Raw genomic sequence first — 102,396 nt, forward strand, 5'->3', positions numbered from 1 at the left:
TCGGTGATATCCGTCGCCCCGTCCGGGCCCGCGCCGCGCAACGACCAGGTGTGGATCGCGGACCAGGCCGCCGACGCACCCGCCGACTCGCACGGCGCTATGGAGGAGTTCTGCTGGTCGCAGATACCGCAGGAGCTTCCCGAGGGCGGCGACCCCATGGCGCCCGTGATGTCCCGGCCTGTCGTCGACGCGGGGGACCGGTTGTCGCAGCTCCTGCGGATCGGCCGCCACGAGTGGCGCCTGCTGGCCCGGCTCCGCCGCTCGTGCAAGACGTTCGCCCGTGAGGCCACCGACGCGCCGGACACGGCCGCCGCCCTGAACACACTGCTCACCCCGCTTCCGACCGACCTCCAGGTGTCCGAGGGTAAGCCGGGCGCGGGGCTCAGGATCTCGGTGGTCGTCGCGCCGGGCCCGGTCGCCGACGCATGCCGCGCCTGGCTGCCCAGCGCCGACATCCGGCTGATCGTCTCCGAGGTCGTCGCCGACCCGGACGGTATGACCCGCCTCTGCCAGGGGCAGGGCCATATCAGCGCGGCGCAGGCGCTCGTCCTCTTCCACGTGCCTCGTGACCGGTTCCTGGTGCCAGGGCGTCCGCAAGCCCTCCGGGACCTGCTGTTCCAGGCCTCTGCCGCTGCGCAGCTGCTCTATCTGGGGGCGACCCGACAGCGCGTCGCGGTGACCGCGGTCGGAGGCTTCGACGCCTACGGGCTGCGCGAGGTCGCGGGCCTCGGGAGCGACGAGGAGGTCGTCTACCTCTTGGCGCTGGGTGCGGACGGCGGGGGCAAGGAGAAGACCGACCGCCTGGCCATCGCACACGCGCACGGCGAGTGAACCGGCGCGGACGCACCGCTCAAGTCAGCACCGGCGTACCGCCGGGCACGTTCCGGGAATAGGTTTCATGGGTGTACTGAAAGAAGTCTTTGCGGATTCCGCTGCCCTGCACGGTGACGCGCCTGCATTGGCCGATGCCCGCTGTGCGCTCACCTACCGCGAGCTGGACCAGGTGACCGACGATTTCGCCTCGGCGATTACTGACTGGTGGCGGGACGCGGCACACCCGTCCGCCGAAGGCCGAGCACGGGTCGTGCTCTACGCGTCCAATTCCACACGCTACGTGGCGGCCTACATCGGTCTGCTGAAGGCCGAGATGGTGCCGTTCCTGGTCGACCCTGCTCTCGGCGCTGAGGAGATCACCGGGATTGTTACGCGCTGCGGGATCGACGCCTTCGTCCACGACCGCGATCTGCCGGGGAACGTTCTGTGCGGACCGGTCACCCATTTGGGTGGGCTACGGCTCTCCCGGGTCCAGGACACTGGCCGCGGCCGCCCCGAACTGCTGGCGTCGACGGAGGTCTGCCGGTTCACGTCCGGCTCGACCGGCTTCCCGAATTGCATCGAGTTCTCCGGCACCGCCGTGCACAACGCTGCGCGGGCGTGGCTCTCGGCGACCAGTCTGGAGCAGGGCGAGCGCGTACTGTGCTTCGCTGGCCTGTTCAACGGCCTCGCCTTCAACACATCCCTCCTGCCGTCCCTCCTGGCGGGTGCCACGCTCTGGGTGCCATCCGGGATACCCAGCTCGGGGCACGTCATGAGGTTCCTCCGGCAGGTCGAGCCTACTCGGCTCACCGGGTTCCCAGCCCTGTACGAGTCGCTGCTCCGACGTAACGTCCGGATCCCCGAGCTGGCCACCCTCCGGGCAGCGCTGTCCTCGGCCGCGCCCCTGCGGCCACAGACGGCGCTCGACCTCAAGGAGCGCCATGGCCTCGCCGTCTGCAACTACTACGGCATCGCCGAGGTGGGGCCCCTGACGTACGACCCTGAGCCGGGCACCGAGCGTGGGGTGGGGTATCCGCTGCCTGGGGTCGAGTTCGCCTTCGGAGACGGCAGCGACGCGCAGGGACGGATCCGGGTACGCAGTACCTCCATGGGGTCCCGTTACTTGAACGCGCCGGGCGTGCTGGAGGACCTGCTCGACGGGAACGGGTACTACCTCACCGGCGACGAGGGCCGCATCGAGAGCGGGCGGCTGTACCTGCACGGTCGGCTGTCCAAGGGCATCAACATCGGCGGCCGTAAGATCGATCCGGCCGAGGTCCGTGCGGTGCTCGAGGCAGGGGGCGCGGCCGACTCCGTGGTTTTCTCCGCGAACAAACACAACGGGGACCCGATGCTCGTGGCGGTCGCAGCCGGTCCGCCGGAGCTGACCGAAGACGAGCTGCGCTCCTGGTGCCGGGCCAGGCTCGCTCCGTACAAGGTGCCCGAGCGGTTGCTGGTCGTCAGGGAGCTTCCGACAACCAGTCTGGGCAAGCCCCGCATGAACGCGGTACGGGAGATCTTCACGCAGGCCGCAGGATCCGGCTTCTGACGTTCCGGTCACCGGTCCCACTCACCACTGAGCATTGGAGAACCACCATGTCCAACCGCCAGCAACTGCTTGAGCGAAGCGCGGAACTCGTTGCCGCGGTAAGTGAGCAGGTCGTACCGAAGGAGAAGGCACTCGAACCCGGCCTCACCCTCGCAGATCAGGGGATGACCTCGCTGACCTACCTCCGGTTGATCGACGCGCTGGAGACGGAGTTCGGCGTCTACTTCGACTTCGACGAGGAAGAGGAGCGCCCTCTCAACACCCTGGACCAACTGGTCGACTACATGCTCGAACAGGGAGCCACCGGTGCGGGCTGAGACCCTGCGCATCGGGCATCGTCGGCGCGTCGGGGAGGCTGGGGTCGAGGCTGGTGGCCGCGTGCGCGGACCGCGGCGTTCCCGTGGTCCTCACGGCCACCCGCACCACCTGGGAGGACGTCCCCGGCACGCCGCCGACCGTGGTGATCGACGCCAGCCGGGGGGCGGTCCTGCCCCTCACCGCGGCGTACTGCCAGCGGGCCGGCGCCGCGCTGATCGCGTGCGCCTCGGATCTCGATTCCGAAGGAATCGACGCAGCCCGTGCGCTCTCCGCACAGGTGCCCGTGGTGCAGGCGACTAATCTGTCCATCGGCCACTGGCTGCAGAACCGGCTAACCCGTTCCGCAGCGAGCATCATGCGGAGGCTTCCCGACCCGCCGGTGGCGAGTGTGCTGGAGCGGCATACCGCAGCGAAGCGTGACCGGCCCAGTGCCTCCGCCCGTGCGCTCGCCGCCACCTGGGAGACGGCAAGCGGCGTGGGCGAGGTGACGGAGGTCGTGTCCTACCGTGCGGGCCTGGCCGTGAGCGAACACACCCTCGACCTGACGTTTCCCTGCGAAACGGTCTCCTTGCGGCACGACGTGCGGGACCTCGGAGCCGCCGTCTTCGGTGCGCTGGCGGCAGCGGACTGGGCCCATGACGCACCCGTCGGCTTCTACCTCATCAACGATCTGTTCGACCGACTCCTTGTGGAGGAGAGCCCATGACCGCTGTCCCGGAGACTCTGCCCCCCATCGCCCAACGGCTGCGGATCCAGGTGGCGATCGCGGCGCGCTCGCTCTCGCTGGGCGGGCACGACGACTTCAACCAGGGCCAGGTGTCGGCCCGGATCCCCGGCGCGGACTACTTCCTCATCAAGAGCGCGGTCACCGGCTTCGACGAGTGCACGCCCGAGGACGTGATCGCCGTTCCACTCGACCACAAGGCCCCGGCCTCGCCCATGGCCCCGCCAGAACTCCCGCTGCACCAGGCGGTGTACGAGGCACGGCCCGATGTCCACGCCGTGGTCCACAGCCACTCCCCCTACGCCCTCGTCTTCGGAGCCTCCAACCTCGAACTGCGCCCGGTCTCGCACGACGGCGCGTACTTCGAGGGGTGTCTGGAGCGGTTCACGATGACTAGCAACACCATCCTGGACATGGAGACCGCGCGCGGCGTGGCCCGAGCGCTCGGCGGCAACCCGGCGGCACTGCTGCGGAACCACGGTAGCGTGGTCGTCGGCAAGTCGATCCGGCACGCGACCGTGCACGCGCACACCCTGGAGCGCGCGTGCCGGCTCCAGCTGATCGCCGAGCAGATTCCGGGCGGCTACCACACCTCGACGCCGACCGACGTCATGGCCAAGCGCGAGTTCATCTACGACGACCTGTCCGTGCGGTCGTACTGGGACTACTGCGTCAGCCAGGTGCGCCGCAGGTGGACCGAGGTGTCATCGTGGACTGTCGGGTCATCCTCCCGCGCTGCCTGACCCGAAGCAACCGCCCAAGGAGAAGGGCTCGTTCCGTATGGAAAGCACCCCAGGACAGGGGCCGTCCCTCGCACCGCCCCTCGTCGCCTCAGGGCGCGCGGCAGGACGTGACCGGGCTGACCTTGCAATCTTGACGGCATGCCAGTTCCTGTTCTACATGGGTGTGAGCGTGGATCTCACACTCACGGCCATGGCCGGGCTCTCGCTCGCGCCGACCGTGGCTCTCGCGACGCTGCCGTTGAGCGCCATGACGGTGGTGGCGATGGTCTCCAACTTCGCAGCGGGGATGCTTAGCACCCGCTTCGGGCACCGCAAGGTGCTGGCGGCCGGCGCGGTCCTCGCCACCGTCGGCGGACTGATGTCCATGTGGGCGATGGAAGTCCGCAGCTTTGCCCTGCTCTGCGCGGGTACCGCCGTCGTGGGGACCTACAAGGCGACCGGAGGATACTTCCGGTACTTGGCGGCAGACCGCGCCCGGCCAGGGCGGCGGGAGCGGGCCGTGAGCACGGTGCTGTGCGGAGGGGTCGCGGCCGCCATACTGGGACCGATTGCGGCCACAGCGTGCAGTGATCTGCTGCCTGCTAAGTACGCGGGGGCCTACCTACTGGTTTCAGTCCTCGCGGCGGGGGTCGTCCCGCTGGTCGCGCTGGTCCGGTCGGACCGGCCTGCGCCAGGGAAGGAGACCGCGGCAGCGCCCCCGGCGGCCAAGGCCGTCGTGCCGGTTCCCGTCAGGACGGCCGCACACACCTCTGCCTTCCGTATCGGGCTGGGCGCCCTGACCGTCGCCGGCTTCGTCATGACGCTGCTAATGGCGGCCGGACCGCTGGGCAGCGCGCACGCAGGGCACTCGGCGGCGGACAGTGCGCTGATCATCCAGTGGCACATGGTGGGCATGTTCGCGCCGTCGCTGTTCAGCGGGCGGTTGAACACCCGCCTCGGCCCACGGCCCACGGCGATCCTCGGCGGCCTGATCCTCGGTGTTGGAGCTCTGGCCGGCGCGGCGGGCACCGGTATGTCGTCCTTCGTGATCTCGCTGGCGCTCATCGGGGTGGGCTGGAACATCTTGTACGTGGCAGGAAGTGCCTTCGTGGTCCGCTGCTACCCCCCTGGCGCGGGCGGCCGGATCCAAGCCGTGGTCGAGGGGAGCACCGGCATCTTCGCGACCGTGGCGTCCCTATCCTCCGCCCCCCTCTTCACCAGCCTGGGATGGCAGACCCTCAACGTGCTCGCCGCGCTACCCCCGCTGGCCCTGTCCCTGTTCCTGTGGGTGGCTCCCCGTCCCCTCGACAGTTCTCAGGAGACATGATGGCCGTCTCGTCGGGTCCCTTGACCTTCGGCCAGCTCTCCCTGTGGCGCAGTGTGCAGCACCTGCCGCGGGAGCGCCGCCATGAGGGCAACCTCGCCACCGTCTGGACGCTGCCGGACGGATCATCCGCCGATGCTGTCACCGAGGCGTGGCACGAACTCCAGGCCCGTCACCCATCCCTGCACACCATCTACCGACTGTCGGACCCCCAAGAGCCCCAGCAGGTGTTGCACCCGCACGCCAGCCGTGTCGACATCTCCACCGTGCAGACGGCCGCGGGTGGCCGGGACGCCGAGGAGGAGGCCCGGCGCGTCGTGGCGGCACTTGCCACGGAACCCTTCGACCTCACCAGTCAATACAGCTTCCGAGTTCGAGTGTTGGAACGCCGTGGGCGTGCAACCCACGTGGCGATGGTCCACCACCACCTCGGCGCGGACGGCATGGGAAAGGCCATCCTCTGGGACGATCTGACCGCCATGTTGGCAGGCCGGGAGCCGCGGACCCCTGCGTACTCGCTCATCGGTCTGGCCGAGGAGCAGCGCTCCGCCACTGGGGCGGCCCGGCACCGCGCCGCCGTCCGGCACTGGGAGAAGATCTTCACCGCCTCGGCGGCCCGGAACGCCCCCCTAGCAGGGGCCGAGGCCGGGGCGGAGACGGAGACCCTTCAGGTCTGCCTGCGCTCGCGCCGCTCCCGAGCTGCCGCCGCCGTGCTGGCAAACCGATGGGAGCTGTCGGTGCCCACGCTCGCGCTGACGGCCTATGTCGCCGCCGTGGCCGACGTGCAGAAGGTGCGCTCCCTGCCGATGTGGTTGCTGTCCGCCAACCGGTTCACCCCCCGCTGGGAACGCTGTGTCTCAACCGTGAACCAATGGACCCCCACTCACGTCGAGGCGACCCCGGAGGCCGGATTCGCCGAGTTGGCACGGCTGCTGCACCGGCGCGGACTTCAGGCTTACCGGCACGGGATGTACAACCCGGACGCGATGGCCGAGGTACGCGGCAGATTTCCGGACCGCGCGGCAAAGGTTGAGCACCTCTGGGCGGTCAACCACATCATCGATCCGTTCTCGGCGGACTCGGTGGTCGCGGACGGTCGGGCTGAGGCGGCACTGACCTGGGAGCCCGTCTTCCAGGCTCTTGGCCCCCGCTTCTATCTGCGGATCACCGATAACGGCCGGGACAGCTGGGCGCTGCGCCTGCGGGCCAGAGGGCTCGCCCGGGACGACCTCGCCTGCATGGTCCGCCGTGTTCACGAGGTGCTGATCGCCGAGGCACAGCGCGCGGAGCCCGCTGACGCCGCCTGAAGCTCCCGGCGTGCCCGAGGCACGGCCGGCCGACCGCTGGAGAAACACACCATGACCCCTCGCCGTTTTGACGTCTTCGGGACCGCTCTGTCCCCGCACCCACGTGAGGGCGAGCCTCTGCCACTCGTCACCGAACTGGCCGCGCGGGCTGAGGAGTACGGGCTGGACGGCCTGCTGGCCTTCTACAACCATAAGAACCTCGACCCGTGGGCGGTCGCCTCGGCAATCCTCAACCACACCAAGGCGCTCACTCCGCTCGTCGCGCTCCAGCCCTACGCGCTCCCGCCGTTCACCGCCGCCAAACTGATCCACACCCTCAGCCGACTTCACGGGCGCCAGATCGACGTCAATCTGATCACCGGCGCCGCCAACGAGGAGCTGATCCAGGTGGGTGAGACGCTCGACCACGACCAGCGCTACGAGCGGGCGGTCGAGTACGCAACCGTCCTGCGGCACCTGCTGTCCTCGGACGAGCCCTTGGTCCACGAGGGTCGCCACTACCGGTACCAAGGGCTACGGACTCACTCCCGGTTGGAGCCGGAGCAGCGGCCGCGCATCTTTGTCGCGGGCTCCTCCACAGCCGGCAAGCGCGCCGCGGCCCAGATCGGGGACATCGCTGTCACGCATCCCGAGCCAGTGGATGCCTTCGCCCAGACATTCCTCAGGGAGGACGGCACCGGTCCGCGCACCGGCATCCGGATCGGCTTGGTGGCCCGGCCCACGGACGACGAGGCATGGGAGGCGGCCCACACGCTCTACCCAGGCGACCGGATGTCCGAGCTGAAGACCGCCATGCGCAAACGCTCGGAGTCTGACTGGAGCCGCAGGCTGGCATATTTGGCCTCCGGCAAGGAACAGACGTACGACGAGGTGTACTGGACCGGTGCCTACCGGGCGGACAAGGGCAGCATGCCGCTGCTCGTGGGGAGTTACCGCAAGGTGGCTGCTTACCTGGACCGCTACCTCGCGCTCGGGGTAGACACCGTGCTGCTGGGCGGCCTGCTCACGGAGGAAGACTTCCGACACAGCGCCGTGGTGCTCGACGGACTGAGGTCGGGCGACCTCGTCGCCGGGTAACCCATCGCACGGTCGCGCGTACCTGCCGGGCGGATGTTTCACCCGGCGGGCACGGTCACGGCCGCCGCGACGATACCGTGGGTGGTCCATTTGCCCCGCAGCCCGGTCAACGGGGCACCCACCACCGCCGGGCTCGGCACGGACAGCCACACGCGGAAGCCGTAGCCGTCCCTATCGAACTCCACCCGGGCCTCATTAGAACCCCAGCCGACTGCCGGTGAGCGGGGACCACGCCTTGTACACAGCCTCCTTCGCGCAGAACAGCAGCCGGTCCCAGCGCACCTCCGGGCGGTCAGCCGCGAGACGGGCAAGCGCCGTCCGCTCCCCTGGGCCCGGCCTTTGTCGTAGTAGGTGCGGGAGCCGGGGTCGTGCAGTGCGGCGAGGGCCGGAACATGGGCCGTATGAGCTGCCGGTTTCCGCCTCGGGGTGCGTGTTCGCCCTGGATCGAGTTCCCAAGGACTTCGTTATCGGGGCGAGGCCGGCGTAGGAGACGAGGTGGGCGGCGGTGGGGAAGCTGGTGCCGTCGCCGACGGTGACCAGCAGGATGGCGGCGGTCCTGACCGCGCCTCCGGCATCGAGGTCAGGACCTGGGAAGGAGGGGTGCTCCTCCAGCAGAGCGGCCTTGGGTCTGATCGCTTCGGCGAGTCTGCGGCGGCCGCCCTTTCACAGCGCGGCCGAGGAGCCGTAGCGTTCCAAGCAACCAGGTGACGGCGGGGTGGTCCAGGCGGGGGCCGAGGACTCGCTCCAGCGAGGGGTGGAACTGGGTGAGCAGGCCGCGTATCCGGTTAGAGGTGCGGGTGGCTTCGGCCGCGAGGTCCTCATCGAAGCCGACCAGCACGGTCAGTCGGCGGCGAGAGCGCAGGGTATGCGGCACCGTGCGAGCGGCGTCGATGACCGCGGCGTCCTTCGCGTCGGTCTTCGCCTCGCCCGGGCAGATATCGGCGATCCTGCGCATCGCGGGTCCCGGCAGCTAGGCGACCTTGCAGCCGGCGTCGCGGGTGACGGTGAGCGGGAGGGCGCCGATGGATGCGGGCTGGTCGACGATGACGAGGACGGTGCCGGACGTCGCGGTCTTGTCGAAGACGGCCCGCAGCTTGGGCTCGCTGTTGGGCAGCTGCTCTTCGAAGATCTTCTTGCCGGCCGGGGTGAGATCCGTGACCGTCAGTCCGGGTTCGGGAATTTCCAGCCGTGCGAGGCACCTGTGATCACGTCCCTCCACGGCCAGTGTCGGGCGAGCTGCTGGATGCGGCGGCGCCTGGTGGTGACGAGAGCTGGGCGGCAGCGGAGAACAGCCGCAGTCGCAGGTCGACGGCTGGATCATCTTCAGCCAGATCTGGTTCTGCGCCGCGTCATGCAAGGCGCAGGTTGCGCAGGCCGGTGGCCCGTGCGGCGCGGACCACAGGACACGGTCTTGAGGCATCTGCAGCGATCTGTGCGAGGACTCATGTGGGAGCGGGGTAGCCGGAAGAGCAAGGAGCGGGTCGAGGCTCCAAGAGGGCTGCCCATGAGGTCCGGAACGCTCGCACTGTCACCGCCGGCCGTGCCACCTACGTGCTGGAGTCCTGAGCGCGGCGCTTCATGGATGACTTCAGGGCCAGGGTCTGGAAGTAAGCCCGTCGCGCCGCCTTGGCTCGCCTGGAGCGCTCCTGGGGCGTCAGCCGGCCCTCCGGGTCTACCTGCTTCTCGAAGCGTTCGAGGAAGGCGTCACGGGCCGACTGGGTCGCCTTGGAGGGGTCGTCCTCCTTGGCCCACCTGGCGTACGCGGCGGCCCGCGCCTTCGTGCTGCGCTGCTCCGGGGTCATGATCACTCTATTCTGTTGTCTCGATCAGCATCTGTTCGATTTGGAATAAATCTTGATCTTGTGGTCAATCGCTGTTGCACACCGTAAACCGTGCGCCGTGGATTGAAACGCCCAGAGCCCACGTGATCGGTAAGCAGGGGTGCGTATGGATCACCAGTCGCCCAGGTTGAGCTTCCTCGACTCGCTGATCGCCCGCCGCTGGCTGGTCGCCCCGGTGTATCGGTCGATCATGTCCCGGCGCTCCCACCCGAACATGTGCATCAGCCCAGGCTCGGAACCTCCGGCGTCCAGCCACCTGCCGGCCGCCGTGTGTCGCAACACGTGTGGGGTGAACTGTTCGACGCCGGCGGCCTTGGCTCGAAGCTTGAGGGCGCTGTACAGGGCCTGGTAGGAGAACCGCGCTGCCGGTCGCCCAGCCACAGTTCCGGCAGATGTGCCATGCGGTGGGTGCTGCGGCCCCGACGGACGTAGCGGTCGATGGACAAGCCGGTCTTGGGACCGAACGACACCGTCCTACCCTTGCCTCCCTTGCCCCGCCGTACGACCGCTTCGCCAGCCCGCAGGTTGATGTCCTCGGTGGTCATCGCCACCACCTCGCCGGCCCGCATGCCGGTCTCGGCCATCAGCCGGATGATCGCCTCGTCACGCAACCCACGGAAGTCGTTGCCGCACACCTTGGCCAGGCGGTTCAGCTCGTCCTCGTCCAGCTCGGGTATCACCTTGCGGTCGAGCTTCGGGGGCTTCAGCGTCGCGAGGGCGTCGACCTCGATTTCGCCCTCGTCTGCCAGCCACGCGGAGAAGCGTCGTACGGCAAGCTGCCGTGACCTGGCCGTAGCGGCGGACGCCCCGGAGTCGAGCAGGTGGGCCACGAACTTGTTCACCGGGGGCCTGTCGAGGGACGGCTCGCACCCTTCCTGCTCCGCCCACCGGATGAAGGCCTTCACCCCGTCGCTGTACGTCTTCATCGTCTGGGGGCTCTTCCTCTCGGCGGACAGATGGAGCTGCCAGGAGTCGAGAAGTGACTGTATGTCCCTTATGTTCATGGTCGCCGATCCTACGTCGATATCTTCAGTAGGAGCGCTGTGCTCAACCAAAAAGGCCCCGGCCCGCACCATAAGTGCAGGTCAGGGCCCTTTTTAGCGTCCGGTCCTAGTCGAGGTAGTCGCGCAGCACCTGGGAGCGGGAGGGGTGGCGCAGCTTCGACATCGTCTTGGACTCGATCTGGCGGATGCGCTCACGCGTCACGCCGTACACCTTGCCGATCTCGTCGAGGGTCTTCGGCTGACCGTCGGTGAGACCGAAGCGCATGGAGACGACGCCCGCCTCGCGCTCGGACAGGGTGTCGAGCACCGAGTGCAGCTGCTCCTGCAGCAGGGTGAAGCTCACCGCGTCGGCCGGGACGACCGCCTCGGAGTCCTCGATGAGGTCGCCGAACTCGCTGTCGCCGTCCTCGCCCAGCGGGGTGTGCAGGGAGATCGGCTCGCGGCCGTACTTCTGGACCTCGATGACCTTCTCCGGGGTCATGTCGAGCTCCTTGGCCAGCTCCTCCGGGGTGGGCTCGCGGCCCAGGTCCTGGAGCATCTGGCGCTGGACGCGCGCGAGCTTGTTGATGACCTCGACCATGTGCACCGGGATACGGATGGTGCGCGCCTGGTCGGCCATCGCGCGGGTGATCGCCTGACGGATCCACCAGGTGGCGTACGTGGAGAACTTGTAGCCCTTGGTGTAGTCGAACTTCTCGACCGCGCGGATCAGGCCGAGGTTGCCCTCCTGGATCAGGTCCAGGAAGAGCATGCCGCGGCCGGTGTAGCGCTTGGCCAGGGAGACCACCAGACGGAGGTTGGCCTCCAGCAGGTGGTTCTTGGCGCGGCGGCCGTCCTCGGCGATGATCTCGAGTTCGCGCTTGAGCTTCGGCGCCAGCTTGTCGGAGTTGGCCAGCTTGTCCTCGGCGAACAGACCCGCCTCGATGCGCTTGGCCAGCTCGACCTCCTGCTCGGCGTTGAGCAGGGGGACCTTGCCGATCTGCTTGAGGTAGTCCTTGACCGGGTCGGCGGTGGCACCGGCGGCGGCGACCTGCTGGGCGGGCGCGTCGTCCTCGTCCTCGTCGGAGAGCACGAAGCCGGCGCTCTCGGCGCTCTCGGGCTCCTCGGCGACCTTGGTGTCCTCGAGGACCTCGTCGTCGACCAGCTCGACGTCGTCCTTCTTGGCCGCCGCCTTCTTGGCGGTGGCCTTCTTCGCCGCGGTCTTCTTGGTGGCCGCCTTCTTGGCGGTGGTCTTCTTGGCAGCCGTCTTCTTGGCGGGTGCCTTCTCCTCGGCGGCCGGCTCGGCGGCGGACTCCGCGGCGGGCGTGGCGGTGGCGGTGGCCTTGCGGGTGGACGACGCCTTCGCCGCGACCGTCTTCTTGGTGGCGGTGCGCTTGGCCGGACTCTTCGCTGCGACGCTCTTTCGGGTCCGCTTGGGCTCTGCGGCACTGACCATCAGCGTCACACCCTCTTCCTCGAGGATCTGGTTGAGGCTGCGCAGTACGTTCTTCCACTGAGTGGCCGGAATCTGGTCAGCTTCGAAGGCCCGACGCACGTCATCGCCGGCGATCTGCCCCTCAGCCTTTCCCCGCTCAATGAGCGCCATGACAGAGACGGACTCGGCGATCTCCGGCGGGAGCGTACGGGATGTGCTGGCCGACACGAACAACCTCTCGGAACGTTGGAAAACGGCTTCCGGCTCTGCCCACCGTGGGCAGGAGCCGACCGCCGGCTTGGGGATGGGCCGACGGCGCGGGCGGGCGCCGGGGAGAAGCACAGCGCCATGAACGGCGTCCGTATTCCCTCCGCGGCTGTCACCTCTTAGGTCATCGCGTTCCTTCCAGGAGCGTTACGCCCATTCCGCGTGGCCCGAGTCACATCCCATAAGCGCCCATAAGTTGTCATTAGGGGACAATTACGGCCACTGGTGGTCGAGACCGTCACGCCGAGGCATCGCGATGCGGTCCCGGAGCGGCCCGGCCGTCCCCCGTGGCAGCCGGTGCCGCGTCCTCCGCGGCACCCGGCGCCCCGGCGGGGTCTCCGGTCCGCGGGGATCGTCCCGCACCTGCCCGTCTCATCCCACGATCACTTCACATCCACCCCCTACCCGCTGCCGGACACCCCACCCCTACCCGGTGCGGAACACCCGATTCCTGTCCGGCACGGAGACCGGATGCCTGTCCGGTACGAAAGATCGGATGCCTGTCCCGTGCGGAAGACCGGATGCCTGCTCTCTCGTCCGGTTGCCCCTGATCCTGTCCGTGATCCTGTCCGGGGGTCCCGGCCGGCGGCGGGTTCCCCCTCACCGTCGGACCCCGCCGGATCGGCGAGGATCCCGCGGGGTCCGACAGGAGGGCGGCCCGGCGTCCGGGCGTTGCCACAGGAGGGGGATGGCAACGCCCGGCGGGGCCGCGGGCGGAACGCGGTCAGTGCTCGCGGGGGGCGGGCACCACGCGTTCCACGTCGGGGTGGACCGTCAGGAGCTGGCGCATGGCCGCCTCGGCCGCCGCGCCGTCGCCGCTCGCGAGAGCGTCGACGATCCGGCCGTGGTGCGCCACCGAGGACTCGTTCGGCCGCTCGCAGCCGGTGACCGGGCCGCCCGAGACCTGGAGCGCGGCGGAGACGATGCCGGACAGGTGCTCGAGCATGCGGTTGCCGGCGACCTGGATCAGCAGGGAGTGGAACTCGGAGTCGGCGCGCGCGAAGGTGAGCGCGTCGCTCTGGGCGACGGCGTGGCTCATGATGTCGACCATCGCGGACAGCCGCTGCTGGACGTCCTCGCGCCCGTGTCCGGCGGCCAGGCGGGCGGCCAGCGGCTCGATCGTCCAGCGCAGCTCGCTCAGCTCACGGCGCTGATTGTCGCGCTGCGGCCCGAAGGCCCGCCACTCGATGATGTCCGGGTCCAGCAGGTTCCAGTCGCTGACGGGGCGCACCCGGGTGCCGACGTTGGGGCGGGCGCTGACCAGGCCCTTGGCCTCCAGGACGCGGAGCGACTCGCGGACGACGGTGCGGGAGACCTCGAAGCGCTGGCCGATCTCCTCGGGCACCAGCGGGCGGTCGGCACCCAGGTCGCCGGAGACGATCATCTGTCCCAGCTGCTGGACGAGTTGGCCGTGCAGTCCGCGGCCGCGGCTGCCCGCGGCCCGCCGGCTCACCCGGTTCAGCTCGGGGTCCGCGCCGTCCCAGACGGGTGCCCCGCCGCGGTCGACGGCGGGCGCCTCCTCAAAGGGGTAGCGGTCGAGTTCGCCCGGGCTCGCGAGGCCGGAGTCTGCGGAGCGGGCGGCGGTCATCATGGTGTGCGCAAGGGTACTCACGCATCCTTTGTCGGCGCCGGTTCCAACTCCCTTGAGGGCTTTGGTGAAAAGCACACGAAAGGGTGATCGCTCACGCCGTCGCAATTGACGCCTTATCGGAAAGAAATGGGCTTTCCCCGGGGAGTTGTGCGCACGGGCGAACCGATATCGGCATTGACGGTCGTCATCGGACCCGGCTGCGCAGATTCGTGAGCAGATATGCGCACAGCAGCGCGGCGACCGACAACGCCATTGCCCCGCCCACGGGTTGAGCGACCAGCCGCAGAACGCCCTCGAGGTAGCGCTCCCCGCCGAAGGGCCACCCGAGCGGGAACAGCTCGCGCACCCGTGCCGGGAATCCGGCCGCCGCACGCACCGACGACCCCCGCGACACCCACTGCACGAGCGGCACCACGAGCAGCGGCACGGCGAGCACCGCGGCCAGCCCCGCCGCGGTGGACCGGAAGACCCCCGCGGCCAGCACGCCGGCCCAGGCGCAGCCGGTCACCAGCCCCAGCCAGCTCGCACCGAGCGCGAGCCAGTCGTCCGGCACCTCGACGAGCTCGCCCCCATGGATCAGATAGAGCACCTCGGCGTCGCAGCCGACGGTCAGCACGGCCAGCAGCAGGGCGATCAGGGAGGCCACCAGGAGCTTGGCGGTCAGCAGCCCGAGCCGCCGTGGCACCGTGCCGCGGTCCGCCGCCAGGGCGGGGTGACGGAACTCGTCGCCGAAGGCCAGCGCGCCGAGCAGGCCCGCCCCGAGCGCCGCGGGCGGCAACGGCAGCTCCCGCGGCCAGGCGGCCAGCAGCCGCGGCTGCGGCGTGTGCCCGAGCCGCGCCGACAGCACGGCGGTGAGCACGGAGGCGATCAGGACCGCGGCCCCGATGCCGAACCCGGTGCCGATGCCGGCCGCCCGCCGGATCTCGTAGCGCAGCGGTCGCAGCGGGCCGGGCGCGGGGCGGACGGTGATGGGGGGCGGAAGCTCGGAGAGCGCGGCGGGTGCGGGGGAGGACACATCGGCGGTCCCGGGGGTGTCGGAGGCTCCTGGGGTGTGGCGGAGCGCGGTGCTGTTGGCTCCTGCCGATGCGCGCGGCCGGCTGCCGGCGGGTGCGGTGGCTGGGCTTTCGGCGACGGAGTCGGCGGCCCCCGCCACTCCGGCGTCACCGGCCGGGGAATCGGACGTCTCGGGCGGGGGCGTTGCGCCCGGGCCCATGTCTCCGATCTCGTCCGCGAGTTGGTGCACCACGATGCCGTGCCGGAACGCCGTCTCGCCGACTGCGGCGCAGCTGCTGCCGTAGACGGAGAGACGGTTGCCGTCCTCCTGTACGACCTCGACCGAACGCCGCGCGGCGCGGGCCTCCTTGGCCAGCAGGGCCGAGAGGCGGGCGGCGTGCGGGCTGCGCACGCCGACGCGGGGCCGGAGCCGGGCGCGCGCGAAGTGGGCGGTCTCCTGGTCGGCGACGACCCTCCCCTGCTCCAGGGTGATCACCCGGTCCGAGATCCGGGCCGCCTCCTTGGGGTCGGCCGTGGTGCACAGCACCGTGCCGCCCTGCTCCGCGTACGTCCGCACGACGCCGTACAGCCAGCGGTTCTCACGGACGGAGAGACCGTGCGCGAGGTCGTCGAGGACGAGCGTGTGCGGGTCCGCCAGCAGGGCGCAGGCCAGGCCGAGACGGCGGTCGAGTCCACGGGAGAGGGTGCCGAGCCGTTCGTCGCGCAGGCTCACCAGGCCCATGGTCTCCAGCACTTCGTCGGCCCGGCGGGCGGGCAGTCCCGCGGCGGCGCACAGCATGCGGAGATGTCCCCGCACGGTGCGGGCCGGGTGCCCCGGCACCTCGCCGAGCAGTACGCCGACCTCGCGGGCGGGGTGGTCGATGCGGTGCAGGGGCCGGCCTCTGAAGTAGGTGATGCCACGGCCGGGTTGCAGCTCGAGCATGAGTCGCAGCGTTGTCGTCTTGCCGGCGCCCGGCGCTCCGAGCAGCACGGTCACTCGCCCCGCGGGCGCCTCGAAGGAGACGTCGTCGACCGCGGGCGGCAGCTCTTTGCGGGGGTTGCTGGTCAATCCGATGGCCTGGATCATCCGAAGCAAGATAGCGCGCCAAATCGGATTTTTCGGGAATCACCGGGCCTGCCGGGACGACCTTGGGCTGCCGCTGCCCACTGGAGTGCTCTCACACCTCGGGGCGCAGCATCGGCGGGTTGAGCAGGGTGGCTCCGCCGGCCCGGAAGAGCTGGGCGGGGCGGCCGCCCTGCCGGGTGGTCGTGCCGCCGGTGGGCACGAGGAATCCCGGCGTCCCGGTCACCTTCCGGTGGAAGTTGCGCGGGTCGAGGGCCACTCCCCAGACCGCCTCGTAGACCCGGCGCAGCTCGCCCACGGTGAACTCGGGCGGACAGAAGGCGGTCGCCAGCGACGAGTACTCGATCTTGGAGCGGGCGCGCTCCACACCGTCGGCCAGGATCTGGGCGTGATCGAAGGCCAGCGGCGCGACCGGCTCGCCGTCCCGTCCGTACCCGCCCTGCTGCAGCAGCTCGTCCACCGGCGCCCAGCGCGCGTTGCTGGCGTCGCCCCCGGCGCGGGGCGCGGGCAGGTCCGGGGCGAGCACCAGATGCGCGACGCTGACCACGCGCATTCGCGGGTCACGCTTGGGGTCGCCGTAGGTGGCGAGCTGCTCGAGATGTGCACCGTGGTCCTGCGTGGGGGCGGCCGGGTCGTGGACCCGCAGCCCGGTCTCCTCGGCCAGCTCGCGCGCCGCCGCCTGGGCGAGGTCCTCGTCGGCCCTCACGAAGCCGCCCGGCAGCGCCCAGCGCCCCTGGAACGGCGGCTCACCCCTCCGCACCGCCAGTGCACACAGGGAGTGACGGCGTACGGTCAGCACGACCAGGTCCACGGTGACGGCGAAGGGCGGAAAGGCTGACGGGTCGTAGGGCATGTCCGCGATCATAGTCGTCTGCCTGACGATAAACACTCCCTTCGTCGGTCGCTTACCTGACCGATCCACTTCGGTCCGCCGTGCCCCGGCCGGCGGTGCCCCGCAGCCGCCCGATCATGGCTCTGTCCAGGTCACACTCCCAGTTGCAGTTCTTCCGCGGCCTCCTCGACCATGGCCATCCCCAGCCGGCTGACGCGCACGGAGAAGGGTGCGCCGGCCACCCGCAGTCCGGTGAGGACGATCTCGCCCAACGGCGCGCTGGACATGGGGCGGAGGGTGACCGTCCCGGCCGGGGCGTCCGGGCGGAGGCCCACGAGAGTGGCGAGCAGCAGCACACCCGCGGCCGCGGCCGTCGCGGCGGGGCGGCAGGCGGCCGGGTGCGGGAGCGGAGCGCTCCCCTCCGCACGTCTCCGACCCGCGTACATCTCGGGCAGCCGGTAGTCGAACGCCTGGGCCGCACCGAGCACTCCGTGCAGCAGCGAGGCCGCCTCGCGTTCGTGTCCGGCCGCGGCGAGCCCGGCGACGGCGAGTGCCGTCTCGTGGACGCGTACGGCACCGGCGCGGTGGCCGAAGGGGTTGTGGCCCGGGTCGTCGGCGGTCAGTCCGCGCAGCCCCCACCCCGTGTCCATCGCGGGGCCTCCGAGGAGCCGGGCCAGTTGCTCGGTCTGCTGCTTGTCGCAGAGGCCCGGGGCGAGTTCGCCGCCGCCCAGCAGGCCGGTGTCGAGGAGGTGTACCGCCCAGCCGCCCAGGTGCGGCACGAGGGTGCCGTCCGGTCTGCGGGCCGCCGCCGGCCGTCCGCCGCCCGGGGCGTCGACCCGGAAGTCCTCGCGGAACACCTGCCGGAGTTCGCCCGCCCACTGCCTGAGTGCGTCCGCGCCCGGTCTGCCGCAGGCGTCGAGGAGATCGGCCCCGAGGACCGCGGCCCGATGGGCGTGGGCCTGCGTCTCGCTGCGGAGGGGAGCGTCGGGGCGCGGGTCGGGCAGGTAGACGCCCTCGCGGCCGTCGCCCGCCGTGTTCCGCAGCCAGGCCAGGCAGCGTTCGGCTGCGGGCAGCAGTTCCTGCGTCTCGCGCTCGGGCAGACCCCAGCGGCGGGCCTCGGCCAGCAGGACGGGGAACAGCAGGGTGGCCTCCGTGCCGGTGCAACTCGGCGGGAGGTGCGGCCCCGCGTCCCGGCGGGGGCCGGGGATCATTCCGGACTGAGGGCCGGGGCCGGTGATCTGGGTCCGGGCGAGGGAGCGCAGGGTGCCGGCGGCGAGGCCGGTGCCGAGCGGGAGGGCCATGCGCGCCGCGGCAAGTGCGTCCGCCGGTGCCGGACCGCACCGCCAGGGCGCACCGGCCGCCGCACAGACATCCGTGGGCTGCACGGGGTCCCGCAGCAGCAGCGCGCGGAGGTCCTTGATGCTCGTCCGCAGCAGCGCGGGGCCCCGTGGGTCGTCCCCCGCCGCCCGGGCCGACGCCAATGGGCCGTTGGCCGCGTGGCTCACCGCGCGCAGGGGTGGCGCCCCCTGCATCCGCACCCGCAACTCGATGCTCGCGCTGCCGCCGGGCGGCACTTCGAGTTCCCAGCGCAGCAGCCCGGCCGAGGCGAACGCGTCGGAGGCAGGGGGGTCGGCCGTGACGTGGGCGGCTGTCCGGCTGCCGGTCCAGCGCAGACCGGAGGCGTGGACCCCGGCGGGCAGCTCCGGTCCCGCACGCCCCGCCGCGATCGCTCCGAGATCGGCGAGGTCCGTGCCGAGAGCCACCTCGACGGGCAGGCGCAGCGGGCGGGCTGCCGCGCTGTGCAGGGTGATCCGTTCCGTGCCGTCGGCCGAGCGGACGCGTTCGACGAGGAGGTCGGGGTCCGGACTGCCGTGCGGGGTGCTGCGCAGGGTTCCGGTGAAGCGAGCGCGGTCGGCGCCGGCCATCCCGGCCTGCAGGGCAAGCGGTTCTCTGCCGCCGATGCGGAGCAGGCAGCGGGAGAGCAGACGCCGCCCGGCCCGGTAGAAGCCCTCAAGTCCGCGACCGGCCAGCTGCCCGTCCTCGGCGGAGATGGCGAGCCCGGGCAGTGCGACGCAGGTCAGGACCTTGTGCGCGGGCGGCAGTTCACCGACGGGCTGCCGGGCAGCACCCGGGGCACCGTGAGTGGGCGCACCCGGCGGGCGGGTCTCCGGGCGGCCGGGCGTGGCGCCGGGTGCCGGCGGGCCGGTGAGCCGCGCGGCCGTGGGCGGCGGGGAGGCTGCCCGGTCCGCCTCACCCGGTGGTGTCGTGGAGCCGAGGGACTCGGCCGTGCCCGGCCGTGAACCGGCGGGGGTCCTGGTCGGTGCGGCGCGCCCGGCCTCGGAGGAGGGGTCGTCGTCGGCCAGGGACCGGGGCGGACTCGGCTGGTGCATGGGACGGCTTTCTGTGTGCTCCGGTGACCCTGACCGCACACGCCGCCGAAGGGCTCCGGGCGGGCAGGGGCTGCACGGCGTCGCGCCTCGTCCAGGCGTTCTGCCACTCAGGCGAACGGCCACGGCCCGTACCAGGTCACGCCCGCGGCCGGGTGACCGCCACCGCGGCCCGCTGGTCGCGTACGGTCCCCGCGGGCAGCTCACCGTCCGTTTCAGCCACCCCGTCCAGGACCCTTGCCAGTGGCAGTCTTGCGGGCACCGGCCGCCTCGGCACAGCCCTTCGTTCGGCGCCCCGGACACCCCGACCGGCCCGGACACCCCGACCGGCCCGGACACCCCGACCGGCCCGGACACCCCGGACACCCCGATCGGCCTGGCCGGCCCGGCTCCGAGCCGTGCCCGGATCCCTGCGCCCAGTCCCTGGCTCACCCCGTCCCTCACTCGCGTCCCCCGTCGCCGTCCTCCATGCCGCTCTGACGCGCGCTTTCCTTCCTGCTCCGGCTGCTCCGCAGGTTCTGCGGTCGCCTCCTGCCTTCCGGCCCGCCCCCGGGACGTGTGCGGTCCGCCGGCACCGAGCCACGCTGGCGTGGAATCCGTGCTCCCGAGCGCACCGCTTGCCTCCGCGACCGGCGCGTCGAACAGCCGTCTGTGGCACCGGGGTCGCTCGTGCGGGGCCGGTCGTGCGCGGAGGTCTGCTGCGAGCGAGGGGCGGGCTGCCTGGTCTCCGACCGCTCGCGGTTGAGGCGCTCCGCACGGAGACACCGTCGGACGGACTCCGGATCGAGCCCTTCGTTGCAGGCCTGGTGCAGCAGGCGGGCGAACAAGTACTCGGGGTCGGCGCCCAGTGCCATGGCGAGGGCTTCCCTGGCCTCGAGTTCGTCTCCGGTGGACCAGGCGACCCATCCGGCCAGAGTGAGAGGTGCCGCCGCGTGCTCGGAGTAGGGGCCGACGCAGCGCCGCGCGAGTGCCCGCCACAACCGGAGCGCCTGCGCCGCGGTCTCACCCTCCATCCATTCGGCCGCGCGGTCGCGGGTCGTGCGGTCCTGCAGTCCGAGGATCAGCGTCGCCGCCTCGTCATGGGTGATCAGTGCGTCGTCCCGCAGATCCGTGTCGAGGGGACGGCCCACCGGCGGGACCTCGGCGAGCCGGCCCATGATGCACTCGGCGAGCCGCAGTGTCTCCTCAGCGACCTCGTGGCGCCCCTTGGGGTCGAGGATCCTCGGGATCAGTGTCAGTCCCGCCGCGTCCAGGGCGACTTGCTGTTCCCGGGCGGCGGTCTTGTCCCAGGGGAGCAGCCTGGCCCGCAGCTCGCGGAGGGTGCCGCGCACTTGAAGTCCGGCGTAGGCCGCCGCAGCGGCCAGCACCGAGGTACCTGGCAGGCCCATGGGCGTGCCCTCGGCCGGGCAGCAGACCTGGTTGTCGCAGCAGTAGGACCAGAAGCGGCCGTCGGAGATGCACAGGGCCTCCACCACCGGTACGTCGAGCCCTCCGCACTCCAGACGCAGGGCCTGGGCGAGTGGCCGGAGCCGGTCCTTGACCTGCCGCCCGATTTCGCCCGGGGCAGGTTCCTGGCAGAGGAAGGCGACCATCTGCTCGGGGCGGGCGCCCCGGCGTTCACTGCCGGTGATCAGCCCGTGAGCCAGCTGCCTGGCCGCAGCCGGCCAGTCGTCCGCGTCGGCCGGAATGCCGAGCCTCGCCCGGCCGCCGAACCTGCCGCGTCCGTCCTTGTCGTGCAGGGCCACCAGAACGATGCTGTCCTCCGGCCGGTATCCGAGCAGATAGGGCAGGGCGTCGGCGAGTTCCGCCGGCGTGCGCAGGGTGACCTGCTGCTCCTCGCCTTGGCCGACATAGGCGGTGCAGGCGGGCCCGTCGACACGGTGGACAGGATCGCCGACCGGTCCCCCGCGGTCCTCTGCGCGCTCACCCGGTCCTTCTTCGCGCGCGCTCTCCCCGGCGGTGTCTCTCTCGCCGGTGGCTCCGTCGCTCCCGGCGGTGGTGTTGCTCCGGCACCTCAGACCGCTGGTCCCGTTGCTGTTGCCGCGGCTGCTTGCGCCGTCGGCCCTGTCGCCAGAGCCGTCGCTGCTCCCGCCGTTCCCAGCGATGTCGCTCCCCCCGCTGAGTCCGCCGTCTCCCCCGACGTCGTCGCTCCTCAGGATGTCGCCGCCTCCCCCGACGTCGTTCCTCAGGACGCCGCCGCCTGTCACCATGCCGCCGGACGTCGCGGTCTCGCCGCTTTCCGAGCTTTCAGCGCTTTCGGAGCTTCCGGTCGTTTCGCTGTGCTTCGTCATGCGAGAACGATCTCGCGGAATGCAATCTTCCGGTTCTACCTGTGGACAACTCCTGCCAAGGACACGTCACAACCCCTCTGACCTGCCCGTTCGCTCCTGCTCCTCCGGCTGTCACTGCCGTCCTGTTGTATGGAACGCATGGAGCACACCAGCAACGCGGATCTCCGGGCAGCCGCCGATGCCGTCCTCGCCCGTCTCGTCGGGGACACCTCGGGTGAGGCGAGGCTGCGTGAGGACCAGTGGCGGGCCATCGAGGCACTGGTCGCGGACCGGCGCCGTGCCCTGGTCGTCCAGCGCACCGGCTGGGGCAAGTCCGCGGTCTACTTCGTGGCCACGTCCCTGCTGCGCGCGCAGGGCAGCGGTCCCACGGTGATCGTCTCCCCGCTGCTGGCACTGATGCGCAACCAGGTGGAGGCCGCGGCGCGAGCCGGGATCCACGCCCGGACGATCAACTCCTCCAACATCGAGGAGTGGGACGCCGTCAAGAGCGAGATCGCCGCCGGGCACGTGGACGTTCTGCTGGTGAGCCCCGAGCGGCTGAACAATCCGGAGTTCCGTGACGAGGTGCTGCCCGAACTGGCCGCCACCACCGGCCTGCTCGTGGTGGACGAGGCCCACTGCATCTCCGACTGGGGCCACGACTTCCGCCCTGACTACCGCCGGCTGCGCACCGTGCTCGGCGACCTCCCGCCCGGCGTGCCCGTGCTGGCCACCACCGCCACCGCCAACGCGCGGGTGACCGCGGACGTCGCCGAGCAGCTCGGCACCGGCGGCAGTCCGGACGCCCTGGTGCTGAGGGGCCCGCTGGACCGCGAGAGCCTCAGCCTGAGCGTGCTCCGCCTCCCGGACGCCGCCCACCGGATGGCCTGGCTCGCCGATCACCTGGACGAGCTTCCGGGCTCGGGCATCATCTACACCCTCACCGTGGCCGCCGCCGAGGAAGTGACGGCGTTTCTGCGGCAGCGCGGCCACACCGTCGCCTCCTACACCGGCAAGACGGAGAACGCCGACCGGCAGCAGGCCGAGGAGGACCTGCTCGCCAACAAGGTGAAGGCCCTGGTGGCCACCTCCGCGCTCGGCATGGGCTTCGACAAACCCGACCTGGGCTTCGTGGTGCACCTCGGCTCCCCCTCCTCCCCCATCGCCTACTACCAGCAGGTCGGCCGCGCGGGGCGCGGGGTCCGCCACGCCGAGGTCCTGCTGCTCCCGGGCAAGGAGGACGAGGCGATCTGGGAGTACTTCGCCTCCCTCGCCTTCCCCTCCGAGGAGCTGGTGCGCCGCACGCTCGACATCCTCGCGAGCTCGGACCGTCCACTGTCACTCCCCGCCCTCGAGCCCCTGGTGGAGCTGCGCCGATCCCGTCTGGAGACGATGCTGAAGGTCCTGGACGTGGACGGGGCGGTGCGCCGGGTCAAGGGCGGCTGGATCGCTACGGGCCAGCCGTGGACGTACGACGCCGAGCGCTACGCCTGGGTGGCCCGCCAGCGCGAGGCCGAGCAGCAGGCGATGCGCGAGTACGCGGAGACCACCGGCTGCCGGATGGAGTTCCTGCAGCGGCAGTTGGACGACGAGACGGCCAGGCCCTGCGGCCGCTGCGACAACTGCGCAGGTCCCCGGCACACCGCCGAGACGTCCGCGGGCGCGCTGGCCGCCGCCCGCGACGACCTCGGCAGGGCGGGCGTCGAGGTGGAGCCCCGGCGCATGTGGCCCACCGGCCTCCCGGCGATCGGCATGGACCTCAAGGGCCGCATCCCCGCGGCCGAACAGGCGGCGCAGGGCCGGGCCCTGGGCCGGCTGTCGGACATCGGCTGGGGCAACCGGCTGCGCCCCATGCTCGCCGCCCAGGCCCCGGACGGGCCGGTGCCCGACGACGTGGCCCGCGCGGTGGTGGGGGTGCTGGCCGACTGGGCCAAGGGACCCGGCGGTTGGGCCTGCGGAGAACCGGACGCCCCGCCCCGGCCGGTCGGCGTGGTCACCGTCGCCTCGCACACCCGGCCCCAGCTCATCCAGTCGCTCGGCGCACGCATCGCAGAAGTCGGACGCCTGCCGCTGCTGGGCACCGTGGAGTACACGCATGACGCGCGCCCGCACCAGGCGTCCCGCAGCAACAGCGCCCAGCGTCTGAAGGCCCTCGACGGAGCGCTGACCGTGCCGCCCGCACTCGCGGCGACGCTCGCCGACGCACCGGGCCCTGTTCTCCTCGTGGACGACTACACGGAGACCGGTTGGACCCTCGCGGTGGCGGCGCGGCTGCTCAGACGGGCCGGTGCCGCGGGTGTACTGCCGCTGGTGCTGGCCGTACAGGGCTGACGGCTCGCCGCTGCCTGCCGGAAAGGTGCCGGAACTCTCCGCGCACGCCTCTGGACGCGGCGCAGCCATGTGCCGTACGAACGTGTCGTGCTCGAACGCCTCGTGCGTGACCCGGTCACTCCCTTCCAGGGATATAGGGCACTCAACGTCACATAGCGGTCTGCCGCCTCAATTGCTCATTGCCGCATCCAAGTTCGACAGGAAGAATTGAAGGCAGCACCCGCACGGCTCGTCTGCCGCTCCGGTAGGTCTCAGTTGCGTGCGCGCTCCCCCGAATCCGACCCGCCCGCAGTGTGGGCGTAGCCGAAGGGAGGACCGTGACCTTCGGATTCGCTCCGTCCTCGGCGGCTTCCTTGTCGACGCCCGCCGCTTCCGCCTCTCGTGTGCTCGAACCCGCGGAGTGGGCCGCTGCCGGAATTCCCCTGCTGCGCAACCCGCGTGAGGTGGTCAGCGGACTGCACGCTCGGCACCGTCCCACTGTGGCGACCGCGGTCGTCGCCGTGCTCGATCCGGACGAGCGGCTGCGGGCGAGCGCCTCGTTCACCCGGCGCCCCGCACCGGCCGACGGCTGGATGTTCCGCAACGCACTGCTGGCGCAGCTGCGCCGCGTGATCCCGCACGATCTGCGCCGCCGCACCCCCGTGCGCACCGCGGTCCTGATGTACTGCCGTGAGGGGGATGCGCGCTGGACGGAGGAGGACGGCGCGTGGATGTGGGGGCTGCGGGACGCCTGCACACTGCACGGACTGCGCTGCGGGGCCTACATCACGCTGACCCGCGACGGCTGGCAGGTGCTGGGCGAGGGCCGCGGCGGACGCCGCCCCAGCGCCGACTCGGCACCGGAGCCGTTCGCCACCTCGGAGTCACCGCCCCGCATGCCGCGCACCGGCGGCGCGGCATCCGAGATCCTCCGCCGCGCAGCGGCCCGCTGAACGGTACCGGGCCGACTGCTGAGCAGTACACCGGGCCCGCATGCCGACCGCTTCACCGCCCCTGGTGGCTTCTCCCGCCGCTCCCTGCGCACGAACGTCCCGCGCCTCCCGACCTCGGCCCGGCCGACCGGTCCCCGCTGAACGCCGTTCGGCGCCCGTGCGCCGGGCGAAAGGCGGTGAGACGACCCTGACTTGAGCTCGGCCCCCGCGTGTGACCGTCCGCCCGCCGTGGGCGGAGGCGTCCGCTCAGACGCCCGCGCCCAGCACCGAGTTGATGCGCTTCGGGTCGCCGCAGACGATCAGCAGGGAGCCGGCCCTGGAATGGGCGAGGGACAGAGCGGAGGCAGCAGCGGCCTCCGTGCCGCCGTTGACCGCCACCACGACGACCGGCCGCTGGGCGGCGCGGTCGGCGACGGCTGCGTCCACGTAGAAGACGTCGTCGCCCGCGTCGTGCTGAGCCCAGTAGGAGCTCTCGCCGAAGGACAGCTCGTGGGCCGCCCACGGGTGCTGCTCGCCGGTGGTGATCACCAGCACGTCACCGGGGGCACGGCCGGAGTCCAGGAGCAGGTCCACGGCTTCCTCGGCGGCGTCGAGCGCCCCCTCGGCGGAAGCCGGGATCAGCTGGATCTGCGGCGTGGCCGCGGCCGGCGCGGCCGGGGACTGAGCCTTCGGACCGGGCTTCGGTCCGGGCTTGGGCGCGCCGGCCCCGTCACGTGAAGACCGTTGGGCGGGCGGCGTGGGCCTCAGAGGGCCGGGACGTCCGCCGGGACGCGACGGGGCCGCGGGGCGGGGACCGGGTACGGGGCGGGGGGTCGGCGCGGTGCGGCCGCTGGCCGGAGTGGCGCGGGGACCCTGGGCACTCTCGTGAATCTGAGGCTCCTCGGGAATGAGAGGCATGAGCTGATTTTTATCAAACGTTGGTACGGCTGGCGCCGCCGGGTGGCACTTGCGTGCGAGCGGAACCGTCAGAAATCGAAGCCGAGCTGACCCTCGATCTCCGGAACGCTTCCGTTCGCCACGGTGCGGACCTTCTTGAGGTGCCGCCACTGGGGCAGCGCATCAAGATACGCCCAGGACAACCGGTGGTGCGGGGTGGGTCCCCGAACCTCCAGCGCGGCCCGGTGCACGGGCGACGGATACCCGGCGTTGTCCGCGAAACCGAAGTCTGCATGGTCGGCGCCCAGTTCGGCCATCAATTTGTCGCGCTGGACCTTGGCGATCACCGAGGCCGCCGCGACGGCCACGCACGACTGGTCGCCCTTGATGACCGTCCGGACCCTCCAGGGAGCGCCCAGGTAGTCATGCTTGCCGTCGAGTATCACGGCGTCGGGACGGACCGGCAGTCCCTCGAGGGCCCGGCACGCCGCCAGCCGCAGCGCGGCCGTCATGCCGAGGTCGTCGATCTCCTGAGGCGAGGCGTGCCCCAGGGCGTACGCCGTCACCCACGACCGCAGCGTCTCGGCGAGTTCGGTCCGCCGCTTGATCGTCAGGAGTTTGGAGTCGGTGAGTCCCTCGGGAGGCCGGCGCAGTCCGGTGATCGCCGCGCAGACGGTGACCGGACCGGCCCACGCACCGCGGCCCACCTCGTCGATGCCTGCAATGATCTTCGCCCCGGTCGTGGCGCGCAGTGAGCGCTCGACGGTGTGAGTCGGTGGTTCGTACGGCATGGCGTGCTTAGCGTACGCCGCGGGCGACGGCGGACGACAGGCCGGTTCCCGGTGTGACATCACGACCTCCGCGACACCGGTTCGGAACCTCTACGGCCGCAGCACCGGAACGTCCACGGCCGCAGCACTGGAACCTCTACGGCCGCAGCACCGGAACGTCTACGGCCGCAGCAGCGGCATCATCAACTGGTCGATCATCTCCTGGATTTCGGCGTCCGGCCATTCGCTTCCGCACACCTTCGAGCGGTACATCATCATCGCCGGAACGGCGTCAAACACGTACCCGTTCGCCGCGTCGGACCGCACCTCTCCCCGCTCGATCCCGCGCTCGATCGCGTCGCGCAGCAGCCCGATGACCGGTTCCACCAGCCCCTTGACGATCACCCCGTGGAAGCGTTCGGCCTGCACGGCGTCGCACTCGTGAATCACCGCCCGCAGGGCCGCCCCCGGTGGCGAGTACATCGCGTCCCGCGCCCGACGGCAGAGTTCCAGCAGCTCCTCGCGCACGCTGCCCAGGTCCGGCGCCGCGGCGAGTTCCGGAAGCCCGGCCCGCAGGGCGTCGGCGACCAGGTCCTCCTTGGAGGGCCAGCGGCGGTAGACGGCGGCCTTGCCGGTCTGGGCGGCGGCGGCGACGCCCTCCATCGTCAGGCCGTTCCAGCCGACCGTGCTGAGCTGTTCCAGAGCGGCGTCGAGGATCGCGCGTTCCAGCACGGCACCGCGGCGACGGGAGGGGGCCGTCTGAGCGTGGGCGGTCGCCCAGCCCGAAGTAACCATCTGACTCTCTCCAACGAGCAGATCAAGCGGGTTTCGCGGGGATCGGGGACGGCCCGTCCGGCACCTGAGGGGGACACGCCGGGCGGACTGGCACTCAGTGAACGCTTGCGTTCACTGTCTCAGGGCTCCTACGGTTGAGCACAGCAGTGAACGCGAGCGTTCACTATCGCGCTGATGGGGGACCATAGTGACTACCTCTCCGTTGATTCAGGACCGAAAGCCCGGTGCGGCTCGCCGGGACGGTCACCCCGGCATCGCCCTCACCGTCATCGCGGCCTGCCAACTCATGGTGGTACTGGACGCGACGATTGTGAACATCGCGCTGCCACACATCCAGAATGCACTCGAATTCAGCACCACGGACCTCACCTGGGTGGTCAGCTCCTACACGCTGACCTTCGGCGGCCTGCTCCTGCTCGGCGGCCGGGCCGGCGACATCCTCGGCCGCCGCCGCGTCTTCATGACCGGCATCCTGCTGTTCACCCTTGCCTCGCTGCTCGGCGGACTCGCCCAGGAACCCTGGCAGCTGCTGGCCGCACGCGTCCTGCAGGGCGTCGGTGGTGCGATCGCCTCGCCCACCGCGCTGGCGCTCGTCACCACCACGTTCCCCGAGGGGCCGCAACGCAACCGGGCCTTCGGAGTCTTCGCCGCGGTCTCCGCCGGCGGCGGCGCCGTGGGCCTGCTGGCCGGCGGCATGCTCACCGAGTGGCTCGACTGGCGATGGGTGCTCTTCGTCAACGTGCCGATCGGTCTCCTGATCGCCGTGCTCGCCCCGCTGTACATCAGCGAGTCCGAGCGGCACACCGGCCGCTTCGACGTCGCGGGCGCGGTGACCTCGACGGCCGGTATGGCCTCGCTCGTCTACGGCTTCATCCGGGCGGCCGACGAGGGCTGGCGGAACACCCTGACCATCGGCTCCTTCGCCGCGGCCGCGGTGCTGCTGGCGGCCTTCGCCCTCATCGAGAGCCGCGCCAGGGAACCGATCACGCCGCTGCGGATGTTCGCCGACCGCAACCGCTCCGGCACGTATGTGATCATGCTGAGCCTGGCCGCGGCGATGTTCGGCATGTTCTTCTACATCGTTCTCTTCGTGCAGAACGTGCTCGGCTACAGCCCCATCGAGGCCGGTCTCGCCTTCCTGCCCGTGACGGTCGTCATCGCGCTCGGCGCGGGGGTGTCGCAGCGCTTCCTGCCGCTGTTCGGCCCCAAGCCGTTCATGCTGGTCGGCACGACACTGGCGGCACTGGGCCTGGCCTGGCAGAGCCTGGTCAGCTCCGACAGCTCCTACGCGGGCGGTGTCCTCGGCCCGATGCTGATCTTCGGCTTCGGCATGGGCCTGAACTTCGTGACGCTGACGCTCACCGCCGTCTCCGGTGTGGCGCAGCACGAGGCCGGTGCCGCCTCCGGACTGCTCAACGCGACCCAGCAGGTCGGCGGCTCGGTCGGACTGGCCCTGCTGACCACGGTGTTCGGCACGGCCAGCAGGGACGAGGCGGAGAAGCAGATGCCGGCCTTCCTGGCCGAGGCGACGCCGCAGCAACAGGCCGAGTTCGCCCAGACGCATCAGCTGCCCGCTCCCTGGGGCCACGAAGTGCTGGCGCAGGGCATCTCGGCGGCGTTCATCCCCGCGGCCGCCATGGCCGTCCTTGCGCTGGTCACCGCGGGGCTGGTGATCAGGGTCCGCAAGAGCGACCTGGAGGCGCTCTCCGGCACCGCCGGACCCGGTATGGGCTGAGCCCCGAGAGCGGCGGGCCCGGCCCGGCGGCACACCGGCACCCACACGGCGGCGGGCCGGAGTGCCGCCGGGCCGCCCCTGCTGCAGAAGTGCCGTTGCTCCCGGCAGCGACACATCGTGCCCGACCACGAGCGGCGCACTGCGCACGACCTCGGGAGACGCACCGCGCACGACCACGACGGACACAGCCGACAGCAGAAGCAGGACGACGAGAGTCACGTCCACACCGCCCCCGATCCCTCCGTTGACCACCCTTGCTCGCAGGCACTCGTGCGGCCCGTCCGGCCGGGCACATCGAGACCCGCACCCGCCGAGAGCCCCCGGCTCACACAGCGGCTGCCCTCACAACGAGCGAGCAATCACGCAGAGTTCCCACCTTGCACGGAGAGTATCGAAGAAGGCGCTCACACAGACGTCGGCACCCAGTCCGGCAGCGCCTCGGTCCGGTCCGTCCATTCGGCGGGCGGCGCTCCCGCCTTGCCGGCGGCGATCACTCCGCCCACGATGGCGCACGTCGTGTCGATGTCCCCGCCCGCCTGCGCGGTCGTCCAGAACCCCTGCTCGTAGTCGCCCAGGGCACGCGCGGCCGACCACAGGGCGAAGGGCACGGTGTCATGGGCCGACGTGCGGCGGCCGCAGCCGAGCACGGCGGCCACCGTCGCCGGGTCGGCGTAGTCGAGCATGTCCTTGGCACGGCGCAGCCCCGCACCGACCGCGCTCTTCCGGGACACCAGGTCGATCACGCCGTCGAGCAGGGCCTCCGCGCCGGGCGGGCCGCCAGGGGCGGCGGCGAGCGCGGCCGCCGCTGCCACAGCCATGGCGCCGACCACGGCCTCGCGGTGCTGATGGGTGGGGTAGGCGGAGATCTCGGCCTGGTGGGTGGCCTGCTCGGGGTCGTCGGCGTACCAGGCGCCCAGAGGGGCGATGCGCATGGCGGCGCCGTTGCCCCAGGAGCCCTGGCCCTTGAACAGCGCGGCGGCGAGCTCACGCCAGTCACCGCCCTCGCGGATCTGGCGCAGCAGGCGGGTGACGGCGGGGCCGTAGCCCCGGTCGAAGTCATGGTGCTCGGCGAAGGAGCGCGCGAGGGCGTCCTGGTCGATCCGGTGATGGCCGACCAGGACGGCGACCACGGAGCAGGCCATCTCCGTGTCGTCGGTCCACCGCCACGGGCCAGGGGGCAGCTCGCGGCGCTTGAGCAGCGGATAGTTCACCGGCACGAAGAACTGGGAGCCCAGCGCGTCCCCCACCGACAGTCCGCGCAGGCTGGCGAGGGCGCGCTCCAGGCGCCCGGCAGGAGAGGAGTCAGCGGTCATCGCCCTGCCACTCTATCCAGTGATCCCGTCCATCCAGTGATCTCTCACCGGCTCGCGCCACCGCTCGAAGGGCCGGTCGAGGGTGTACTTGCCGTTCTCCCCCAGAACGAGCATCCGTATCTCGGCGTTCCCTGGGTTGGACAGGGACTCGAACTCCGCCACGGTCCAGTGGAACCACCGCATGCAGAACAGCCGCATGGCCAGACCGTGGGTCACGATGAGCACGTTGGGCGGGTGATCGGGGGCCTCGAAGCTGCGGAACAGGCTCTCCAGGAAGTTCCCCACCCGGTCGTAGACGTCGGCACCGGACTCGCCCTGGGCGAAGCGGTAGAAGAAGTGGCCGTAGGCGTCCCGGTAGGCCTTCTGCAGACGCACGTCCTCGCGGTCCTGCCAGTTGCCCCAGTCCTGCTCGCGCAGCCGGGGCTCCTCCCGGACTCGTATGAGCCCGGGGTCGAGCCGGAAGGCGTGCAGCGTCTGGAGGGTACGGCGGTAGGGGGAGACATACACGCTGACGCGTTCCCGGCCGAAGAGCTCGCGCAGCCGCTTGCCCGTCTCCTCCGCCTGCTGCCAGCCGCGCTCGGTGAGGGCCAGCGCGTGATCGGGTTCGCGCTCGTACACGGAGTCATCAACATTGCCCGTTGATTCGCCGTGCCGGACAAGGACGATGCGCCGTGGTCGTGCCATGCCAAAACCCTAGTCGCAGGTGCCCCGGCGCTCACGGCGGGCATCCTGGGCCCCGTGATCGGGCCCACCGGCGGCGCCCGAGATCAGACAGTCCAGGCCGGCTCCATGTCCACGATGTCACCGGTCAGGGCCGCGACATCGGCCTCGGTCTGGGCCCGCAGGGCCAGGCGTTCCACCCGCTCGGTGCGGTACTTGCCGTGCTCGGCGGCGGAGCGCCACATGGACAGGACCAGGTACTCGTGCCCGGGCGCCTCGCCGAAGAGTCCGCGGACCATGCCCGGCGAGCCGGCCATCGCCGGGTTCCACACCTTCTCCTGCATGAGGACGAAGTGTTCCGCCCGCTCCTCGTGCACCCGGCACAGCGCCACCCGCAGCAGGTCGGCGTCGGTGAAGCGGGGCTCGAACCCGGTCTTCACGTCGAACCGGTACTCGAACAGTCTGACCTGCGCGTTCGTGAAGGTGCCCGACTGGGCCGCGGCGAGGCGGTCGTGGGAGCGCGCCATGAACGAGTCGTAGAAGGCGCGGCTCTCCCAGAAGGAGAAGATGTGCGCCACATCCGGCCGGTGGCGGCTCCAGCCTCCGCCCTGCGCGCGAAACCCCGGCTCCCCCAGAAGCCCCGCCCACTTTCGCTGTCCCCGTTCAAAACCGCGGCGGTCCACCACGGTGCAGCGAATCCACTTGACCAGCACCGCGCCATCGTAAGGCCACGGAGCGTGGCACCGGCCCGGCTCGTCGTCACCGCTTGCCGCCAGAAGATCCCCCGTGCGTGGCAGGATGGACAAACCGCCGGGAAGCAAGGGCAGTTGGGGTATCCGGCCGGACGGTCACGGGAAAGGGGAAGTCTGGTGAACGGCCTCAGCAAGGGCATCCGCAAGGTCGAGATCGCGCTGCGGTGGGACCCGAGTCCGCCGGGGGAACCGCCCACGGATCTGGATCTTGTGGCCGCGCCCTATCTGGCGAGCGATCCCCATGGTGATCCCGCCTATGTGGTGCACTTCGACAGCCGCTCCCCCGACGGCACGATCATCCTCGACCGGGACAGCACCGACGGCAAGGGCTTCGGCTACGACGAGGTCATGACGGTGGAGCTGGACCGGCTGGCCGAGCGGTACGGACGCGTGGTGGTCGGCGTGGCCATCCAGCAGCATCCCGCGCTGCGGACGTTCTCCGGTGTGGCCAATCCCGGGCTGCGCATCCGGGAGGGGTACGACGTCCTGGCCGAGGACGACTTCGGCGGTGTGCCGGGCGCCACGGCGGCGACAGTGGCGGAGTTCGTCCGTGAGGGAACCGGCCCGTGGGAGTTCCGGCCCGGCGTCCGGGGCTTTTCGAGCGACCCGGCCGACTTCGCCCGCACCATGGGCGCGGCCCGCCGCTGACGCACCGGGCCGGCCGGGCCCGCCGCCCGGCTCCGTCCGGGGAACGGCGCGCGTCCCGCGGCAGCACCAGTGAGACAGCACGAGTGAGGGGCGCCGATCCGGTGGTCGGCGCCCCTCACTCAGTCAGGGCTCACTCCATGGCCCGAGCAGTGCGTCAGCTGCAGCCGCTGGTCGAGCCGCAGCCCTCGCAGATGTAGCAGGAACCGGCGCGCTGCATCTTCGTGCCGCAGGAGAAGCACAGCGGGGCGTCGGCCTGGATGCCCAGCTGCATCTCCACCAGTTCGGCGCTGGTGTGCGCCTGCTGCGGAGCGGGCTTGGCGGCCTCGGTCCCGGACTTCGGCGTGTTGACCGCCTTCAGGTCCTGGGCGCGCGGCGCCGACTGGGCCAGGCCCTCGACGTCGACCTCATCCTCGGCCGGCTCGTAGGAGCCGGTCTCCAGGTGGCGCTGGCGCTCCTCGGCCGAGTGGATGCCGAGCGCGGAGCGCGTCTCGAAGGGCAGGAAGTCCAGCGCCAGGCGGCGGAAGATGTAGTCGACGATCGACTGGGCCATCCGCACGTCCGGGTCGTCGGTCATACCGGCCGGTTCGAAGCGCATGTTGGTGAACTTCGAGACGTAGGTCTCCAGCGGCACGCCGTACTGCAGGCCGACCGAGACGGCGATGGAGAAGGCGTCCATCATGCCCGCGAGGGTCGAGCCCTGCTTGGACATCTTCAGGAAGACCTCGCCCAGACCGTCGTCCGGGTAGGAGTTGGCGGTCATGTAGCCCTCGGCGCCGCCGACCGTGAAGGAGGTCGTGATGCCGGGCCGGCCCTTGGGGAGGCGACGGCGGACCGGGCGGTACTCGACGACCTTCTCGACCTTGGCCTCGGCGGACTCCGCCTCCTTGGCCTCCTCCTTCTTCTTGGCGGAGAGGGGCTGGCCGACCTTGCAGTTGTCGCGGTAGATGGCGAGCGCCTTGACGCCCATCTTCCAGGCCTCGAAGTAGATCTCCTCGACCTCCTCGACGGTCGCCGACTCCGGCATGTTGACCGTCTTGGAGATGGCGCCGGAGATCCACGGCTGGATCGCGGCCATCATGCGGACGTGGCCCATCGGGGAGATGGCGCGCTCGCCCATGGCGCAGTCGAACACCTCGTAGTGCTCCTGCTTGAGGCCGGGAGCGTCGATCACATTGCCGTGCTCGGCGATGTGGGCGACGATCGCCTCGATCTGCTCCTCCTGGTAGCCCAGGCGGCGCAGGGCCTGCGGAACGGTGCCGTTGACGATCTGCATCGAGCCGCCGCCGACCAGCTTCTTGAACTTGACCAGCGCGAGGTCGGGCTCGACACCGGTGGTGTCGCAGCCCATCGCGAGGCCGATGGTGCCGGTGGGGGCGAGCACGGATGCCTGGGAGTTGCGGAAGCCGTTCTTCTCGCCGAGGCGGAGCACGTCCTGCCAGGCCTCGGTCGCGGCGGCCCAGACCGGCGTGTCCAGGTCGTCCATGCGGACGGCCTTGTCGTTGGCGTCGGCGTGCTGCTTCATGACGCGCTTGTGGGCGTCCGCGTTGCGCGCGTAGCCGTCGTACGGACCGACCACCGCGGCCAGCTCGGCGGAGCGCCGGTAGGCGGTGCCGGTCATCAGGGAGGTGATGGCACCGGCCAGGGCGCGGCCGCCGTCGGAGTCGTACGCGTGGCCGGTCGCCATCAGCAGGGCGCCGAGGTTGGCGTAGCCGATGCCGAGCTGGCGGAAGGCGCGGGTGTTCTCGCCGATCTTCTCGGTCGGGAAGTCCGCGAAGCAGATGGAGATGTCCATCGCGGTGATGACCAGCTCGACGACCTTCTGGAAGCGCTCGGTGTCGAACGACTGGTTGCCCTTGCCGTCGTCCTTGAGGAACTTCATCAGGTTCAGCGAGGCCAGGTTGCAGGACGTGTTGTCCAGGTGCATGTACTCGCTGCACGGGTTCGACGCGGTGATCCGGCCGGACTCGGGGCAGGTGTGCCAGTTGTTGATGGTGTCGTCGTACTGGATGCCGGGGTCGGCGCAGGCCCAGGCGGCCTCGGCGATCTTGCGGAAGAGCGCCTTGGCGTCGACCTCCTCGATGACCTCGCCGGTCATCCGGGCGCGCAGCCCGAACTTGCCGCCCGTCTCCACGGCCTTCATGAACTCGTCGTTCACGCGGACCGAGTTGTTGGCGTTCTGGTACTGGACGGAGGTGATGTCCTCGCCGCCCAGGTCCATGTCGAAGCCCGCGTCGCGCAGGACGCGGATCTTCTCCTCCTCCTTGACCTTGGTCTCGATGAAGTCCTCGATGTCCGGGTGGTCCACGTCGAGGACGACCATCTTGGCGGCGCGGCGGGTGGCGCCACCGGACTTGATGGTGCCGGCGGAGGCGTCGGCGCCGCGCATGAAGGAGACCGGGCCGGAGGCGTTGCCACCGGAGGAGAGCAGCTCCTTGGAGGAACGGATGCGGGAGAGGTTCAGGCCGGCGCCGGAGCCGCCCTTGAAGATCATCCCCTCTTCCTTGTACCAGTCGAGGATCGACTCCATGGAGTCGTCGACGGAGAGGATGAAGCAGGCGGAGACCTGCTGCGGCTGGGACGTGCCGACGTTGAACCAGACGGGGCTGTTGAAGCTGAAGATCTGGTGCAGGAGGGCGTAGGCCAGCTCGTGCTCGAAGATCTCGGCGTCGGCGGGCGAGGCGAAGTACTTGTTGTCCTCGCCGGCCTTCCGGTACGTCTTCACGATGCGGTCGATCAGCTGCTTCAGGCTGGTCTCGCGCTGCGGGGTGCCGACGGCACCGCGGAAGTACTTGCTGGTGACGATGTTGACCGCGTTCACCGACCAGAAGTCGGGGAACTCGACGCCGCGCTGCTCGAAGTTGACCGAGCCGTCGCGCCAGTTGGTCATCACGACGTCACGGCGCTCCCAGGTCACCTCGTCGTAGGGGTGGACTCCCGGAGTGGTGTGGATGCGCTCCACACGCAGCCCCTTGCCCGCCTTGTTGCCCTTGGCTCGGGAACTCCGTGCCGGACCGCTCGCCGTCTCTGTCATGCCGCCTCCCTGTACGGGCGAAAACGCCCTGAAGTGCCCCGTTGTTCCCGTGGCACGGTGTTCTGTCCTGATGTCGCGGGCACCCACGCGCACTGCCCGCGACTGGTCTTCTCTCGCCGCCGCCCGGCCGGTCCCCTATCAACCGCGTCCGGGCGGTCCTCGCCGGTCAGCCGGCGGTGTGGGCGGGTTCGGGGACCTGCGCCGCCCCCGCGGACCCGCTGTCGTCCTCCTGGCTCCCCGTACCGGCTCCCGTGCCGCCCCCGTCGTCCGCGGCGGCCTGCTCCGCCCGCCTGAGTTCCGCGATCGCGGCCTCGAAGTCCTCGAGCGAGTCGAACGCCCGGTAGACCGAGGCGAACCGCAGATAGGCCACGAGGTCGAGCTCCTGCAGCGGGCCGAGTATGGCCAGTCCCACGTCATGGGTGGTCAGCTCGGCGCTTCCGGTGGCCCGCACCGCCTCCTCGACGCGCTGGCCGAGCTGGGCGAGCGCGTCCTCGGTGACCGGCCGGCCCTGACACGCCTTGCGCACACCATTGATGATCTTGGTGCGGCTGAAAGGTTCGGTGACCCCGGACCGCTTGACCACCATGAGCGAACACGTCTCCACGGTCGTGAAACGACGGGAGCAGTCAGGGCACTGGCGGCGCCGGCGGATCGACGTGCCGTCGTCGGTCGTCCGGCTGTCCACGACCCGGCTGTCGGGGTGCCTGCAGAAGGGGCAGTGCATGGACTCCAACCCTCCTCACAGCAGACTCAATAGCCTCGCCGGACCACTCGGGCCCCACGAAGCAGCTCCAGCATAGGCGATCTCTGCGGGCACGGAGACCCGGGGGACCACAACTTCTGGGCCGCTGCAGCAATCCAACCACTAGATGTGGGGATTGGCTCATACATACACGCCGTGCACGCGTGTCGCGTGCCGTCACGGGAGAAGAGGCATGCGGGCACCGTCCGGCCCCCGCCCGCGGGGGGCGCCGAGCCGGCCGGCCCTCCGCCCGCCGGGGCGTTTTGAGGAGATGGCGTGCATGCCCGAAGAAGGGGACGTGCGGCTCCGGGAGAGAAAGGCGGGCCGCTCCCCGCACCGCCTCCGGCGTGATGGCAGACTGGGGCCACCGCCGGGGCGCCGCCCCGGCGGTGAAGAGTACAACAACCGAATGGCCTGTTTGTCGGGCAGTAAACCCGGCCGCCAATACACCGCAGCACAAGATCACGAAAGCCAATTCGCGATTTTTCACTCGAACGTGTGTTTGGCGCAACCTTTCGAAAGCAACTACCGTTGTGCTGCAGGGAGACCATCGAGAGGGGCCGACGTGACCACCACCGCAGACAGTGCCGCCATCACTGCCCAGGACCGCTCCCAGGGCCGACTCGAGCCGGTGCACGCCATGAACGAAGCCAACCCCGAGGCGCACAAGCGCTCCCTGCCGGGCCGACCTCCCGGCATCCGGGCGGACAGCTCCGGACTCACCGACCGCCAGCGCCGGGTGATCGAGGTCATCCGGGACTCGGTCCAGCGCCGCGGCTACCCGCCGTCGATGCGCGAGATCGGTCAGGCGGTGGGTCTCTCCAGCACCTCCTCGGTCGCGCACCAGCTGATGGCACTGGAGCGCAAGGGCTTCCTGCGCCGCGACCCGCACCGCCCCCGCGCCTACGAGGTCCGGGGCTCCGACCAGGCCGCCTCGGTGCAGCCCACGGACACCACCGGCAAGCCGGCCGCCTCCTACGTACCGCTGGTCGGCCGCATCGCCGCCGGCGGGCCGATCCTCGCCGAGGAGTCCGTGGAGGACGTCTTCCCGCTCCCGCGCCAGCTCGTGGGCGACGGCGAGCTGTTCGTCCTCAAGGTCGTCGGTGACTCCATGATCGAGGCCGCGATCTGCGACGGCGACTGGGTCACGGTCCGCCGCCAGCCGGTCGCCGAGAACGGCGACATCGTGGCCGCGATGCTTGACGGCGAGGCCACCGTCAAGCGTTTCAAGCGCGAGGACGGCCACGTCTGGCTCCTCCCGCACAATTCGGCCTACGAGCCCATCCCCGGCGACGACGCGACCATTCTCGGCAAGGTGGTGGCCGTCCTGCGCCGCGTCTGAGTACTGGCCCGCCCGAACACGGGCCGCGGGGCGGCCGCCCCGCCCATTGACCGGACCCCGGAACCCCTGCGCCGGTTCCGGGGTCCCGCACTGTCCGGCTTCGTCCGTCTCTCCGGCCGTACAGGCAGACCCCGGTGACACACCGTGAGTGATCGCGGGGTAGCCTGCCGCGGGTGCGGCAGGCTACCCCGCGATCACTCCCCTCACGCCTGGGCCGCGGCCTCGGTCTCCGCCTGCTTGGCCACCGCGTCGATCGCGGCCAGTGACTTCCGCACCTGATGACGGTCCGTGGTGTACCAGAAGTCGGGCAGTGACGCCTTGAGGTAGCTGCCGTAGCGGGCCGTCGCCAGTCGCGGGTCCAGGACCGCCACCACTCCCCGGTCGCCCGAGGCTCGCACGAGTCGCCCCGCACCCTGCGCCATCAGCAGCGCCGCATGCGTGGCAGCCACCGCCATGAACCCGTTGCCGCCGGCCTCCTCCACGGCCTTCTGGCGCGCGCTCATCAGCGGGTCGTCCGGACGCGGGAACGGAATCTTGTCCATGACCACCAGCTGGCAGCTGGGGCCCGGCACGTCCACGCCCTGCCAGAGCGACAGCGTGCCGAACAGACACGTCCTGGGATCGGCGGCGAAGTTCTTGATCAACTCACCGAGTGTCTCCTCGCCCTGCAGCAGGATCGGGAACTCGGGGATCCGGGTGCGCAATTCCTCGGCCGCGAGCTGGGCCGCGCGCATCGAGGAGAACAGGCCGAGCGTGCGGCCGCCCGCCGCCTGGATCAGCTCGGTGAGCTCGTCGAGCATGTCCCCGCGGTCGCCGTCACGGGCGGGCCGGGCCAGGTGCTTGGCGACATAGAGGATGCCCTGCCGGGGATAATCGAACGGCGAGCCGACGTCGACGCCCTTCCACTTCGGCAGATCCTCGTCCTCGGCGCCCTCGGGCCCCAGGCCCAGCGAGGCGCCCACGCCGTTGAAGTCGCCGCCCAGCTTCAGCGTCGCCGAGGTCAGCACGACCGAGCGGTCGGCGAACAGCTTCTCCCGCAGCAGACCGGAGACGGACAGCGGGGCGACCCGCAGGGACGCACCGAACCGGTCGTGCCGCTCGTACCAGACGACATCCCATTCGGAACCGTGGGTGATCCGCTCCGCCACGTCGTGCACCGTTTCCACGGACGCCAGCGCCTGCTTGCGGACCGCGTCCTCGTCCTGCACGGACTTGTCGCGGGTGGCGCCGATCGCCGAGATCACCGTCCGGCAGGCGTCGCGCAGCGCCGTCAGCGCATAGCCCAGATCCTCCGGGATCTCCTCCAGACGGCCCGGGAGCGCCAGCTCCATCAGCCGCTCGAAGCCCTCGGCCGCGGTCTGGAGCTGGTCGGCGGCCTTCTCGTTGACAAGCTTCGCGGCGCGGCGCACCGCACGGTTGACCTGGCCGGGCGTGAGCTCGCCGGTGGCGACCCCGGTGACCCGGGAGACCAGCTCATGGGCCTCGTCGACGATCAGCACCTCGTGCTGCGGGAGCACCGGCGCGCCCTCGATGGCGTCGATGGCGAGCAGCGCGTGGTTGGTGACCACCACATCGGCCAGCTTGGCGCGCTCACGGGCCATCTCGGCGAAGCACTCGGCACCGTAGGCACACTTGGTGGCGCCCAGGCACTCCCGCGAGGACACGGACACCTGCGCCCAGGCCCGGTCGGAGACGCCCGGCGTGAGGTTGTCCCGGTCGCCGGTCTCCGTCTCGTCCGCCCAGTCGCGCAGCCGCAGCAGGTCCTGGCCGAGCTTGCTGGTGGGCGCGGCCGCCTCGAACTGGTCGAAGAGCCCCTCCTCCTCTTCCTGCGGCATGCCCTCGTGCAGCCGGTGCAGACACAGGTAGTTGGACCGACCCTTGAGCATGGCGAACTCGGGGCGCCTGCGGAGCAGCGGGTGCAGGGCCTCCACCGTGCGCGGCAGGTCCCGCTCCACCAGCTGGCGTTGCAGCGCGAGGGTGGCCGTCGCCACGACGACCCGCTCCCCGTGGGCGAGCGCGGGTACCAGGTAGCCCAGCGACTTACCGGTGCCGGTGCCGGCCTGGACCAGCAGATGGGAGCCGTCGTCGATCGCCTCGGCGACGGCCTCGGCCATGGCCACCTGGCCGGGGCGCTCCGTACCGCCGACGGCAGTGACGGCAGCATGCAGGAGTTCGGGGAGTGAGGGCTTTGTCATAGCGCGACCACCCTACGTCCCTGCACTGACAAACGCGGTGAGATCACAGGCGATCCCGGGGCGGTCCCGGGGCGATCACCGGGTGCCCCCGGCGGGCTCACCGGGTGATCCCGGCGGGTCTGGGGCATCCGCGACGGTGATCACGAGGCGGGAAGAATTTCCTCCGACCGGGCTGGAACCGATCCGGCGCCTGCGGTGTACCAGATGTGAAAGCGCGCTGACACTGCGCTACAGCCGATGACGCAGAGACCGGTCCCGGATCATCAGGGCCGCCCGCTTGTCGGGCAGCTCGACCTCCGCGGAGAGCCGGAAGCCGGCGGAAAGGAAAGCAGCGATGGAAGCGGTATTGCGCAGGTCGGGCTCCGCGAGCACGCGTCTGCACTCCGGCCTGCGGTCGAGGATCAGGTCGGCCACGGCCCTGATGAGCACACCACCCAGGTGCCGCCCCCGGTCCCGGGCGCGACCGATCAGCAGATGAATGCCCATGTCGTGCGGCAGGACGGCGCAGTGGCGGGCCAGCGGATCGAGGTCGGCCCGGTAGATCTCCCAGTAGCTCATCGGCTCACCGTTGAGCAAGCCGAGGCATGGCGCGCTGCGTCCGTCGCCGCCGATCTGAGCCCGTAGATGGCCGGCGGTGACGGAAGGAGGCCCGGCCAGCCCCCAGAACGCGGCGACCGCGGGGTCGTTCATCCAGCGCCACAGCAGGGGCAGGTCGTGTGCCAGGCGGACGGGGGCGAGGCGGAAGCTGCCCACGGCGGTGCGCACCGGGCCCCAGTCACCGACGTCGTCGAGCAGCCCATCGCGGGGGGCGTCGGGGCCGCCGTCGGCGGTCGCATCGGGGAGAGCCACGAGGACGCTCCTTCCAGGAGGTGGAAGAGCCAGGAGGTCGAGAGTCAGAGGTGAGAGAAGAGGTGGAGGCCCAAGGGGTGAAAGAAGGAACGGGCAAGAGGCGGACCAGCGGCGCCAGGACTGAGCAGCGGCAGATCAGGCTCGAAGGGGATTGGCGATGGTGACGTAGACGGACTGGGTGTCGACGGGGCCGATCAGCTCGTCGAGGCCATGCAGCCGGGTCAGCAGGTTGGCCTTGCAGCGCAGTACCGGTGAGTCGAGCAGCCGCGCGGGCAGGGTGCTGCGCGTCCGGCCGGGACCATGGGACAGCTCCTCGAGGAACCGGCGGAAGGTGGCGAGCAGCAGGCGCTCGTCGGCGAGGCACTGGGAGCCGAACGCGCCGATGAGGCCGAAGACGTTGTTGATGGCGAGGTAGTAGGTGAACCGCTCGTCCGTGACGTCGTCGGAGACGAAGGTGTCGCTCTCCCGGCCGATACCGGGCAGCCTGGCGTCGAGTTCCGGGCGCCGGGAGTCGCGGAAGTAGTAGCCCTGGTTGTCGCGGTACCGGCCCCCCGCGGGCCAGCCCTCGGTGTCCAGCAGAACCAGGGTGTTCTGCTGATGCGCCTCCAGAGCGACGCCGGCCTCCCCGTCCAGCCAGAGCACGGGGCCCACCACCTGGTGCAGATAGCGCAGGAACCACTGGACGGCGACGACCGGGCGGGGCCGGCCGGTCCGGGCGGCGAGACGCGTGACGAGTCCGGCCAGCCTCGACGACATGCGCGGCATGCGCTGAGCGGGCGCCTCGATGTCACGGACGGTGCCTGCGGGCGTGCCTGGGCCGGAGCCCTGCCCGGTGCGGGGGCGAGGTGAGAGAAGCCCGGCCACGCAAACCACGTCGTCCTCGGGACGGAACGGGTTGTGCCGGATCACGGCATCGAGGCCGGGCACGGGTTCGCCGTCCACGGTGTCCACGGCGATCCACGCCGGGTCACGGACGATGTCGAAGCCTGGGTGCGCTGCCTGCCACTGCTGGGCGAAACCGGTGCGCAGCAGGCGGTGGACCTCGACGCCGCGGTGGAGTTCCTTGCGGAGGTTCTCCCTGCGGGAGTTGGTGATGCGCAGTCCGAGCGAGAGCTTCAGCATCGCCGGAGCGCCGGTGCGGTGGACGGTACGTACGGAGGAGGTGGGATGCCAGGGGCTGCCGTGGCTGCCGAGCGGGCGCAGCAGCCCGGTGTCCAGCAGCGCTGCGACCTCGGGGCGTTGCTGGAGCTCGCGCCACTGCCAGGGGTGCACGGGGAGGGCCGTGCAGCCGTCCGGCAGGGGAAGTCCGGGGCCGGCGAGACGCTCGGTGAGACGGGCCGCGGGGACGCGGCGTCCGCCTTCGGTCCAGGCGGAGTCGGAGACGAGAACGGAGGGGGCGATGGCCACCCAGTGCAGGGGGAAGGCACCGCGCAACTCGGGTGAGTACGGCGCTGCTTCGGCGTCCGAGAGGCCCTCGCGGCTCTTCGGGGCCGGATGGAAGGGGTGTCCGAGGAGGAGTGCCTGTTCCGCGGTGAGGAAGAGGTCGGGGCCGTCGTCGGGGTGGTTACGGCGGTCGGTGAGAAAGGTGGCGGTGCGGCGCACGGAATCGGCGACGCGGGCCACGAGGTCGGTGCCGCCGTCGGGGGTGCGGCCTTCGGCGCCGCCGTCGGGGGCGCCGGTGCCCGCGTCGGGGACGCGGTGTCCGGTCGCGGCACGAGTCCGGTCGTCGCCCGGCGCCTGGGGACGGCCGGTCGCGTCGGCGGCCTCCCTGCTGAGCAGGGCGGCGACCAGAGTGGCGTCGGCAGGCGGTGCGTTGTGCGGGGCGTGGGCCAGGCGGGGATGGCCGAAGCGGTGCCATCCGGTCGGGGACCAGTACCGGACGGGGACGAGCAGGGCCGTGCCGCTGGTCGGCAGGGGGATGTGCAGCGTGGACCCGTCGGGGGCGGGCAGGCCGGCTTCGCGGACCCAGCAGCGCAGCAGGTTCTCCACTCCCGCGGTGTCGGCCGCACGGTACGCGTCGGGGTGCTCCAGGGGGTCCGGCGCCGGGTCCCGGTACCCGTCGGCGTCCTGGGGCGCGTCCGCCTGGTGCGGCAGCACAGAGCCGGCGGAGCGGGCCGCGCCGTCCCTGTCGCCCGGGCCGGAGTTCCCCGCCCGGGGTGAAGTGCGGTCGTGCGGGGTGGGGATGGGCTGCAAGGCGGCTCCTCGTGGGGTCGGTCGGCCGGGTGCCGACGGGTTTCGGGGGCGTCCGGTGGCCGTGGTCGCTGCTTGCGGGCGACCGGGCGGCGTATCGCCGCGGACGAGCAACCGGCGTATTCGATGGGCCGGCCCCGGGCGCCGGCCGCTCGTTCCCCTCGGGCACGGGCCACGGCCAGGGGGCAGGACTGCGTCACGAGCGGGCGTCTGCGCGGAGTGGGGCGGGCGCGGCTTCCCCGGCATTCCCCGTCCCGGGCCTGCTCTGGAGGATTCCGCCATCGCTCTCCGCCCTCCGCCTGTCCCGGGCCGGCCACAGCTGGGGGTTCCGTGCGCGGACGGCGGTCCCCCACCGCTACCAACCGGTGACGGTCGAGCCGGTTACGGGTTGCCGCAAGATCCGTGCCGTGACGGAACCGTTGCCGTTCCGTCGGAAGTCCCCCACAGCGACCGCATAGTGTGTGGTGCCGTTCCAAGACCGCGAGCCGGTCCGGACTCCACACGGGGGGCGGGGGTGGCGAAGCGGTCCAAGCACCACGTTCGTCCACTTCAGGGGGATTCACATCATGCGACTCACACGGCCGTCTTCCATCACGCGCAGAGGGGGCAGGCCGCGCCGCAGAACCTCCCCTGTCCTGGCCGCGGTCGCGCTGGCCTCCGCTCTCGCGCTCACCGTCACGGGGTGTGAGTCGGATGAGGAGACGGCCGCGGGCGGCGAAGCCTCCGCGGCGGCCACGTCCGACGACGACAAGCTCAAGATCCCCGACGACATCCGGGACCGGCTCAAGGAGCACGGGATCGACATCGACAAGTGGAAGGACGGGGCCTGGAAGGACTGGAGCAAGGACGACTGGCTGCGCGAGGCCAACGACTTCATCAACCCGATCATCGAGGGCCTGTGGGACCCGGATCGCATGCGGGACGCGGAGGAGCCGGAGCAGGAGGTCGACGAGAGCGACATCTCCGGTGACCAGGGCGTGACGGACCCGACCCCGCAGCCGGTGAAGGCGAAGTCCGTGCCGCCGAAGTACCACGCCAACGCACCCACGGCGGGGAAGGTGTTCTTCGACTCTCCCGAGGGCACGATGGTCTGCTCCGCGACGGTCGTGAAGGACCCGGCGAACCCGGGCAAGTCCAACCTGGTGTGGACGGCCGGCCACTGCGTGCACGCGGGCAAGAAGGGCGGCTGGTACCGCAACATCGCGTTCGTGCCGTCGTACAACGACGCCGGCCGGTCGGCGAAGGAGCTGGAGGGCGCCACCAAGGAGGAGGTCGCTCCGTACGGCGTCTGGTGGGGCGACTGGGCGCAGACCTCGGACCAGTGGATCGAGCAGGGCGGCGCGACCGGCGGTGACGGCGCCTCGTACGACTACGCCGTGATTCATGTGACGCCGGAGAAGGGCGGCAACGGCAAGTCGCTGGAGGAGACGGTCGGTTCGGCGCTTCCGGTGAACTTCGACGCGCCGGCGGTGCCCAGCATCGAGAGCATGACCGCGATCGGATACCCGGCCGCGCCCCCGTACGACGGGCAGACGCTGTACCAGTGCCAGGACAAGCCGGGCCGGCTGTCGATCAACGCGGGTGACCCGACGATGTACCGCATCGGGTGCAGCATGACGGCCGGTTCCTCCGGTGGCGGCTGGATCGCCACGGGTGCGGACGGCAAGCCCGCGCTGGTGTCCAACACCTCCATCGGCCCGATCACCTCCGGGTGGCTGGCCGGCCCGCGGCTCGGCAAGGAAGCCAAGGGCATCTACCAGGCGGTCAGCGACAAGTTCGCCGGTCAGTGACCGCCACTCTCGCCGGTCACCCGACCCGGCACTCCCTTCCGCTCGCCGTCCGGCGGGCGGAAGGGGCCCGCGGGGGCTCCGGTCACCGCGTCCGCCACGCGCGTCCCTGAGGCTCGGCGCGGCGGGTCATGTCCCATGCAGTAACGACAATCCGCTCCAACGGGGGTCATCGCAGCATGCGTTCCATAGGTACGTCCGCTCCGCGCAGGCGTGGGCGTCGCGGCGTCGTCGCCGCCACCGGACTCGTCGCCGCCCTGGCGCTCACCGCGACCGCGTGCGGTGGTTCGAGTGAGGACCAGGCGAGCGGCAAGCCGGAGGCCACCACCTCCCAGGCCGCCGACAACGACACCGGCGAGGTCCGCATCCCGTCCGACATCGCCGACCGGCTCAAGGAGCACGGCATCGATGTGGACAAGTGGAAGGAGGGGGGCTGGAAGGACTGGGACAAGGACAAGTGGCTCCGTGAGGCGAAGGACTTCGTCAACCCGGTGATCGAGGGCCTGTGGAAGCCGGAGCGGATGATGTCCGCGAAGGAGGCCGACAAGCGGATCACCACCAAGGACGCCTCAGCCGACCAGGGCGTGAGCGACCCGGAGCCGGCGCCGGTCACCGCGCAGGCCGAGAAGACGCCGTACCACCGCAACGCCGCCCCGGTGGGCAAGGTGTTCTTCGACTCCCCGGAGGGCCCGAGCGTCTGCTCCGGCACGGTCATCAAGGACGTGAACCACCCGGGCAAGTCGAACCTGGTGTGGACCGCGGGCCACTGTGTGCACGCCGGCGGCAACGGCGGCTGGTACCGCAACCTGGTCTTCGTCCCGGCCTACAACGACTACGGCAAGTCCGAGGCCGACCTCAGCAACGCGAACCCCACGGAGATCGCCCCGTACGGCAACTGGTGGGCGGATTGGGCCGCGACCTCCAACGGCTGGATCAAGGGCGGCTCGGAGACGGGCGGTGCGGGCGCGGCGTACGACTACGCGGTACTGCATGTGAAGCCGGAGCAGGGCAGCAAGTCCCTGGAGGAGACGGTCGGCGCGGCGCTGGACGTGGACTTCTCCGCTCCGTCCGCGGCAGAGGCGGGCAGGATGGGCGCCTGGGGCTACCCGGCCGCCCCGCCCTACAACGGCCTGAAGATGTTCAAGTGCCTGGACACGCCCGGCCGTCTCTCGCTCAGCTCGAACCTGCCGACGATGTACCGCATCGGCTGCACCATGACGGGCGGCTCCTCCGGTGGCGGCTGGTTCCGGGTGCTGAACGGCAAGACGGTGCTGGTGTCCAACACTTCCATCGGCCCGCTGGACAACACCTGGCTGGCCGGTCCGCAGCTGGGCCGGGACGCCGAGGCGCTGTACCAGAACATGAGCAAGAACTACGGCGGTCAGTGACCCCGGCGCGCGAGAGCGCGTCCCGCACCGGCCGGGCATGAAGAGGGCCCGCCCCCTGCCGGAGCAGGGGGCGGGCCTTCGCGCTGAGCCGGTCGGCCGGATCAGCCGGCCGTGGCCGGCACGTACGGGGCGAGCTCCGAGGCGAGTTCCTGGTGCACCCGGACCTTGAGCAGGGTGCCCTCCGCGGTGTGCTCCTCGGAGATCACCTCGCCCTCGTCGTGGGCGCGCGCCACGAGCTTGCCGTGGGTGTACGGCACGAGCGCCTCGATCTCCACCGCGGGGCGGGGCAGCTCGCTGTCGATCAGGGCCCGCAGCTCGGCGATGCCCTGGCCGGTGCGCGCGGAGACCGCGATGGAGCGCTTCTCCACCCGCAGCAGCCGCTGCAGGGTGAGCGGGTCCGCCGCGTCCGCCTTGTTGATCACGACGATCTCCGGCACGTCGGTGGCACCGACGTCCCTGATCACCTCGCGCACGGCGGCCAGCTGCTCCTCCGGGTTCGGGTGGGAACCGTCCACCACGTGCAGGATCAGGTCGGCGTCGGCGACCTCCTCCATGGTGGAGCGGAACGCCTCGACCAGGTGGTGCGGCAGGTGCCGCACGAATCCGACCGTGTCGGCCAGCGTGTAGAGCCGGCCGCTCGGGGTCTCGGCCCGGCGCACGGTCGGGTCGAGGGTCGCGAACAACGCGTTCTCGACCAGCACGCCCGCGCCGGTGAGGCGGTTGAGCAGCGAGGACTTTCCGGCGTTGGTGTAGCCCGCGATGGCGACGGACGGCACCTTGTTGCGCCGGCGCGTCTGGCGCTGGATGTCGCGGCCGGTCTTCATCTCCGCGATCTCCCGGCGCATCTTCGCCATCTTCTCGCGGATCCGGCGACGGTCCGTCTCGATCTTGGTCTCACCGGGACCGCGGGTGGCGAGGCCGCCGCCCTTGCCGCCGCCCATCTGCCGGGACAGCGACTGACCCCAGCCGCGCAGCCGCGGCAGCATGTACTGCATCTGCGCGAGCGAGACCTGCGCCTTGCCCTCTCGGGACTTGGCGTGCTGGGCGAAGATGTCCAGGATCAGGGCCGTGCGGTCGATGACCTTGACCTTGACGACGTCCTCGAGGTGGATGAGCTGGCCAGGGCTGAGCTCACCGTCGCAGATGACGGTGTCCGCGCCCGTCTCGAGGACGATGTCGCGCAGTTCCTCGGCCTTGCCGGAGCCGATGTAGGTGGCCGCGTCGGGCTTGTCCCGGCGCTGGATCACGCCGTCGAGGACGAGGGCGCCCGCCGTCTCCGCGAGGGCGGCCAGCTCCGCGAGGGAGTTCTCCGCGTCCTGCACGGTTCCCGAGGTCCAGACACCGACGAGCACCACTCGCTCCAGCCGGAGCTGCCGGTACTCGACCTCGGTGACGTCCTCGAGCTCGGTGGAGAGGCCCGCGACGCGGCGCAGCGCCGCACGGTCGGCGCGGTCGAGCTGATCGCCGTCGCGCTCTCCGTCGATCTCGAAGCTCCAGGCGACGTCCTCTTCCATCAGGGCATCGGCCCGAAGGCCCTCGGGGTAGGTCTGCGCGAGGCGCTTGGAGTCCTGGGAAGGGGAAGAAGAGGAGGTCATTGGGTCCTTACGTCGATGGGAAACCGTTGGCGACGGACTGGAGCTTCGGGTACCTGTGCGGTACGCCGGAGCCGGTCGGGCGACCGGATCCGTCACTGTCCACAACGCGGGAGTGCCCCTCGGGATTCCCCGGGAGCCCCCTGCCGCGGGACCTGACGATGGTCGCACGGTACGACCCGTCTCGTCACCGTCTTATTTCCCGTGCCGGGCCGGGCCCAACCCGGTCGCCACGTCCGGGCACCCGAGTATCACGAGGCGTGTCCCGTCCTGCGCGGACCGCCCCGCACCGTCGCGGCCCTGCGGCGGCACGTGGGCGGCATTGCGTCACCGTGCAAGGCACCGTGTCCCGTGCGAGGCGCTGTGTCCCGTGCGAGGCGTTGCTCACCGTGTGCAGCGCAGCGTCACCATGCGGAGCGGTCCGGCACCGACTGTCCGAGGGCGATGGGCCCAGTGGGGCGGGAGGCGTCACCCCGCGCCGTGGTGATGCGCACCCGCGGGTGCGCCGGACGGGGTGGACTTCGCCGAGCGCTTCGTGGGCTTCCAGTCCGGGTGGCCCGGCATGGGCGGAGTCTTGGCGCCGTAGAGCCAGCCGTCCATGAAGGTGGTCAGGTCGCGCCCGGCGACCTCGGAGGCGAGCGACACGAAGTCGGCGGTGGAGGCGTTGCCGTCCCGGTACCGGGTGACCCAGCGGCGCTCCAGCTCCTCGAAGGCCGGGCGGCCGATCTCCTGGCGCAGGGCGTAGAGGACGAGTGCGGCGCCGCCGTAGACGTTGGGCCGGAAGATGCTGATCTTCTGGCCGGGCTTCGGTCCCTTGGGGGCGGCTGGCGGTCCCCCGGCGGCCCGCCAGCTGTCGCTGGCCTCGTAGGCGCTCTTCATCCGGGTGGTGAGGGACTTGCCGGCCTTCTCCTCCGCGTACAGGGCCTCGTACCAGGTGGCGTGCCCCTCGTTGAGCCACAGGTCCGACCAGGTGCGCGGGCTGACGCTGTTGCCGAACCACTGGTGGGCCAGCTCATGCACCATGATCGACTCCACGTACCACGCGGGGTAGGCGGGGTCGGTCAGCAGTTCCCGCTCGAAGAGGGACAGGGTCTGGGTCTCGAGCTGGAAGCCCGTGCTGGCGTCGGCCACCAGCAGGCCGTAGTTCTCGAAGGGGTACCGGCCGACCTTGGACTCCATCCAGGAGATCTGCTCCGGGGTCTTGGCCAGCCACGGTTTCAGCTCGCCCCGGTGCTCGGTGGGCACGACGTCGCGCAGCGGCAGCCCGTGCGGGCCGGTGCCGTGCAGCACGGTGGAGCGTCCGATGGACACCTGGGCGAGCTCGGTGGCCATGGGGTGAGCGGTCCGGTACGTCCAGGTGGTCGTCTTCCGGGTGCGCTCGATGCCGGCTCGCACGCCGTTGGCGACCACCGTGTACCCCTGCGGTGCGGTGACACGGAAGGTGAACAGCGCCTTGTCGGAGGGGTGGTCGTTGCTGGGGAAGACCAGGTGGGCGGCGTCGGCCTGGTTGGCCATGGCGAGGCCGTCCGTGGTGCGCACCCAGCCGCCGTCGCGGCCCTCGGCGGGCACCGGGTTGCTGGTGTGGCGCACGGTGATGCGGATCCGCTCACCCTCGGTCAGAGGCTCCTTGGGGGTGACCACGAGGTCCTCGCCGGCCTTGGCGAAGGCCGCAGCGGTGCCGTCGACCTCGACGGAGCGGACGGTGCCGTGCGCGAAGTCGAGGTTGATCCGCTCCAGGTCGGCGGTGGTCCGGGCGTCGATGGTGGTGACCGCCTGGAGCGGCTTGTCGTTGGTGCCGGGGTAGCTCAGGGCGATGTCGTAGGACACCACGTCGTAGCCGGGGTTGCCCAGGTGCGGGAAGAGGCGGTCGCCGACGCCGAGCGGCTGGGCCGGGGCGTTCGCGGCGACGAGGCAGACGGAGACGGCCGAGGCCAGCAGTGCGGTGGCGGTCCGGCCGCGCCGGGTACGCAGCAGCGGGACGGCCGGCGTGGGACGCGTGTCGGAGGCCCGGCTGGGGGCGGCTTGGCTGTGGGGAGTGAGCAGCATGGGCCCACGGCTATCAACGCGGCTGCGCCCCGCGGTGACGACGCGCTTCCGGCCCACTCGATCGGGTAATCGAATCAACTGCCGGGTGCGCCGAGTGCCGCCGCCGGGCGGCCCGAACGGGCGAGCGTGTGTCCGGCGCCTCAGCGGCCCCCGGGGGCGGCGTGGGCACCCGGCGGCATCCGGTGCGCGTGGCCGGGGTCCCGCGCGTGGCCGGGGTCCCGCGCGTGGCCGGGGTCCCGCGCGTGGCCGGGGTCCCGCGCGTGGCCGAGGTCCGGTGCCTGGCCGGGGCCCGGATCCTGGCCGAGGTCCGGTTCCTGGCCGGGATCCAGTGCGTGGTCAGGGCCCAGAGCCTGGCCGGGGTCCGGTGCGGGCGCCGAGGTCTTGCTCAGCGGGCCGGGGTCTGGGGCTGCGCGCGGCTCACGTCGTACACGCTGGGCACCTCGCGCATGGCGCGCATCAGTGCGGGCAGCCGGGCGGCGTCCGCGAGGTGCACGGTGTAGGTGTGGCGCACGTGCTGCTGGGCCGGCGGCTCCACCGTCGCGGAGACGATCTCGGCGCCCTCGGCGGCCATCGCCTCGGTGAGGTCGGCGAGCAGATGGGGCCGGACGAACGATTCCGCGACGAGAGTGACCCGGCATTCGGCGCCCTCGCCCCAGCGCACGCCGATCTCCGCGCGCCCCGAGTTCTTCATGCGCGCCACCGCCGCGCACTCGGCCCGGTGCACGGCCACCGCACCCCCGCGCACGACGAATCCGGTCACGTCGTCCGGTGGTACGGGAGTGCAGCACCCGGCCAGCCGCACGGGGGCACCGGGCCGGTCCACCAGCACCTGGGCCGCGGCGGAGCGATCGCCCGCGGGGCTGTCACCCGGTCTCGAGGTCTCCGCCCCGGAGCGCGGCGCCGCGGCCTTCCCGGCCCTCCCGGCATCTTTGGCCCCCTCGGCATCCCCGGCTTTCTGGTCCTCGCTCTCCGCCGCCTCGTCCCGGTCGGGGTGGGCGGCCAGCCAGCGCTGGATGGCGATGCGGGCCACGGGGGTGCGGGCGTGCTCCAGCCACTCCCGCGACGGCTCGGAGGCCGGGTCCTGGCCCATGAGGAGCTGAACGGTGTCGCCGTCCTTCAATACGGTGCTGAGGGTCGCCAGCCGGCCGTTCACCCGGGCCCCGATGCAGGCGTGTGCGTCCTCGCCGTAGAGGGCGTAGGCGGCGTCCACGCAGGTCGCGCCGTCGGGCAGGCCCAGGGTGCCGCCGTCGGGGCGGAAGACGGTGATCTCGCGGTCCTGGGCGAGGTCCTCGCGGAGGGTGGACCAGAAGGTGTCGGGGTCGGGTGCGGCCCGCTGCCACTCCAGGAGCCGGTCGAGCCACCCGGGACGGGTCGGGTCGGCGCGTTCGCCGTCGCTCGCGGACTGCTCCTCGGACGGTGCGGCGTAGGGGTTGCCCAGGGCGACGACGCCGGCCTCGGCGACCTTGTGCATCTGGTGGGTGCGGATGAGAACCTCGACGACCTGTCCGTCCTCGCGGGCCACCGCGGTGTGCAGCGACTGGTACAGGTTGAACTTCGGTACCGCGATGAAGTCCTTGAACTCGGAGACGACGGGCGTCATACAGGTGTGCAGCTCGCCCAGCACGCCGTAGCAGTCGGCGTCCTCGTTCACCAGGACCAGCAGGCGCCCGAAGTCGGCGCCGCGCAGCCTGCCGCGTTTGCGGGACACGCGGTGCACGGAGACGAAGTGGCGTGGCCGGATGAGGACTTCGGCGGTGATGTCGGCATCTCGGAGCACCTTGCGCACCTCGTCGGCCACCTCGGCGAGCGGGTCGTCGGCGCGGGCGGCGTTGCGGACGATCAGCTCCCGGGTCTGCTCGTACTCCTCGGGGTGCAGGATCGCGAAGACCAGGTCCTCGAGTTCGGTCTTGAGCGCCTGGACGCCGAGGCGTTCGGCGAGCGGGATCAGTACGTCGCGGGTCACCCTGGCGATGCGCTGCTGCTTCTCGGGGCGCATCACGCCGAGGGTGCGCATGTTGTGCAGCCGGTCGGCGAGTTTGATCGACATCACGCGGACGTCGTTGCCGGTGGCGACGAGCATCTTGCGGAAGGTCTCCGGCTCGGCCGCGGCGCCGTAGTCGACCTTCTCCAGCTTGGTGACGCCGTCGACGAGGTAGCGGACCTCCTCGCCGAACTGCTCGCCCACCTGATCCAGCGTCACATCGGTGTCCTCGACCGTGTCGTGGAGCAGAGAGGCCGTCAACGTCGTGGTCTCCGCGCCGAGTTCGGCGAGGATGAGAGTCACGGCGAGGGGGTGGGTGATGTACGGCTCGCCGCTCTTGCGCATCTGGCCACGGTGCGAGGACTCGGCCAACAGGTAGGCGCGGCGCAGGGGTTCGAGGTCTGCGTCCGGGTGGTGGGCACGGTGGGCCTCGACGACATGGCTGATGGCGTCGGGCAGCCGGTCGCGGGTGGTCCCGCCGCCGAGCAGCGCGGCACGGCCGAGCCGTCGCAGGTCCAGACGGGGACGGGCCTTCCTCCTGGTCCCGGCAGGTGTGGCACTGGCTCCGGCAGGTGTGGCATGACCCGACGTCACCGGGCCTGTGGCGGCGGCGTTCAGGGCGGGCGGGAGGGGATGCTCGGTCTCCGCGTTCATGGGCACCTCCGGCTGGTCGACCGGCGGACGGGCGCCCCAGGGCGGACTCGGGCTGAGGGAACGGTGGTTGTCCCCCGTCCGGGCCGGTGCTTGATGCTATCGAGCCGAGGACGCGCGGCTGACCGCCTCTCGGATAGCGTGAAACGGATCACCCATTCGAGCGACGACCGGATCGCGCCAGGGTGTCGCCGGCCGAGGGTCGTCGGGGGTGCCTGCGATCCGGATCGCCTCCGCTCGGGGGCAGGCCCGGATCGCCTCCGCTCGGGGCAGGCCTCGCCGCTGCGTCCGGCCGTACGGCCGGACGCAGCGGCGAGGCCTGCCGCCGTCAGCGCACCGCGTTCTCCAGCCACTCCGCGTCGATCTCGCCCTCGGCCACGATCACGGCCGGGCCGGTCATCTCGATCTCGCCGTCGGGGCGTTCGGTGATCACCAGCGTGCCACCGGGGACGTCCACGGTGTACGTGGCGGGGGTGCCGGTGACGGCCGGATCGACGCCGTCGCGGCGGGCGGCGGCCACGGCGACCGCGCAGGCGCCCGTGCCGCAGGAGCGGGTCTCGCCGGCGCCGCGCTCATGGACGCGCAGCGCGACGTGGTTGGGGCCGCGGTCCACGACGAACTCCACATTGACCCCGTCCGGGTAGGCGGAGGCGGGGCTGAAGGACGGCGGCGCGAGCAGGTCGCCCGCGTGAGCCAGGTCGGCCACGAAGGCCACGGCGTGCGGGTTGCCCATGTTGACATTGCGGGCGGGCCAGCTGCGCTCGCCGACCCCGACCGTGACCTCACCCTCGGGCAGCCGTGCCTTGCCCATGCCGACGGTGATGTCCCCGTCCTTGGCGATGTGCACGGTCTTGACGCCGCCGCGGGTGGCTACGGCGAGGTCTCCCTCGGTCACGTGCCCGGCGCGCTGGAGGTAGCGCGCGAACACGCGCACGCCGTTGCCGCACATCTCGGCGACGGAACCGTCGCCGTTGCGGTAGTCCATGAACCACTCGGCCTCGTCCGCCATGGCCCGGGCCTCCGGATGCGCAGCGGACCGCACCACGTGCAGCAGCCCGTCGCCGCCGATGCCGGCGCGGCGGTCGCACAGGGCGGCCACGGCGGCGGGAGGCAGGTCGACGGTGTTGTCGGGGTCCGGGACGATCACGAAGTCGTTCTCGGTGCCGTGCCCCTTGAGGAAGGCGATCCGCGTGCGCATTCCTCGATCGTACGGGTTCGCCACCGCGGCCGGTTCAGCGGAGCCGGGCGACCCGCCAGACGGCCAGGGCCACCACCGCGGCCACCATCACGGCGTAGAGGGCCACCACCCGCCAGTCGGCCCTGCCCCCGGAGCCGCGGGCCGGCAGGCCGGGCCAGGTGTAGCCGACCCTGCGGGCGGCCATCATGCCCCATCCGGCCGCGCAGGAGCAGATCAGCAGACCCAGCATGGCGATGACCGCGCCGCTGTCGCCGAAGTCGAAGGCGAGCGGGAAGGCGAACATCAGGGAGCCGCCGGCGGCCAGTCCCACGATGGGGGCGAGCTGCCACAGGCGCAGGCGCCGCTGCGGGCGCAGCTCGACCTCGACCTCGTCGCCGCCCGCGAACACCTCCTCGGGCTCGGGGCCGTCGTCGCTGACCCCGCCCTGCGTCTCCTCGGGTCCGTCCGGGCTGAGACGGTCGTTCTCCTGCTCCGGCACCCCTGGCCCGGTGGTGAGGTGTTCGGTGCTTTGTGCGGTGTCGCGAGGGCCGGCCTCCATCGCCACGCGCCCTCCCAACTAGGACTCCACTTGGTCGATCGAAGCTCGATGATGGCACGGCCCCGCAGGCCCGGATGACGGCCTGGGCGTCCCGATGCCATGACGTGATCAGGCTGTAACCGGTCGTTCGATCAACGACAGCGCGCGCTGCGGAAGTTCCCCGCGGTCGGCCGCCGCCCCACTCAACCAATGCACCCGCGGGTCGCGCCTGAACCATGAATCCTGACGGCGCGCGAAGCGCTTGGTGGCACGGATCGTCTCGGCCCGCGCCTCCTCCAGGGTGCACTCCCCGGCGAGGGCGGAGAGCACCTGCTGGTAGCCGAGCGCGCGCGAGGCCGTACGCCCCTCGCGCAACCCCTGCGCCTCCAGTTCCCGCACCTCGTCGACGAGGCCCGCCTCCCACATCCGGTCGACCCGGCGGGCGATCCGCTCGTCGAGTTCGGGGCGGGAGACGTCGACGCCGATCTGGACGGTGTCGTAGACCGAGTCGTGGCTGGGCAGATTGGCGGTGAACGGCTGCCCGGTGATCTCGATCACTTCCAGCGCGCGGACGATCCTGCGGCCGTTGCTGGGCAGGATCGCCCGGGCGGCCTCGGGGTCGGCGGCGGCGAGCCGGGCGTGCAGCGCCCCGGAGCCGCGCAGCATGAGCTCCTCCTCCAGACGGGCCCTGACCTCGGGGTCGGTGCCGGGGAACTCCAGGTTGTCGACCGCGCCCCGGACATAGAGGCCGGAGCCGCCGACCAGGACGGGCCAGCGTCCCGCGGCGAGCAGCGCGTCGATCCGCTCCCGGGCCATGCGCTGGTACTCGGCGACGGACGCGGTCACGGTGACGTCCCAGACGTCGAGCAGGTGGTGAGGCACGCCGCCGCGCTCCTCGGGCGTCAGCTTGGCGGTACCGATGTCCATCCCCCGATACAGCTGCATGGAGTCGGCGTTGACCACCTCACCGCCGAGCTGCTGGGCCAGGAAAACACCCAGATCGGACTTTCCGGCCGCAGTCGGTCCGACGACGGCGATGACGCGGGGGGTGGAGGGTGCGCTGCTCACCCGTCCAGTCTCCCAAACCTCGAGCACCGCTCTCGATCGAGTTACGTGACGCGGCCGCCGCGGGGTCGTTGCCCGTTGCGAGGTTCCTGCCGCCGGATCACGAGGCGGCCGCCCGTGTCGCGCGAACGGACGCACCGGGCTGCGCGGGATGTCGCCCGCACGAGTAACGTATGGAGTTGATATGGGCGTTTTTGCACGGCTTCTCCGGAGGTCGAAGGCCACGGAGGAGGCGCGGACCGCCGGGACTCAGACGGGCGAGGCGGCAGCCGAGCCGAAGCAGGAGGACGCGGCCGGGACCGGCACCGAGGCCGCCGCGGGGAAGGGATCGTCCGAGGCGCCGGAGGCGAGCGAGCCGACTGCGGCGGAGACCGGCGAGGCCGAGGGCACGAAGAGCGCCCACAGCACCGAGGGTTCCGACAGCGGTCCGAGCGTCGAGAGCGTCGAGATCCCCAAGCAGCAGTCCTCCGAGGCGGCCGGCACCGGGACCGGTGAGGGCGCCCGCACATAACTGCCGCGAGGAAGGTGGACCATGAGTTTCCTGGACCGTATGAAGGACAAGCTGGGCCCGGCCAAGGGCAAGGTCTCGGACCTCGCACAGCAGCACGGGGACAAGATCCAGCACGGTCTGGACAAGGCCGCCAGGACCGTCGACCAGCGCACCAAGGGCAAGTACAGCGACCGGATCCAGTCGGGCACGGGCAAGGCCAAGCACGCCATGGAACGGCTCGCGCACAAGAAGGACGACGGCACGGACACGGGCGGCACCACGCCGCCGGCCGGTCCCCCGCCCGCCTCCTGAACGGCGCCACCGCACGACGGCAGCACATCGGCACGAAGACACGACAGCTCGACAGCTCGACAGCCCGGCAGCTCGACGGCTCGACGGCTCGACGGCTGGACAGCTCGACGGCATGAGACGGCGGACGGCCGCGAAGCCCGGCACAAGGCTTCGCGGCCGTCCGCCGTTTCGTACCTCAGCGCCGCACTACGACCAGCTCGCGACGATGTACCCGACCCCGTAGGGGGCGTCCTCATAGCGCAACGCGCCCTTCAGCGCGCCGGGTTCGGCCGCACCGGCCAGCACCTGCCAGGGGGCCCGGCCGGACACCTTCAGCTCGCGGGCCAGCTCGGTGTCCAGCGCGCGCAGGGCGCCGACGTCGGCGGCTCCCAGGGCCCGGGCGGCCTCCGCGTCGAACGGTGCCGCGCGCTCGTCCAGGTACCCCGGAGCCTTGAGCGTCCGGCAGGCGCTGGCGTCGCCCATCACCAGCAGCGCCACCCGATCGGCACGCGCGGCGATGTCCCGCCCCTGCAGAATGCACCGCTCGGGCGTCAGGGCCTCTCCGACGCCGACTCCCTCGAGCGGGGCGCCCCTCCAGCCGGCGTGCTCCAGCAGCCAGGCGCCCACGGCGAGCGCGTACGGCAGCAGCCGCCCGTCGGACGGAGCACCGCCGTCCGGCCCGCCGCCGGGGCGGCCGAGGCGTACGTCGAGATCCACGCCGAAGCCGCGGAAGGACCCCGCTGTGCCCTCCGGGTAGGTCTCGATCCGCGTGCTCTCCACAGGCCCGACGACCACCAGGCGGTCGGGCCGGGCGGCGGCGAGCACACCGAGTGCGTCCGTGCAGGCGGCACGCGCGGCGTCCAGCTCGGGGGCCGCGCCCGCGGCGACCTCGGGCACGAGCAGCGGCGGACACGGGCAGACTGCGGCGGCGACAAGCATGATCGGCAGCGTAGCTCGCCGCCGACCGGACCGCGCCATCGCGTGCACGGCCTGCGCACTGCCGGTGCGCCGGCTCGGAGGAGCCACCCGGTCGCCGGTGCGCCGCCGCGGCGAGCGGATCAGCCGGTCAGCCCGTCAGCCGCTCAGTGGGTGAACCGGTCAGTGGGTGAACCGGTCAGTCGCAGCCGCAGCCGCTCGCCGCCGCGGGCAGCGGCTCCGGAACGCCGACCTTCGGCAGGCCCAGCATCACGCCCGTGGGCTGCGCCGCCTGCTCGGCGTTCCGCTTCTCCCAGGCGTCGCCCGCGCGGGTGCGGCGCACGTCGAGCACGGGGCCCTCGGCGAGGAGGTGGTGCGGCGCCGCGTAGGTCACCTTCACGGTGACCATGTCGCCGGGGCGCACCTGCTGCTCCGGCTTGGTGAAGTGCACCAGGCGGTTGTCGGGGGCCCGGCCGGACAGGCGCTGGGTGGTGTCGTCCTTGCGGCCCTCGCCCTCGGCGACCATCAGCTCCAGGGTGCGGCCCACCTGCTTCTTGTTCTCCTCCCAGGAGATCTCCTCCTGGAGGGCGACCAGCCGCTCGTAGCGCTCCTGGACGACCTGCTTGGGGATCTGGTCGTCCATCTCGGCGGCCGGGGTTCCGGGGCGCTTGGAGTACTGGAAGGTGAAGGCCTGGGCGAAGCGCGCCTCGCGCACCACGTGCAGGGTCTGCTGGAAGTCCTCCTCGGTCTCGCCCGGGAAGCCCACGATGATGTCGGTGCTGATCGCGGCGTGCGGGATGGCCGCGCGGACCTTCTCGATGATGCCGAGGAAGCGCTCCTGCCGGTAGGACCGGCGCATCGCCTTCAGGATCGCGTCCGAACCGGACTGCAGCGGCATGTGCAGCTGGGGCATCACGTTCGGCGTCGCGGCCATGGCGGCGATGACGTCGTCGGTGAAGTCGCGCGGGTGCGGGGAGGTGAAGCGCACGCGCTCCAGGCCGTCGATCCTGCCGCAGGCGCGCAGCAGCTTGCTGAACGCCTCGCGGTCGCCGATGTCGGAACCGTAGGCGTTGACGTTCTGGCCGAGCAGCGTGATCTCGGAGACGCCCTCGGCGACCAGCGCCTCGATCTCGGCGAGGATGTCGCCGGGGCGGCGGTCCTTCTCCTTGCCGCGCAGCGCGGGGACGATGCAGAAGGTGCACGTGTTGTTGCAGCCGACGGAGATCGAGACCCAGGCCGCGTACGCGCTCTCGCGGCGGGTGGGCAGCGTCGACGGGAAGGCCTCCAGCGACTCGGCGATCTCGACCTGCGCCTCCTGCTGGACCCGGGCGCGCTCGAGCAGGACCGGCAGCTTGCCGATGTTGTGCGTGCCGAAGACCACATCGACCCAGGGGGCCCGCTTGACGATGGTGTCGCGGTCCTTCTGCGCCAGGCAGCCGCCGACCGCGATCTGCATACCGGGGCGACGCGCCTTCTTCGGGGCGAGGTGACCGAGGTTTCCGTACAGCTTGTTGTCGGCGTTCTCGCGGACCGCGCAGGTGTTGAAGACCACCACGTCGGCGTCGCCGTCGGAGCCCTCGGGGGCACGGACATAGCCCGCGTCCTCCAGCAGCCCGGCCAGGCGCTCGGAGTCGTGGACGTTCATCTGGCACCCGTAGGTGCGTACTTCATAGGTGCGCGTGCCGCCCGCTGACTGGCTCCGGTCGATGCTGCTCATGCATTACAGGGTAGGCGCTCTCCACCGTGCCCCCGGCCGCGCCGGCGGTGGCCCCGGCGAGGGGCACGCCCGCCCCCGGTGGGCCGGGGCCGGGCCCAAACGTGCGACAGGCTCAGCCGGCCCCGCGTCCCGCGGCGGGCTCGCTCAGCCGGCGTCCGGCTCGTCCTCCGGCACCCACCCCTGCCGGCGCAGCACCCCGGCCACGTCCGGCGCCTGGTAGTGGTCCCCCTTGAGGACCTTGCCGTCCGCGCGGCGGGTGACGGAGCCGTCCGGGCCCAGCTTGGTCATGTTGGAGCGGTGGATCTCGGCGATCACCTCGTCCAGGTCGATGCCGTGGACGAGGGCCGTGCCGTAGGCCGTGTACACGAGGTCGGCCAGCTCGTGGGCGAGCCGGTCCAGCGGGCCCTTGACCGAGACCTCGGCCACCTCCGCGGCCTCCTCGGCGAGCAGGTCCCCGCGGAAGGCGGCGAGCTCCGGCGAGACCTTGGTGGGCACGTCCCGGATGTCCAGCCCGAAGGCACGGTGGAATTCGCGGACCAGATGGACGGGCGATGAGCTCATGCGGCCGACTGTAGAGGAGCTTGGGCGGCGGGCTGCAATGGCCTGGTCGGCACTTCCCCGGCGGTCCCCTCCCGCCCCGCTGTGAGCCCCGCCCTGGTCAGCGGGTGTGCGGGCTGGCAGGATCGCGCCCATGTCCGTCGCGCTGTCCCGTATCGGCCGGCGCCGCGCCCTGCAGGGTGCGGCCGCCGCCGTCGTCGCGCTCGGACTGCTGCTGTGGTGGGTCGCCCCGTGGCGCGAGGAGCCGCCCGGCGGGACGGTCACGCTGAGCACCGGCACCCGCGCGGGGGTGTACCAGAAGTACGGCGAGCTGCTGCGCTCGTCCCTGGACAAGCACATGCCCGACCTCGAGGTGCGGCTGCTGACCAGTGACGGCTCGCAGGAGAACGTGCGGCGGGTGGCGACCGGGCAGGCCGACTTCGCGATCGCCGCGGCCGACGCGGTGCAGACGTACCGGCTGAGCGGGCGGGCCGGTGCCGACCGGCTGCGCGGGGTGGCCCGCCTGTACGACGACTACGTGCAGCTCGTCGTCCCGTCCGGCTCGGACATCCGCACGGTCGCCGATCTGCGGGGCAAGCGGGTCGGCATAGGGCCGCCCAAGTCGGGCGTCCGGCTGATCGCGAACCGCGTCCTCAAGGCGGCCGGCATCGACCCGGAGTCGGACATCCAGCCGTCCTCGGAGGGCATCGACGTCGGCCCCGAACGGCTCGGACACAGCCTGGACGCCTTCTTCTGGTCGGGCGGCGTGCCGACGGACGGGCTGAAGAAGTTCACCCAGAACTCCTCGCTGCGGTTCGTGCCGATCCCCCCGAGCCTGGTGGCCGAGCTGCACGAGCAGGGCGGCGGCACCCGGCACTACCGGGCGACCAACATGCCGGAGTCCGCCTACCCAGGGAGCCAGCACGGGGTGGCGGTGCCGACCCTGGCCGTGTCCAACCTGCTGATCACGCGCGCGGACGCGGACCCCCGGCTCACCGAGTGGGTGACCCGCATCGTGCTCAGGAGCCGGGACAACATCGGGGCGCATGTGCACTCGGCCCAGCTGGTCGATGTCCGCACCGCGATCTACACCGACCCGCTCCAGCTGCACGAGGGCGCCCGCAGCTATTACCGGTCGGTGAAGCCGTAGTACCCGGTGAAGCCGTGAACCAGGTGACGCCGCAGCACTCGGTGAAGCCGCAGCACTCGGTGAAGCCGCAGCACTCGGTGAAGCCCTGATATCCGGTGACGCCGCAGTACGGGGACCCCGGCGGAACCGTGGAACGGTGCCTCAGCGCGCCGCGGCGTTCCGCGGCACCGTCACCGTGACCTTCAGCCCGTGCGGCTCATGGTGGTCGTAGGTGATGGAGCCGCCGCCCGCCGCCAGCAGCGCCCGGGTGATGGACAGGCCGAGGCCCGAGCCCTTGATGTTCTGGTGCCGGCTGCTCCGCCAGAAGCGGTCGCCGATGCGGGTGAGCTCCTCGTCGGTCAGTCCGGGCCCGTTGTCGGTGACGACCACGCTCACCGTGTCGCCGGTGGAGCCGACGGTCACCTCGACGCTCTCGCCCTCGGGCGTGAACTTGACCGCGTTGTCGATGACCGCGTCCAGCGCGCTGGACAGCGTCACCGGGTCCGCCCAGCCGGTGGTGGGCGGGCAGTCGCCGGTCAGCCGGACGCCCTTGGCCTCCGCCGCCGGCGACCAGGCGGCCACCCGCTCGGCGGCGAGCGACCCGATGTCGGTCACCTGCAGCTGCGGTTCGCTGTGCTCGGCGAGGGCCAGGTCGAGCAGGTCGTCCAGGACCTGGGCGAGCCGCTTGCCCTCCGCCTGCACCGAGGCGATCTCCTCGTTGCCCTCCGGCAGCTCGAGGGCGAGCAGCTCGATGCGCAGCAGCAGCGCGGAGAGCGGGTTGCGCAGCTGGTGGGAGGCATCGGCGACGAAGGCCCGCTGCTGCTCCAGCACGTTCTCGACGTTGTCGGCCATCTCGTTGAACGACCTGGCCAGCCGTTGCAGCTCCGGCGGGCCGCCCGCCGCCGCGACCCGGGACTTCAGCCGGCCGGTGGCGATGTCGTGGGTGGTGGCGTCCAGGATCCGCACCGGCCGCAGCACCCAGCCGGTCAGCCGCAGGGCGGCTCCGACGGCCAGCAGCATCGCGGCGGCCTCGCCCGCGGCGATCACCAGCCAGCCCTTGAGGATCCGTGAGCGCATCTGCCCGGTGGGTGAGTCGGTGACGACGACCGCGACCACGTCGCCGTCCCGGATGACGGGCGAGGCCACCACCAGGCTGCGCCGCTCCCAGGGCCACACCTGCTGGGGGTCGTGGCTGCGCCGGCTGAGCAGCGCCTCCTGGAACGCGGCCCGTACCTCGCCCGAGCGGGGCAGGTACCAGTCGTCGGGGGCGTGCGCCATGGGGGAGTCGTTGCGGTAGAAGACGCCCGCGCGGATGCCGTAGACGTCGTGGTAGCTGCGCAGCTCGCTGCGGAGCGTCTCCCGGCGCTCGTCGATGTCGCCGCCGACCGGGTCGGAGGGCTCGGTGACGAACTGGGCGAGGGCGGCGAACCGCGCGGTGTCGTCGATGCGGTCGACGACGACCCGCTGCTGCTCCGCGCCGGCCAGGCTGACGGCCAGCGGCACTCCCAGGGCGAGCAGGACCGCCGCCATCAGGACGATGAGCAGCGGCAGCAGACGAGTGCGCACCCGGCCCCGCTAGGCCGCGGGCGCGACGAGCCGGTAGCCGACTCCGCGAACCGTCTCGATGAGGGCGGGCATGCGCAGCTTGCTCCGCAGGGAGGCGACATGCACCTCCAGGGTGCGGCCGGTGCCCTCCCAGCTGGTGCGCCAGACCTCGCTGATGATCTGCTCGCGGCGGAAGACCACGCCGGGCCGCTGCGCGAGCAGGGCGAGCAGGTCGAACTCCTTGCGGGTGAGCTGGACGACCGAGCCGTTGACGCTGACCTGCCGGGTCGGCAGCTCTATGCGGACCGCCCCGAGGTTCAGCTCGGTGTCCGGGGCGGGGCCGGATGCGGGCTCGTCCTGGGCGGTGCGCCGGCTGACGGCGTGGATCCGGGCGAGCAGCTCGCCGGTGTCGTAGGGCTTCACCACGTAGTCGTCGGCGCCGAGGTTGAGGCCGTGGATGCGGGAGCGCACGTCGGAGCGGGCGGTGACCATGATCACCGGGGTGCTGGTGCGCTTGCGGATCTTGCTGCACACCTCGTAGCCGTCCTGGTCGGGAAGCCCCAGGTCGAGCAGGACGACACCGAAACCGTTGCCCTCGGGGACGAGCGCCTGGAGCGCCTCCTCGCCGCTGCGCGCATGGGTGACGTCGAACCCGTGCCGCGCCAGCACGGCCGACAGGGCGGCGGCGACGTGGTTGTCGTCCTCGACGAGCAGCAGTCTCACCCAGGGCTCCCTTCGGTCCATCGGCCGTACCATCTGACTGTGGACACATCCGGTGTGCCCGCGCGTGTGCATCTTGCAGTGACGCCGATGGATGAGGACGGCGTCAAGAGGGTTCCGGTTGCGCTTCGGTACCGTTACGCGGCCGATATGTGCCCTGCTCACAAGTGCTACGACACGTGTCCGATTGCTATCGGATCGTGATGCTCAGATTCCCCTCAGATGTAATGACGCAGGTCTGAAGGATTACTACTGTCCTCCGAAACCGAGGAGGACGGAGCCTGAGAGCGATGACCGAAGTATCGGTGGCCAAGGAAGATGTGGCCGCGACCGGCGACCTGGTCGTCCTGAAGAGCGTCAACAAGCACTTCGGCGCGTTGCACGTACTCCAGGACATCGACCTGACGATCGCCCGTGGCGAAGTCGTCGTGGTCATCGGACCCTCCGGGTCCGGGAAGTCCACCCTGTGCCGCACCATCAACCGCCTGGAGACGATCGACTCCGGGACGATCACGATCGACGGCAAGCCCCTGCCCGCGGAGGGCAAGGAGCTGGCCCGGCTGCGGGCCGACGTGGGGATGGTCTTCCAGTCCTTCAACCTCTTCGCGCACAAGACCGTGCTCGAGAACGTGACGCTGGGCCAGGTCAAGGTCCGCAAGAAGGACAAGAAGGAAGCCGAGGAGCGGGCCCGCGCCCTGCTCGACCGGGTGGGCGTCGCGGCGCAGGCCGACAAGTACCCGGCCCAGCTCTCCGGTGGCCAGCAGCAGCGTGTCGCCATCGCGCGGGCGCTGGCGATGGAACCCAAGGTCATGCTGTTCGACGAGCCCACGTCGGCTCTCGACCCGGAAATGATCAATGAGGTTCTGGAGGTCATGCAGCAGCTCGCCCGCGACGGCATGACCATGATCGTCGTGACCCACGAAATGGGGTTCGCCCGTTCGGCCGCAAATCGCGTGGTGTTCATGGCGGACGGCCGCATCGTCGAACAGGCTGCGCCGGACCAGTTCTTCAGCAACCCGCGCAGCGACCGAGCCAAGGACTTCCTGTCGAAGATCCTTCACCACTGACGCGAAATCCGCGCTCCCCGACTTGCGTCACCGGACACACTGACCGGGCCGCATCACTTCACCAGTCAAAGGATGTGCACCATGAAGCTCCGCAAGGTCACCGCCGCCTCGGCCGCCGTCTTCGCCCTCGCCCTCACCGCCACCGCCTGTGGCGGTGACGACGGCGGCGACTCCAGCAGCTCCGGTTCGGGCGGCGGCAAGAAGATCAAGATCGGCATCAAGTACGACCAGCCGGGTCTGGGCCTGAAGGAGCCCGACGGTTCCTTCTCCGGCTTCGACGTGGACGTCGCCCGGTACGTCGCCAAGGAGCTCGGCTACAACGAGGACCAGATCGAGTGGGTCGAGACCAAGAGCGCCGACCGTGAGAACGCCCTCGCCCGCGGCGACGTGAAGTTCATCGCGGCGACCTACTCCATCACCGACGAGCGCAAGGAGAAGGTCGACTTCGCCGGTCCCTACCTGCTGGCCCACCAGGACCTGCTGGTGAAGAAGGACTCGGACATCACCGAGGCGACGGACCTCAACGACAAGAAGCTCTGCTCGGTCACCGGCTCGACGTCGGCGCAGAACGTCAAGAAGGACTTCGCGCCGAAGGCGCAGCTGACCCAGCGCGGCGGCTACTCGGAGTGCCTGTCGGCCCTGCAGAGCGGCGCCGTCGACGCGCTGACCACCGACGACTCGATCCTCGCCGGCTACGCCGCGCAGGACCAGTACAAGGGTCAGTTCAAGCTGGCCGGTCTCAAGCTCAGCAACGAGAACTACGGCATCGGTGTCAAGAAGGGCGACACCGAGACCGTGAACAAGATCAACGCCGCGCTCGAGAAGATGGTCAAGGACGGGGCCTGGGAGAAGGCGGTCGAGGAGAACTTCGGCCCGGCGGACTACAAGTACGAGCCGGCCCCGAAGATCGGCCAGATCGTCCAGTAACGCAGGTCTCCGCCGACGCAGGATCCCCGCGACCGACGCGGGGATCCGCCGCCGCGCCGCCGCCCGTCGCTTCTCCGGCGGCGGCGCGCCACGTCCGCCACGTACGCCACGTACGCCACACACCCGGAAGCGCGGGAGATCGTGTTCGACTTTCTTTCCAACTATGACGACCCGTCCCTGCTGGGCGCCTTCTGGGTCACGGTGCAGCTCACCGTCTTCTCGGCCATCGGGTCACTGATCTGGGGCACCCTGCTGGCAGCCATGCGGGTCAGCCCGGTGCCTCTGATGCGCGGTTTCGGCACCGCCTATGTGAACATCGTCCGGAACATTCCGCTCACCGTCATCATCGTCTTCACCTCGCTCGGTCTCGCCGACATCTTCGGGGTGACGATGGGCGCGGCCGACGACTTCGACGTGAAGTACTTCCGGCTGGCGGTCCTCGGTCTCGTCGCCTACACCGCGGCGTTCGTCTGCGAGGCGATCCGCTCCGGCATCAACACGGTGCCGGTCGGACAGGCGGAGGCGGCCCGTGCCATCGGTCTGAGCTTCAGCCAGGTGCTGAGGCTCGTCGTGCTGCCGCAGGCCTTCCGCTCGGTCATCGGCCCGCTGGCCAACGTGCTGATCGCACTGACCAAGAACACGACCGTCGCGGCCACCATCGGTGTGGCGGAGGCCGCGCTGCTGATGAAGGAAATGATCGAGAACGAGGCGCAGGTACTGCTCATCGGCGGGATCTTCGCCTTCGGGTTCGTGGTCCTGACCCTGCCCACCGGCCTCTTCCTCAACTGGCTGAGCAAGCGACTGGCGGTGAAGCGATGACTTCCGTTCTCTACGACGCCCCCGGCCCGAAGGCCAAGCGGCGCAATGTCATCTTCTCGGTCATCTTCTTCGTCCTGCTCGCCCTGCTGCTGTGGTGGATCTGGCGGGTGATGGACGAGAAGAACCAGCTGCAGTGGTCGCTGTGGAAGCCCTTCACCCAGTCGCAGGCCTGGACGACATATCTGCTGCCGGGGCTGGCCAACACCCTGAAGGCCGCCGGGCTGGCCATGGTCATCGCCCTGCCCCTGGGTGCCGTTCTCGGCATCGCCCGGATGTCCGACCACCGCTGGGTGCGCATTCCGGCGGGCGCGGTGGTGGAGTTCTTCCGCGCCATCCCGGTGCTGCTGCTGATGCTGTTCGCGAACGAGGTCTACGTCCGCTACACCGGCATCTCCAGCGACGACCGGCCCCTGTACGCGGTCGTCACCGGTCTGGTTCTCTACAACGCCTCGGTGCTCGCCGAGGTCGTCCGCGCCGGCATCCTGTCCCTGCCCAAGGGACAGACGGAGGCGGCCCAGGCGATCGGTCTGCGCAAGACCCAGACGATGACGAGCATCCTGCTGCCGCAGGCGGTCACCGCGATGCTTCCCGCGATCGTGAGCCAGCTCGTCGTCATCGTGAAGGACACCGCCCTGGGCGGCGTGATGCTCAACTTCACCGAGCTGCTGAACTCCCGCGCCACGCTCGCGGCCAACTACGCCAACGTCATCCCCAGCTTCATCGTGGTGGCGATCATCTTCATCATCCTCAACTTCATCCTCACCTCCTTCGCCTCCTGGCTCGAGGGCTGGCTGCGCCGCAGCAAGCGGAGCACGGGTGCGGTTGTCGGCGTGGAGGACGTCACCGAGCTGAACGCGGCCGAGATCGGCGGCACCCACGGGACGGGAGCCGGAAAGGGCGGTGCCTGACCCGCTCCGCTCGATGTGACTGTGGCCCGCCGGCACTCGGCGGGCCACAGTCGTCCGCTGTGACGACCCGTCACGACGCCACATGATCGGCACGGCCATCTGTCGCTTGACGCGGGCACCGGCAATGGGTTGCATACTTTCTGTGATCGTGCACCCTGCTCCACCTACCTGTTCCCTCACGTCCCCTCAGACGTCGCTTCGAGCAGGGGGCGCCGCGCAATGGACCCGGTGATCGTCGTCGGGGCGGGGCCCGTGGGGCTCACGCTCGCCCTGGCACTGGCGCGGCAGGACGTGCCGTGTGTGGTGCTGGACGAGGGTCCGGGCAAGGACGAACCGCGTCCGGCGCGTACCGTCGTGCTGCGCGAGGACACCGCCGCGCTGATGGAACGGCTGACCGGTGTGCGGCTCACGCGGCTCGGCTGCCGTTGGGCCGGATGGCGGTCGATGCGGCGCAGACAGGTGATCAGCGAGGTCGCTTTCGGTGACGGCGCCGCCGCGCCTCCGCTGCACATCCCCCAGCATGTTCTCACCGGCGCGCTGCGGTCGGCCCTGGCCGGCGAACGGCTCGTCGAGGTCGCCGCGGAGAGCCGTCTGGACTCCCTGGAGCAGGAGCCCTCGGGGGTCACCGCCCACACGCGTGGCCCCAAGGGGACCTGGTGGAGGGGGAGTTACCTGGTGGGCTGCGACGGGCCGCGGTCGACCGTGCGCAAGCTCCAGGACATCCGCTTCCCGGGGCGTACCGCGGTGGAACGTCACGCCGTGGCCGTGCTGCGCACGGAACTCCCCTGGGAGAACGAGGCGCTGCTGCACCGGCTGCCGCCGTGGCGCTCGTCCGGCCCCTCGGCCGGTGAGATCACCGCGCGCCCTCTGCCGGACGGCCTGTGGCGGCTGGACTGGCTGCTGCCTCCCGGCAAGGACCTGGTCACACCGGAGATGCTGCTCGCCCGCATCCGGGAGACGCTGGCCGGCTGGACCAACGGGACGACTCCGCCGTACGAGCTCCTGGACACCGGTGTCCACACCGTGCACCACCGGCTCGCCCGACGCTGGCGGGCGGACCGGGTGTTCCTCGCCGGGGACGCGGCGCATCTGCTCGGCGCGCTGGGCACGCACGGTCTTGACGAGGGGCTGCGGGACGCCGACAACCTCGCCTGGAAGCTGGCGCTGGCCTGGCACCACGGGCCGCGCGAGGCACTGCTCGACAGCTACCAGGCCGAGCGGCGGGCGGCCGTCGCCGCCCGGCTGCGTGCCGCCGATCAGGCACTGCCCATACTGCGGGACGGCGGAGGGCTGCGCTCGTACGTCCCCGGCTCGGCGCGCAATCACGAGATCCTGCTGATGGACGGTCACCTCGGGCGGGGCGCTCTGGGGGCACCGGGGGCGTACGGTGACTCGCCGCTCGCGCCGGGGCGGCTCGAGGGCGAGGTCGCGGTCGACACCCCGCCGGGTTCCCAGGTGGAGGACGTCCGGGTCACGGCGGAGGACGGCACCTTCGTGCAGCTGCGCGAGCGGCTCGGCCGTGGCGCGCTGCTGGTGGTGCTGATCGCGCCGGGCACGGCGGTGTGGGAACGGCGGCACTGGATGTCCGCCGGGATCATGCCCCGGCTGGCGGCGGCCGTCGCGGCGCTGCCGCACCGGGCCGAGCTGCTGGTCGCGGAGAGCTACCCGGGGGCGCCGGCCCACAGTGTGCTGCTGGTGCGCCCGGACGGTCATCTGGTCACCGCGCTGAGCGGTGTCCGCCCGGCGGATCTGTACGCGGCGACGGAGGCTGTGCTCGGCGGACCTGCGGACGAGGGGGCGGAGGCGCGAGCGGGAGCGGAGGCGGAAGCGGGGGCCGTGCCGGGCTGACCGGTGGCCGTGGAGTCCGCCGGGCCGGGGCACAAGCGCCGTGCGCGGTCACCGTGTGGTCCACATGGTGACCGTGAGTTGAACGGTCCGGTGGCTTCGTGGTGTACTCCGGCCCGTGACCGACACCTGTGTGCGCCTGTGGCGGAGGGTCCATATGGACCTCCTCCGCTATGCGGGCTGCGTGTGTCGCCCGTCCGTCTGATCTCGCGCTTCTTTCACGCCCTTTCGCGCGCTGCCCCACCGTCGCGCACGCACACCGGTGCGTTGCCGTCGCCCGGGCGCGCGCTCTTGCGAACGCCTTTCAGGACGGTGCACGTGTCTGTCTCCTCTTCCCCCACCCCCTCCCCCGCCGCCGCCACCTCCACTCCGGCTGCCGGTTTCGCGGCGACCGCCGCTCTTCGGGCCGGTGCCGCGCCGACGCAGGCCGAGCTGTTCGACTTCGTGCGGCGGGCGGCCGCCGACGCCGGACTCATCGCCTCGCTCCCCCTCGACCCCGAGGGACGCACCTGGGTGCGCCTCGACGGGCCCGGTGGCAGCGAGGCGTGGCTGATCGGCTGGCCACCCGGCACCGGCACCGGCTGGCACGACCACGCCGAGTCCGTCGGCGCCTTCATCACCGCCTCGGGCGAACTCAAGGAGAACTCGCTCGCCGTGCGGCTGCCCACCGACGGCTGGAAGACGCTGGAACTCACCGAGGGCGTGGACCGCTCACGCCGGCTGCCGGCCGGCCAGGGCCGCGCCTTCGGCCGGCACCATGTGCACGAGGTGCTCAACGAGTCCCAGGACCGGCATGCGATCTCCGTGCACGCCTACTACCCGCCGCTGCCGCAGATCCGCCGCTACAGCCGCAGCGGCCCGCTGCTGAGGCTGGAGCAGGTCGAGCGCCCGGAGGACTGGCAGTGAGCGGCACGGGCGAGAGCACCGTGCCGGGGGCCGTGCCGGATGACGCGCCCCCGCCGCGACACGCGCCTCCGCCGCGCGGATCCGCCGCATCCGAACCAGGCGGGTCGGCCGCGGGGCCCGTGGGCATCGACGCGCTGCTGGAGCGGGTGCGGTCGGGCTACGCGCGCATCGAACCCCGCGACGCCCACGCCGCCGCCGAGGCCGGCGAGGCGCTGCTGGTGGACATCCGCTACGCCGCCCTGCGTGAGCGGGACGGGCTCGTCCCCGGCGCACTGGTGGTCGAGCGCAACGAACTGGAGTGGCGTCTCGACCCGCAGGGCAGCCACCGTCTCCCCGAGGCCACCGGTCACGATCTGCGGATCGTGGTGATCTGCAACGAGGGGTACGCCTCCAGCCTGGCCGCGGAGTCCCTGCACCGGCTGGGGCTGCACCGGGCCACCGATCTGATCGGCGGTTTCCAGGCCTGGCGCGCCGCCGGGTTGCCGGTGACGCCTCCCTAGGGCGCGCAGCGCGACGCCGGCCACGGGGCGGGCGCTAGAACCCCTCGCCCTCCAGGAACTCCGTGTCCTCTCCCACCTCCTGAAGTGCCTGGCGCACCACTCGGAGGGCGAGGCCCTCGGAGTAGCCCTTGCGGGCGAGCATGCCGGCGAGGCGGCGTATGCGCTTGTCGCGGTCGAGGCCGCGCGTGGCGCGCAGCTTGCGGGCGACCAGCTCGCGCGCGGTCGCCTCCTCCTGTTCGGAGTCGAGCTGGGAGACCGCCGCGTCGATCAGTGCGGCGTCCACGCCCTTGGTGCGCAGCTCCTGGGCGAGGGCGCGGCGGGCCAGGCCGCGTCCGTGGTGTCTGGACTCGACCCAGGCGTCCGCGAAGGCACTGTCGTCGATCAGTCCGACCTCTTCGAAGCGGGACAGCACCTCCTCGGCGGCGGCGTCGGGGATGTTTCGCTTGCGCAGGGCGTCGGCGAGCTGTTTGCGGGTGCGCGGGGTCCCGGTGAGCAGGCGCAGGCAGATCGCCCTCGCCCGCTCGACCGGGTCCCCCGGGGACTCCTCCCCCTCGGCCCTCGACGAGGTCGAGGCGCCCCCGTCCCGGGCGGTCGCGTCGCCGAAGGCACGGCGCCCGCGTCCGCGTCCACCACGCGGCCCGCCGTCACGCGAGCCGCCGCCCGGTGTCCCGCCCGTGCGGCGCGAGCCCCGGGTGCCGCGGCGCGGGAGGTCGCCCGGCGTATCCGCCGGGATGCCGCCCGCCTCCGCGGTCTCGTCGCCGTACCCATGGGTCGCCGCGTCCGCGGCTGAGCCATCACCGGCTCCGATGCCCCTCCCCCGCCGGGCACCGGATGCGGCGAACTCGTACTCGGCCCAGTCCGTTCGTCGGGTCACGGGTCAGCTCTTGGCCGCCGCGGCCTTGGACTTGCCGGCCTTGGCCGCCGGAGCCGGAACCGCGGGCGTCTCGGCCGGAGCAGCGTCCTTGCCCGGCTCGGTGGCGCTCTCCTCGGGCCGTACGCCGACGCCCAGCTTCTCCTTGATCTTCCGCTCGATCTCGTTGGCGAGGTCGGGGTTGTCCTTGAGGAAGTTGCGGGCGTTCTCCTTGCCCTGGCCGAGCTGGTCGCCCTCGTACGTGTACCAGGCGCCGGCCTTGCGGACGAAGCCGTGCTCCACGCCCATGTCGATCAGGCCGCCCTCGCGGCTGATGCCCTGGCCGTAGAGGATGTCGAACTCGGCCTGCTTGAAGGGGGGCGCGACCTTGTTCTTGACGACCTTGCAGCGGGTGCGGTTGCCGACCGCCTCGGTGCCGTCCTTGAGGGTCTCGATGCGGCGGATGTCGATGCGCACGGAGGCGTAGAACTTCAGCGCGCGGCCACCGGTGGTGGTCTCCGGGGAGCCGAACATCACGCCGATCTTCTCGCGGAGCTGGTTGATGAAGATCGCGGTGGTCTTGGACTGGTTGAGCGCGCTGGTGATCTTCCGCAGGGCCTGACTCATCAGACGGGCCTGCAGACCCACGTGGCTGTCGCCCATCTCGCCCTCGATCTCCGCGCGGGGCACCAGGGCGGCGACGGAGTCGACGACGATGAGGTCGAGGGCGCCGGAGCGGACCAGCATGTCCACGATCTCCAGGGCCTGCTCACCGTTGTCCGGCTGGGACAGGATGAGGTTGTCGATGTCGACGCCGAGCTTCTTGGCGTACTCGGGGTCGAGGGCGTGCTCCGCGTCCACGAAGGCGACCTGTCCGCCGGCCTTCTGGGCGTTGGCCACCGCGTGCAGGGTCAGGGTCGTCTTACCGGAGGACTCGGGGCCGTAGATCTCCACCACACGGCCACGCGGCAGGCCGCCGACTCCGAGGGCGACGTCCAGCGCGGTCGACCCGGTCGGGATGACCTCGATGGGCTCCTTCGACCGCTCGCCCATGCGCATGACGGCGCCCTTGCCGAATTGCCGTTCAATCTGTGCGAGCGCGGCGTCGAGCGCCTTCTCGCGGTCGGTTCCTGCCATGGGTTCCACCCGATTTGCTTGAGTCGATCGCTTCACGTCAAAGACGCTAGCGCCTGCCACTGACAATGCGTCCCGACGTCTGTCCGCCCTGTGGATAACTCCGGGACCTTCTCACCCGAACTGGGTCAGAACACCCGTCGTCGAGCCTCATCGGCGCCTCCATAAGAATAGATGTTCGATTTTTGTGTCAAGCGCACCGCGCGGCACACCGGTTGACCGCGGTGCCAGGAGAGAAGGTCAGCGGAGTCCCGCCCGCCGTTCGGCGAAGGCCTCCTCGGCCTCGGCTTCGAGGCGGTCGCGTTCGGCGACCGGGGTGGCGTTGACCATGCGCCGGGCGTCGTGGCAGATCCTGCCCGTCACCTCGTGCGTCACCCCGTGCTTCCTCATCGCCTCCACGAGTGCGTCCCAGGTGATCGGGTCGAGTTCGCAGGTCTCCTCATCCTGCGCAGCCGTGTCCCGCGTCTCCGTGTCCCGCGTCTCCATGTCCGGCGTCTCCGCGCCCCGTGTCTCCCGCGTCTTCTGTGTCTCCGCGTCCCGAGTCTCCTCGTGGTGCCGAGGCAGCGCCTCGCTCATGTGCCGCCCCTTCGCGTGTTCCTGCGTGCGTGGGTCGCGACGCCGCTCGTGGGCAGGGCCGGTCCGACGACGCGGGAATGACGCATGTGACGACGCTTGGGGAAACGGACGGCGCGCCCGGGCCAGGTCCACCGGCGGGGCATATGAGGGCCCGCTCACGAACCGCCGGTGTCCCTGCCCGGAGGAGGGCTCTCGCCCGAGCCCCGGGCCCACAGGCGGCGGGCCCGGGTGAGGAGGCCGGTGCCGTCGCCGCGGTGGCCGTGGACCCGCGGGTCGTCGGTGACGTCGTAGCGCTTCACATAGGCGCCGAGGAACGCCTGGAGCGTGGCGACAGCCGGAATGGCGATCAACGCGCCGACCGCGCCGAGCAACGCGGTGCCCGCGACGACCGAGCCGAAGGCGACCGCCGGATGGATGTCGACGGTCTTCGAGGTCAGCTTGGGCTGCAGCACATAGTTCTCGAACTGCTGGTAGACCACCACGAAGATCAGCACCCACAGCGCGTACCAGGGGTTGACCGTGAAGGCGATCAGCATGGGCAGGGCGCCCGCCAGATACGTGCCGATGGTGGGGATGAACTGCGAGACCAGCCCCACCCACACGGCCAGCACGGGCGCGTAGGGCACGTCCAGGACCTCCAGCAGCACATAGTGCGCCAGGCCGGATATCAGGGCCATCAGGCCGCGCGAGTAGAGGTAGCCGCCGGTCTTGTTCACCGCGATCTCCCAGGCGCGCAGCACCTCGGCCTGCCGGGCCGGCGGCAGCAGGGAGCAGATGGTGCGGCGCAGCCGCGGGCCGTCGGCGGCGAAGTAGAACGAGAACAGGAAGACGGTCAGCAGCTGGAACAGTCCGCCGAGGACCTGCGCGGAGACGTCCAGGACGCCGGAGGCGCTGTTCTGGACGTAGTTGCGCAGCCAGTCGGAGCGCAGCAGGCCCTCCTGGATGTCCACGCGGCGCAGTTCGGTGTGGAAGTGGGTGTTGATCCAGTTGATGACCGAGTCGAGATAGTCGGGGAAGCCCTCGACGATCTTGATGATCTGCCCGGCCAGCATGGACCCGAGCAGGGTGACGAAACCGGCGCCCACGATCAGCACACCCAGGAACACCACGAAAGTGCCGAGCCCCCGGCGTACGCCCCGCGCAGCCATCCAGCTGACGGCGGGCTCCACGGCGAGCGCCAGGAAGAACGCGATCAGGACGTTGATCAGCAGGCCGGTGAGCTGGTGGAAGGCCCAGCTGCCCAGTTGGAACAGGCCGTACAGGGCGAGCGCCAGCACCATGGCGCGGGGGAGCCAGCGCGGCATGCGGGCACCCGGTGCGGCGCCGAGAGCCGCGGGTCCGGCGGGCGGGGGTGCGCCAGGGGTGGAGGAGGGAGGGGCTGCCTGCCCGGTCTCGTCAGTCGGTGCCACGGAGCCAAGTCTCACCCACGGCTGTGACAGCCGTCTGCCCGCGGGCGATCTTTGTGACCATCGGCGCTTCGCCGCGTGAGACGGGTGGCTTCGCTGCGCAGACGCTGCGTGTGCGAAGGCGTGGGAGAAGGTTCGTCATCTCAGCGCTTCTCCGGAGGGACCTCCATCACCGCGCAGACCACCTGCCAGACGTCCTTGGCGTCCCAGCCCGCCGCCAGCGCCTGGTGCACCGTGCGCCCGCCGAGCTCCGACATGACATGGTCACGCGCGAAGGTGTCGGCATAGCCGGGACCGAAGTGCTCCGCCATCCGCTGCCAGAAGACCGTCAACCGCATGCCTCCAGTATCCCGCCTGCGGGGGTGGCCCCCGCCGGGACCGCATCCCGATACCGCTTTCCGCCCTACGGTCGGCCCCATGGCCGATACCGGAGCTACCCCTCACGACCCGACCACCCGGACGGACACGCCGCTCGCGCGGGCGGCGCAGTTCGTCTGGCTCTCCGCACGGGTGCTGGAGCAGCGCCTGTTCGCCCACCACTTCCTGGGCGGCGGCGCCGGCCCGGTGGAGACGGCGCTGGACGCCTACCGCAACGAGGACGGCGGCTACGGTCACGGCCTCGAACCCGACCTCCGGGGCCCCGTCAGCCAGCCCTTGCACACGGTTCGCGCCCTGCGCGTCCTGGACGCCGTGGGCCGGTGCACCGACCGGCGTGCGGAGCAGGTGTGCCGCTATCTCACCTCGGTCTCCAACGCCGACGGGGCCCTGCCGGCGATCCACCCCAGCCAGAGCGGCTATCCGGCGGCTCCGTTCGTCCCGATCGTCGACGACCCGCCGAGCGAGCTGCTCACCACCGGTCACGCCGCCGGCCTGCTGCACCGCAACGAGGTCTGGCACGCCTGGCTGTTCCGGGCCACGGACTTCTGCTGGCAGGCCGTGGAATCGCTGGAACGGTCCCATCCGTACGAGATCGAGGCGGCCGTCGCCTTCCTGGACGCCGTCCCGGACCGCGCCCGCGCGGAGGCGGCCGCGGACCGGCTGGGGCGCCTGGTGCGCGGGCAGCGCCTCGCGGCGCTCGACCCCGACGACCTCGGCGCCTACCCGGTCGCCCCCGGCTACGCACCGGGCGAGCACCACTTCCCGCACGACTACGCGCCGGCCCCGGACTCGCTGGCCCGTGCCTGGTTCACGGACGAGGAGATGGCCCGCTCCCTGGACCACCTGGCCGCGGAGCAGCGGGAGGACGGCGGCTGGCCGGTCCGGTGGCGCCGCTGGGCGGCGGCCCCCGCGCTGGAGGCGCGCCCCATGGTGACCATCGAGGCGCTGCGGATTCTGCGGGCGTACGGCCGTCCCGTGGAGTGAGCCGGCGCGGGACCGGCGCGCGCCGACGGCACGCTCAGCCGCTGAGCGCCCTTACGCCCGCCGTCACCGCCACGGCGACCGCGACGACGACCAGGAACGGTGCCCGCAGGACGAGGGCCACGGCGGCGGCCCCGACGCCCGCGGCGCGCGCGTCCAGGACCAGCGACTGGCCGTCGGCGAAGGTCTGCTGCGCGGTGAGGGCCGCGAGCAGGGCGACCGGCAGCAGCGCGGCGAGCCGCCTGACCAGGGGCCGCTCGAGAACGCCGGCCGGCACGAGAAGACCGGCGAGCTTGACGGCGTAGCAGCCGACGACGGTCACACCGATGGCGATCCAGATGCTCAACGATCTCCCCCCTCGGACGTCCGGGGTGCTCGAGGTGCCTCAGCTGCCTCGGACACCTCAGCTGCCTCAGCTGCCTCGGAGGCCTCGCCTGTGGCAGACGTCTCGGATGCGGACGCCTCGGGCCCCGAGGACGTCCCGGAAGACCCGGACGCCCCGTCCCGGCGCCCCCGGGCCCACAGCACCACCGGCGCCGCCAGCGCGGACACCAGCACGGGCACGCCCGCGGGCAGGACCGGCAGCAGGCCGAGCCCGAGCAGAACGGCGAGCGCCGCCACGGCCCGTTCGGTCGTGTTCCTGAGCATCGGGGCCAGCAGCGCCAGGAAGACGGCCGGGCCGGCCGCGTCCAGGCCCCAGGCCTCGGTGTCCCCGATGGCCTCCGCGCCGAGCGCCCCGAGCAGCGTGGTGAGGTTCCACAGCAGGTACAGGCTGAGCCCGGTCACCAGAAAGCCGATGCGCGCGGTGCGCCGGGTGGGCTGGGCCAGCGAGACCGCGGTGGTCTCGTCGATGACCCAGTGGGCGGCCAGCGGCCGCAGCGCACGCGGCAGAGCGAGCAGCTGGGACAGGCGCAGCCCGTAGAAGGCGTTGCGCACCCCGAGGAAGAAGGCACCCGCGGCGGCCGTGAACGGGCCCCCGCCCGCCGCAAGCGCGCCCACCAGGGCGAACTGGGAGGCACCGGTGAACACCAGCAGGCTCAGCGCACAGGTCTGCAGCAGCGTGAGCCCGCTGCCGGCCGAGGTCACGCCGAAGGCGAATCCGGAGAGTCCGACGGCGATCCCCACGCCGAGGGCGTCCCGTACGACGGCACGGTCGGGTCTGTCGGGGGTGTGAGTGGTTGCTGTGAGGGTTGCGGTGCGTTGTACTGCCACGCTTTGGACGGTACGAGAAGCCCGGGCCGGGCGTCTTGTACGTTCTTGCGCTCACGCTGGTAGGCGCCCGGCGGCACGCCGACGATGCGGCTGAAGTGCCGGTTCAGGTGCGGCTGGTCGGTGAAGCCGACGGCGACGGCGGCCTCGGACGGCGCGGTCCCCTCGTCCAGCAGCTTCCTGGCCCGCCGCACCCGGGCGTCGGTGAGCCAGGCGTGCGGCGGCATGCCGTAGGTGTCGCGGAAGGCGCGCAGCAGCGCGAACGGGCTGGTGCCCAGCTCGGCGGCGAGCTGCTCCAGCGTGGGCGGCGCGGCCATCCGTTCCTCCAGGACCGCCCGTGCGCGTGCGGCGGCGCGGGCGCCGGCCGTGCGGACCTCGCGGCGCGGCAGCGTGCCGCCGTTGAGCCGCAGCAGCCGGGTGACGGCGACCCGCAGCAGGGTGTCGGCGGCGAGCGCGTTGCCCTCGTCGGTGGCCCGCAGCACCTGGTGCACCAGGCGGGCGGAGTACGGGTCGTCCAGCACCGGTGAGACGAAGCCGGGCGTGCCGCGCAGGGTGGTGGTCTCGGCGGCGATGGCCGCCACGACGTCGGGCGGCGGGTAGACCGCCCCGTAGCGCCAGCCCTCGGGGACACCGGCCCGCCCGGTGTGCGGGGTGTCCGGGTTGACCAGGGCGAGGGCGCCGGGTCCCGCGTACTGGTCGCCGCCGCCGTGGTGGAAGACCTCGACGCCGTCCGCGATGGCGGCGATCACGAAGTTCTCGTGGGTGTGCCGCACGAACTCCTTGCGGATGTAGCGGGCGCGCAGCAGGTCGACGCCGGGCAGCTCGGCGAACTGCCAGTGCCGGGCCCGCTCCCTGCCCTGCTGCCCTCCTCGGTCCGTTCCCGCCATGCACCCATTCTCCGCGACGCCCGGGCCGCACGGCTGTGGGCCCGGCTCCGGGCCGTTGTCAGTGGTGGGGTGCACGATGGACACATGGTCGGCGATCCGCTTCGAGCCCTGGACGGCTTCTCCCCCGCGACCCGTGGGTGGTTCACGGGGGCGTTCTCCGCGCCCACGGCCGCCCAGGCCGGGGCGTGGCAGGCGATCCGTGCGGGTTCGGACGTGCTGGTGGTGGCGCCCACCGGTTCCGGGAAGACCCTGGCCGCCTTCCTCGCGGCGCTGGACCAGCTGGCGTCCACGCCGTCGCCCGCCGATCCGAAGAAGCGGTGCCGTGTCCTGTACGTCTCCCCGCTGAAGGCGCTCGCGGTCGACGTGGAGCGCAATCTGCGCAGCCCGCTGACCGGCATCCGCCAGGAGGCGGTGCGCCTCGGCATGCCCGAGCCCGAGGTGAAGGTGGGCATCCGCTCGGGGGACACCCCGCCGGCCGAGCGCCGCGCGCTGTCCACGCGCCCGCCGGACATCCTGATCACCACCCCGGAGTCCCTGTTCCTGATGCTGACGTCGGCCACGCGGGACGCGCTGGCCGGCGTGGAGACGGTGATCCTGGACGAGGTGCACGCGGTCGCCGGCACCAAGCGCGGCGCGCATCTGGCGCTGTCCCTGGAGCGGCTGGACGAGCTGCTGCCCAGGCCCGCCCGCCGGATCGGCCTGTCGGCGACGGTCCGCCCGGTCGACGAGGTGGCGCGCTTTCTGTCGCCGCGCGGCAAGGTGGAGATCGTCCAGCCGGAGTCGGGCAAGGAGTTCGACCTGTCCGTCGTGGTCCCGGTGGAGGATCTGGGCGAGCTGGGCGGTTCCCCGGTCGCGGACGGTTCGGAGGGGGCCGAGCGCCCGTCGATCTGGCCGCATGTCGAGGAGCGGATCACCGACCTCGTCCAGTCGCACCGCTCGACGATCGTGTTCGCCAACTCCCGCCGGCTCGCCGAGCGCCTGTGCAACCGGCTGAACGAGATCGCCTATGAGCGTGCCACCGGCGAGTCGCTGGACGAGCATCACTCCCCCGCGGAGCTGATGGGCGGCTCCGGGGCCGCGCACGGGGCGCCGCCGGTGATCGCCCGGGCCCATCACGGCTCGGTGTCCAAGGAGCAGCGGACCCTGGTGGAGGAGGACCTCAAGGCGGGACGGCTGCCCGCGGTGGTCGCCACCTCCAGCCTGGAGCTGGGCATCGACATGGGCGCGGTGGACCTGGTGGTGCAGGTGGAGTCGCCGCCGTCCGTCGCCTCGGGGCTGCAGCGGGTGGGCCGCGCGGGCCATCAGGTGGGCGCGGTGTCCACGGGTGTGGTGTTCCCGAAGTACCGCGGCGATCTGGTGCAGGCGGCGGTGGTCACCGAGCGGATGCGCTCGGGTGCCATCGAGTCCCTGAGGATCCCCGCCAACCCGCTCGACGTCCTGGCCCAGCAGCTGGTCGCCATGACGGCGATGGACACCTGGCAGTACGACGATCTGCTGGCCGTGGTGCGCCGGGCCGCGCCCTTCGCCTCGCTGCCCGAGTCCGCCTTCACCGGCGTGCTCGACATGCTGGCCGGCCGCTACCCCTCCGACGCCTTCGCCGAGCTGCGCCCGCGCGTGGTGTGGGACCGGGTCACCGGCGAGATCACGGGCCGCCCGGGCGCCCAGCGGCTCGCGGTGACCTCGGGCGGCACGATCCCCGACCGTGGCATGTTCGGGGTGTTCCTCGCCGGCGCCGACCCGAAGAAGGGGGGCGGCCGGGTCGGCGAACTGGACGAGGAGATGGTCTACGAGTCCCGCGTGGGCGATGTGTTCACCCTGGGCACCAGCTCCTGGCGCATCGAGGACATCACCCGTGACCGGGTGCTGGTGTCCCCTGCGCCGGGAGTGCCGGGCCGGCTGCCGTTCTGGAAGGGCGACCAGCTGGGGCGTCCGCTGGAGCTGGGCCGCGCGGTGGGCGCCTTCCTGCGCGAGGTCGGCTCGCTGTCCAGGGAGGACGCCCGGCTGCGGCTGCTCGCCGCCGGTCTCGACGCCTGGGCCGCGGACAACGTCCTGGCCTACCTCCACGAGCAGCGCGAGGCCTGCGGTCATGTGCCGGACGACCGCACCATCGTCGTGGAGCGCTTCCGCGACGAGCTGGGCGACTGGCGGGTGGTGGTGCACTCCCCGTTCGGCGCCCAGGTGCACGCCCCGTGGGCGCTGGCGCTCGGCGCCCGCCTGTCCGAGCGGTACGGCATGGACGCCCAGGTGATGCACGCCGACGACGGCATCGTGCTCCGCCTGCCTGACGCGGATCTGATGGGCCTGGACCTGCTCGACCAGGAGCCGGTGAAGGCGGGCGCGGAGTACGACGCCGACCAGGCGCCGGTGGGGGCGGCGGACGTCGTCTTCGACAAGGGCGAGATCGACCAGATCGTCACCGACCAGGTGGGCGGCTCGGCGCTGTTCGCCTCCCGGTTCCGTGAGTGCGCCGCCCGCGCGCTGCTGCTGCCGCGCCGCAATCCCGGCCGGCGCACCCCGCTGTGGCAGCAGCGTCAGCGGGCCTCTCAGCTGCTGCAGGTCGCGGGCGAGTTCGGCTCCTTCCCGATCGTGCTGGAGGCGGTCCGCGAATGCCTCCAGGACGTGTTCGACGTGCCCGGCCTGGTCGAGCTGATGGGCGACCTGGAGTCCCGCAAGGTGCGCCTGGTCGAGGTCACCACCCCCGAGCCGTCGCCCTTCGCCCGCTCCCTGCTCTTCGGCTATGTCGCCCAGTTCCTGTACGAGGGCGACTCCCCGCTCGCCGAGCGCCGGGCCGCCGCGCTGTCCCTGGACTCCCGGCTGCTCGCCGAGCTGCTCGGCCAGGCCGAACTGCGCGAGCTGCTGGACGCCGAGGTGCTCGTCGAGCTGGAGCGCGAGCTGCAGTGGCTCACCGAGGACCGGCGGGTGAAGGACGTGGAGGGCGTCGCCGACCTGCTGCGGATGCTCGGCCCGCTCACCGACGCCGAGCTGGCGGAACGCGGCGCGCAGCCGGGGTGGGCCGAGGAGCTGGCCTCCGCGCGGCGCGCCATCCGGGTCCGCATCGCCGGCGCCGACCACTGGGCGGCCGTGGAGGACGCCGGGCGGCTGCGGGACGCGCTGGGCACGGCGCTGCCGGTCGGTGTGCCGGAGGCGTTCACCGAGCCGGTGAAGGATCCGCTGGGCGACCTTCTCGCCCGCTACGCCCGCACCCACGGCCCGTTCACCTCGGCGACCGCGGCGGGCCGCTTCGGTCTGGGCGTGGCCGTCACCGAGGGCGCGCTGCAGCGGCTGTCGGCGGCGGGCAGGATCGTGCAGGGCGAGTTCCACCCGGCCGGGATCGGCCAGGAGTGGTGCGACGCCACCGTGCTGCGCCGGCTGCGCCGCCGGTCCCTGGCCGCGCTGCGGCACGAGCTGGAACCCGTGCCGCCGCCCGCGCTCGCCCAGTTCCTCCCCCAGTGGCAGCACATCGGCAAGGGGCACGCGCTGCGCGGCATCGACGGTCTGGTGCGCGCGGTGGAGCAGCTGCAGGGCGCCTCGGTGCCCGCCTCCGCCCTGGAGAAGCTGGTCCTGCCCTCGCGGGTGGCGGACTACACGCCCGCGATGCTGGACGAGCTCACCGCCTCCGGTGAGGTGGTGTGGGCGGGCGCCGGTTCGCTGCCCGGGAAGGACGGCTGGGTCTCCCTGTACCTCGCGGACGCCGCCCCGCTGCTCCTGCCGCCGCCGCACCCCCTGGAGCCGACCCCGCTGCACCAGTCCGTGCTGGACGCCCTGAGCGGTGGCTACGGCCTGTTCTTCCGGCAGATCGCCGACCGGGTCCGCGCCACCACCCACCCGGAGGTCACCGATCCGCAGCTCGCCGACGCCATCTGGGACCTGGCCTGGTCGGGCCGGCTCACCAATGACACGCTCGGCCCGATGCGCGCCTACCTGGGCTCCGGGCGTACGGCGGGCTCCACGGCCCACCGCGCCAAGCGCTCCGTCCCGCGCGGACGGTACGGCTCGCTCACCGCGGCCGCCCGCAGTGCCTCCCGCAACGGCCCGCCGAGCGTCGCGGGACGCTGGTCCCTGCTGCCCGAGCGGGAGGCGGACACCACGGTCCGCGCCCACGCCCTGGCCCGTACGCTGCTCGACCGGCACGGCGTGGTCACCCGCGGCGCCGTCGCCGCGGAGGGCGTCGAGGGCGGCTTCTCGGCGGTGTACCGGGTGCTGTCCGCCTTCGAGGAGACCGGGCAGGCCCGGCGCGGCTATGTGGTGGAGGGCCTGGGCGCCGCCCAGTTCGCGATGGACGGGGCGGTCGACCGTCTGCGCGCGGTGTCCAACGCGCGGGAGCGCGGCGACAGCCTTCCGGCCCCCAGCCCCGCCGCAGGGCCCCAGGGGCAGCCGCCGGGCGGTGCCGATCCGTTCGCCACGCACGGCTTCGCCGCACCGGCAGACGGCCCGCCGGGATCCGCCCCGGGCCACGACGGCCCGCCGGGCGACCTCGGCTCCGGCGAGGACGGCTTCCCCGGTGACGGCTCCCCTGGCTCCTCCCGCACCACGCCGAGCGAGTGGATCTCGCCCCGGGACCTCACGCCGGGCAGCCCGCCCCTGTGGCAGCAGGGCGGACGCGGCTCCTACGACCCCTTCGCGGGCCGGCGCACCGGCCCGGACCGGTCCTCCCGGGCCGTCGTCCTTGCCGCCGCCGACCCGGCGAACGCCTACGGTGCCGCCCTGGGCTGGCCCGAGCCGCCCAACGGCGCCAGCCACAAGCCGGGCCGCAAGGCGGGTTCCCTGGTGGTGCTGGTCGACGGCGAGCTGACGCTCTACATGGAGCGCGGCGGCAAGACCCTGCTGGCCTGGCCCGCCGACCCGGACGCCGAGCCCGCCGACGACAGCCGGCTGCCGGCCGCCGCGGAGGCCCTCGCCACCGCCGCCCGGGCGGGCTCCCTCGGCACGGTGACCGTGGAGCGCGTCAACGGCAGCCCGGCCCTGACCTCCCCCTTCGGCGCGCTGCTGGAGTCCGCGGGATTCATCGCCACGCCCCGGGGACTGCGTCTGCGTGCCTGACCACCCCGTGCTGCCCCGCCCCGTCCGTTGCCCCGCCCCGTCCGTTGCCCGTCCTTGCGTGCCCCGTCCGGCGCCCCGTCCGCGACCGGCCATTTCGCGGCCGGCGTGCCACCCTTGAGCCATGCCCGAAGGAGACACGGTCTGGCAGGCGGCGCGACGGCTGCACAGCGCCCTCGCGGGCAGGGTGCTGACCCGCAGCGATCTGCGGGTGCCCCGGTTCGCCACGGCCGACCTCACCGGCCGCACCGTCCTCGACGTCACCCCGCGCGGCAAGCACCTGCTCACCAGGATCGAGGGCGGCCTGACTCTGCACTCGCATCTGCGGATGGACGGGGCGTGGAAGGTGTTCGCCGGCGGCGAGCGCTGGACCGGCGGTCCCGCCCACCAGATCCGGGTGATCCTCGGCACCGCCGGGCGCACCGCGGTCGGCTACCGCCTGCCCGTGCTCGAGCTGCTGCGCACCGCCGACGAGGACCGCGCGGTCGGCCACCTCGGACCCGACCTGCTGGGCCCCGACTGGGACCCCGAGACGGCCCTGGCCAACCTCCTGAAGGACCCGGACCGCCCGCTCGGCGAGGCGCTCCTCGACCAGCGCAACCTCGCCGGCATCGGCAATGTGTTCAAGAGCGAGCTCTGCTTCCTGCTCGGCGTCACCCCCTGGCTCCCGGTGGGCGCCCTGCCCGCCGACCGCGCCGCATACCTGCCCGAACTCGCCAAGACGCTGCTGGACTTCAACCGCGAGCGCCCGATCCGCAGAACCACGACCACGACCGCCCCGGCCGGCGTGCCGCCCGTGGTGACCGGCCCGGCCGCGCCTACCGGCGCCCCATCGCACCCGGGCAGGCGTCCCTCCCGCGCATCGGGCGCGGCGTCCGGCCGAGGGCCCGATCTCTTCGTCTACGGCCGTGCGTCCCGCCCCTGTCTGCGCTGCGGCACGCCCATCCGGGTCGCCGACCAGGGTGACGGCTCCCGCGAGCGGCCCACCTACTGGTGCCCCGTCTGCCAGCGCGGCCCGGCCCCCGAGCCCGGAAGGTCCCGCCGCGACCGCACCCGCCCGACCGGCTGACCGCGGGCCGAGGAGCCGCACCCGCACCGGGGCCGCGGCCGCAGGACGGCCGGCTGACCGCCCGCCCTGCACGACGGGGAGGCCACATCACCCGGTCACGGGCGCAGGCGCAGCGCCCTTGAAACCGTCACCCCACCCCTTGCCCACCACCCCGGGGCCCCGTGAGCACCCGCCAGGCTCGGCGCCACCGCCCGGCCGCCAGGGCGCCCTCCGCCTGCCGCTTGGGCACGCAGTGCACCGGCAGCAGGCTCAGCCCCCAGCCTCCGGCGGCGACCGCCGCCTCCAGCACGCCGGCACCGGGCGCCAGCACGAGTCGTGCCAGCGCCCACCACCACAGAAGCCCGAGGCTCGCAGCGGCCCCCCAGCGCGCTGTGCGCGCCGCCACGTCACCCGTTCTCGGCCTGGAACATCCAGTGCTGCTTCTCGAGGTCGGCGGTGACGCCGATGAGGATGTCCTGGGTCACCGGATCCGGTTCCTCGGTCGCGGCCACCCGCTCCCGCATCCGGGCGATCACCGCGCCCAGCGCGTCGACGAGCGTGCCCACGGCCGTGGTGTCGTCGACCCAGCCTTCGGGCGTGACCCCGATACCGCTGCCGACGGCCACCGTGGCCGCACGTCCGTCCGGGGAGACGCCCAGTGCCGCGCAGCGCTCCGCCACGGTGTCGGAATGCTGGCGGGCGACGGTCACCACCTCGTCGAGTTGCAGGTGGACCGACCGGAAACGCGGCCCGACCACGTTCCAGTGGATCTGCTTGGCCACCAGGGCGAGATCGATCAGGTCGACGAGGGCGCCTTGCAGCGCCTCGGAGACGGTCTTGAGATTCGCATCGGACAACGGGCTCTTCACGACGTACATCCGCACCTCCGTGACTCACCCCCCGCGGCTCGCCCCCCGTGATCCCTCAACCATGACCGCCGCGGGGCACACCGGCAAACGCACCCCCCGCACCACGACTACCCCCGAAACGCGAAAAACCCCGGCGGCACCCCTCCGGTTTCCCGGAAGGGCCCCTCCGGGGCCTGTCACACCTTCACGCCGCCGTTCAGGCGGCGACCACGTCCACCGCCTCGGCAGGTGCCTTGATGGTCACCCGTTCCGGTGGCACACCGGTCACGGAGACGGAACCCAGCATCGGGCGCACCGGCGTGGGCACAGGTTCGCTGGGGGTCGCAGCAGCAGACTGGGCCAGCTCGGCGAGAGCGAGTTCGTCGCTGACTTCCCGCATGAGCTCGGACATCCGTACGTCCAGCGCGTCGCAGATGGCGGCGAGCAGTTCGGAGGAAGCCTCCTTCTGCCCCCGCTCCACCTCGGAGAGATAGCCGAGTGAGACTCGGGCGGACGAGGAGACTTCGCGCAGAGTACGGCCCTGGCGCTGGCGCTGCCGACGCAGCACGTCACCCAGCAGGCGACGGAGCAGAATCATCGGTGGCTCCCTCCTCGGACCGCATGGCCGCATCCTTCTCGCCCCACCGTACCGCCTCGCGCCGCGGCCGTGCGGGGAGCGATGTCGTGTTCACTCAGGGCTGCAAACATCAAAACCCCCCGTTCCGTTCCGTATCCTATGCCCGCTCATTCCCGGTCTGATCGCCCGCAAGCTCCTCGAGGAGCAGTGCGAGTACGCTCCGTACACTCTCCATACGAATTTCCGCGCGGTCGCCGTTCAACCGCAGGTGCCGCACTTTTCCGCCGCGGGCTGAACCGGAACCTTGCGCGAAGGGTCCGTGCACCGCCACGAAGACCGTGCCCACAGCCTGCCCGTCCTGGGGGTCGGGGCCTGCGACACCGGTGGTCGCGATGCCCCAGTCGGCGCCCAGAACCCTGCGCGCCCCTGCGGCCATCTGCCCCGCGACCTGGGCATCCACCGCTCCCTTGCGCTCCAGCAGCTCGGCGTCGACGCCGAGCAGGCGGTGCTTGAGGTCGGTGGCGTACGCGGTCACCGAACCCCGGAACACCTTCGAGGCGCCGGGGACCGAGGTGATCTCCGCGGACACCAGTCCGCCGGTCAGGGATTCGGCGACGGCCAGAGTGCTGCCGTGCACGGTGAGTAGCCGCACGACGTCGGCGGCCGTGGAGCTCACTCTGCCGTCTCCTCCAACGCCGCCTTGCGCTCGGCGATTCCCTTCCGGCGCAGCACAATGGCCTGTCTCACATAGTCCAGTCCGGTCACCACGGTCAGCACGACCGCCGCGGCCATCACCCAGAAGCGCAGGGTGGCCAGCCAGCCCGTCAGCGCCAGCACATACATGCCGACGGCGACGCCCTGAGTGAGCGTCTTGAGCTTGCCGCCGCGGCTGGCGGGGATGACGCCATAGCGGATGACCAGAAAACGCAGCAGGGTGATGCCGAGTTCCCGGCCGAGGATCACGCCGGTGACCCACCAGGGCAGGTCGCCCAGCGCGGAGAGACAGATCAGTGCCGCTCCCATGATCGCCTTGTCGGCGATCGGGTCGGCGATCTTCCCGAAGTCGGTGACGAGGTTGTAGGTGCGGGCCAGATGACCGTCGAACAGGTCGGTGATCATGGCGATGGCGAAGGCCGCCCAGGCGAGTGAGCGCCAGGCCGGGTCGTAGCCGCCGTCGGCCAGCATCAGCATGACGAAGGCCGGCACCAGGAGCAGCCGCAGCATGGTGAGCAGGTTGGCGATGTTCCAGACGCTGGCCTGGTTCACCGCCGCGGCCGCGATCTTCCCGCCCCGCGCCGGCTTGCCGTTGTCGGCACCCGCGCTGTCGGCGGGCACCTTCCCGGACACGGCCGCCGCCGCGACATCGGCTCCGGAGAGCTCGCCGCCGGCGGAGGCACCACCGGACGCGCCGCCGGAGGGCTCCTGCGCCTCACGTGCGGCCGTGCGGCGTCCCGCGAAGGCGCGTCCGCCGGCCTGACCGGTCTTGCGGCCGGCGCCGGGCTGTCCGGCTCCGGAGCCGCGGCCGGCGGCCGCTGCGGGTCCGCCCGGCGTCGCGCTCGCGGCCGCCCGGCGCGCGCCGACGGGGCCTCCTGCCGCGGATGCCGGGATTCCCGTCATCTGCCTGCCTCCTCACCGCGCGTGAGCGCACCCTGGAACAGCGGTTCGGCGACCAGGTCGACGCCCTCGGTGCCCACCACCTTCGCCTCGACCATACGGCCGACGTCCAGTCCCTCGCCGTTCGTCAGCAGCACCTGGCCGTCGGTCTCGGGTGCCTGGTGGGCGGCGCGGCCGTACACGCCGTCCTCCTCGTCCACGGACTCCACCAGTACCCGCAGGGTCTCGCCGACCCGTTCCTCGGCGCGCTGGGAGACCAGCTCCTCGGCGAGGCGCGAGACGTGGGCCAGCCGCTCGGCGACCACGTCCTCGGGGAGCTTGTTCTCGTAGGTCGCCGCCTCGGTGCCCTCCTCGTCGGAGTAGCCGAAGACGCCGATGGCGTCGAGCCGGGCGTGGTTCAGGAAGCGTTCCAGCTCGGCGAGGTCGGCCTCGGACTCGCCGGGGAAGCCGACGATGAAGTTGGAGCGGACGCCGGCCTCGGGAGCCCTGGAGCGGATGGTGTCGAGCAGCTCCAGGAACCGGTCGGTGTCGCCGAAGCGGCGCATGGCGCGCAGTACGCCGGGCGCGGAGTGCTGGAAGGACAGGTCGAAGTAGGGGGCGACCTTCTCGGTGGAGGTCAGCACGTCGATCAGGCCGGGCCGCATCTCGGCCGGCTGGAGGTAACTGACCCGGACCCGCTCGATGCCGTCGACTCCGGCCAGCTCGGGCAGCAGGGACTCCAGCAGGCGGATGTCGCCGAGGTCCTTGCCGTAGGAGGTGTTGTTCTCGGAGACCAGCATGATCTCCTTCACGCCCTGCTCGGCGAGCCAGCGCGTCTCGTTCAGCACGTCGCTGGGGCGGCGGGAGATGAAGGAGCCGCGGAAGGAGGGGATGGCGCAGAAGGAGCAGCGCCGGTCGCAGCCGGAGGCGAGCTTGACCGAGGCGACCGGGGAGCCGTCCAGGCGGCGGCGCAGGGGCGCGCGGGGTCCGGAGGCGGGTGCGAGGCCGTCCGGCAGGTCGCCGGGCCCCTGCTCCGGCACGGCGGGCCCGTGCCCGGGCAGCACCACGGAGGCGGCCGATTCCTGCCGCTCGACCGGGCTGATCGGCAGCAGCTTGCGCCGGTCGCGAGGGGTGTGCGCGGCGTGGATGCCGCCGCTGAGGATGGTCTGCAGGCGCTCGGAGATCTGCGTGTAGTCGTCGAAGCCGAGCACGCCGTCGGCCTCGGGGAGGGCCTCGGCCAGTTCCTTGCCGTACCGCTCGGCCATGCAGCCCACCGCCACCACGGCCTGCGTTCTGCCGTGCTCCTTGAGGTCGTTGGCCTCCAGGAGGGCGTCGACGGAGTCCTTCTTGGCGGCCTCGACGAATCCGCAGGTGTTGACGACGGCGACGTCCGCTTCGGCGGCGTCCTCCACGAGCTGCCAGCCGTCCGCCTCCAAACGGCCTGCGAGCTCCTCCGAGTCCACCTCGTTACGGGCGCAGCCAAGGGTGACGAGTGCGACGGTACGGCGTTCAGGCATGGGCTCAAGAGTACTTCGTCCCGCTGACACCCCACGTCGACGGGGTTGACCGAACTCGGCCAACCCCGTCGCGAAAGCACCCGTGACGCCGGTTGTCCGGCGCAGGCTCAGCCGGCCTGCGGATCGCCCTTGGTGTAGGTCAGGCGCTCCACGGCACCGGGCTGCCAGTCGTCCTCGATCTTCTTGCCGTTGACGAACAGATCGATGTTGCCGGCGTTGCCCAGGACCAGGTTGATCTTGGAGCTGTCCTGGAAGGTCTCGGACTGGCCCTTCTTGAGCAGCCCGTCGAACAGCGCGCGGCCGTTGTGGTCCTTGGCCGAGATCCAGCTGGGTCCGTCGACCGCGCTGACCTTGACGGTCACCTTGTCCTGGGGTGCGGCGGCGATGGCGCTGTCCGACGGCGCGGGCTTGGGGTCGACCGGCTTCTTGGCCTTCGGGGTGGGCGTGGCGGACGCCTCGGTGGCGGCGGCGTCGGCGAGGTTGCTCTTGCCGCCGGTGTCGTCGCCTCCCTTGATCAGGGTGAAGCCGACGAAGCCGATGACGGCGACGATCGCGGCCACCATGGCCGCGGTCCAGTTCGGGCCGCGCCGTTCCGGACGGATGCGTTCCGCCTCGAACAGGGGGGCGGCAGGGGTGGGTGCGGGACGGCCGCCGTGCTCGGCGTCGTACTGGGCGAGCAGCGGGGCGGGGTCGATGCCGACGGCCTTGGCCAGGGTCCGGATGTGCCCGCGGGCGTAGACGTCACCACCGCAGGGTGCGAAGTCGTCCGCCTCGATGGCGTGAATGATGGAGATGCGGACCCGGGTGGCGGTACTGACGTCGTCTACGGTGAGCCCGGCGGCGATACGTGCCTGCTGCAGGGCACGGCCGACGGAGGGGCGGGCTTCCTCGGACGCGTCGTCGAACGGACGCTCGTCTTCAGGGGAGTTGCCGATGGACACGGGCGCGCCTTTCGAGCGTGTAGCCACCTGTGCTGGAGGTTCAGTCTAGGGGTAGTACAAAAGGGTGGGGCAACCGGGCGGTCGGAACTTATACGCCATCGGAATGGCCCGACATCCCGGTGGTGGACCTGCTGTCTGTTCCTTCCCTCAAGTTGACGTTCGTCGCAGGGAAAGGGTTGCTCAATGATCCCTTACGGGTGAGTCACGATCGTCCACCTGGGCGCCCCGGCGGGACGACCGTGACTCCTGTGCCTACCCTTCAGACTCCCCGCGGAGCATGGCGAGCACGCCATCCAGCTCATCAGGTTTCACGAGAACGTCACGAGCCTTCGACCCCTCGCTCGGCCCGACGATGTTCCGCGACTCCATCAGGTCCATCAGCCGGCCGGCCTTGGCGAAGCCGACGCGCAGCTTGCGCTGGAGCATCGAGGTCGAGCCGAACTGGGTGGAGACGACCAGCTCGGCCGCCTGGCACAGCAGGTCGAGGTCGTCGCCGATGTCCTCGTCGATCTCCTTCTTCTGCTTGGTGCCGACGACCACGTCGTCCCGGAAGACCGGAGCCATCTGCTCCTTGCAGTGCCGGACGACGGCCGCGACCTCCTCCTCGGTCACGAAGGCGCCCTGCATGCGGATGGGCTTGTTGGCGCCCATCGGCAGGAAGAGTCCGTCGCCCTTGCCGATCAGCTTCTCGGCGCCGGGCTGGTCGAGGATGACCCGGGAGTCGGCGAGCGAGGAGGTGGCGAAGGCGAGCCGGGAGGGCACGTTCGCCTTGATGAGACCGGTGACGACGTCCACCGACGGGCGCTGGGTGGCCAGCACCAGGTGGATGCCGGCCGCTCGCGCGAGCTGGGTGATGCGCACGATGGCGTCCTCGACGTCCCGCGGGGCGACCATCATCAGGTCGGCCAACTCGTCGACGATGACCAGCAGATACGGGTACGGCTGGAGTTCCCGCTCGCTGCCCTCGGGCTGCTTGACCTTGCCCTCGCGCACGGCGCGGTTGAAGTCGTCGATGTGCCGGTAGCCGTAGGCGGCGAGGTCGTCGTAGCGCAGGTCCATCTCGCGCACCACCCACTGCAGCGCCTCGGCGGCCCGCTTGGGATTGGTGATGATCGGCGTGATCAGGTGCGGGATGCCCTCGTACGCGGTGAGCTCCACGCGCTTGGGGTCGACCAGGATCATCCGGACGTCCTCCGGGGTCGCCCGCATCATGATCGAGGTGATCAGGCAGTTGATGCAGGACGACTTGCCGGAGCCGGTGGCGCCGGCGACCAGCATGTGCGGCATCTTCGCCAGCGAGTGCATGACGTAGCCGCCCTCGACGTCCTTGCCGAAGGCGACCAGCATCGGATCGTCGTCCTCGGCGGACTCCGCGAGCCGCAGCACGTCGCCGAGGTTGACCATCTCCCGGTCGGTGTTGGGGATCTCGATGCCGACCGCGGACTTGCCGGGGATCGGGCTGATGATCCGCACATCGGGGCTGGCCACGGCGTAGGCGATGTTCTTGGTGAGCGCGGTGATGCGCTCCACCTTCACGGCCGGGCCGAGCTCCACCTCGTAGCGGGTGACCGTCGGGCCGCGGGTGAATCCGGTGACCCGGGCGTCCACCTTGAACTCGGTGAAGACGGTGGTGAGCGACTCGACGATGGCGTCGTTGGCCGCGCTGCGCGCCTTGCCGGGGCCGCCGCGGGTGAGCAGGTCCAGGGACGGCAGCGCGTAGGTGATGTCCCCGGACAGCTGGAGCTGCTCGGCCCGCGGGGGCAGCTCGCGCGGCTTGGCGGGCGGGGTCTTGGTCAGGTCGGGGACGGAGCTCTCGGGCTCCTGTCGCGGCTTGCTCCCCGCGGCGGGCTGGTCCTGCTGGGGGCGGGCGGCCGGGACCGGGGTGGGTGTGGTGGGCTCCTGGTCGCCGACGCGCACGCCCTGGGTGAGGTCGGCGACCACCGGGGAGGGCGGCATTCCGTGCAGCACGGCACCGTCGAGGGCGGCGGCCGCGGCGGCGGCCACGTCGACCGCGTCCATGGGGCGGCCGGCGTCGGGCTGCGGCACGGCGGACCTGCGGGGCCGGCGGCGACGGGAGAGCGCCTCCTCCTCGGCCGCGTCGGGATCGTAGTCCCGGGGCGCGGAACGGCCGCGCCGGCGACGGCCGGCGGGCAGGGCCTCGCGCCACTGCTCCTCGTAGCGCTCGTCGTCCTCGCTGTACTCCTCGAACCCGCCGGCCTCGCTGCCGTCGTGGATGAGGCCGAGCTTCACCCCGAGCTGCCGCAGCCGCTGCGGCACGGCGTTGACCGGGGTGGCCGTGACCACCAGCAGGCCGAAGATGGTGAGCAGCACCAGCAGCGGTACCGCCAGCATGTCGGTCATGGTGTACGACAGCGGGGTGGCCGCGGCCCAGCCGATGAGCCCGCCGGCGTCCCTTATGGCGTTCATGCCCGCGCTGCGGGCGGGCGAGCCGCAGGCGATGTGCACCTGCCCGAGCACGCCGATGACGAGCGCGGACAGGCCGATGACGATCCGTCCGTTGGCCTCGGGCTTCTCCGGGTGCCGGATCAGGCGCACGGCGATGGCGCCGACCAGCACCGGCACCAGCAGGTCGAGCCGGCCGAAGGCGCCCGTGACCAGGATCTCCACCAGGTCGCCGACCGGCCCCTGCAGATCGGCCCAGGTGCCGGCGGCGACGATCAGGGCGATGGCGAGCAGCAGCAGCGCGAGTCCGTCCTTGCGGTGCGCGGGGTCGAGGTTCTTGGCACCCTGCCCTATCCCGCGGAAGATCGCGCCGACGGCGTGCGCCAGCCCCAGCCAGAGGGCGCGCACCAGGCGGTAGACGCCCCCGGTCGGGTTCGGCGCCGGCTTGGGCGCGGGCTTCTTCGCCGGGGCCCGCTTGGCGGCGCCCTTCTTGGCGGGAGCCTTCTTCGCGGGGGCCTTCTTGGCGGCGGCCTTCTTCGCCGGAGCCTTCGCCGAAGCGGCCGCCTTCTTCGCGGGCGACTTCTTGGCTGCGGAGGGACGTGAGGCCATAGGTGTGAGGTTACCGGTGGAGACGCCGGGGGACACGTGTGCCCGATGCTTCACCCGTTCGTGTCGCTTCTTGCGTGGGAGTGAAGTTGACGCCACATGACAGCGGCCTCCCGTCGGCCGTGCTTCGGGAGACCGGTTAACGCCCTTGCTGGGGGCGTCAGTCCTGCGAGGGGATCGAGGAGGCGTTGCCCGCGCCGGGCTCGAGCGCGTCCAGCGCCCGCCGCAACCCCGTGAGCTTGCGCTCGAGATGAGCCGCCGTCGCCACCGCGGCCGCGTCGGTGCTGTCGTCGTTGAGCTGCTTGGTCAGCGCCTCGGCCTGCTCCTCCACGGCCGCGAGCCGCGCCGACAGCTCGGCGAGCAGCCCCGCGGACTCCTTCGGCTCGCCGGCGTTCTTCTCGCCGCCCTCCAACTGCAGCCGCAGCAGCGCCGCCTGCTCGCGCAGCTGGCAGTTCTTCATGTACAGCTCGACGAAGACCGACACCTTGGCGCGCAGCACCCAGGGGTCGAACGGCTTGGAGATGTAGTCGACCGCGCCCGCGGCGTAGCCCCGGAAGGTGTGATGCGGGCCGTGGTTGATCGCTGTCAGGAAGATGATCGGGATGTCCCGGGTCCGCTCGCGCCGCTTGATGTGCGCGGCGGTCTCGAATCCGTCCATGCCCGGCATCTGGACGTCCAGCAGGATCACGGCGAAATCGTCCGTGAGCAGTGCCTTCAGCGCTTCTTCCCCGGACGATGCCCGCACCAGTGTCTGATCGAGCGCAGAGAGGATCGCCTCCAGCGCCAGCAGATTCTCCGGCCGGTCATCGACCAGGAGGATCTTGGCCTTCTGAACCATGGCCCGCCCTCCTCGCCCCGGCTTGGGGCCTCCCCTGTCCGCGGTACCCGGGGAAGCACCGGCGGGTGCCCACCCGGGGGACGACTCCCTTGCGCCGCCCGTCCTTGTGCCGGTCATCGTAGCTGCACCCCGCCCGTCGCCACACCCTGTCACCGCGATGTCACTGTGCACATAGCGGAAACGCGGCGGGAGACCAGAAGGTTCCCCGAATCCCGTACTTCTACACGACTTCACCAGCGCCGCGTCGGCAACTCGACCGGCTCGACCGAAGCTTCCCGTCATGTTCACGCAGCCTTCGTGATCGGCCACCGCGGCCACCGGGCCGGTCACTGCGGGTCGCCGCGCCACTCGCCGTGCCGGACGCCTCGCCGGTCACTCCGCTGACGCGCCGCTCCCCTCGGCACGCACGCGCCGGTCCGCCTCGGCGCGCACCCGACGGCTCGCCTCGCACGCACGCGCCGGTCCGCCTCGGCGCGCACCCGACGGCTCGCCTCGGCGCACACCCGCCGGACCTCTCGGCGCTCACCTCCCTCGTCGTCTCACTCCTCACGCATCCACTGCTGCATCACCGCCAGCAGGTGGTCCGGGTCGACCGGCTTGGTCACATAGTCGGAGGCGCCCGACTCGATGGCCTTCTCCCGGTCGCCCTTCATCGCCTTCGCGGTGAGCGCGACGATCGGCAGGCCCGCGAACTGGGGCATCCGCCGGATCGCGGTGGTCGTCGCATATCCGTCCATCTCCGGCATCATGATGTCCATCAGCACCACGGCCACGTCGTCGTGCTGCTCCAGGACCTCGATGCCCTCACGGCCGTTCTCCGCGTACAGCACGGAGAGACCGTGCTGCTCCAGGACGCTGGTCAGCGCGAAGACGTTGCGGATGTCGTCGTCGACGATGAGCACCTTCTGCCCGCCGAAGCGCACCCCGGCCTGCGTCCGGGGCGAGGACTCCTCGCCGCCGTCCTGCCACTGCTCGGGCTGTGCGGCGCCTGCCTGCTCCAGCTCGGGCCGCTGCGGGGCCGCGGCGGCGGCCCTGCGCCGGCGCCGGAACAGCGCCGCCGGGCCGTTCTGGGTCTCTTGGTAGGACTTCACCTCGGCCGGCGTCTCGATCTCCGCCTCGGACAGCTCGGTCGAGGGCTCGCCGGACGCCGCAAGGTCCCCGGCCTCCAGCGACGGCATCGGCTGCTGGTAGCCGTGCGGCGGCAGCTCGCTCGGGTGCAGGGGCAGATACAGCGTGAACGTGGAGCCCCGGCCGGGCTCGCTCTGCGCGTGGATCTCACCGCCCAGCAGCTGCGCGATCTCCCGCGAGATGGACAGCCCGAGACCGGTGCCGCCGTACTTGCGGCTCGTGGTGCCGTCGGCCTGCTTGAACGCCTCGAAGATCACCCGCATCTTGCTGGCCGCGATGCCGATGCCGGTGTCGGTCACCGAGAACGCGATCAGTTCGGCGTCCGGATCGGTGAGCGAACCGGCCTCCAGCAGCTGCTCGCGGATGTGCTGCGGCACGTCGTCCCGGGCCGGCCGGATGACCAGCTCCACCGAACCGGAGTCGGTGAACTTCACCGCGTTGGACAGCAGATTGCGCAGCACCTGCAGCAGCCGCTGCTCGTCGGTGTGCAGCGTGGCGGGCAGCTCCGGGGAGACCCGCACCGACAGGTCCAGGCCCTTCTCCGCGGTCAGCGGCCGGAAGGTGGCCTCCACGTAGTCGACCAGCTGGACCAGCGCGATCCGCGTCGGGGAGACGTCCATCTTGCCCGCCTCGACCTTGGACAGGTCGAGGATGTCGTTGATCAGCTGGAGCAGATCGGATCCGGCACCGTGGATGGTCTCGGCGAACTCGACCTGCTTCGGGGTCAGGTTCCCCTCGGCGTTGTCGGCGAGCAACTTGGCCAGAATCAGCAGCGAGTTCAGCGGCGTGCGCAGCTCGTGCGACATGTTGGCGAGGAACTCGCTCTTGTAGCGCATGGACACCGCGAGCTGTTCGGCGCGCTCCTCCAGGACCTGCCGCGCCTCCTCGATCTCGGTGTTCTTCACCTCGATGTCGCGGTTCTGCCGGGCCAGCAGCTCGGCCTTCTCCTCCAGCTCGGCGTTGGACGCCTGCAGCGCCTTCTGCCGCTGCTCCAACTCCGCCGAGCGCTCCCGCAGTTGCTCGGTCAGCTCCTGGGACTGCTTCAGCAACCGCTCGGTCTTGGTGTTGACCGAGATGGTGTTGACGCTGGTCGCGATCATCTCGGCGATCTGGTTGAGGAAGTCCTTCTGGATGTGCGTGAACGGCGTGAACGAGGCCAGCTCGATGACGCCGAGCACCTTCCCCTCGAACAGCACCGGCAGCACGATCACCTGCGCGGGCGGCGCCTCCCCGAGCCCGGAGGAGATCTTCAGGTAACCGGCGGGCGCCTTCTCCACCAGGATCGTGCGCTTCTCCGCGGCGGCCGTCCCGATGAGCCCCTCACCGGGCCGGAAGGAGGTCGGCATCGACCCCATGGAGTAGCCGTACGAGCCGAGCATCCGCAGCTCGAACTGGTCGTCGTCGGCGGCGCTCAGATCCTCCCCGTCGACCAGCGGCATCGCCAGGTAGAACGCGCCGTGCTGGGCGGAGACCACCGGGGTCAGCTCGCTCATGATCAGCGAGGCCACGTCCTCCAGGTCCCGGCGGCCCTGCATCAGGGCCGAGATCCGCGCCAGATTGCCCTTGAGCCAGTCCTGCTCCTTGTTGGCGATCGTGGTGTCGCGCAGGTTGGCGATCATCTTGTTGATGTAGTCCTGAAGCTCCTGGATCTCCCCGGACGCGTCCACGTCGATCTTCAGGTTCAGGTCGCCGCGGGTCACCGCGGTCGCCACGCGCGCGATGGCCCGCACCTGACGGGTCAGGTTCCCGGCCATCTCGTTCACCGACTCGGTCAGGTCCCGCCAGGTGCCGTCCACGTCCCGCACGCGCGCCTGGCCGCCGAGCTGCCCCTCGGTGCCCACCTCGCGGGCGACACGGGTGACCTCCTCGGCGAACGAGGAGAGCTGGTCGACCATGGTGTTGATGGTGGTCTTCAGCTCGAGGATCTCGCCGCGCGCGTCGATGTCGATCTTCTTGGTCAGATCGCCCTTGGCGATGGCCGTGGTGACCATGGCGATGTTGCGCACCTGGCCGGTCAGGTTGGACGCCATCTGGTTCACCGACTCGGTGAGGTCCTTCCAGGTGCCGGCCACGCCCGGCACATGCGCCTGGCCGCCGAGGATGCCGTCCGTGCCCACCTCGCGGGCCACCTTGGTGACCTGCTCGGCGAACGCGCTCAGCGTCTTGACCATGGTGTTGATGGTGTCGGCGAGCTGCGCCACCTCGCCGCGCGCCTCGATGTTGACCTGCCGGGTCAGGTCGCCGTTGGCGACCGCCGCGGAGACCTGGGCGATGTTGCGCACCTGGGTGGTCAGGTTCTTCGCCATCAGGTTGACGTTGTCGCTGAGGTCCTTCCAGATGCCGGTCACACCGGGCACGTGGGCCTGGCCGCCGAGGATGCCCTCGGTGCCCACCTCACGCGCCACCCGGGTCACCTGCTCGGCGAACGAGGACAGCTGGTCCACCATCGTGTTGACCGTGGTGACCAGCTCGAGGATCTCGCCCTTGGCGTCGACGGTGATCTTCTTCGACAGGTCGCCCTTGGCGACCGCCGTGGTCACCTCGGCGATGTTGCGCACCTGCATGGTCAGGTTGTTGGCCATGCCGTTGACGGACTGGGTGAGATCCTTCCAGGTGCCGGAGACGCCCTGCACCTCGGCCTGGCCGCCGAGGATGCCCTCGGTGCCGACCTCGCGGGCCACCCGGGTGACCTCCTGGGCGAAGGACGACAGCTGATCCACCATCGTGTTCAGCGTGTTCTTCAGTTCCAGGATCTCACCGCGCGCGTCCACGGTGATCTTCTGCGACAGGTCACCGCGGGCCACCGCGGTCGCCACCTGGGCGATGTTGCGGACCTGCGCGGTGAGGTTGCCGGCCATGCCGTTCACCGAGTCGGTCAGATCGCGCCACACGCCGGCCACGCCGGGCACCTGCGCCTGACCGCCCAGCCGTCCCTCGGTGCCCACCTCACGGGCCACCCGGGTCACCTGCTCGGCGAACGAGGACAGCTGGTCGACCATCGTGTTGATGGTGTTCTTCAGCTCGAGGATCTCGCCGCGCGCGTCGACGTCGATCTTCTGCGACAGGTCACCGCGGGCGACGGCCGTGGTGACCTGGGCGATGTTGCGCACCTGGGAGGTGAGGTTGCCCGCCATCGAGTTGACGGAGTCGGTGAGTTCCTTCCAGGTGCCGGACACGCCGTCCACGCGTGCCTGACCGCCCAGCCGGCCCTCGGTGCCCACGTCCCGGGCCATGCGCGTGACCTGGTCGGCGAAGCTCGACAGCTGGTCCACCATCCGGTTCACGGTGTTCTTCAGCTGGAGCATCTCGCCGGAGACGTCCACGGTGACCTTCTGCGACAGGTCACCGTTGGCCACCGCCGTCGTCACCTGGGCGATGTTCCTCACCTGTCCGGTGAGGTTCCGGAACGCCGTGTTGACGGAGTCCGTCAGGTCCTTCCACGTGCCCGCCGCGCCCGGCACCTGCGCCTGGCCGCCCAGCTCACCCTCGACTCCGATCTCCCGCGCCACCCGCGTGACCTCGGCGCCGAAGGCGGACAGCTGGTCCACCATCGTGTTGACGGTGTTCTTCAGCTCCAGCATCTCGCCGGCCACGTCCACGGTGACCTTCTGCGACAGGTCACCGTTGGCCACCGCCGTCGTCACCGCGGCGATGTCCCTCACCTGCGTGGTGAGGTTGCGGAACACCGTGTTGACGGAGTCCGTCAGGTCCTTCCACGTGCCCGCCGCGCCCGGCACGTTCGCCTGGCCGCCCAGCCGGCCCTCGGCACCGACCTCGTTCGCCACCCGGGTGACCTCGTCCGCGAAGATCCGCAGCGTCTCGGTCATCTGGTTGATCGTCTCGGCGAGCTGCGCGACCTCGCCGCGCGCCGGAACCGTCACCTTCCGCGACAGATCACCGTTGGCCACCGCCGTGGTCACCTCGGCGATCCCGCGCACCTGGGCCGTGAGGTTCCCGGCCATGGTGTTCACCGAGTCGGTGAGTTCCTTCCACACACCCGCCACGCCCGGCACCTGCGCCTGCCCGCCCAGGATGCCGTCCGTGCCGACCTCCCGGGCGACGCGGGTGACCTCGGAGGAGAACGCGGAGAGCTGGTCCACCATCGTGTTGACGGTGTTCTTCAGCTCCAGCATCTCGCCTTCGACATGCACGGTCACCTTGCGTGACAGGTCACCGCCGGCGACCGCCGTGGTCACCAGCGCGATGTCCCGCACCTGGGCGGTGAGCCGCTCCGCCATGGTGTTGACGGAGTCCGTGAGGTCCTTCCAGGAACCGGACATGCCGCGCACCCGAGCCTGGCCGCCCAGCTTGCCCTCGGTGCCGACCTCGCTGGCCACGCGCGTGACCTCGTCGGTGAACGTCGACAGCTGGTCGACCAGGTTGTTGACGGTCCGGCCGACCTTCAGGAACTCGCCCCGCAGCGGATGCCCGCTGCCGTCCGGGCCCTGGGTCCGCAGCTCCATCCGCGGCGACAGATCACCCTCGGCCACCGCCGACAGCACCCGGCTGACCTCGGACACCGGCCACACCAGGTCGTCGACCAGCGCGTTGGAGTTGTCGATCGCGGTCGCCCAGGAACCCTCGCAGGCCCCGGTCTCCAGCCGCTCGGTGAGCTTGCCCTCACGGCCGACCATCCGCCGCACCCGCGACAGCTCGCCCGTCAGATGCAGATTGCGGTCGGCGACCTCGTTGAACACCGCCGCGATCTGCGACATCACGCCGTCGCCGGACACCGTCAGCCGCTTGCGGAAATTGCCGTCCCGCATCGCCTCCAGGGCCGCCAGCAGCCGGTTCAGCGCGGCGGTGTCCACCGTCGTGGTGCCGCCTCGCCCCTTGCTCGCCTTGCTCAGGGACTGTCCGCCTTTCGCGCGCGTTTTCGTGCCCCGCGTCGCTGCGCCAGACTCCACTGTGTCCCTCCCGCAGGGGTCGACCGTTACTGCCGTGCTCGGGTACCACCGGAGGCGTACCTGTTACTACTGCGTATACCTGTACTACTGCGAGTTCCGGCGGCCGTACCTTCGCGGCCCCCCATGGGCTGCTGCCCACTCGACGGATATGACACTCGGCCTGCCCGAACCCTCACAACCAGCCTGCCCAGTGTTTCACCCTCGCCGAACCAGGCCATAACAGTTCGGCAGCTTCGCACATCGTCCGCACACCCTCCGGACGGAAACACTGCAGACCGGCATCCGCTCGGACGGCGAAGGTAAGTAACCTTGCATCCGGCTGTCCAGCCACGCCGGTCCGTCCGGCCTGGGCGGTGGCACGGGAGACGAGCGGGCACGGAGGGGCGGCCGCACACATGACCACCGGACTGATCCCTGGGGACCAGCCCCCGGACCCCCGGCCGACGGGCGACCTGCCGCACCAGCGGCATGCGCCGGTCGGCCACGGAGCCATGTCCGTCGAGAACCGGTCGAGGAGTTCTGTGATCACCGCGCGCGCGGCCGCAAGTTTCGAGCCCGTCGGGCGATCGGTCGCGAGCGCCCGCTCCTTCGTCCGCGACACCCTCCAGGGGTGGGGCTTCTCCGACATCGTGGACGACGCGGTCGTCCTCACCAGCGAACTGGTGACCAACGCGGTCGTGCACGCCGGCACCTCGGCCGACCTCCTCTGCCTGCGCAGCGAGGACGGCGTGCGGATCGAGGTGGCCGACCGGTATCCGGAACGCGAGATCCCGGTCCAGGGCTCCGCGGTCAGCATGGGCAGCCCCGACCGCGAGGGCGGCCGCGGCCTGCAGCTCTGCGCCGCGCTCGCCGGCCGCTGGGGCGTGGAGTACACGCCGACCCACAAGACCGTCTGGTTCCAGCTCGACCTGCCCGAGCGCACCGTCGGCACCCGCGCCGCAGGACCCTCGCTCCCCGCCGACCTCCTTCCCCTCGCCGACGGCCGGATCCGGGTCGCCGTGGTGCAGATCGACCGGGCCGGCACCATCGCCTCCTGGAACGAGGACGCCGAGGAGCTCTTCGGCTACAAGGCCGACCAGGTCACCGGCAAGCCGCTCACCGACCTCGCTGCCTGGCCGCACACCCCCGGCACCGGCACCGGCATCGCCGAGGCCCTGCAGCTCTCCCGCTGGGAGGGCAGCTACGGCATCCGCAACGCCGACGGCCGCGTCACCCCCGTCTACGCCTCCCACCTGCGCGTCCGCGACACCGCGGGCGAACCCTCCACCGTCTGCCTCCTGGTACGCGACCACGAACGCGCCATACTGCAGACACCGCTGCGCGGGACCACCACCGACACCTCCGGCTCCTCCGAGGGGCAGAACGCCGACCCCTTCGAGGTGTTCATCGGCTCCCCCGCCCCCGACGACCTCGACGGACTCCTCCAGCGCACGGTGGAGCGCGCCCGCGACATGCTCGACGGCGACGCCGCCTTCCTGCTCCTGGCCACCGACGACGAGACCGAGCTGGAGGTCCGCGCCTCCACCGGCCTGCCCTCCGCCCGCCAGCGCTTCGCCCGCGTCCCCGTCGAGGCGGGCACCGGCCGCTACAGCTCCGCCCGCATGCCGGCCGTGCACGACGACCTCACCGCCGTCCCCGGCGCCGTGCCGCTGCTCAACGGCACCGGCATGCGCTCGGTGGTCACCGTCCCGCTGAAGGTCGAGGGCCGGCTCACCGGCTCCCTCGGCGTCGCCGCGGAGGCACCGGGCCGCTACTCCAACGAGGAGGCGCTGCGCCTGCAGTTCGCCGCCGACCGTATCGCGCTGGCCGTGGAGTCCGCCCGGCTCGGCGAGCTGGAGCGCCTGCGCCGCGGCTCGCTGAGCTTCCTCGTCGAGGCCTCCGACCTGCTGGCCGGCACCCTGGACCGGGACCAGACCCTCGCCCTCATGGCCCAGATGACGGTCCCGACGCTCGCCACCTGGTGCGCCGTCTACACCATCGCCGACCAGGCCTCCGAGCCGTACCTCTCCTACGTGCTGCACGAGGACGAAGAACTCATCGACGGCATCAAGTCCCTGCTGTCGAAGATCCCCCCGCCCGACCCGGTCCCCACCCCCGGCGCCCGCGTCTGGTCCGCGCCCGGAGAGGTCGCCCACCAGGCCGCCCTGCGCACCTCGATGCGAAGCCTGGGCCTGAGCGGCGGCCCGAGCAACCAGGTCACCCCCGGCATCGGCCCCACCCTCGCGACCGCCCAGGCGGTCGGCGGGGAAACGGTCGTGCTGCCCCTGGTCGCCCGCAACCGCGTCATCGGCATGCTCACCCTCGGCAAACCCACCGACGAGCACTTCCGCCAGGAGATCCTGGAACTCGCCGAGGACCTCTCCCGCCGAGCCGCCCTGGCCCTGGACAACGCGCGCCTGTACTCCGAGCGCACCGCCATCAGCCAGTCCCTCCAGCGCAGTCTGCTGCCGCCCGAGCTGCCGCAGATCGACGGCGTCGAGGTCGAGGTCATCTACCGCGCGGCCGGCGAGGGCAACGAGGTCGGCGGCGACTTCTACGACCTGTTCCCCATCAGCGACGGCGCCTACGGCTTCGCCATCGGCGACGTCTGCGGCACCGGCCCCAACGCCGCCGCGGTCACCGGCCTGGCCCGCCACGCCCTGCGCCTGCTGGCCCGCGAGGGCCTCAGCGGCCCGGCCGTCCTGCAGCGACTCAACTCCGCGATCCTCGACGAGGGCGCCCGCAGCCGCTTCCTCACCCTGCTCTACGGCGAGCTGCGCCCGCGGGAGGACGGCAGCGCGGAGCTCAAGGTGGTCTGCGCCGGCCACCCGCTGCCGCTGAGGCTGCGTCAGGACGGCACGGTCGAACCGGCGGCCGAACCCCAGCCGCTCCTCGGCGTCCTGGAGGACCTCGAGCTCTACGAGGAGACCGTCACCCTCGACCCGGGCGACGTCCTCCTCTGCGTCACGGACGGCGTCACCGAACGCCGCGAGGGCAACCGCATGCTGGGCGACGACGGCCTCGCCGACGTCCTCACCACCTGCACGGGCTTGACGGCCGGCGCCGTGGCGGCCCGCATCATGCGAGCCGTGGAACGCTTCGCTTCCGACGCCCCGTCCGACGACATGGCCATCCTGGCGATGCGCGTCCCGGAGCCCCACCAGGACTGACCGGGCGGGACTCGGCAACAGCCGTCGGCCGCCCGACCCTTCGAAGGGGCGCCGACGGCCTGCCCGGCCGTCGCCCAGCGTGTCGCGCGGGCCTCCTCGCCGGGCCGCTTCTCGTCCTCCCTCGCCCGCAGATCTCGCCCACAGATTCTGCCCGCGACCCCATACGACTAAGGCCCCGCCCTTGAAGGGCGAGGCCTTTTCGTTTCAGAGCCCCCAAACGGAATCGAACCGTTGACCTTCTCCTTACCATGGAGACGCTCTACCGACTGAGCTATAGGGGCCTGCTGCTGCGCCGAGGTTTCCCTCCGGGTTTCCCCCGCGGCAACGGAATAGATCATACCCCGAACAGACCTGTGCTCCTAACCGGGCTCAGCAGGCCGGCTGCAGCAGCCCGCCCAGCGCATTGCAGGCGGCGACCATGCGCCGCATGTCCCGTTTCGTGAGCGAGGCTTCGACCGGCAACGCCAGCGTTTCCGCGGCAGCCCGTTCGGTCTCCGGCAGCGAAACGCGCCGGAGGAACTCCGGCATCCGGTGCACCGGCGTCTTCACCGGTACCCGGCATTCAACTCCCTTCGCACGTATGGCCCGTGCGAAGGCATCCCGGTCGGGCCGCCCATTGCCGGGCACCCGCACGACGTACTGCTGATAGGTGTGCCCAACCGCCCCTTCGGGCGTCCGCACCCCCGTCAGCTTCCTATCGAGATAGGCCGCCCGCGCCCTTCGCAGAGCGATCTCCTCGTCCGACGCTTCCTCAACTCCGCCGGCGTCCCTGTGCTCCAGCACCAGCAGGCCGCGGCTCTCCCCGAACGCCAGGAACGGCCCCAGTCCGGCGGGGCGTCCGAAGCGGTGCACGACCACGACGGCCGCGGTCCTCGGCGTCACGGCAGCCGCCACGGCGGCCCGGTCGAGGCAGTACGTCATGGGATCGATGTCCGCGAACACGGGTGACGCACCCGCGGTCCGCACGGCCTCCGCGACTTCCACATTCCCGAAGGCCGGCACGATCACCTCGTCCCCGATGCCGACTCCGGCGGCTCTGAGCAGTGCAGCGGTACCCATGCTTCGGATCGTCAGGGCACGATGTGAACGTCAAGTGACGCACAACAGAAAAGGGTTGGACCCAGAACCGAAGTTCCGGGTCCAACCCTTTGAATATTAGTC

Annotated in this window: 79 protein-coding genes, 1 tRNA gene and 5 pseudogenes; 30 read left to right on the forward strand and 55 right to left on the reverse strand. The window is 71.4% G+C overall.

Annotated features, from left to right (window positions below; translation table 11 throughout):
- The 8 genes from HCJ93_RS22110 to HCJ93_RS22145 form a co-directional block, all read left to right on the forward strand.
- Positions 1 to 831: nitroreductase family protein (locus HCJ93_RS22110; RefSeq protein WP_167997529.1), on the forward strand; the 831-nt coding region annotated here is incomplete at its 5' end.
- A 67-nt stretch (positions 832 to 898) separates the two neighbouring features.
- Positions 899 to 2,365, forward strand: coding sequence for a class I adenylate-forming enzyme family protein (locus HCJ93_RS22115; RefSeq protein WP_167997530.1), 1,467 nt, complete (start codon positions 899 to 901; stop codon positions 2,363 to 2,365).
- Between the two features lie 47 nt (positions 2,366 to 2,412).
- A complete protein-coding gene (locus tag HCJ93_RS22120) occupies positions 2,413 to 2,682 on the forward strand; it encodes an acyl carrier protein (RefSeq protein ID WP_167997531.1) in 270 nt (89 codons plus the stop codon).
- A gap of 17 nt (positions 2,683 to 2,699) precedes the next feature.
- The gene (locus tag HCJ93_RS29625) at positions 2,700 to 3,389 is read left to right on the forward strand and encodes a dihydrodipicolinate reductase C-terminal domain-containing protein (protein WP_373563602.1); all 690 of its coding nucleotides are present in this window, start codon (positions 2,700 to 2,702) and stop codon (positions 3,387 to 3,389) included.
- On the forward strand, positions 3,386 to 4,150 hold the full coding sequence (locus tag HCJ93_RS22130; RefSeq protein ID WP_167997533.1) for a class II aldolase/adducin family protein: 765 nt from the start codon (positions 3,386 to 3,388) through the stop codon (positions 4,148 to 4,150). The genes HCJ93_RS29625 and HCJ93_RS22130 overlap by 4 nt, the downstream gene beginning before the upstream one ends.
- A 130-nt stretch (positions 4,151 to 4,280) precedes the next feature.
- Positions 4,281 to 5,456 carry an MFS transporter gene (locus tag HCJ93_RS22135; RefSeq protein ID WP_167997534.1) on the forward strand — a complete coding sequence of 392 codons (1,176 nt, stop codon included), beginning with the start codon at positions 4,281 to 4,283 and terminating at the stop codon, positions 5,454 to 5,456.
- Positions 5,453 to 6,760 (forward strand): condensation domain-containing protein, encoded by a 1,308-nt coding sequence (locus HCJ93_RS22140; protein ID WP_167997535.1) that lies wholly within the window; start codon positions 5,453 to 5,455, stop codon positions 6,758 to 6,760. Before HCJ93_RS22135 ends, HCJ93_RS22140 begins: the two co-directional genes overlap by 4 nt.
- 51 nt (positions 6,761 to 6,811) lie before the next feature.
- Positions 6,812 to 7,837: an LLM class flavin-dependent oxidoreductase gene (locus HCJ93_RS22145; protein ID WP_167997536.1), complete on the forward strand. Its 1,026-nt coding sequence runs from the start codon at positions 6,812 to 6,814 to the stop codon at positions 7,835 to 7,837.
- Positions 7,838 to 7,875: 38 nt separating this feature from the next.
- On the opposite strand, the gene HCJ93_RS29630 is transcribed toward HCJ93_RS22145, so the two are convergent.
- From HCJ93_RS29630 to HCJ93_RS22200, 13 genes and pseudogenes are all read right to left on the reverse strand, one after another.
- On the reverse strand, positions 7,876 to 8,022 hold the full coding sequence (locus HCJ93_RS29630; protein ID WP_240967762.1) for a hypothetical protein: 147 nt from the start codon (positions 8,020 to 8,022) through the stop codon (positions 7,876 to 7,878).
- A gap of 10 nt (positions 8,023 to 8,032) precedes the next feature.
- The gene (locus HCJ93_RS29635) at positions 8,033 to 8,119 is read right to left on the reverse strand and encodes a 4'-phosphopantetheinyl transferase superfamily protein (RefSeq protein WP_309141481.1); all 87 of its coding nucleotides are present in this window, start codon (positions 8,117 to 8,119) and stop codon (positions 8,033 to 8,035) included.
- Positions 8,116 to 8,987 (reverse strand): annotated as a pseudogene (locus HCJ93_RS22155) (IS110 family transposase); the annotation flags it as partial. The gene HCJ93_RS29635 and the pseudogene HCJ93_RS22155, both read right to left, overlap by 4 nt.
- An 11-nt stretch (positions 8,988 to 8,998) precedes the next feature.
- A pseudogene (locus tag HCJ93_RS30340) lies at positions 8,999 to 9,234 on the reverse strand (IS1380 family transposase); the annotation flags it as partial.
- 150 nt (positions 9,235 to 9,384) lie between these two features.
- A complete protein-coding gene (locus tag HCJ93_RS22165) occupies positions 9,385 to 9,639 on the reverse strand; it encodes a hypothetical protein (RefSeq protein WP_167997537.1) in 255 nt (84 codons plus the stop codon).
- A gap of 261 nt (positions 9,640 to 9,900) precedes the next feature.
- Positions 9,901 to 10,059, reverse strand: a pseudogene (locus HCJ93_RS30235) (hypothetical protein); the annotation flags it as partial.
- Between the two features lie 47 nt (positions 10,060 to 10,106).
- Positions 10,107 to 10,754: pseudogene (locus HCJ93_RS22170) on the reverse strand (tyrosine-type recombinase/integrase); the annotation flags it as partial.
- Between the two features lie 34 nt (positions 10,755 to 10,788).
- Entirely contained in the window at positions 10,789 to 12,324 is a 1,536-nt protein-coding gene (locus tag HCJ93_RS22175; RefSeq protein WP_167997538.1) for an RNA polymerase sigma factor, read from the reverse strand.
- A gap of 763 nt (positions 12,325 to 13,087) precedes the next feature.
- Positions 13,088 to 13,975 carry a FadR/GntR family transcriptional regulator gene (locus HCJ93_RS22180; RefSeq protein ID WP_167997539.1) on the reverse strand — a complete coding sequence of 296 codons (888 nt, stop codon included), beginning with the start codon at positions 13,973 to 13,975 and terminating at the stop codon, positions 13,088 to 13,090.
- Between the two features lie 163 nt (positions 13,976 to 14,138).
- A complete protein-coding gene (locus HCJ93_RS22185) occupies positions 14,139 to 16,034 on the reverse strand; it encodes an ABC transporter ATP-binding protein (protein WP_167997540.1) in 1,896 nt (631 codons plus the stop codon).
- Between the two features lie 91 nt (positions 16,035 to 16,125).
- Positions 16,126 to 16,884: an NUDIX hydrolase gene (locus HCJ93_RS22190; RefSeq protein ID WP_167997541.1), complete on the reverse strand. Its 759-nt coding sequence runs from the start codon at positions 16,882 to 16,884 to the stop codon at positions 16,126 to 16,128.
- 131 nt (positions 16,885 to 17,015) lie between these two features.
- Positions 17,016 to 19,253 (reverse strand): glycogen debranching N-terminal domain-containing protein, encoded by a 2,238-nt coding sequence (locus HCJ93_RS22195; protein ID WP_167997542.1) that lies wholly within the window; start codon positions 19,251 to 19,253, stop codon positions 17,016 to 17,018.
- A gap of 437 nt (positions 19,254 to 19,690) precedes the next feature.
- Positions 19,691 to 21,541 (reverse strand): DUF4192 domain-containing protein, encoded by a 1,851-nt coding sequence (locus HCJ93_RS22200; RefSeq protein ID WP_309141476.1) that lies wholly within the window; start codon positions 21,539 to 21,541, stop codon positions 19,691 to 19,693.
- A gap of 138 nt (positions 21,542 to 21,679) precedes the next feature.
- Between HCJ93_RS22200 and HCJ93_RS22205 the strand changes: the two genes are divergently transcribed.
- Together HCJ93_RS22205 and HCJ93_RS22210 are read left to right on the forward strand one after the other, a co-directional pair.
- Complete coding sequence (locus tag HCJ93_RS22205) at positions 21,680 to 23,851, forward strand: RecQ family ATP-dependent DNA helicase (RefSeq protein ID WP_167997543.1); 2,172 nt, start codon at positions 21,680 to 21,682, stop codon at positions 23,849 to 23,851.
- 317 nt (positions 23,852 to 24,168) lie between these two features.
- Positions 24,169 to 24,783, forward strand: a complete 615-nt coding sequence (locus tag HCJ93_RS22210; RefSeq protein ID WP_167997544.1) for a hypothetical protein — start codon at positions 24,169 to 24,171, stop codon at positions 24,781 to 24,783.
- 246 nt (positions 24,784 to 25,029) lie between these two features.
- Here the strand turns inward: HCJ93_RS22210 and HCJ93_RS22215 are convergent, their stop codons facing one another.
- From HCJ93_RS22215 to HCJ93_RS22225, 3 genes are all read right to left on the reverse strand, one after another.
- The gene (locus HCJ93_RS22215) at positions 25,030 to 25,680 is read right to left on the reverse strand and encodes a hypothetical protein (protein ID WP_167997545.1); all 651 of its coding nucleotides are present in this window, start codon (positions 25,678 to 25,680) and stop codon (positions 25,030 to 25,032) included.
- Between the two features lie 68 nt (positions 25,681 to 25,748).
- Positions 25,749 to 26,450: a ribonuclease HII gene (gene rnhB, locus HCJ93_RS22220; protein WP_167997546.1), complete on the reverse strand. Its 702-nt coding sequence runs from the start codon at positions 26,448 to 26,450 to the stop codon at positions 25,749 to 25,751.
- A gap of 159 nt (positions 26,451 to 26,609) precedes the next feature.
- Positions 26,610 to 27,224 carry a TetR/AcrR family transcriptional regulator gene (locus HCJ93_RS22225; protein ID WP_167997547.1) on the reverse strand — a complete coding sequence of 205 codons (615 nt, stop codon included), beginning with the start codon at positions 27,222 to 27,224 and terminating at the stop codon, positions 26,610 to 26,612.
- Positions 27,225 to 27,411: 187 nt separating this feature from the next.
- Between HCJ93_RS22225 and HCJ93_RS22230 the strand changes: the two genes are divergently transcribed.
- Positions 27,412 to 28,959, forward strand: a complete 1,548-nt coding sequence (locus HCJ93_RS22230; RefSeq protein ID WP_167997548.1) for an MFS transporter — start codon at positions 27,412 to 27,414, stop codon at positions 28,957 to 28,959.
- 404 nt (positions 28,960 to 29,363) lie between these two features.
- Here the strand turns inward: HCJ93_RS22230 and HCJ93_RS22235 are convergent, their stop codons facing one another.
- The 3 genes from HCJ93_RS22235 to HCJ93_RS22245 all read right to left on the reverse strand — a co-directional run bounded on the left by HCJ93_RS22235 (position 29,364) and on the right by HCJ93_RS22245 (position 31,645).
- Complete coding sequence (locus tag HCJ93_RS22235) at positions 29,364 to 30,272, reverse strand: ADP-ribosylglycohydrolase family protein (protein WP_167997549.1); 909 nt, start codon at positions 30,270 to 30,272, stop codon at positions 29,364 to 29,366.
- A gap of 12 nt (positions 30,273 to 30,284) precedes the next feature.
- Positions 30,285 to 30,956 carry a histidine phosphatase family protein gene (locus HCJ93_RS22240; RefSeq protein ID WP_167997550.1) on the reverse strand — a complete coding sequence of 224 codons (672 nt, stop codon included), beginning with the start codon at positions 30,954 to 30,956 and terminating at the stop codon, positions 30,285 to 30,287.
- An 83-nt stretch (positions 30,957 to 31,039) separates the two neighbouring features.
- The gene (locus tag HCJ93_RS22245) at positions 31,040 to 31,645 is read right to left on the reverse strand and encodes a YdbC family protein (protein ID WP_167997551.1); all 606 of its coding nucleotides are present in this window, start codon (positions 31,643 to 31,645) and stop codon (positions 31,040 to 31,042) included.
- A 156-nt stretch (positions 31,646 to 31,801) separates the two neighbouring features.
- Here HCJ93_RS22245 and HCJ93_RS22250 point away from each other — a divergent pair, with 156 nt between their 5' ends.
- Positions 31,802 to 32,332 carry a TerD family protein gene (locus tag HCJ93_RS22250; protein WP_167997552.1) on the forward strand — a complete coding sequence of 177 codons (531 nt, stop codon included), beginning with the start codon at positions 31,802 to 31,804 and terminating at the stop codon, positions 32,330 to 32,332.
- Positions 32,333 to 32,486: 154 nt separating this feature from the next.
- Here the strand turns inward: HCJ93_RS22250 and HCJ93_RS22255 are convergent, their stop codons facing one another.
- Positions 32,487 to 35,363: a vitamin B12-dependent ribonucleotide reductase gene (locus HCJ93_RS22255; RefSeq protein WP_167997553.1), complete on the reverse strand. Its 2,877-nt coding sequence runs from the start codon at positions 35,361 to 35,363 to the stop codon at positions 32,487 to 32,489.
- A 166-nt stretch (positions 35,364 to 35,529) separates the two neighbouring features.
- Positions 35,530 to 36,087, reverse strand: a complete 558-nt coding sequence (gene nrdR, locus HCJ93_RS22260) for a transcriptional regulator NrdR (RefSeq protein WP_167997554.1) — start codon at positions 36,085 to 36,087, stop codon at positions 35,530 to 35,532.
- 583 nt (positions 36,088 to 36,670) lie between these two features.
- Between nrdR and lexA the strand changes: the two genes are divergently transcribed.
- Positions 36,671 to 37,447: a transcriptional repressor LexA gene (lexA, locus tag HCJ93_RS22265; protein ID WP_167997555.1), complete on the forward strand. Its 777-nt coding sequence runs from the start codon at positions 36,671 to 36,673 to the stop codon at positions 37,445 to 37,447.
- A gap of 203 nt (positions 37,448 to 37,650) precedes the next feature.
- Here lexA and HCJ93_RS22270 read toward each other — a convergent pair whose 3' ends face one another.
- The 3 genes from HCJ93_RS22270 to HCJ93_RS22280 all read right to left on the reverse strand — a co-directional run bounded on the left by HCJ93_RS22270 (position 37,651) and on the right by HCJ93_RS22280 (position 42,684).
- Positions 37,651 to 39,642 carry an ATP-dependent DNA helicase gene (locus tag HCJ93_RS22270; RefSeq protein WP_167997556.1) on the reverse strand — a complete coding sequence of 664 codons (1,992 nt, stop codon included), beginning with the start codon at positions 39,640 to 39,642 and terminating at the stop codon, positions 37,651 to 37,653.
- Positions 39,643 to 39,870: 228 nt separating this feature from the next.
- Complete coding sequence (locus HCJ93_RS22275; protein ID WP_309141477.1) at positions 39,871 to 40,491, reverse strand: GNAT family N-acetyltransferase; 621 nt, start codon at positions 40,489 to 40,491, stop codon at positions 39,871 to 39,873.
- Positions 40,492 to 40,626: 135 nt separating this feature from the next.
- Positions 40,627 to 42,684 (reverse strand): IucA/IucC family protein, encoded by a 2,058-nt coding sequence (locus HCJ93_RS22280; RefSeq protein ID WP_373563600.1) that lies wholly within the window; start codon positions 42,682 to 42,684, stop codon positions 40,627 to 40,629.
- Between the two features lie 563 nt (positions 42,685 to 43,247).
- Between HCJ93_RS22280 and HCJ93_RS22285 the strand changes: the two genes are divergently transcribed.
- Positions 43,248 to 44,471: a trypsin-like serine peptidase gene (locus tag HCJ93_RS22285; RefSeq protein ID WP_167997558.1), complete on the forward strand. Its 1,224-nt coding sequence runs from the start codon at positions 43,248 to 43,250 to the stop codon at positions 44,469 to 44,471.
- A 176-nt stretch (positions 44,472 to 44,647) separates the two neighbouring features.
- Positions 44,648 to 45,856 (forward strand): trypsin-like serine peptidase, encoded by a 1,209-nt coding sequence (locus HCJ93_RS22290; protein ID WP_167997559.1) that lies wholly within the window; start codon positions 44,648 to 44,650, stop codon positions 45,854 to 45,856.
- Positions 45,857 to 45,957: 101 nt separating this feature from the next.
- Here HCJ93_RS22290 and hflX read toward each other — a convergent pair whose 3' ends face one another.
- The 6 genes from hflX to miaA form a co-directional block, all read right to left on the reverse strand.
- Positions 45,958 to 47,451, reverse strand: a complete 1,494-nt coding sequence (gene hflX, locus HCJ93_RS22295; RefSeq protein WP_167997560.1) for a GTPase HflX — start codon at positions 47,449 to 47,451, stop codon at positions 45,958 to 45,960.
- Positions 47,452 to 47,916: 465 nt separating this feature from the next.
- A complete protein-coding gene (locus tag HCJ93_RS22300; protein ID WP_167997561.1) occupies positions 47,917 to 49,494 on the reverse strand; it encodes a M1 family metallopeptidase in 1,578 nt (525 codons plus the stop codon).
- A 385-nt stretch (positions 49,495 to 49,879) separates the two neighbouring features.
- Positions 49,880 to 52,129 carry a RelA/SpoT family protein gene (locus tag HCJ93_RS22310; RefSeq protein WP_240967749.1) on the reverse strand — a complete coding sequence of 750 codons (2,250 nt, stop codon included), beginning with the start codon at positions 52,127 to 52,129 and terminating at the stop codon, positions 49,880 to 49,882.
- 325 nt (positions 52,130 to 52,454) lie between these two features.
- Positions 52,455 to 53,324, reverse strand: a complete 870-nt coding sequence (gene dapF, locus HCJ93_RS22315; protein ID WP_167997562.1) for a diaminopimelate epimerase — start codon at positions 53,322 to 53,324, stop codon at positions 52,455 to 52,457.
- Between the two features lie 34 nt (positions 53,325 to 53,358).
- A complete protein-coding gene (locus HCJ93_RS22320; RefSeq protein ID WP_167997603.1) occupies positions 53,359 to 53,862 on the reverse strand; it encodes a hypothetical protein in 504 nt (167 codons plus the stop codon).
- Positions 53,863 to 53,970: 108 nt separating this feature from the next.
- Positions 53,971 to 54,909: a tRNA (adenosine(37)-N6)-dimethylallyltransferase MiaA gene (gene miaA / locus HCJ93_RS22325; RefSeq protein WP_167997563.1), complete on the reverse strand. Its 939-nt coding sequence runs from the start codon at positions 54,907 to 54,909 to the stop codon at positions 53,971 to 53,973.
- 181 nt (positions 54,910 to 55,090) lie between these two features.
- Between miaA and HCJ93_RS22330 the strand changes: the two genes are divergently transcribed.
- Entirely contained in the window at positions 55,091 to 55,417 is a 327-nt protein-coding gene (locus HCJ93_RS22330; protein ID WP_167997564.1) for a hypothetical protein, read from the forward strand.
- Positions 55,418 to 55,438: 21 nt separating this feature from the next.
- The gene (locus tag HCJ93_RS22335; protein ID WP_167997565.1) at positions 55,439 to 55,708 is read left to right on the forward strand and encodes an antitoxin; all 270 of its coding nucleotides are present in this window, start codon (positions 55,439 to 55,441) and stop codon (positions 55,706 to 55,708) included.
- 186 nt (positions 55,709 to 55,894) lie between these two features.
- Here HCJ93_RS22335 and HCJ93_RS22340 read toward each other — a convergent pair whose 3' ends face one another.
- From HCJ93_RS22340 to HCJ93_RS22350, 3 genes are all read right to left on the reverse strand, one after another.
- Positions 55,895 to 56,626, reverse strand: coding sequence for a class III extradiol dioxygenase subunit B-like domain-containing protein (locus HCJ93_RS22340; RefSeq protein ID WP_167997566.1), 732 nt, complete (start codon positions 56,624 to 56,626; stop codon positions 55,895 to 55,897).
- A 175-nt stretch (positions 56,627 to 56,801) separates the two neighbouring features.
- A complete protein-coding gene (miaB, locus tag HCJ93_RS22345) occupies positions 56,802 to 58,319 on the reverse strand; it encodes a tRNA (N6-isopentenyl adenosine(37)-C2)-methylthiotransferase MiaB (RefSeq protein ID WP_167997567.1) in 1,518 nt (505 codons plus the stop codon).
- A 144-nt stretch (positions 58,320 to 58,463) separates the two neighbouring features.
- Positions 58,464 to 58,880 (reverse strand): pyrophosphohydrolase domain-containing protein, encoded by a 417-nt coding sequence (locus HCJ93_RS22350; RefSeq protein ID WP_167997568.1) that lies wholly within the window; start codon positions 58,878 to 58,880, stop codon positions 58,464 to 58,466.
- A gap of 130 nt (positions 58,881 to 59,010) precedes the next feature.
- Between HCJ93_RS22350 and HCJ93_RS22355 the strand changes: the two genes are divergently transcribed.
- A complete protein-coding gene (locus HCJ93_RS22355) occupies positions 59,011 to 60,006 on the forward strand; it encodes a TAXI family TRAP transporter solute-binding subunit (protein ID WP_167997569.1) in 996 nt (331 codons plus the stop codon).
- Positions 60,007 to 60,147: 141 nt separating this feature from the next.
- On the opposite strand, the gene HCJ93_RS22360 is transcribed toward HCJ93_RS22355, so the two are convergent.
- Together HCJ93_RS22360 and HCJ93_RS22365 are read right to left on the reverse strand one after the other, a co-directional pair.
- Positions 60,148 to 61,551, reverse strand: a complete 1,404-nt coding sequence (locus tag HCJ93_RS22360) for a HAMP domain-containing sensor histidine kinase (RefSeq protein WP_167997570.1) — start codon at positions 61,549 to 61,551, stop codon at positions 60,148 to 60,150.
- Between the two features lie 9 nt (positions 61,552 to 61,560).
- A complete protein-coding gene (locus HCJ93_RS22365; RefSeq protein WP_167997571.1) occupies positions 61,561 to 62,253 on the reverse strand; it encodes a response regulator transcription factor in 693 nt (230 codons plus the stop codon).
- A gap of 287 nt (positions 62,254 to 62,540) precedes the next feature.
- Here HCJ93_RS22365 and HCJ93_RS22370 point away from each other — a divergent pair, with 287 nt between their 5' ends.
- The 8 genes from HCJ93_RS22370 (at position 62,541) to HCJ93_RS22400 (ending at position 69,222) form a co-directional block, all read left to right on the forward strand.
- Positions 62,541 to 63,317 carry an amino acid ABC transporter ATP-binding protein gene (locus tag HCJ93_RS22370; RefSeq protein ID WP_167997572.1) on the forward strand — a complete coding sequence of 259 codons (777 nt, stop codon included), beginning with the start codon at positions 62,541 to 62,543 and terminating at the stop codon, positions 63,315 to 63,317.
- 81 nt (positions 63,318 to 63,398) lie between these two features.
- Complete coding sequence (locus HCJ93_RS22375; protein ID WP_167997573.1) at positions 63,399 to 64,244, forward strand: glutamate ABC transporter substrate-binding protein; 846 nt, start codon at positions 63,399 to 63,401, stop codon at positions 64,242 to 64,244.
- Between the two features lie 141 nt (positions 64,245 to 64,385).
- Complete coding sequence (locus HCJ93_RS22380; protein ID WP_167997574.1) at positions 64,386 to 65,063, forward strand: amino acid ABC transporter permease; 678 nt, start codon at positions 64,386 to 64,388, stop codon at positions 65,061 to 65,063.
- Positions 65,060 to 65,971: an amino acid ABC transporter permease gene (locus HCJ93_RS22385; RefSeq protein WP_167997575.1), complete on the forward strand. Its 912-nt coding sequence runs from the start codon at positions 65,060 to 65,062 to the stop codon at positions 65,969 to 65,971. The genes HCJ93_RS22380 and HCJ93_RS22385 overlap by 4 nt, the downstream gene beginning before the upstream one ends.
- A 219-nt stretch (positions 65,972 to 66,190) precedes the next feature.
- Positions 66,191 to 67,819, forward strand: a complete 1,629-nt coding sequence (locus tag HCJ93_RS22390; protein ID WP_167997576.1) for an FAD-dependent monooxygenase — start codon at positions 66,191 to 66,193, stop codon at positions 67,817 to 67,819.
- Positions 67,820 to 67,973: 154 nt separating this feature from the next.
- Entirely contained in the window at positions 67,974 to 68,021 is a 48-nt protein-coding gene (locus tag HCJ93_RS30240; RefSeq protein ID WP_373563603.1) for a hypothetical protein, read from the forward strand.
- 107 nt (positions 68,022 to 68,128) lie between these two features.
- Entirely contained in the window at positions 68,129 to 68,722 is a 594-nt protein-coding gene (locus HCJ93_RS22395) for a cupin domain-containing protein (RefSeq protein ID WP_373563601.1), read from the forward strand.
- Positions 68,723 to 68,841: 119 nt separating this feature from the next.
- Positions 68,842 to 69,222, forward strand: a complete 381-nt coding sequence (locus tag HCJ93_RS22400) for a rhodanese-like domain-containing protein (protein ID WP_309141478.1) — start codon at positions 68,842 to 68,844, stop codon at positions 69,220 to 69,222.
- Between the two features lie 34 nt (positions 69,223 to 69,256).
- On the opposite strand, the gene recX is transcribed toward HCJ93_RS22400, so the two are convergent.
- From recX to HCJ93_RS22425, 5 genes are all read right to left on the reverse strand, one after another.
- Complete coding sequence (gene recX, locus HCJ93_RS22405; RefSeq protein ID WP_167997578.1) at positions 69,257 to 70,096, reverse strand: recombination regulator RecX; 840 nt, start codon at positions 70,094 to 70,096, stop codon at positions 69,257 to 69,259.
- A 3-nt stretch (positions 70,097 to 70,099) separates the two neighbouring features.
- Positions 70,100 to 71,209, reverse strand: a complete 1,110-nt coding sequence (recA, locus tag HCJ93_RS22410; protein ID WP_167997579.1) for a recombinase RecA — start codon at positions 71,207 to 71,209, stop codon at positions 70,100 to 70,102.
- Positions 71,210 to 71,446: 237 nt separating this feature from the next.
- Positions 71,447 to 71,782, reverse strand: coding sequence for a hypothetical protein (locus HCJ93_RS22415; RefSeq protein WP_167997580.1), 336 nt, complete (start codon positions 71,780 to 71,782; stop codon positions 71,447 to 71,449).
- 155 nt (positions 71,783 to 71,937) lie between these two features.
- Positions 71,938 to 73,191, reverse strand: coding sequence for an AI-2E family transporter (locus HCJ93_RS22420; protein ID WP_309141479.1), 1,254 nt, complete (start codon positions 73,189 to 73,191; stop codon positions 71,938 to 71,940).
- Between the two features lie 140 nt (positions 73,192 to 73,331).
- Positions 73,332 to 73,526, reverse strand: a complete 195-nt coding sequence (locus HCJ93_RS22425) for a DUF3046 domain-containing protein (RefSeq protein ID WP_167997582.1) — start codon at positions 73,524 to 73,526, stop codon at positions 73,332 to 73,334.
- 79 nt (positions 73,527 to 73,605) lie between these two features.
- Between HCJ93_RS22425 and HCJ93_RS22430 the strand changes: the two genes are divergently transcribed.
- Positions 73,606 to 74,550, forward strand: coding sequence for a hypothetical protein (locus HCJ93_RS22430; RefSeq protein ID WP_167997583.1), 945 nt, complete (start codon positions 73,606 to 73,608; stop codon positions 74,548 to 74,550).
- Positions 74,551 to 74,584: 34 nt separating this feature from the next.
- On the opposite strand, the gene HCJ93_RS22435 is transcribed toward HCJ93_RS22430, so the two are convergent.
- From HCJ93_RS22435 to HCJ93_RS22445, 3 genes and pseudogenes are all read right to left on the reverse strand, one after another.
- On the reverse strand, positions 74,585 to 74,893 hold the full coding sequence (locus tag HCJ93_RS22435; RefSeq protein ID WP_167997584.1) for an AzlD domain-containing protein: 309 nt from the start codon (positions 74,891 to 74,893) through the stop codon (positions 74,585 to 74,587).
- Positions 74,890 to 75,759, reverse strand: coding sequence for an AzlC family ABC transporter permease (locus tag HCJ93_RS22440; RefSeq protein ID WP_309141480.1), 870 nt, complete (start codon positions 75,757 to 75,759; stop codon positions 74,890 to 74,892). The genes HCJ93_RS22435 and HCJ93_RS22440 overlap by 4 nt, the downstream gene beginning before the upstream one ends.
- Positions 75,660 to 76,643: pseudogene (locus HCJ93_RS22445) on the reverse strand (AraC family transcriptional regulator); the annotation flags it as partial. The pseudogene HCJ93_RS22445 and the gene HCJ93_RS22440, both read right to left, overlap by 100 nt.
- Positions 76,644 to 76,727: 84 nt before the next feature.
- On the opposite strand from HCJ93_RS22445, the gene HCJ93_RS22450 reads away from it, so the two are divergent.
- Together HCJ93_RS22450 and HCJ93_RS22455 are read left to right on the forward strand one after the other, a co-directional pair.
- Positions 76,728 to 81,683: an ATP-dependent helicase gene (locus HCJ93_RS22450; protein ID WP_167997587.1), complete on the forward strand. Its 4,956-nt coding sequence runs from the start codon at positions 76,728 to 76,730 to the stop codon at positions 81,681 to 81,683.
- A 121-nt stretch (positions 81,684 to 81,804) separates the two neighbouring features.
- Positions 81,805 to 82,749: a DNA-formamidopyrimidine glycosylase family protein gene (locus HCJ93_RS22455; protein WP_167997588.1), complete on the forward strand. Its 945-nt coding sequence runs from the start codon at positions 81,805 to 81,807 to the stop codon at positions 82,747 to 82,749.
- 127 nt (positions 82,750 to 82,876) lie between these two features.
- Here HCJ93_RS22455 and HCJ93_RS22460 read toward each other — a convergent pair whose 3' ends face one another.
- The 10 genes from HCJ93_RS22460 to HCJ93_RS22505 all read right to left on the reverse strand — a co-directional run bounded on the left by HCJ93_RS22460 (position 82,877) and on the right by HCJ93_RS22505 (position 98,086).
- On the reverse strand, positions 82,877 to 83,134 hold the full coding sequence (locus HCJ93_RS22460) for a hypothetical protein (protein WP_167997589.1): 258 nt from the start codon (positions 83,132 to 83,134) through the stop codon (positions 82,877 to 82,879).
- 1 nt (position 83,135) lies between these two features.
- Entirely contained in the window at positions 83,136 to 83,606 is a 471-nt protein-coding gene (locus HCJ93_RS22465; RefSeq protein ID WP_167997590.1) for a Dps family protein, read from the reverse strand.
- A gap of 187 nt (positions 83,607 to 83,793) precedes the next feature.
- Positions 83,794 to 84,174 (reverse strand): helix-turn-helix domain-containing protein, encoded by a 381-nt coding sequence (locus HCJ93_RS22470; RefSeq protein WP_167997591.1) that lies wholly within the window; start codon positions 84,172 to 84,174, stop codon positions 83,794 to 83,796.
- 136 nt (positions 84,175 to 84,310) lie between these two features.
- Positions 84,311 to 84,829, reverse strand: coding sequence for a CinA family protein (locus HCJ93_RS22475; RefSeq protein WP_167997592.1), 519 nt, complete (start codon positions 84,827 to 84,829; stop codon positions 84,311 to 84,313).
- Positions 84,826 to 85,770 (reverse strand): CDP-diacylglycerol--glycerol-3-phosphate 3-phosphatidyltransferase, encoded by a 945-nt coding sequence (gene pgsA, locus HCJ93_RS22480; RefSeq protein WP_167997593.1) that lies wholly within the window; start codon positions 85,768 to 85,770, stop codon positions 84,826 to 84,828. Before pgsA ends, HCJ93_RS22475 begins: the two co-directional genes overlap by 4 nt.
- Positions 85,767 to 87,263 carry a 30S ribosomal protein S12 methylthiotransferase RimO gene (gene rimO, locus HCJ93_RS22485; protein ID WP_167997594.1) on the reverse strand — a complete coding sequence of 499 codons (1,497 nt, stop codon included), beginning with the start codon at positions 87,261 to 87,263 and terminating at the stop codon, positions 85,767 to 85,769. The genes pgsA and rimO overlap by 4 nt, the downstream gene beginning before the upstream one ends.
- 107 nt (positions 87,264 to 87,370) lie before the next feature.
- A complete protein-coding gene (locus tag HCJ93_RS22490; RefSeq protein ID WP_167997595.1) occupies positions 87,371 to 88,204 on the reverse strand; it encodes a helix-turn-helix domain-containing protein in 834 nt (277 codons plus the stop codon).
- A 252-nt stretch (positions 88,205 to 88,456) separates the two neighbouring features.
- Entirely contained in the window at positions 88,457 to 91,216 is a 2,760-nt protein-coding gene (locus HCJ93_RS22495) for a DNA translocase FtsK (RefSeq protein ID WP_206317804.1), read from the reverse strand.
- A gap of 157 nt (positions 91,217 to 91,373) precedes the next feature.
- Complete coding sequence (locus HCJ93_RS22500; protein WP_167997596.1) at positions 91,374 to 92,051, reverse strand: response regulator; 678 nt, start codon at positions 92,049 to 92,051, stop codon at positions 91,374 to 91,376.
- A 539-nt stretch (positions 92,052 to 92,590) separates the two neighbouring features.
- Positions 92,591 to 98,086, reverse strand: a complete 5,496-nt coding sequence (locus tag HCJ93_RS22505; RefSeq protein WP_167997597.1) for a HAMP domain-containing protein — start codon at positions 98,084 to 98,086, stop codon at positions 92,591 to 92,593.
- A gap of 395 nt (positions 98,087 to 98,481) precedes the next feature.
- Between HCJ93_RS22505 and HCJ93_RS22515 the strand changes: the two genes are divergently transcribed.
- On the forward strand, positions 98,482 to 101,235 hold the full coding sequence (locus HCJ93_RS22515; RefSeq protein WP_167997598.1) for a SpoIIE family protein phosphatase: 2,754 nt from the start codon (positions 98,482 to 98,484) through the stop codon (positions 101,233 to 101,235).
- 208 nt (positions 101,236 to 101,443) lie between these two features.
- Here the strand turns inward: HCJ93_RS22515 and HCJ93_RS22520 are convergent.
- A tRNA-Thr gene (locus HCJ93_RS22520) sits at positions 101,444 to 101,516 on the reverse strand.
- A gap of 88 nt (positions 101,517 to 101,604) precedes the next feature.
- On the reverse strand, positions 101,605 to 102,294 hold the full coding sequence (locus HCJ93_RS22525; protein WP_167997599.1) for a DegT/DnrJ/EryC1/StrS family aminotransferase: 690 nt from the start codon (positions 102,292 to 102,294) through the stop codon (positions 101,605 to 101,607).
- Positions 102,295 to 102,396 lie beyond the last annotated feature (102 nt).

The organism is Streptomyces composti (assembly GCF_012034205.1).
Classification (GTDB): domain Bacteria; phylum Actinomycetota; class Actinomycetes; order Streptomycetales; family Streptomycetaceae; genus Streptomyces; species Streptomyces composti.

Bases quoted from the DNA above. Each gene is read 5' to 3' on its own strand.
- HCJ93_RS22165 (WP_167997537.1), bottom strand. From the start codon at position 9,639: ATGACCCCGGAGCAGCGCAGCACGAAGGCGCGGGCCGCCGCGTACGCC.
- HCJ93_RS22495 (WP_206317804.1), bottom strand. From the start codon at position 91,216: ATGGCCTCACGTCCCTCCGCAGCCAAGAAGTCGCCCGCGAAGAAGGCG.
- recA (WP_167997579.1), bottom strand. From the start codon at position 71,209: ATGGCAGGAACCGACCGCGAGAAGGCGCTCGACGCCGCGCTCGCACAG.
- rnhB (WP_167997546.1), bottom strand. From the start codon at position 26,450: ATGCCGTACGAACCACCGACTCACACCGTCGAGCGCTCACTGCGCGCC.
- HCJ93_RS22335 (WP_167997565.1), top strand. From the start codon at position 55,439: ATGAGTTTCCTGGACCGTATGAAGGACAAGCTGGGCCCGGCCAAGGGC.
- hflX (WP_167997560.1), bottom strand. From the start codon at position 47,451: ATGACCTCCTCTTCTTCCCCTTCCCAGGACTCCAAGCGCCTCGCGCAG.
- HCJ93_RS22255 (WP_167997553.1), bottom strand. From the start codon at position 35,363: ATGACAGAGACGGCGAGCGGTCCGGCACGGAGTTCCCGAGCCAAGGGC.
- HCJ93_RS22355 (WP_167997569.1), top strand. From the start codon at position 59,011: ATGTCCGTCGCGCTGTCCCGTATCGGCCGGCGCCGCGCCCTGCAGGGT.
- HCJ93_RS22300 (WP_167997561.1), bottom strand. From the start codon at position 49,494: ATGCTGCTCACTCCCCACAGCCAAGCCGCCCCCAGCCGGGCCTCCGAC.
- HCJ93_RS22375 (WP_167997573.1), top strand. From the start codon at position 63,399: ATGAAGCTCCGCAAGGTCACCGCCGCCTCGGCCGCCGTCTTCGCCCTC.
- HCJ93_RS22330 (WP_167997564.1), top strand. From the start codon at position 55,091: ATGGGCGTTTTTGCACGGCTTCTCCGGAGGTCGAAGGCCACGGAGGAG.
- HCJ93_RS22450 (WP_167997587.1), top strand. From the start codon at position 76,728: ATGGTCGGCGATCCGCTTCGAGCCCTGGACGGCTTCTCCCCCGCGACC.
- nrdR (WP_167997554.1), bottom strand. From the start codon at position 36,087: ATGCACTGCCCCTTCTGCAGGCACCCCGACAGCCGGGTCGTGGACAGC.
- HCJ93_RS22190 (WP_167997541.1), bottom strand. From the start codon at position 16,884: ATGCCCTACGACCCGTCAGCCTTTCCGCCCTTCGCCGTCACCGTGGAC.
- HCJ93_RS22455 (WP_167997588.1), top strand. From the start codon at position 81,805: ATGCCCGAAGGAGACACGGTCTGGCAGGCGGCGCGACGGCTGCACAGC.
- HCJ93_RS22225 (WP_167997547.1), bottom strand. From the start codon at position 27,224: ATGGTTACTTCGGGCTGGGCGACCGCCCACGCTCAGACGGCCCCCTCC.
- HCJ93_RS22415 (WP_167997580.1), bottom strand. From the start codon at position 71,782: ATGAGCGAGGCGCTGCCTCGGCACCACGAGGAGACTCGGGACGCGGAG.
- HCJ93_RS22120 (WP_167997531.1), top strand. From the start codon at position 2,413: ATGTCCAACCGCCAGCAACTGCTTGAGCGAAGCGCGGAACTCGTTGCC.
- HCJ93_RS22145 (WP_167997536.1), top strand. From the start codon at position 6,812: ATGACCCCTCGCCGTTTTGACGTCTTCGGGACCGCTCTGTCCCCGCAC.
- HCJ93_RS22240 (WP_167997550.1), bottom strand. From the start codon at position 30,956: ATGGCACGACCACGGCGCATCGTCCTTGTCCGGCACGGCGAATCAACG.
- HCJ93_RS22215 (WP_167997545.1), bottom strand. From the start codon at position 25,680: ATGCCTCTCATTCCCGAGGAGCCTCAGATTCACGAGAGTGCCCAGGGT.
- HCJ93_RS22425 (WP_167997582.1), bottom strand. From the start codon at position 73,526: ATGCGGTTGACGGTCTTCTGGCAGCGGATGGCGGAGCACTTCGGTCCC.
- HCJ93_RS22130 (WP_167997533.1), top strand. From the start codon at position 3,386: ATGACCGCTGTCCCGGAGACTCTGCCCCCCATCGCCCAACGGCTGCGG.
- HCJ93_RS22390 (WP_167997576.1), top strand. From the start codon at position 66,191: ATGGACCCGGTGATCGTCGTCGGGGCGGGGCCCGTGGGGCTCACGCTC.
- HCJ93_RS22235 (WP_167997549.1), bottom strand. From the start codon at position 30,272: ATGACCGCTGACTCCTCTCCTGCCGGGCGCCTGGAGCGCGCCCTCGCC.
- HCJ93_RS22515 (WP_167997598.1), top strand. From the start codon at position 98,482: ATGACCACCGGACTGATCCCTGGGGACCAGCCCCCGGACCCCCGGCCG.
- HCJ93_RS22200 (WP_309141476.1), bottom strand. From the start codon at position 21,541: ATGACGAAGCACAGCGAAACGACCGGAAGCTCCGAAAGCGCTGAAAGC.
- HCJ93_RS22430 (WP_167997583.1), top strand. From the start codon at position 73,606: ATGGCCGATACCGGAGCTACCCCTCACGACCCGACCACCCGGACGGAC.
- HCJ93_RS22470 (WP_167997591.1), bottom strand. From the start codon at position 84,174: ATGATTCTGCTCCGTCGCCTGCTGGGTGACGTGCTGCGTCGGCAGCGC.
- HCJ93_RS22205 (WP_167997543.1), top strand. From the start codon at position 21,680: ATGGAGCACACCAGCAACGCGGATCTCCGGGCAGCCGCCGATGCCGTC.
- HCJ93_RS22500 (WP_167997596.1), bottom strand. From the start codon at position 92,051: ATGGTTCAGAAGGCCAAGATCCTCCTGGTCGATGACCGGCCGGAGAAT.
- HCJ93_RS22285 (WP_167997558.1), top strand. From the start codon at position 43,248: ATGCGACTCACACGGCCGTCTTCCATCACGCGCAGAGGGGGCAGGCCG.
- HCJ93_RS22195 (WP_167997542.1), bottom strand. From the start codon at position 19,253: ATGCACCAGCCGAGTCCGCCCCGGTCCCTGGCCGACGACGACCCCTCC.
- HCJ93_RS22270 (WP_167997556.1), bottom strand. From the start codon at position 39,642: ATGACAAAGCCCTCACTCCCCGAACTCCTGCATGCTGCCGTCACTGCC.
- HCJ93_RS22465 (WP_167997590.1), bottom strand. From the start codon at position 83,606: ATGTACGTCGTGAAGAGCCCGTTGTCCGATGCGAATCTCAAGACCGTC.
- pgsA (WP_167997593.1), bottom strand. From the start codon at position 85,770: ATGACGGGAATCCCGGCATCCGCGGCAGGAGGCCCCGTCGGCGCGCGC.
- HCJ93_RS22115 (WP_167997530.1), top strand. From the start codon at position 899: ATGGGTGTACTGAAAGAAGTCTTTGCGGATTCCGCTGCCCTGCACGGT.
- HCJ93_RS22320 (WP_167997603.1), bottom strand. From the start codon at position 53,862: ATGGAGGCCGGCCCTCGCGACACCGCACAAAGCACCGAACACCTCACC.
- miaB (WP_167997567.1), bottom strand. From the start codon at position 58,319: ATGAGCAGCATCGACCGGAGCCAGTCAGCGGGCGGCACGCGCACCTAT.
- dapF (WP_167997562.1), bottom strand. From the start codon at position 53,324: ATGCGCACGCGGATCGCCTTCCTCAAGGGGCACGGCACCGAGAACGAC.
- rimO (WP_167997594.1), bottom strand. From the start codon at position 87,263: ATGCCTGAACGCCGTACCGTCGCACTCGTCACCCTTGGCTGCGCCCGT.
- HCJ93_RS22525 (WP_167997599.1), bottom strand. From the start codon at position 102,294: ATGGGTACCGCTGCACTGCTCAGAGCCGCCGGAGTCGGCATCGGGGAC.
- HCJ93_RS22185 (WP_167997540.1), bottom strand. From the start codon at position 16,034: ATGATCCAGGCCATCGGATTGACCAGCAACCCCCGCAAAGAGCTGCCG.
- HCJ93_RS22310 (WP_240967749.1), bottom strand. From the start codon at position 52,129: ATGAACGCGGAGACCGAGCATCCCCTCCCGCCCGCCCTGAACGCCGCC.
- HCJ93_RS22340 (WP_167997566.1), bottom strand. From the start codon at position 56,626: ATGCTTGTCGCCGCCGCAGTCTGCCCGTGTCCGCCGCTGCTCGTGCCC.
- HCJ93_RS22385 (WP_167997575.1), top strand. From the start codon at position 65,060: ATGACTTCCGTTCTCTACGACGCCCCCGGCCCGAAGGCCAAGCGGCGC.
- HCJ93_RS22290 (WP_167997559.1), top strand. From the start codon at position 44,648: ATGCGTTCCATAGGTACGTCCGCTCCGCGCAGGCGTGGGCGTCGCGGC.
- HCJ93_RS22140 (WP_167997535.1), top strand. From the start codon at position 5,453: ATGATGGCCGTCTCGTCGGGTCCCTTGACCTTCGGCCAGCTCTCCCTG.
- HCJ93_RS22370 (WP_167997572.1), top strand. From the start codon at position 62,541: ATGACCGAAGTATCGGTGGCCAAGGAAGATGTGGCCGCGACCGGCGAC.
- HCJ93_RS22350 (WP_167997568.1), bottom strand. From the start codon at position 58,880: ATGAGCTCATCGCCCGTCCATCTGGTCCGCGAATTCCACCGTGCCTTC.